Source organism: Myroides albus (assembly GCF_009711045.1).
Taxonomy (GTDB): Bacteria; Bacteroidota; Bacteroidia; order Flavobacteriales; family Flavobacteriaceae; genus Flavobacterium; species Flavobacterium album_A.
Map to the genome: position 1 here is coordinate 1 of NZ_WMJX01000012.1, position 99,966 is coordinate 99,966.

Annotated in this window: 81 protein-coding genes and 11 tRNA genes; 37 read left to right on the top strand and 55 right to left on the bottom strand. The window is 34.6% G+C overall.

Translation table 11 applies throughout. The features are described from left to right. Position 1: 1 nt before the first annotated feature. From GJV76_RS07320 to GJV76_RS07330, 3 genes are all read right to left on the bottom strand, one after another. Positions 2–763 carry a hypothetical protein gene (locus tag GJV76_RS07320; RefSeq protein WP_230381508.1) on the bottom strand — a complete coding sequence of 254 codons (762 nt, stop codon included), beginning with the start codon at positions 761–763 and terminating at the stop codon, positions 2–4. A 3,582-nt stretch (positions 764–4,345) separates the two neighbouring features. Next, positions 4,346–8,347, bottom strand: coding sequence for a hypothetical protein (locus GJV76_RS15905; protein WP_230381509.1), 4,002 nt, complete (start codon positions 8,345–8,347; stop codon positions 4,346–4,348). Positions 8,348–9,688: 1,341 nt separating this feature from the next. Beyond that, positions 9,689–9,940: a type B 50S ribosomal protein L31 gene (locus GJV76_RS07330; protein WP_155091990.1), complete on the bottom strand. Its 252-nt coding sequence runs from the start codon at positions 9,938–9,940 to the stop codon at positions 9,689–9,691. A 579-nt stretch (positions 9,941–10,519) separates the two neighbouring features. Here GJV76_RS07330 and GJV76_RS07335 point away from each other — a divergent pair. The 8 genes from GJV76_RS07335 (at position 10,520) to GJV76_RS07370 (ending at position 19,958) form a co-directional block, all read left to right on the top strand. Then, a complete protein-coding gene (locus tag GJV76_RS07335) occupies positions 10,520–11,812 on the top strand; it encodes a S28 family serine protease (protein ID WP_230381510.1) in 1,293 nt (430 codons plus the stop codon). Positions 11,813–12,312: 500 nt separating this feature from the next. Further along, complete coding sequence (locus GJV76_RS07340; protein WP_155091991.1) at positions 12,313–12,879, top strand: DUF4199 domain-containing protein; 567 nt, start codon at positions 12,313–12,315, stop codon at positions 12,877–12,879. A gap of 24 nt (positions 12,880–12,903) precedes the next feature. Further along, positions 12,904–13,860, top strand: coding sequence for a glycosyltransferase family 2 protein (locus GJV76_RS07345; protein WP_155091992.1), 957 nt, complete (start codon positions 12,904–12,906; stop codon positions 13,858–13,860). Between the two features lie 22 nt (positions 13,861–13,882). Further along, on the top strand, positions 13,883–15,610 hold the full coding sequence (locus GJV76_RS07350) for a phospho-sugar mutase (RefSeq protein ID WP_155091993.1): 1,728 nt from the start codon (positions 13,883–13,885) through the stop codon (positions 15,608–15,610). A 103-nt stretch (positions 15,611–15,713) separates the two neighbouring features. After that, positions 15,714–17,543 carry an ABC transporter ATP-binding protein gene (locus tag GJV76_RS07355; protein ID WP_155091994.1) on the top strand — a complete coding sequence of 610 codons (1,830 nt, stop codon included), beginning with the start codon at positions 15,714–15,716 and terminating at the stop codon, positions 17,541–17,543. Beyond that, positions 17,544–18,245, top strand: a complete 702-nt coding sequence (locus tag GJV76_RS07360; RefSeq protein ID WP_155091995.1) for a hypothetical protein — start codon at positions 17,544–17,546, stop codon at positions 18,243–18,245. A gap of 5 nt (positions 18,246–18,250) precedes the next feature. Further along, on the top strand, positions 18,251–19,447 hold the full coding sequence (gene pncB / locus GJV76_RS07365; RefSeq protein WP_155091996.1) for a nicotinate phosphoribosyltransferase: 1,197 nt from the start codon (positions 18,251–18,253) through the stop codon (positions 19,445–19,447). A gap of 91 nt (positions 19,448–19,538) precedes the next feature. Then, complete coding sequence (locus GJV76_RS07370) at positions 19,539–19,958, top strand: nucleoside-diphosphate kinase (RefSeq protein WP_155091997.1); 420 nt, start codon at positions 19,539–19,541, stop codon at positions 19,956–19,958. A 74-nt stretch (positions 19,959–20,032) separates the two neighbouring features. Here GJV76_RS07370 and glsA read toward each other — a convergent pair whose 3' ends face one another. The 3 genes from glsA to GJV76_RS07385 are packed head-to-tail and all read right to left on the bottom strand — an operon-like array spanning position 20,033 to position 23,022. Then, the gene (gene glsA, locus GJV76_RS07375) at positions 20,033–21,061 is read right to left on the bottom strand and encodes a glutaminase A (RefSeq protein WP_155091998.1); all 1,029 of its coding nucleotides are present in this window, start codon (positions 21,059–21,061) and stop codon (positions 20,033–20,035) included. Positions 21,062–21,076: 15 nt separating this feature from the next. Continuing rightward, positions 21,077–22,108: an AMP-binding protein gene (locus tag GJV76_RS07380; protein WP_155091999.1), complete on the bottom strand. Its 1,032-nt coding sequence runs from the start codon at positions 22,106–22,108 to the stop codon at positions 21,077–21,079. Positions 22,109–22,116: 8 nt separating this feature from the next. After that, positions 22,117–23,022: a CPBP family intramembrane glutamic endopeptidase gene (locus GJV76_RS07385; RefSeq protein ID WP_155092000.1), complete on the bottom strand. Its 906-nt coding sequence runs from the start codon at positions 23,020–23,022 to the stop codon at positions 22,117–22,119. A 42-nt stretch (positions 23,023–23,064) separates the two neighbouring features. On the opposite strand from GJV76_RS07385, the gene arsC reads away from it, so the two are divergent. Then, positions 23,065–23,406 carry an arsenate reductase (glutaredoxin) gene (arsC, locus tag GJV76_RS07390; RefSeq protein ID WP_155092001.1) on the top strand — a complete coding sequence of 114 codons (342 nt, stop codon included), beginning with the start codon at positions 23,065–23,067 and terminating at the stop codon, positions 23,404–23,406. A gap of 87 nt (positions 23,407–23,493) precedes the next feature. Beyond that, a complete protein-coding gene (locus tag GJV76_RS07395) occupies positions 23,494–25,971 on the top strand; it encodes an outer membrane beta-barrel family protein (protein ID WP_155092002.1) in 2,478 nt (825 codons plus the stop codon). Positions 25,972–26,361: 390 nt separating this feature from the next. Here GJV76_RS07395 and GJV76_RS15705 read toward each other — a convergent pair whose 3' ends face one another. Then, positions 26,362–26,538 (bottom strand): hypothetical protein, encoded by a 177-nt coding sequence (locus GJV76_RS15705; RefSeq protein WP_166520748.1) that lies wholly within the window; start codon positions 26,536–26,538, stop codon positions 26,362–26,364. A gap of 147 nt (positions 26,539–26,685) precedes the next feature. Here GJV76_RS15705 and fumC point away from each other — a divergent pair, with 147 nt between their 5' ends. Further along, the gene (fumC, locus tag GJV76_RS07400) at positions 26,686–28,080 is read left to right on the top strand and encodes a class II fumarate hydratase (protein WP_155092003.1); all 1,395 of its coding nucleotides are present in this window, start codon (positions 26,686–26,688) and stop codon (positions 28,078–28,080) included. 84 nt (positions 28,081–28,164) lie between these two features. On the opposite strand, the gene trpB is transcribed toward fumC, so the two are convergent. The 7 genes from trpB to GJV76_RS07435 all read right to left on the bottom strand — a co-directional run bounded on the left by trpB (position 28,165) and on the right by GJV76_RS07435 (position 40,016). After that, positions 28,165–29,346, bottom strand: coding sequence for a tryptophan synthase subunit beta (gene trpB, locus GJV76_RS07405; protein ID WP_155092004.1), 1,182 nt, complete (start codon positions 29,344–29,346; stop codon positions 28,165–28,167). Between the two features lie 293 nt (positions 29,347–29,639). After that, the gene (locus GJV76_RS07410; RefSeq protein ID WP_155092005.1) at positions 29,640–30,281 is read right to left on the bottom strand and encodes a peptidoglycan-binding protein LysM; all 642 of its coding nucleotides are present in this window, start codon (positions 30,279–30,281) and stop codon (positions 29,640–29,642) included. 330 nt (positions 30,282–30,611) lie between these two features. Further along, complete coding sequence (locus GJV76_RS07415) at positions 30,612–32,471, bottom strand: ABC-F family ATP-binding cassette domain-containing protein (RefSeq protein WP_258204602.1); 1,860 nt, start codon at positions 32,469–32,471, stop codon at positions 30,612–30,614. 78 nt (positions 32,472–32,549) lie between these two features. Continuing rightward, positions 32,550–33,659, bottom strand: coding sequence for a metallophosphoesterase (locus tag GJV76_RS07420; RefSeq protein ID WP_155092006.1), 1,110 nt, complete (start codon positions 33,657–33,659; stop codon positions 32,550–32,552). A gap of 5 nt (positions 33,660–33,664) precedes the next feature. Beyond that, positions 33,665–36,667: a sensor histidine kinase gene (locus tag GJV76_RS07425; RefSeq protein WP_155092007.1), complete on the bottom strand. Its 3,003-nt coding sequence runs from the start codon at positions 36,665–36,667 to the stop codon at positions 33,665–33,667. Continuing rightward, positions 36,655–37,380 carry a LytR/AlgR family response regulator transcription factor gene (locus tag GJV76_RS07430; RefSeq protein ID WP_155092008.1) on the bottom strand — a complete coding sequence of 242 codons (726 nt, stop codon included), beginning with the start codon at positions 37,378–37,380 and terminating at the stop codon, positions 36,655–36,657. The genes GJV76_RS07425 and GJV76_RS07430 overlap by 13 nt, the downstream gene beginning before the upstream one ends. 1,028 nt (positions 37,381–38,408) lie before the next feature. Beyond that, positions 38,409–40,016: an ABC transporter substrate-binding protein gene (locus GJV76_RS07435; protein ID WP_155092009.1), complete on the bottom strand. Its 1,608-nt coding sequence runs from the start codon at positions 40,014–40,016 to the stop codon at positions 38,409–38,411. Between the two features lie 86 nt (positions 40,017–40,102). Here GJV76_RS07435 and mtaB point away from each other — a divergent pair, with 86 nt between their 5' ends. Then, a complete protein-coding gene (mtaB, locus tag GJV76_RS07440; RefSeq protein ID WP_155092010.1) occupies positions 40,103–41,419 on the top strand; it encodes a tRNA (N(6)-L-threonylcarbamoyladenosine(37)-C(2))-methylthiotransferase MtaB in 1,317 nt (438 codons plus the stop codon). A 99-nt stretch (positions 41,420–41,518) separates the two neighbouring features. Here the strand turns inward: mtaB and GJV76_RS07445 are convergent, their stop codons facing one another. Beyond that, positions 41,519–41,800 carry a GNAT family N-acetyltransferase gene (locus tag GJV76_RS07445; RefSeq protein WP_155092011.1) on the bottom strand — a complete coding sequence of 94 codons (282 nt, stop codon included), beginning with the start codon at positions 41,798–41,800 and terminating at the stop codon, positions 41,519–41,521. Between the two features lie 211 nt (positions 41,801–42,011). Here GJV76_RS07445 and GJV76_RS07450 point away from each other — a divergent pair, with 211 nt between their 5' ends. The 3 genes from GJV76_RS07450 (at position 42,012) to GJV76_RS07460 (ending at position 43,863) form a co-directional block, all read left to right on the top strand. Then, positions 42,012–42,677: an alpha/beta hydrolase family protein gene (locus tag GJV76_RS07450; RefSeq protein WP_155092012.1), complete on the top strand. Its 666-nt coding sequence runs from the start codon at positions 42,012–42,014 to the stop codon at positions 42,675–42,677. Next, entirely contained in the window at positions 42,674–43,582 is a 909-nt protein-coding gene (locus GJV76_RS07455) for a lytic transglycosylase domain-containing protein (RefSeq protein ID WP_155092013.1), read from the top strand. The genes GJV76_RS07450 and GJV76_RS07455 overlap by 4 nt, the downstream gene beginning before the upstream one ends. 77 nt (positions 43,583–43,659) lie before the next feature. Further along, positions 43,660–43,863, top strand: coding sequence for a hypothetical protein (locus tag GJV76_RS07460; RefSeq protein WP_155092014.1), 204 nt, complete (start codon positions 43,660–43,662; stop codon positions 43,861–43,863). On the opposite strand, the gene GJV76_RS07465 is transcribed toward GJV76_RS07460, so the two are convergent. The 4 genes from GJV76_RS07465 to GJV76_RS07480 form a co-directional block, all read right to left on the bottom strand. After that, entirely contained in the window at positions 43,864–44,646 is a 783-nt protein-coding gene (locus GJV76_RS07465) for an alpha/beta fold hydrolase (RefSeq protein ID WP_155092015.1), read from the bottom strand. Positions 44,647–44,810: 164 nt separating this feature from the next. Further along, a tRNA-Arg gene (locus tag GJV76_RS07470) sits at positions 44,811–44,884 on the bottom strand. A gap of 24 nt (positions 44,885–44,908) precedes the next feature. Next, positions 44,909–44,983: transfer RNA gene (locus GJV76_RS07475), tRNA-Pro, on the bottom strand. A 7-nt stretch (positions 44,984–44,990) separates the two neighbouring features. Then, positions 44,991–45,074, bottom strand: a tRNA-Ser gene (locus GJV76_RS07480). Between the two features lie 501 nt (positions 45,075–45,575). Between GJV76_RS07480 and GJV76_RS07485 the strand changes: the two genes are divergently transcribed. From GJV76_RS07485 to GJV76_RS07495, 3 genes are all read left to right on the top strand, one after another. Next, positions 45,576–46,754 carry an acetyl-CoA C-acyltransferase gene (locus GJV76_RS07485; RefSeq protein ID WP_155092016.1) on the top strand — a complete coding sequence of 393 codons (1,179 nt, stop codon included), beginning with the start codon at positions 45,576–45,578 and terminating at the stop codon, positions 46,752–46,754. A gap of 86 nt (positions 46,755–46,840) precedes the next feature. Beyond that, positions 46,841–47,602, top strand: coding sequence for a C40 family peptidase (locus tag GJV76_RS07490; RefSeq protein WP_155092017.1), 762 nt, complete (start codon positions 46,841–46,843; stop codon positions 47,600–47,602). Between the two features lie 300 nt (positions 47,603–47,902). Further along, positions 47,903–49,258, top strand: a complete 1,356-nt coding sequence (locus GJV76_RS07495) for a DEAD/DEAH box helicase (RefSeq protein WP_155092018.1) — start codon at positions 47,903–47,905, stop codon at positions 49,256–49,258. Positions 49,259–49,334: 76 nt separating this feature from the next. Here the strand turns inward: GJV76_RS07495 and GJV76_RS07500 are convergent, their stop codons facing one another. From GJV76_RS07500 to GJV76_RS07525, 6 genes are all read right to left on the bottom strand, one after another. Further along, positions 49,335–50,669 carry an MFS transporter gene (locus GJV76_RS07500; RefSeq protein ID WP_155092019.1) on the bottom strand — a complete coding sequence of 445 codons (1,335 nt, stop codon included), beginning with the start codon at positions 50,667–50,669 and terminating at the stop codon, positions 49,335–49,337. A 70-nt stretch (positions 50,670–50,739) separates the two neighbouring features. After that, positions 50,740–51,426, bottom strand: coding sequence for a (d)CMP kinase (gene cmk / locus GJV76_RS07505; protein ID WP_155092020.1), 687 nt, complete (start codon positions 51,424–51,426; stop codon positions 50,740–50,742). 516 nt (positions 51,427–51,942) lie between these two features. Continuing rightward, positions 51,943–54,423 carry an endopeptidase La gene (gene lon, locus GJV76_RS07510; protein ID WP_155092021.1) on the bottom strand — a complete coding sequence of 827 codons (2,481 nt, stop codon included), beginning with the start codon at positions 54,421–54,423 and terminating at the stop codon, positions 51,943–51,945. A 199-nt stretch (positions 54,424–54,622) separates the two neighbouring features. Continuing rightward, on the bottom strand, positions 54,623–55,597 hold the full coding sequence (locus GJV76_RS07515; protein ID WP_155092022.1) for a hypothetical protein: 975 nt from the start codon (positions 55,595–55,597) through the stop codon (positions 54,623–54,625). A gap of 59 nt (positions 55,598–55,656) precedes the next feature. Further along, entirely contained in the window at positions 55,657–56,967 is a 1,311-nt protein-coding gene (locus GJV76_RS07520; RefSeq protein ID WP_155092023.1) for an MFS transporter, read from the bottom strand. Between the two features lie 56 nt (positions 56,968–57,023). Beyond that, positions 57,024–57,836, bottom strand: coding sequence for a M48 family metallopeptidase (locus GJV76_RS07525; protein ID WP_155092024.1), 813 nt, complete (start codon positions 57,834–57,836; stop codon positions 57,024–57,026). A 458-nt stretch (positions 57,837–58,294) separates the two neighbouring features. Here GJV76_RS07525 and GJV76_RS07530 point away from each other — a divergent pair, with 458 nt between their 5' ends. Together GJV76_RS07530 and msrB are read left to right on the top strand one after the other, a co-directional pair. Next, a complete protein-coding gene (locus tag GJV76_RS07530) occupies positions 58,295–59,167 on the top strand; it encodes an alpha/beta hydrolase (protein ID WP_155092025.1) in 873 nt (290 codons plus the stop codon). 80 nt (positions 59,168–59,247) lie between these two features. Continuing rightward, positions 59,248–59,649, top strand: coding sequence for a peptide-methionine (R)-S-oxide reductase MsrB (gene msrB, locus GJV76_RS07535; RefSeq protein WP_155092026.1), 402 nt, complete (start codon positions 59,248–59,250; stop codon positions 59,647–59,649). A gap of 36 nt (positions 59,650–59,685) precedes the next feature. On the opposite strand, the gene GJV76_RS07540 is transcribed toward msrB, so the two are convergent. Continuing rightward, positions 59,686–60,417 carry a biotin--[acetyl-CoA-carboxylase] ligase gene (locus GJV76_RS07540; RefSeq protein WP_155092027.1) on the bottom strand — a complete coding sequence of 244 codons (732 nt, stop codon included), beginning with the start codon at positions 60,415–60,417 and terminating at the stop codon, positions 59,686–59,688. A gap of 97 nt (positions 60,418–60,514) precedes the next feature. On the opposite strand from GJV76_RS07540, the gene rsfS reads away from it, so the two are divergent. From rsfS to GJV76_RS07575, 7 genes are all read left to right on the top strand, one after another. Then, positions 60,515–60,886, top strand: a complete 372-nt coding sequence (gene rsfS, locus GJV76_RS07545; protein ID WP_155092028.1) for a ribosome silencing factor — start codon at positions 60,515–60,517, stop codon at positions 60,884–60,886. Positions 60,887–60,902: 16 nt separating this feature from the next. Continuing rightward, positions 60,903–62,870, top strand: coding sequence for an ATP-dependent zinc metalloprotease FtsH (gene ftsH, locus GJV76_RS07550; RefSeq protein WP_155092029.1), 1,968 nt, complete (start codon positions 60,903–60,905; stop codon positions 62,868–62,870). Between the two features lie 112 nt (positions 62,871–62,982). Next, positions 62,983–63,594, top strand: coding sequence for an LUD domain-containing protein (locus GJV76_RS07555; protein WP_155092030.1), 612 nt, complete (start codon positions 62,983–62,985; stop codon positions 63,592–63,594). A gap of 1 nt (position 63,595) precedes the next feature. Next, positions 63,596–64,387 (top strand): phosphatidate cytidylyltransferase, encoded by a 792-nt coding sequence (locus tag GJV76_RS07560; RefSeq protein WP_155092031.1) that lies wholly within the window; start codon positions 63,596–63,598, stop codon positions 64,385–64,387. 2 nt (positions 64,388–64,389) lie between these two features. Then, positions 64,390–65,040 (top strand): phosphatidylserine decarboxylase family protein, encoded by a 651-nt coding sequence (locus GJV76_RS07565; protein ID WP_155092032.1) that lies wholly within the window; start codon positions 64,390–64,392, stop codon positions 65,038–65,040. A 17-nt stretch (positions 65,041–65,057) separates the two neighbouring features. Further along, on the top strand, positions 65,058–65,336 hold the full coding sequence (locus tag GJV76_RS07570; RefSeq protein ID WP_155092033.1) for an acyl-CoA-binding protein: 279 nt from the start codon (positions 65,058–65,060) through the stop codon (positions 65,334–65,336). Beyond that, positions 65,326–66,078, top strand: coding sequence for a superoxide dismutase (locus GJV76_RS07575; protein WP_155092034.1), 753 nt, complete (start codon positions 65,326–65,328; stop codon positions 66,076–66,078). Before GJV76_RS07570 ends, GJV76_RS07575 begins: the two co-directional genes overlap by 11 nt. Before the next feature lie 57 nt (positions 66,079–66,135). On the opposite strand, the gene dnaB is transcribed toward GJV76_RS07575, so the two are convergent. The 7 genes from dnaB to GJV76_RS07610 all read right to left on the bottom strand — a co-directional run bounded on the left by dnaB (position 66,136) and on the right by GJV76_RS07610 (position 74,213). Further along, positions 66,136–67,683 (bottom strand): replicative DNA helicase, encoded by a 1,548-nt coding sequence (gene dnaB / locus GJV76_RS07580; protein ID WP_155092035.1) that lies wholly within the window; start codon positions 67,681–67,683, stop codon positions 66,136–66,138. A 142-nt stretch (positions 67,684–67,825) separates the two neighbouring features. After that, positions 67,826–68,779, bottom strand: coding sequence for an acetyl-CoA carboxylase carboxyltransferase subunit alpha (locus GJV76_RS07585; protein WP_155092036.1), 954 nt, complete (start codon positions 68,777–68,779; stop codon positions 67,826–67,828). 63 nt (positions 68,780–68,842) lie between these two features. Continuing rightward, positions 68,843–69,736 (bottom strand): DMT family transporter, encoded by an 894-nt coding sequence (locus GJV76_RS07590; RefSeq protein ID WP_155092037.1) that lies wholly within the window; start codon positions 69,734–69,736, stop codon positions 68,843–68,845. Continuing rightward, the gene (locus GJV76_RS07595; RefSeq protein ID WP_155092038.1) at positions 69,723–70,796 is read right to left on the bottom strand and encodes an LptF/LptG family permease; all 1,074 of its coding nucleotides are present in this window, start codon (positions 70,794–70,796) and stop codon (positions 69,723–69,725) included. Before GJV76_RS07595 ends, GJV76_RS07590 begins: the two co-directional genes overlap by 14 nt. 32 nt (positions 70,797–70,828) lie before the next feature. Beyond that, complete coding sequence (tgt, locus tag GJV76_RS07600; RefSeq protein ID WP_155092039.1) at positions 70,829–71,959, bottom strand: tRNA guanosine(34) transglycosylase Tgt; 1,131 nt, start codon at positions 71,957–71,959, stop codon at positions 70,829–70,831. Positions 71,960–72,042: 83 nt separating this feature from the next. Continuing rightward, the gene (locus GJV76_RS07605; protein WP_230381511.1) at positions 72,043–73,047 is read right to left on the bottom strand and encodes a FecCD family ABC transporter permease; all 1,005 of its coding nucleotides are present in this window, start codon (positions 73,045–73,047) and stop codon (positions 72,043–72,045) included. A gap of 11 nt (positions 73,048–73,058) precedes the next feature. Next, on the bottom strand, positions 73,059–74,213 hold the full coding sequence (locus tag GJV76_RS07610) for an ABC transporter substrate-binding protein (RefSeq protein ID WP_155092041.1): 1,155 nt from the start codon (positions 74,211–74,213) through the stop codon (positions 73,059–73,061). A 143-nt stretch (positions 74,214–74,356) separates the two neighbouring features. Between GJV76_RS07610 and GJV76_RS07615 the strand changes: the two genes are divergently transcribed. Then, positions 74,357–74,587, top strand: coding sequence for a hypothetical protein (locus GJV76_RS07615; protein WP_155092042.1), 231 nt, complete (start codon positions 74,357–74,359; stop codon positions 74,585–74,587). 6 nt (positions 74,588–74,593) lie between these two features. Continuing rightward, positions 74,594–75,115 (top strand): DUF4252 domain-containing protein, encoded by a 522-nt coding sequence (locus GJV76_RS07620; RefSeq protein WP_155092043.1) that lies wholly within the window; start codon positions 74,594–74,596, stop codon positions 75,113–75,115. Between the two features lie 93 nt (positions 75,116–75,208). Here the strand turns inward: GJV76_RS07620 and GJV76_RS07625 are convergent. Beyond that, a tRNA-Lys gene (locus tag GJV76_RS07625) sits at positions 75,209–75,281 on the bottom strand. Positions 75,282–76,307: 1,026 nt separating this feature from the next. Between GJV76_RS07625 and GJV76_RS15710 the strand changes: the two genes are divergently transcribed. Together GJV76_RS15710 and GJV76_RS07635 are read left to right on the top strand one after the other, a co-directional pair. Beyond that, positions 76,308–77,384, top strand: a complete 1,077-nt coding sequence (locus GJV76_RS15710; protein ID WP_196216220.1) for a DUF6266 family protein — start codon at positions 76,308–76,310, stop codon at positions 77,382–77,384. A gap of 360 nt (positions 77,385–77,744) precedes the next feature. After that, on the top strand, positions 77,745–77,957 hold the full coding sequence (locus tag GJV76_RS07635; RefSeq protein WP_155092044.1) for a flagellar basal body-associated FliL family protein: 213 nt from the start codon (positions 77,745–77,747) through the stop codon (positions 77,955–77,957). Positions 77,958–78,159: 202 nt separating this feature from the next. On the opposite strand, the gene GJV76_RS07640 is transcribed toward GJV76_RS07635, so the two are convergent. The 7 genes from GJV76_RS07640 to GJV76_RS07670 form a co-directional block, all read right to left on the bottom strand. Then, positions 78,160–78,232, bottom strand: a tRNA-Lys gene (locus GJV76_RS07640). A 25-nt stretch (positions 78,233–78,257) separates the two neighbouring features. Next, positions 78,258–78,339: transfer RNA gene (locus GJV76_RS07645), tRNA-Leu, on the bottom strand. Positions 78,340–78,463: 124 nt separating this feature from the next. Continuing rightward, positions 78,464–78,536 (bottom strand) — tRNA-Lys (locus tag GJV76_RS07650). Positions 78,537–78,572: 36 nt separating this feature from the next. Then, positions 78,573–78,645, bottom strand: a tRNA-Lys gene (locus tag GJV76_RS07655). Between the two features lie 32 nt (positions 78,646–78,677). After that, positions 78,678–78,750: transfer RNA gene (locus GJV76_RS07660), tRNA-Lys, on the bottom strand. 36 nt (positions 78,751–78,786) lie between these two features. After that, positions 78,787–78,859: transfer RNA gene (locus GJV76_RS07665), tRNA-Lys, on the bottom strand. A gap of 27 nt (positions 78,860–78,886) precedes the next feature. Next, positions 78,887–78,959, bottom strand: a tRNA-Lys gene (locus GJV76_RS07670). Positions 78,960–79,088: 129 nt separating this feature from the next. Between GJV76_RS07670 and GJV76_RS07675 the strand changes: the two genes are divergently transcribed. Beyond that, entirely contained in the window at positions 79,089–79,604 is a 516-nt protein-coding gene (locus GJV76_RS07675; protein WP_155092045.1) for a shikimate kinase, read from the top strand. A 19-nt stretch (positions 79,605–79,623) separates the two neighbouring features. Here GJV76_RS07675 and GJV76_RS07680 read toward each other — a convergent pair whose 3' ends face one another. From GJV76_RS07680 to GJV76_RS07690, 3 genes are read right to left on the bottom strand one after another with little or no spacing between them, the layout of a single operon-like run. Then, the gene (locus GJV76_RS07680; RefSeq protein ID WP_155092046.1) at positions 79,624–80,121 is read right to left on the bottom strand and encodes a phosphoribosyltransferase family protein; all 498 of its coding nucleotides are present in this window, start codon (positions 80,119–80,121) and stop codon (positions 79,624–79,626) included. Next, positions 80,114–80,701 (bottom strand): TPMT family class I SAM-dependent methyltransferase, encoded by a 588-nt coding sequence (locus GJV76_RS07685; protein ID WP_230381512.1) that lies wholly within the window; start codon positions 80,699–80,701, stop codon positions 80,114–80,116. The genes GJV76_RS07680 and GJV76_RS07685 overlap by 8 nt, the downstream gene beginning before the upstream one ends. After that, entirely contained in the window at positions 80,694–81,086 is a 393-nt protein-coding gene (locus tag GJV76_RS07690; protein WP_155092048.1) for an RNA-binding S4 domain-containing protein, read from the bottom strand. The genes GJV76_RS07685 and GJV76_RS07690 overlap by 8 nt, the downstream gene beginning before the upstream one ends. 81 nt (positions 81,087–81,167) lie before the next feature. Between GJV76_RS07690 and GJV76_RS07695 the strand changes: the two genes are divergently transcribed. Next, entirely contained in the window at positions 81,168–82,307 is a 1,140-nt protein-coding gene (locus GJV76_RS07695; RefSeq protein WP_155092049.1) for a hypothetical protein, read from the top strand. 122 nt (positions 82,308–82,429) lie between these two features. Here the strand turns inward: GJV76_RS07695 and GJV76_RS07700 are convergent, their stop codons facing one another. Continuing rightward, positions 82,430–83,392, bottom strand: coding sequence for a transketolase family protein (locus GJV76_RS07700; RefSeq protein WP_155092050.1), 963 nt, complete (start codon positions 83,390–83,392; stop codon positions 82,430–82,432). Positions 83,393–83,413: 21 nt separating this feature from the next. Then, positions 83,414–84,265, bottom strand: a complete 852-nt coding sequence (locus GJV76_RS07705) for a transketolase (protein WP_155092051.1) — start codon at positions 84,263–84,265, stop codon at positions 83,414–83,416. Between the two features lie 156 nt (positions 84,266–84,421). Between GJV76_RS07705 and GJV76_RS07710 the strand changes: the two genes are divergently transcribed. Continuing rightward, positions 84,422–85,210, top strand: a complete 789-nt coding sequence (locus GJV76_RS07710; protein ID WP_155092052.1) for an ABC transporter ATP-binding protein — start codon at positions 84,422–84,424, stop codon at positions 85,208–85,210. On the opposite strand, the gene GJV76_RS07715 is transcribed toward GJV76_RS07710, so the two are convergent. The 3 genes from GJV76_RS07715 to GJV76_RS07725 form a co-directional block, all read right to left on the bottom strand. Beyond that, positions 85,194–86,195, bottom strand: a complete 1,002-nt coding sequence (locus GJV76_RS07715) for a cation diffusion facilitator family transporter (protein ID WP_155092053.1) — start codon at positions 86,193–86,195, stop codon at positions 85,194–85,196. The two genes, GJV76_RS07710 and GJV76_RS07715, sit on opposite strands and share 17 nt — an antisense overlap. Before the next feature lie 19 nt (positions 86,196–86,214). Continuing rightward, entirely contained in the window at positions 86,215–86,790 is a 576-nt protein-coding gene (locus tag GJV76_RS07720; RefSeq protein ID WP_155092054.1) for a pseudouridine synthase, read from the bottom strand. An 80-nt stretch (positions 86,791–86,870) separates the two neighbouring features. After that, a complete protein-coding gene (locus GJV76_RS07725) occupies positions 86,871–87,686 on the bottom strand; it encodes an alpha/beta hydrolase family protein (RefSeq protein WP_155092055.1) in 816 nt (271 codons plus the stop codon). A gap of 208 nt (positions 87,687–87,894) precedes the next feature. Between GJV76_RS07725 and pepT the strand changes: the two genes are divergently transcribed. The 3 genes from pepT to GJV76_RS07740 all read left to right on the top strand — a co-directional run bounded on the left by pepT (position 87,895) and on the right by GJV76_RS07740 (position 92,947). Then, on the top strand, positions 87,895–89,139 hold the full coding sequence (gene pepT / locus GJV76_RS07730) for a peptidase T (protein ID WP_155092056.1): 1,245 nt from the start codon (positions 87,895–87,897) through the stop codon (positions 89,137–89,139). A gap of 235 nt (positions 89,140–89,374) precedes the next feature. Continuing rightward, positions 89,375–91,735: a TonB-dependent receptor gene (locus tag GJV76_RS07735; protein WP_155092057.1), complete on the top strand. Its 2,361-nt coding sequence runs from the start codon at positions 89,375–89,377 to the stop codon at positions 91,733–91,735. A gap of 9 nt (positions 91,736–91,744) precedes the next feature. Further along, entirely contained in the window at positions 91,745–92,947 is a 1,203-nt protein-coding gene (locus GJV76_RS07740) for a hypothetical protein (RefSeq protein WP_155092058.1), read from the top strand. 71 nt (positions 92,948–93,018) lie between these two features. Here GJV76_RS07740 and GJV76_RS07745 read toward each other — a convergent pair whose 3' ends face one another. The 6 genes from GJV76_RS07745 to GJV76_RS07770 form a co-directional block, all read right to left on the bottom strand. Then, positions 93,019–94,113, bottom strand: a complete 1,095-nt coding sequence (locus GJV76_RS07745; RefSeq protein ID WP_155092059.1) for a toxic anion resistance protein — start codon at positions 94,111–94,113, stop codon at positions 93,019–93,021. Positions 94,114–94,121: 8 nt separating this feature from the next. After that, a complete protein-coding gene (locus GJV76_RS07750) occupies positions 94,122–94,883 on the bottom strand; it encodes a hypothetical protein (protein WP_155092060.1) in 762 nt (253 codons plus the stop codon). Beyond that, positions 94,883–95,674 (bottom strand): hypothetical protein, encoded by a 792-nt coding sequence (locus tag GJV76_RS07755; protein ID WP_155092061.1) that lies wholly within the window; start codon positions 95,672–95,674, stop codon positions 94,883–94,885. Before GJV76_RS07755 ends, GJV76_RS07750 begins: the two co-directional genes overlap by 1 nt. A gap of 493 nt (positions 95,675–96,167) precedes the next feature. Beyond that, complete coding sequence (gene rpsA / locus GJV76_RS07760) at positions 96,168–97,925, bottom strand: 30S ribosomal protein S1 (protein WP_155092062.1); 1,758 nt, start codon at positions 97,923–97,925, stop codon at positions 96,168–96,170. 264 nt (positions 97,926–98,189) lie between these two features. Next, positions 98,190–99,212: an EamA family transporter gene (locus GJV76_RS07765; protein ID WP_155092063.1), complete on the bottom strand. Its 1,023-nt coding sequence runs from the start codon at positions 99,210–99,212 to the stop codon at positions 98,190–98,192. 2 nt (positions 99,213–99,214) lie between these two features. Beyond that, complete coding sequence (locus tag GJV76_RS07770; RefSeq protein ID WP_155092064.1) at positions 99,215–99,688, bottom strand: Lrp/AsnC family transcriptional regulator; 474 nt, start codon at positions 99,686–99,688, stop codon at positions 99,215–99,217. Positions 99,689–99,966: the final 278 nt, after the last annotated feature.

The following is a 99,966-nucleotide window of genomic DNA, read 5'->3' on the forward strand; positions in this document are numbered from 1 at the left end:
GTTAGCTTATGAAATATGTGGTTGCTCGCGTGGATACATTTTGACCTCCAAAATATTTGGTCAACAACAAAGGATTTCCTTTATAACTGTTACCTTGTCCCGCTCCTCTTAATGTAATGTGATTTTTGTAATAGCTTCCAAAAACATTACGGCCATAGTCATACTTTACATCATTAATATCAAACCCTGCATCTACATATCGTTGAGCAGTAAGTCCTTCACGGGTTTCGTAACTTCCCATTTCGAAACCTCTTCTCTCTTTGTTGTTCCCATCTAAATCAAAACCTATACCTAAATAAGCACCATTAAGTCCTGTTTTGATTGCTGTTGACCCACTTGCTGTTGATCCATTAAAAGAATATCCTAAGGCACTTCCAAGATATCCCATACTAAGTGATTGACCTGCCTCATAAATAAAAAAGGTCATACCTCCTCCTCCAAACCCAACACCTTGAGCATCATTTGGATTTACTATAGCCATGGCATACTCAAACTCAAACTTTGCTCCTTTGCGCAAATCAAGATTTAAATCAGTAATAGCAAAAGCACTTGTTGTTGCTCTTTTTATGGTTAATACAATTCCTTCAGAAGTATATCTTGACTGCTCAGTAGGTCCTGACAAACTTCCTTTCCCAAAATCATTTGCTATCCAAGAAGGTAAATTATTATAGTCAAGGTCAGTTAAAGGATACTCATGTGTAGTCTGTGCCTTTACAGTCAGCAGAGTTAAAAACGCTATCAATAAATAATAATACTTTTTCATACGTCATTTTTTAAACCCCAAAGAAGATTACTTCTTCTTTGGGATATAGATTATTATTTCACTTCTAACACAATATTAAAGAAGGTTCTACCTGTTGGTTTAGCTCCTTGTTTTACTGTATAACTCAACTTTCCATTACTATCTAAATTCACATCCTCAAACACATTTTTGTCATAGTAAGTTACATAATAGTTTAACTCATACTTATCGTATACTGGTAAAGTAGAATTCCCATTACTTGATAACATTGGTGAACCAAATTGTTCTTCATATACATTGTATAACTCTATAGAATTACTTTGACCAGATACCATTTCCACATAAATAGCTGGTAAGTAAAAGAACTTCGGTGATGCAATATTACTTCCACCTCCAGATACTTTCTCCCAACGAGCTCCTCCATCACCATCAGACATTAAAACTTCGAATTCATTTGCTCCATGAGAACTTATTTTCTCTACTCTGATTGACTCATTTACAATATGTTTATTTTCAATAGATTCCTCTTTAACATTAAACTTTAAATCTTTAAAGAATGCTCCTTCTCCATCTTCATCTCCATCTATTTCAATTGTATCACTTTCTTCAAAATCTCCAGAACCACTATCTACAGACACATATTCCCAACGAGCTCCTCCATCACCATCAGACATTAAAACTTCGAATTCATTTGCTCCGTGAGAACTAATCTTCTCTACTCTGATTGACTCATTTACAATATGTTTGTTTTCAATAGATTCCTCTTTAACATTAAACTTTAAATCTTTAAAGAATGCTCCTTCTCCATCTTCTTCTCCATCTATTTCAATTGTATCACTTTCTTCAAAATCTCCAGAACCACTATCTACAGACACATATTCCCAACGAGCTCCTCCATCACCATCAGACATTAAAACTTCGAATTCATTTGCTCCGTGAGAACTAATCTTCTCTACTCTGATTGACTCATTTACAATATGTTTGTTTTCAATAGATTCCTCTTTAACATTAAACTTTAAATCTTTAAAGAATGCTCCTTTTCCATCTTCTTCTCCATCTATTTCAATTGTATCACTTTCTTCAAAATCTCCAGAACCACTATCTTCAGACACATATTCCCAGCTTGCTCCCCCTACTCCATCAGACATTAAAACTTTGTATTTATTAGCTCCGTGAGAACTAATTTTCTCTTTTGTTACTGCTTTTTCATCTATAATACTTTCTTTTACAGATCCATTCTGTAATTCTAAATAACCAACAGCATTATCTGCTATATGTATGTTTTTAATAGATCCCTCTTTAACATTAAACTTTAAATCTTTAAAGAATGCTCCTTTTCCATCTTCTTCTCCATCTATTTCAATTGTATCACTTTCTTCAAAATCTCCAGAACCACTATCTTCAGACACATATTCCCAGCTTGCTCCCCCTACTCCATCAGACATTAAAACTTTGTATTTATTAGCTCCGTGAGAACTAATTTTCTCTTTTGTTACTGCTTTTTCATCTATAATACTTTCTTTTACAGATCCATTCTGTANGTGAGAACTAATCTTCTCTACTCTGATTGACTCATTTACAATATGTTTGTTTTCAATAGATTCCTCTTTAACATTAAACTTTAAATCTTTAAAGAATGCTCCTTTTCCATCTTCTTCTCCATCTATTTCAATTGTATCACTTTCTTCAAAATCTCCAGAACCACTATCTTCAGACACATATTCCCAGCTTGCTCCCCCTACTCCATCAGACATTAAAACTTTGTATTTATTAGCTCCGTGAGAACTAATTTTCTCTTTTGTTACTGCTTTTTCATCTATAATACTTTCTTTTACAGATCCATTCTGTAATTCTAAATAACCAACAGCATTATCTGCTATATGTATGTTTTTAATAGATCCCTCTTTAACATTAAACTTTAAATCTTTAAAGAATGCTCCATCTCCTTCTCCTTCTATTTCAATTGTATCGCTCTCTTCAAAATCTCCAGAACCACTATCTACAGACAACTTCTCCCAGCTTGCTCCGTCATCAGCACCAGCTGTCAATACATAACCTTGAGGTACATTAGGTCCTGAATAAATCTTATCAATTGCAACAGCTAAATCCTCGATTTGTTCATAATCTACTGCTTTATCTGCTATTTTATCTTGTGTTATTGCTTTTTCTTTAATAACAGATCCGTAAACAGCATTTTTTTGTAATTGGGTATAACCAACAGCATCATTTGCTATATATTTAGTATTAATAGATTTCTCTTTAATATCAATTGTTGCTTCAGCTAAAAGTATGCGTCCATGATCTGGTGCCTTAATTGATATCGGCCCATCTTGGTCTGTTTTTAAGTAACTACCATTATCAGACATTTTAGTATACTTAACAGTACCATCTCCCTGGGCAGTAAGCACTTGTCCTTTCTTCGCTGATTCTGAATCAATCTTTGCGATTGTTACTGACTTATTAGCTATCTTCTCTGTTGTTACAGCATTTACATCTATCTTCTCTGTTGTTACAGCCTTTGCATTAATCTTAGCAGGAGAAATAGCATTATCTTTAATGTGCTGACCTTCTATAGACAACCCCTTCACTTCCAATGCAACATCTTGTAAAACTGATCCTATACTACCTTCAGTTGCGGTAATTGTACTACTTTCTTTAATATTAGCCTTATTTACTTCACTACCTCCAGATACTGCCTCCCAGGTAGCACCTCCATCACTATTAGCAGTTAATACATATCCTGCTTTATCTTTATCAGCTCCTATCTTATTTGCTGTTACGACTTTAGCTCCTAAGTGATCGGTACCTATCCCTAGATCCTTTACTTTAATAGTTACCCCTTCAAGTAAGGCTTTATTAGAAGATACTTCAATAGAAGAATCACTTTTTAATTCTTTACCATATTCATTCATTTCTACATATTTGGCCTCTCCATCTCCTAAAGAAGTCAATACTGTTCCTTTATCAAAACCTTTTGCATTAAATTTAGAGGCTTCAATTGTTCGCTCTGCTATTTTTGCATTCGTAATCCCAAGATTAGCAACATCAATACTTACATCTTGTAATGCAGCTTTATTTCCTTTTGTTACCTCAATAGCACTGCCTCCTTTAATTTCTTTTCCAGCTTCAACAATTGCATCCGATATAGGAGAAAATTCCGCACCTCCATCTTTAGTTACCAATACCAAACCATTACTTGTTCCTTCTGCACCTATCTTATCTGCTGTAACTGCTCTTCCTGCAATATGTTCATTCTGTACTCCAGACTCTGCAATACTAATTGTAGCATCGTTCAAAAGGGCTTTATTATTTGCAGTAACAGTAATTGAATTATCTCCTTTCAAGTCTTTTCCTTTTCCTTCAAAGGCACTATCTGTAAGTTTTTTATACGCTACATTCCCTTCTCCATCCGCGGTTAAAACTGTATTGTTATCAGCTCCCTTAGAAGATATTTTCGTTACCGTAACAGCTCCTTCTGCTAACTTTTCGGTGTGAATACCACCCTCTTTTACATCAATCTTTGTTTCAACTAATACTGTATTCAATCCGTCACCAACAGTAAATTCTAATGCATCACCTACATACAAATCCTCTCCACCAGATTCAAATGATATTATCCGTTTTAAGTGCAGCGGCTTTACTCGATACATCGGTATCTATTACTGATTTATAACTTACTGTGCCATCCCCATTCACTGTTGCCACAAATCCTTCTTGATTAGTTCCATCAGCTACTAATTTAGCAGCTGTTATTTGTTTATCAGCAATATGAGTTGTTTTAACTCCATCAGTGGCAATTCCAATATTTAGTCCTTCTAAACCAGCTTTATTACCAACTGGAATAGCCAATGAACCATCTGTAGAAGTTATCACTTTTCCTTGTGCTGCTATTATATTGTAAACCTCAGTCTTTACATTAGTGTCACCAAGAATAGTTACAATTGAATTAATAACATCTGTAGCAATATTTATAGTAGCTAAAGGGTTATCTGAAGACAGATCTTTAAAGACATATACGCCCGGATTACTACTATCGATAGAAAGTGATTTTACATCAATAGTTACACCTGCCGTATTATTCTTTACAGCCTCCTCATTAAAATAAGTATAAATCCCCTTCCCTTCATTTTTCAAGACTGTTATAGTCTCCTTACTATTCACTATATCTTTGATGATATCGTCAGTAGCTTCTACCCAGTGTGCTTTTCCCGCTTTGGTCACCAATAGACTATTGTCTTTCCCAGGGGTTAATTTAGTCGGTGCCACCTGCCCATCAGCCAATCCTATAGTCACATTACCTAAAACCTTTCCAGTTCCATCGTCTACACTAATACCATCAGTAGTAGCTATATCACCTTTATTCGAAATAGTAGCTGACGTAACAGGTAAATAAGACACTGTGCCATCCGCATTTACAGTTGCCACAGCTCCTTGTGTTGCTCCTGTAGCGTCTAATTTACCAGCCTGAATCGTTTTATTTTTGATATCATTATTTTCTATCGTCTCATTCTTGATATGCGCACTTGTAATTCCTCCAGCAACAATAGAAACCTTTACATTTTTGTTGTCATCACCATATAAGACTTTGTTTCCGCCTTCTACCTTGATTACTTCTTCCTCACCTACTAAATTTCCTCTCATAGCTGGCGCTACAGTTTCTGTAGCCGTTGCAAAGCTCGCCTTTCCTAATCCATCAGCAGTCAAGACTGTTCCTTTTACAGCTCCTTCCGAACTGATCTTAGCACTTGTTACTTGTCCATCTGCGATATGCTTTGTTTTCACTCCTTTTTCAGCGATAGTAACAATTACATTTTGCAGAGTAGCTTTGTCTCCTCCCGTTACCGCAATCGACTGATCGGTACTTGTAACACTTTTAGCACTTGAATTAATCGTTGCGATTACTTCATTTTTAACCTCATTACTATTAAAAATAGTAGTGATATTATCAATAACGTTTTGCGTTACATTGACCGTTCCTATAGGCGTATCTTTTGATTTATCGTAGAAGTTATAAACCCCATTTCCCTTTCCATTAGTCCCCGGAATTTCCTCAATTCTCAGTGTATTCGCATCAAAGGTAATTCCCGTAGCTCCTGGTTTTCGATTGCCATCTGCATCGTAGTCAGCTTCATTAAAATAAGTAAACTGACCAGTACCCAAGTCGACTAATTCTGTAATCGCTTGATTCCCTTTCAAGAATTCTTTGATTACTTCATCTGTCGCATCAACCCACTTAGCCTCATTGTTTACATTCGTTACCAAAAGCTGTCCTACAGTACCCCCTTGTAGTTTGGCAGGAGTCACTGCTTTATTCTGAATCATTTCAGTACTTACCCCATCTACAGCGATATCTAAGGTCATCTCATTGAGTACAGCTTTATCTCCCTGTTTCCCTATAGCTATCGAGGTACTTGGTGAAGTCACTGCTTTTCCCTTAGCAGCTACTGTATTATAAATATTATTCTGTACCGTAGTGTCATTTAATATCTCATTGATATTCTCGATTACTGTTCCAGCGACATCAATAGTCATCAAAGGTGCAGTCAGAGAAGTCTGTCCATCATAGAAAACATAAACTCCTTTCTTTCCATTCTGTTCCTCTATTTTTAGTGTATTCGCGTTAAACACTACGCCAGCACCCCCATTTTTAATATCATCTTCATTTCGATAAGTAAATGTCCCATCAAGGTTAACATCTAATACCGTAACCGTTTCATTCTGTTTGACAACATCTTGAATAATTGAATCAGTAGCAGGTACCCACTCTACCTCTCCGTCTTTAGTAACCAATAAATACTTATCAGTACCTGGTTCTATTTTATCTGTACTAATCCCCTTTGGAGCAACCGAAATCTTTGTGTTTGCCAAGACAGCCTTATCTCCACCAGTAATCTGGATAGAAGTATCTTCTGCCTCTAATTTTTGACCATTAGCTGCTACCGTTTTAAAAATTGTGTTTTGAACCGTTGTATTATTGAGTATCTCATCAATATTAGTAATCACCGTTCCCTTAATATCTATGGTAGCTAAGGGACCTTTACCATCAGTAAACACATACTTTCCTTTACCATCATCACTGATAGAAAGTGTATTTGCATCAAATTCTACTCCTGGGTTACCCTTTTTAATATCATCTTCATTTTGGTAAGTAAATGTCCCATCAGTGTTAACATTTAATACCGTAACCGTTTCATTCTGTTTAACAACATCTTGAATAATTTGATCAGTAGCAGGTACCCACTCTACCTTTTTATTTTTAGTTACTAAGATATACTTATCCTTTCCTGGCGCAATTTTTTCAGGTATAACAGCACCATCTCTTAACTTATAAGAGGTAACAGCACCATCGACAAGTTTAGATTCGGATACAGCACCATCAGCAATAGTCAATAAAACTTCTTTTAATACCGCTCCTGATAATACAGAACCTCCGTTAACTAAAATCCCTTTCCCTTTTAAATCTGCAGCCTTACCTTTCGCTTCTTCAATTTTCTTAAAGATATTATCGATAACGTCTTGTAGATTATCCCCTTCAATAATCGTCGAGTTATTCTCAAAGAAAATAGCATTTGCACGTGTGCTAATTGTCATTAAAGGATTGTCCTTGGTTGTTTTACCATCGTAGAAATCATAGATTCCTTTACCTTTTTGCCCTTTTCTCTCCTCTATTCTCAGTGTATTAGCATCGAAGAATACTCCCTTATCCTCTATTAAACCACCATTTTCATCTATTCCAATCTCGTTATAGTACACAAATGTACCATCCTGATTATTTTGTAAAATGGTAACTTTTTCATTTAGCTTAATCGCTTCTTTAATTACCTCATCTGATGCACTTACCCATTTCACTTGTCCTGTTGCATCAGTTATAAGTAATTGTTTATTACCACCAGGTGACAGCTTAGCTGTTGTAATTCCCTTATTAGCTACCGATATCTTCGTTTCATTTAAAACGGCCTTTAATCCACCTTCTACTAAGATAGAACTATCAGCTGTTTTTAGCTCTTTACCTTTTGCAGCAACGTTATTGTAAATTTCATTGATGACAGTTTCGTCTTGAAGAATAGTTGTGATATTATTTATCACACTTCCACTTATATCGATAGTCTGGGTAACTCCAGCCTCGTTCGTATAGGTATATGTACCGTCTTTGTTATCTATAATTGAAGTAACTATATTAATATCACTTAATGCGACACTTACAGTATGTTGATTAGAATCCTCGAGATACAATTTCTCTTTAACTTGATCTACAGCTAACTTCTTATTCTTCGGAATAAGATCTTTATTTGCATCAAAGTCAACTTTACTAATAATTCTATCCCACTGCTTACCAGTCCAATAGTAAAATCCCGCACTTAAATCAGTTGCATTCGTAGTATTATAAACCAATAAGCTCTCAGCAATATCCCCATTGTTAATAATAGAGGAATCCTTACTCCCTTTCAAAGCAACTCTCGGAATCAATAACCCTTGACTCTTTCCATCCATTACTTCTAAATGTAAAATTGCAGATTTATGTGGTTTAAGCGTTCCTATTCCTACTTGAGCAAACCCGCCATTGGCGATTAACAATGCACCTAATACAATCCACTTTTTTTTCATACTATCACTTTTTTACTATTACTACCAGTTTATAAATTATCATTAGTCAAAAATTTCATCTGTTAACTACTGCGCTAAAAAGCTACAAAACCCTGTATAGACAAGGGGTCACACTTAATTATATCACATTAAATTTACTAATTTTTAAAGTAAACTTACTTTAATTATAAAAAAACAACATTCAATCACCGCACCAAAGCTTAAAATTAACCAAAAAAATCATTTATAATCATTCTTACGCAAAATATATTCGGCCTTAGCCATGTATTATGAGAATAATTAAGGCTATTATAAAAATAATAATCACAATTTGACTTAAAAAACACCAATTTACACAACAAAAACAACTAACAAACACTCAAAACAAGTTAAACTTGAAAATATTTTAACAAATCAACCTAAAATGCAGCAAGAATCACAAGCATTAGATTCTCGGTAAAATTCAAATGAAAAAGAAGAATGGAAAAGTAAAAGAAAAGACTGTACTACAAAAGATAGCAGGTCAATAATAAAGTTAGATCTAAAATGTAAGAAAATATACTCAACTACCTCCTAAGCAAATTAAGACAATCCGATCTACAGTTTAAACAACAAGAGCAAAGAGATTTTGCTATGCTCTATTTTTTTTAATCAATGAATTATTGTTGCTACTTTCTTAGGGGTTTCTTGGGGGATGCTAGGGGTTTTCTTCGAGAAACACCCCTTTTTGCGAGCAAAACCCCAAGGATAGTCGAAGAAAACCGCAAGAAAGTCCCAAAAAAGCATGACTATTTCAAACATATGGGCAGTTCAAAATTTGTACAATCAACATGAAAGAAATAAACCCCTATTTAAGGAAGATCTGTATATTGAACACACGCCTACAGACTGTCCCATTTACAAATAGATACACAAACAAAAGATTAACAACGAGATAGACGTACCTAAACTTACACATCAAAGCAAGGGTCTTGATAAAAAATCATCGATACACTTTCATACCTCTCTAATAATCTTCAAGGTAAACTATAACAATATTTTTCCTACCCTTATACACAGAAGCGCAAATGTTGCTACTGAATCTTTAAATACAACAACTTTAAACAAGTAAGTATGATAGAGGTAAGAAGGTTTTTCTCTTCCTAATTAGCTAAACTTATTGTGAAGATTTCTAATTTTTACATCAAATAGAGATTCTCCTAACACCAATAGAAGGGCTCTAAAATGGAATATTGCAAAGGTCAAAGAGAGAGTAGAATGGTTAAACTGAAGTTTTAGCCCCCTTTACAATTGTGACAAGGACAAAAAAAAGAGGCTTCTGCAATAGCAAAAGCCCCTTTTATAGTATAATATAAATTCAAATTATTTTTTGAATTTAGCGTATTTAGTTTTGAATTTATCAATACGTCCTGCAGTATCGATAAGTTTAGATTTACCTGTGTAGAATGGGTGAGATGTACGAGAAATCTCCATTTTGAACACTGGGTATTCTACTCCATCAACTTCAATAGTTTCTTTTGTTTCTACTGTTGATTTCGTGATGAATACGTCTTCGTTAGACATATCTTTAAACGCTACTAATCTGTAATTTTCTGGGTGAATACCTTTTTTCATGATAAATCGATTTTAAAATTGTGAGTTACCTACTATTTTGCGGCTTTCTATTTTTCAAGAAAGATATAAACGTACTATAACTGTTTGTAAAAAATTATTTTTATTTCAGATTGCAAATGTACAAATTAATTTGAAAAATCAAACAGCTAATTTTATTTTATTTACCACAGTCTTATCAACGGTACAATTTTTACAAAAACAAAGTAGTTACAGCTGTCTAATCCCTTTCATAATCCCTTGTAAAGAGCAGTTATCTGGACGATTCGAAATTCGATATACGCTACTGCATTTTCCTATCAACTGAAATTGTTATATATTTTATTAACCACTTTCCTTGTCTACTCCTCAAGTTAATTGTGGTATTATGCTCTAATAGAAACTCACTTTCATAAAACTCTACCTTAGACAATAGTATTAAAAAACGACACGAACCTTAACCAAGCACTTATTACTATACTTTTATATTGCCTTTCTTCGTCTAAATATCACTCTTGTCAAGCTTAATTCGAATCTTTTATTCCTCTATATTTTCACCTATTGATTAACAATGATATATTTGAGGAATCAACCAAACCATTTATGATGTTTAAAAAATTAATTACACTATTGTTGCTACTTATTACAATGGTAGCAGTAGCTCATCCAGACCAAAAGAAAATAGAGCAAGCACTCTACAATTTAAAGAATGTAACCTTTAAACAACTGGAATCTAAAGATGACTCTTATCTATTGTATGAACTTAGAGTAAGACAACAAGTAGATCACACAGATCCCTCTAAAGGATACTTTGATCAGAAAGTACACTTTTATCATAGGGATTTTGACCACCCTATGATTATGGAGACTAACGGTTATGACCTATACGTTAGAGCTAGCGAAATGGTAGGTTACTTAGAAAGTAACTATCTAAATATAGAACACAGATTCTTCGGAGAGTCTATCCCTGAAGGCAAACCATGGCAGTATCTTACTATGGAACAAGTAACAGCTGACTTACATGAGATCAACCAACTGTTTAAAGAAATCTATACAAACAATAAATGGATCAGTACAGGTATTAGCAAAGGTGGACAGACTAGCATCTACTATAAATACTTTTATCCTAATGATGTAGGCGTAGCGATTCCTTATGTAGCTCCTTTTAACCAAGCATTAGAAGAGCCTCGTATCTATCCATTTTTAGCAAATGTGGGAGACAAATCATGCAGAGACAAAATCTACAATATCCAGGTAAAACTATTTGAAAATAAAACACAGATTATAGAAAAGCTTAAATGGTATGCTAAAGGAGCTAAACTGACTTTTAGCTATTTAGGTTCTTTAGAAAAAGCTTTTGAATACGCAGTATTAGAATACAGCTTCGGATTCTGGCAAAGTGGTCACTCCTGTGCTACATTCCCTAATACAAAAAACATTGATGAGTTGACAGAACACTTCCTTAGTGTGAGTAATATAGACTTCTTTAGTGATCAAACGATTAAGCGATACGAATCTCACTATTATCAGTCTGGAACGCAATTAGGCTATTATGGCTATGACATCACTCCATTCAAGAAATACGTGAGCTTTACATCTAACCCATTAGCTACCTTTATGCCTGAAGGAACTACATATAATAACTTTAACGATGCACTAATCCAAAAAGTGAAAACATGGTTAGAGAACGATGCGAATAACATTATCTATGTATATGGTGAGACAGATACATGGAGTGCTTCTATGGTAGTACCAAGTGCTAAGGTCAATTCTAAATCTTACGTACTTCCTAAGAAGGATCATGGGCAAGCACGTGTGAAGAATATGACTCCAGAGATGAGAACACAGTTCTTCACTACGTTAGAAAAAATGACAGGATTAAAACCAGTAAAATAACTTGAAGAAATAAACCTAAAAGTGCCTTTCTCTACTAAGTAGAGAAAGGCACTTTTAGGTTTTTAATATTCGCTGTTTATTCAAAAATAGAAAAATAAAAGGATGCTTGACAGAAAACTAAAACCACTTGTACTATAACACAAAGATTACAGGAAACTTTGCAAAAAACAGAGAAAACCTATCCAAAAATCCCCGTGATGAATCAATATTTAATCTTACGTGATTGATCTATCTAACAAACTAAAAACAGTCTTTACTTAAGAAAAAACAGGAATAAACACATAGCTACCTCTCTGTTGTAGTACTTTAGCAAAAAAACAACCGTTTACTTACCAGACATAGGTGCACAACTGCAATATTTCAAATATACCTCACCTAAAATGTTCAGAGCTAAGTACAATAAAATAAACCGAGGATAATGTGTTAACAAACTCCCATTAGATACCATTCCAAAAGGGTTATTTTACTATATTTGTGTCTTATAACATTTAATACTCACAATGAAAAATCCCCTAAATAAAGTAGGAATACAATTTGGAATTATTTTATCCATTTATTATATCATCTTTAATTGTGCCTTATTTTTTACAGATGTAACGTTATTTGCCAATAAGATAATCGGAATGGTTAATATTGCCTTTTTCATTATTATTGGTGTCATAACGATCTTTATGGCGAGAAGAAAAGCAGGTGGATTCGTTACCTTTAGAGAAGCGTTTACACCTTATTTTATTTCGATTGCCATTGGAATAACAGTAAAATATCTCCTATTAGTGGTATTATTCAATGTAGTTGATCCTTCAGCTAACGATACTTTGCGCCAGATTATGATGGAAATGCAAATCGAAACGCTTACAAACTTAGAAATTCCACAAGACCAAATTAACGAGCAGATAGAGGCGGCTAAAAATTTAGACCAATTTTCTCCTAAATCCACATTATCAATGTGGGCAATACACATTGTTATAAATAGTATTTTAGGTTTCTTGCTTGCTGCTGTCTTTAGAAACAAGTCAGAATTCACGCAACCTACTACGACAGCTGAAGAAAATAAACCTCAACAATAATCGTCAAATAAATACGCTTTTCCTATGAATCTATCCATTGTCATACCACTGTTAAACGAAGCAGAATCGCTGCCTGAGTTATATGCGTGGATAACTAAAGTCATGCAGAAAAACAACTTTTCGTATGAAGTACTTTTTATCGATGATGGCAGTACAGATGACTCTTGGAAAATAATTTCTGACATATCACATGACGATTCTCATATAAAGGGAATACGATTTCAACGTAACTTTGGTAAATCACAAGCATTGCACGCTGGATTTGCACAAGCCGAAGGAGAGGTTGTTATCACAATGGATGCAGACTTACAAGACAGTCCGGATGAAATCCCTGAATTGTACAAGATGATTACACAAGAGGGATATCACTTAGTATCAGGCTGGAAGAAAAAGAGATATGATTCTGTCATTTCAAAAAACTTACCCTCCAAATTATTTAACTGGGCTGCCCGTCAAACTTCTGGAGTCAAATTAAATGATTTTAATTGTGGTTTAAAGGCATATAAAAACGAAGTTGTCAAGAATATTGAAGTTTCTGGTGAGATGCATCGCTACATCCCTGTTTTGGCTAAAAACGAAGGTTTTACTAAAATTGGAGAAAAGGTAGTAATACATCAAGCTCGAAAATATGGAACGACTAAATTTGGTATGAGTCGTTTTATAAATGGCTTTTTAGATTTGATAACTATCTGGTTTTTGTCTAAATTTGGTAAAAGGCCAATGCACTTTTTTGGTGCTAATGGCGTGATAATGTTTGGCATAGGATTTATCGCTGCTTTCATCATTGGAGCGCGTAAGCTATACAAATTATACATGGGCGAACCAGCTATTTTGGTGACACAAGATCCTTGGTTCTACATTTCTCTAACGACGATGGTTATAGGTACGCAATTGTTCTTAGCTGGATTCATTGGGGAAATGATATTAAAAAATAAATCAAACATTAGTAGATATAAAATCGCCGAAACAAGCGGTTTATAGTAAACACTAAAAATTACTTATTATGCAAGTAGAAAAAGAAATCTTAGAAAAAGCGGAGCAATGGCTAAAAGCTCCTTTTGACTCAGAAACTCAGGGTACTGTTCAAAAAATGATTGACACTGATGCTGCTCTTTTAAAAGACAGTTTTTACAAAAACTTAGAGTTTGGTACTGGTGGAATGAGAGGTATTATGGGTGTAGGTACAAACCGCATCAACAAATACACTTTAGGTAAAAACACACAGGGTCTTTCAAACTATATCAAACAATCGTTCCCTAACCAAGAATGGAAAGTTGCTATTAATTTTGACTGCCGTCACAATAGTCAAGATTTAGCAAAAGTAGTAGCTGATGTATTCACAGCGAATGGTATTAAAGTGTACTTATTCGGTGAAATGCGACCAACTCCTGAACTTTCTTTTGCTGTAAGACACTATGGATGTAATGCAGGTATTGTATTGACTGCCTCTCACAACCCTCCTGAATATAATGGATATAAAGTTTATTGGCAAGATGGAGCGCAAATTGTTCCTCCACACGATGCTGCTGTAATAAACGAAATCAATAAATTAACTTACGAGCAAATTAACTTTAAAGGCAATGACGCTCTACTTACCTATGTAGGTGAAGAATTAGATCAAGCATTTATTAAATCAACAATTGAAAATGCAAGTTTTAACACACCTCAAAGTGCAAAAGACGGTCTAAAAATTGCTTATACATCACTACACGGTACTTCAATTAAGTTAATTCCTCGCACATTAGAAACAGCGGGATATAAAAATGTTTATATCGTAAAAGAACAAGCTGAACCTAATGGAGACTTCCCTACTGTAAAATCACCAAACCCAGAAGAGCCAGAAGCATTGACAATGGCACTTAAATTAGCAGACGAAAAAGATGCTGATATCGTTATCGGTACTGACCCTGACTCTGACCGTATTGGAATAGCAGTACGCGACTTGGATGGTAAAATGATCTTGCTAAACGGAAACCAAACTAACGTTGTATTAACAGGGTTCTTATTGGAGCAATGGAAGCGAAATAAAGGATTTAAAGGCAATGAGTTCATTGGTTCTACAATCGTTTCTACTCCTATGATGTTAGATTTAGCAGAAAGCTATGGTGTAGAATGCAAAGTAGGATTAACTGGATTCAAATGGATTGCTAAATTCATCAACGAATGCGCTGATCAAAAATTCATTGGAGGAGGTGAAGAAAGCTTTGGATATATGGTAGGAGATGCTGTTCGCGATAAAGACGCAGTTGCCTCTACTTTATTAGCTTGTGAGATTGCTGCAACAGCTAAAGCTGCTGGAAGCTCTTTCTACAAAGAATTAATGAATCTGTACATCGATAACCACTTCTACAAAGAACACCTTATTGCCCTTGTAAAAAAAGGTATTTCAGGTGCTGAGGAAATCAAACAAATGATGGTAGATTTAAGAGAAAACCCTCTACACGAAATCATCGGACAACGTGTTGTTTGCGTGGAAGATTACCAAAGTAGCGAAGCTAAAAATATCATCACAGGAGAAGTAGAGAAAATCAATGTTCCTAAATCGAACGTACTTATTTACTACCTTGAGGATGGAACTAAAATTGCTGCTCGACCAAGTGGTACTGAACCTAAAATCAAATTCTACTTCAGTGTAAACGAACCGTTAGAAAGTTTAGACAAAGTAAAAGCGACAGAAAAGGTTTTAGACCAAAAAATTCAAGATATCATCAAAGAGATGAAATTGAGTTAACAAGCTTTATACAGTGTGTAAAACACATATTTCAATATAAAAGAAAGACTGGTAGCATTACCAGTCTTTTTTCTTTATTTTTGCTTTTTTACAAACAATAAATATGAACGAGTATTTCAAAAAGATAATTTACTTCGCGAAGCCATATAAGTCTTATGCGTATCTAAACATTTTCTTTAACATCCTATATGCCTTATTCAGTGCACTGTCTTTTGTGGCATTAATTCCCATGATGACAGTCTTGTTTGGAGATGAAAAGAAAATAACTGAAAAACCAGTCTATACTACACTGGGTCATGCAAAAGAATACTTAGAAGACTATATGTCTTATTTCATTACACAACATTCTTCAGAGCACGGTGCGCAGAATACGTTAATGATCATGGCAGCAGTGATTATCTCCCTATTCTTGTTGAAAAACTTATTCAACTATTGGGCAATGTACTTCATAACCTTCTTGCGAAATGGAGTATTAAAAGACATTCGAAATGCGATGTACAAAAAGTCATTGGAACTACCCCTATCTTTCTTCTCTGAGAAAAGAAAAGGTGACGTGATTTCAAGAATAACTTCTGATGTATTAGAGATTCAACACTCTTTCTTGTCTATTTTAGAGGTATTAGTAAGAGAGCCTTTGACAATTGTATTTACAATTATCGCCATGTTTGCTATCAGTACAGAATTGACAATATTCGTTTTCATCTTTGTTCCTGTTTCGGGAATTATTATCTCTAAAGTAGGGAAAACACTGAAGAAAAGTTCACAAAAAGCTTCTGAAGAACAAGGGTACTTTTTGTCTATTATAGAAGAATCATTAGCTGGATTAAAGGTCATCAAGAGTTTCAACTCTGAAAAAACATTCAATAAAAAGTTTCAAGATTCGACACAGTCTTTCTATGAGTTAAACAATACTATACTCAATCGCCAAAACCTATCATCACCGTTAAGTGAGTTTTTAGGTATTGTAACCATTGCCGTATTATTAGTTTATGGAGGGCATTTGGTTTTAGGAGAAGGAACATTGACAAGTGCTTCTTTTATTGCTTATATCGGTATGGCTTATAACATCCTTACTCCTGCCAAAGCAATGTCAAAAGCATCCTACTCCCTAAAAAGAGGAGATGCAGCCGCAGAGCGTGTATTGCAGATATTAGAAGAAAAGAACCCTATTACAAGTAAGGACAATGCCATAAGTAAAAAGAGCTTTGATCAGCAAATTACTGTCGATAACATCTCTTTTAAATATGAAGATGAGAATGTTTTACAAGATTTTAGCTTAAACATTCAAAAGGGAAAATCAGTTGCATTAGTAGGACAATCTGGAAGTGGTAAAAGTACAATTGCCAATTTGCTGACTCGCTTCTGGGACATCAATGAAGGGACTATTAAAATTGACAATACAGATATCCGCGATCTTGATATGGAGGATTTAAGAGATCTAATTGGTTTAGTAACTCAAGACAGTATTTTGTTTAACGATACCATTAAAAACAACTTAAAGTTGGGCAAACAAGATGCTACGGATCAAGAAATTATCGAAGCACTTAAAGTAGCCAATGCTTATGAGTTTGTAAGTGAACTACCAAAAGGAATAGAAACCAATATTGGAGATTCTGGAAACAAATTATCTGGAGGACAGAAACAACGCCTTTCTATTGCGCGTGCGGTCTTGAAGAACCCACCAATCATGATCTTAGATGAAGCTACTTCAGCGCTGGATACAGAAAGTGAAAAATTGGTACAAATTGCATTGGAAAATATGATGAAAAACAGAACGTCGATTGTTATAGCACACCGATTATCTACCATTCAAAATGCAGATCATATTGTCGTAATGCAAAAGGGAAGAATTGTTGAGCAAGGTTCACATGAACAATTATTGAATAACAATGGAACTTACTCTAAATTAGTATCTTTACAAACATTAGATTAAATGTACGTACCAAACAAGAATATAAAGCTCCCTGCTGATCCAAATACAGTCATTTGGAAATACATGGACTTGTCTAAGTTTTTAGATCTCTTGTTGTCTAATAAGATGTTTATGTCGCGCTCTGATAAATTTGAAGATCAGTATGAAGGGACTTTTAGTGAACCTACATTTGAAGAAATCAAGCGCATTAGTCATGACAACCCTGCTTTCTTAGATCAATATAAGCAACGCAGAAAAAACATTGTGATTAGCAGTTGGCATATTAATGAATACGAATCCTTTGCTATGTGGCAAATCTTCACTAAAAACAGTGAGGGATTAGCTATTCAATCCACTATCGGCAGGCTGCAGAAAGCATTAGCCGTAGAAAATAGAGCTGATCAGTTTATTGGAGAGGTACATTATATCGATTATAAAAAAGAGTACATTCCTTTTGAAGACGATTTCTTTCCCTTTTTGTTTAAGCGAAAAAGCTTTCAATATGAAAAAGAAGTGAGAGTGTTGACTGATGTTTCTCATTTGGATAAATGCGTGAATGAAGGAATTAAGATTAATGTGGATATTAATCACTTAATAGAAAAAATATATATACATCCTAAATCAGAAAACTGGTACAAAAAACTTGTATTAGAATTAATGGAGAAACTCCACTTTCAATTTGATGTAGAAAAATCTGATTTAGAAAGTGATATTTTAATATAAAAACTATGGAAACAGCAAATACTAACCAAGTCATCACTTCTATTTTAGACAATGACTTTTATAAGTTTACGATGCAGTACGCTGCTATTAAACAATTCCCTTTTGCAAAGGCTTCTTATATTTTCATTAACCGAGGAGAGCACAAATACCCACCAGGATTCGGAGATGCACTAAAAGCAGCAGTAGATGAAATGGCTAAATTAAAGCTTACTAAAGCTGAAAAAGCCTTTCTACAAGCTACTTGTCCGTACCTTGACCCTACCTATTTAGACTTTTTGCAAGGTTATCACTACGATCCTTCTGAAATAGAGATTAAACAAGAAGGAGAAGATTTACAAGTAAGTATCAAAGGTTATTGGTATAGAACTATTCTATGGGAAGTACCTTTAATGTCACTTATCTGTGAAATATACTACCGAATGACTAATAACGAGCGTCACTCTGCTGCACAGATTGTAGAGACAACACGCACGAAAATAGAAAATTATAAAAAACTGGGAATAACGATTGCCGAGTTTGGTACACGCAGAAGACACTCCTATACTGTACATCAAATTGTAGTAGAGACCTTACAAAAATACGGTTCGGGCTCGTTTATAGGAACGTCTAACGTTCATTTAGCTATGAAATATGGGACCAAACCAATTGGCACACATGCTCATGAATGGTTTATGTTCCACGCTGCTAAATACGGCTTCAAAATGGCTAACTCGATGGGATTAGAACATTGGGTTGATACTTACAGAGGAGATCTTGGCATAGCATTGACAGATACCTATACAAGCAAAGTTTTCTTCGAACAATTTGACAGAAAATTTGCAAAGTTATTTGATGGTGTTAGACACGATAGCGGTGATCCATTAGAATTTGCAGATCTTGTCATCGCTCATTATAAAAGTCTTAATATCGACCCCCTATCTAAAACAATCATTTTCTCTGATGGATTAAATCCAGAAAAAGTGGAACGCATTGCAAAACACTGCAAAGGAAAAATTGGCATGTCGTTTGGCATCGGAACAGATTTCACTAATGATGTGGGGTTAAAGGCAATGAATATTGTTATCAAAATGACCCAAGCACTTCCTGAAGGAGGACATTGGACTGATGTTGTCAAATTATCAGATGAACCAAAAAAACACACAGGAACGCCAGAAATGATTGAATTAGCACAGCGATTATTAGATATTCCTATACAAAACTAATATTTACAAAGATTTAAAAAATAAATATAAGTTAACTATCACACTTTTATTTATAAAAGACTATTTTTGCAACAAATTTAAATAGAATATAATGGCAACGAACAGAACTTTTACAATGATCAAACCTGATGCTGTAGAGGCAGGTCACATCGGAGGAATCATCAACATGATTACTGAAGCAGGATTTAAAATCGTATCTATGAAGTTAACTCAATTAACTGTTAGAGACGCTCAAAAATTCTACGAAGTACACAGCGAAAGACCTTTCTACGGAGAATTGGTTGAATTTATGTCAAGAGGTCCAATCGTAGCAGCTATCTTAGAAAAAGACAACGCTGTAGAAGATTTTAGAAAATTAATCGGAGCTACTAACCCAGCTGAAGCTGCAGAAGGAACAATCCGTAAAAAATATGCTAAATCAATTGGAGAAAATGCTGTACACGGATCAGATAGCGACGAGAACGCTGCTATCGAGTCTGCTTTCCACTTCTCAGGAAGAGAGCAATTCTAAGCATTAGTATCTACTGATACAATTAAAAAAGGGGCTAATCTAAGATTAGCCCCTTTTCTTTATATCTCTTAATGTTATTTGAATAAACTCAAGTCGAGTTGATTTACTAAGTCTAAAATCATGTGATATCCTGCAACAGAGTTTCCTTGTGGATCCAAACTCGGACTAAATGTCCCAATGCCAATTCTACCAGGTACACTGACAACAATTCCCCCACCTACTCCTGATTTACTTGGAAGACCAACAGTTCTGGCATATTCTCCACTCGATTCATACATTCCTGCAATCAACATCTGAGATTGAATTAACTTAGACATCTCTGAGCTCTTATACTTAGTATCTCCGTCAAATCTCACACATTGGTTCGCAAAGAAATAACCTATCTTCGCTAAATGTTCAGAAGTAACTTCGATAGAACACTGCTTAAAATAGTTATCTAACTTATCTTCTTCTCCTTCTACTAACCCATTATTCTTTAAAAGATAAAAGATACCTCTATTGCGATGCCCTGTTTCCTTCTCTGACATATACACAGTTTCACTAAAAGTAACTGTATCGTCTTTGGTTATATAGCGCACCATGTCAAGAATTTTCTGCAAGGGAATATCTCCTTCTCCATCGATTAAAGCTGTAGTCAATATTGCACCTGCATTCATCATAGGGTTTAATGGTTTTCCCTGTGTTTCAAGATTAGCGTAATGATTAAACGGCTTATCAGTACCATAATAGCCCATGCGATCGAATATCTCTTTTTCTCCCTTTTCTTCTACAGCAACCATGAGAGAGATTATCTTTGATATACTCTGAATCGTAAACTTCTTCTGAGTATCTCCAACGCTAATTACCTCACCATTGGGTTTTACAACAGAAAAAGCAATCGCTCTTGCATCCATTTTCCCTAACTCTGGAATATAGTCAGCCACAATTCCTTTTGTACAATAGGTCCTATTTTTTTCTAATATATCTGAGAGCATCTTCTCAGTTATCAAATTTGTAGCATCCCCTTTTTGAATAATTCGCTTTGCATAAGCAGTATTACCAAACGATACCAAACACGCAATAATTAAGCTTAATACTGCATTACAAAAACCGTTTCTTTTCATTTACCTAAACCAATTTTATTTAATATTCTCTTTCCTTTTTACTTTACCTGATCCTGTTTCTACAAACGCATTAACAAACTGAACCTCTTTCGGTTTCTCAAATCGATGTAAATCACAAAACACGTCCTCTGGCAAAGTATAAGGCTCACTTTCAATTACTAAGACTAACTTATTACCTAAATAATCATCTTCCTTAGCTGCTACAAAGAAACGATAAGGAATCCTCTTTGACAACTTCTCTTCGATTTGTTCTGGAAATAATTTAACACCACCACTATTTATCACATTGTCAAACCTACCACACCAAACAAACTGCCTATCACCTATTATTTCTACAATGTCATTTGTTACGACAAGATCTTCTGACACAGCAGGGGCCTTAATGACCAAACACTTGCGCTCATCTACCGCAATCTGTGCATGAGGCAATGCTGTAAAGCAATCCTCTTCGATGAGTTTTGCTGCTATATGGGTAACTGTTTCCGTCATCCCATAAGTTTCATAAACTTTCGTTTCAACACCTTTAAGTTTGTCTTTTAATGCTTGACTAACCTTCGCTCCACCAATAATAATCGTTTTAACCTTAGCCAATTCTTTTAAAGAATGTTCTACTTGCATGGGAACCATTGCAACAAAATCATAGGTCTTTACATTGCCTAATAAAGGACTTGATGTAGGTTTTACAAAATCTAACTCCCATCCTAAAATCAAAGACCGAATTAACATTAACTTTCCTCCTACGTATTTAGTTGACATGCACAATAGTGCCTTCGAACCTTCACCTATACCAAAGAAAGTACCTGTTGCTTTAGCCGAATTAATCATTGACTCCTTTCGAATTTGGATGACTTTAGGAGGTCCGGTCGTACCCGAAGTAGTTAATTCAACATATTCTTTTTCATCAAACCAAGAAACGATTAAAGTTCCTAAATCGATTAGGTGTTCTTCATCAGAAAGCAATAATTCACCTCCATAGGAGCGCAATTCCTCAATAAAGTTGAATTTATGCCCATTTAACCTAAAGTGCGGATGTATATAATTTCTCATTTAATCTTTTATTTTATACGTCCAAAAAGACGTCCTGTCCAATTATTCCATTTGTATTTCTTCCCCAAATAAAACAATACCAAAGGTAAGACAATACCAATCTGAATAAAAGTCTCCAAATAAGATATAGTGGGCTGTTCGCTTACATCTAAAAAGATGGAATTTGTTTGAAATGCAGTCCAATTTGAAGTTAATAGCAAAGCTCCTATAATATTATTTGCTGCGTGAAATCCAAGAGCCAATTCAATTCCATCATCCATCAAAGTCATAATACCGAAGAAGAAGCCCATACCTATATAAAATATCATAATACCGTATCCCAATTGTTCTACTTCAGGATTTGCCAGGTGCATTAACCCAAATATAATGGAAGTAGTACATAATGCAACTGCTCTACTCTTAGTCGCTAAACCTATACCTTGCATTAGGTAACCTCTCATTAAGAATTCTTCAAAGCTTGTCTGTAAAGGAATTAACAAAAGTGCAATAAATAAAAAAGGAAAGAATGCACTCGCATTAAATGTTAATTCATAATCCTTTGGGGAGCTAATAATGGCAATCCCGATAAAAACTAATGTTATCACAGACCAAATACAGAATCCATGTAAAACGCGTTTCCAATCCACTTGTGAGCGTGCTGTAGTTAAGGACAAAATAGATTGTTGATGAAAAATTCGCACCCAACCCAATAAAAACACAAGCAATACAGCCATTGGTAAAATATTAATCAAGAAATTAATATTTTTACCATATTTTTCGATACTCATTTTTATTGCATCGTTAGTAGAAACCTCCGAATACTTAATTAAAAGAGCATTTAGGAACATAATACCGAAAAAAAACAAAGAAAACGGTAAATAGTGCCATGAATTTTTATTATCTTTTTTTCGCAATAATTGTTCAATATATTTCATATTTCAAAAATTGTACTATATTTGATATAAAATTATCTATTTATGATTACAATTTATCACAATCCACGTTGTAGCAAATCTCGAGAGAGTATCGCTTTTATGGAGCAACAAGGTGTAGCTTACAAAATTATAAAATATTTAGATGCTGACCTTACTCCTACAGATGTAAAAACTATTCTGACGAAGTTAAACTATTCTCCAATCGAGCTTGTGCGAACTAAAGACAGTTTATGGCAAGAAACATTTGGTGACGCAACTTTAAGCGACGAAGAAGTAATCGAAGCTATGGTTAATTATCCAAAATTAATTGAAAGACCTATTGTAGTAAATGGCCCTCGAGCTGTTATTGCAAGACCTACAGAAAAGATTCACGAAATCCTGTAGTAGAATATTAACATTATATTAACGACCTACCAATTAAACTTTAGTAAGCATTTATAGTCTAAGAATATGTAAAAACTAACGACTATAATGAAAAAACTAAAGACATCAAAAGCCTTGCTAATGCTGTTTGTCCTTCTGACAAGTCTAACAACATTAGCACAGGCTTCTAAAAAATCTTCAATCACGGGAACAGTAATTGAAGCAAGTACCAATCAACCTTTAGAATTTGCAAGCGTTTTCGCTCAAAATGAGCAAAATGAAACTATTGTATCGGGAGGAATGACTGATGCAAAGGGTAAGTTTTCCTTTGATGTGCCAAACGGTAACTATTATGTAAAAATTGAGTTTCTCGGTTTCAAAACGATTGAGTTACATCAGGTAGCTATTAACGGCAATACCGATATAGGTGTACAAAAAGTACACGACGATGCGCAAGTATTGGAAGGCGTTGTCATTATAGCAGAGAAATCTACCGTTGACATTAAACTCGATAAGAAAGTTTATAATGTTGGTGCTGACATGGTTCTTAAAGGCGGTACAGCTGGTGATGTATTAGATAACGTACCTTCAATCTCGGTTGATAGTGAAGGAGCAGTTAGTCTTAGAGGAAACGAAAATGTAAAAGTTTTAATCGATGGTAAGCCAACTGGTTTAGCAAGTAATATACAAGAAGCAATGCGTATCTTGTCTGCTGAATCTATTGAAAAAGTAGAAGTAATTACTAACCCTTCTGCTCGATATGAAGCTGAGGGAGGAGCAGGTATAATTAATATCGTACTGAAAAAAGGTAAAGCAGAAGGTATTAACGGAAATATCACTGGTACTTTAGGGGATCCAAGAAATTATGAGTTAAATGGAAACTTCAACCTTAGAAGTGAGAAGTTTAACTTTTATACTACATTAGGTTATCGCGATACGAAAACTAAAGGATATGGCGTAAACGATAACGAATACTTTGACCAACACGGTAACACCACACAATTTATTGATGAGTACAAAGACAATAATAGAAACAGACAAGGCTACAATGCAATGTTTGGACTTGACTATTATATCACACCATCATTTACTTGGTCAAATAGCGTTAATGTAAATAGAACCAATATTACAGCTCCAAACACAGTTGACTATAAATACTACAATCCCGATCGTGAACTAATGTACACAAGAGATCGAAATGAGTATAAAACTGGAAGTCGAAATAGTGTTGAGTACACTACTGGGTTTGAAAAGAAATTCGCAAATCCCGATCATAAATTAGTTATTGAAGGAACTATCTCACAAGACAAGTCAACTGATGACTCTAATATTGCAGACATTAATGATTTTGCAAACATTAGAACTTTTGAAAAAAACAATAGTAAAGATGATTACTTACAAGGTTTAGTGAAATTAGATTATACCTTACCTATTGGAGAAACAGGTAACTTTGAGGCTGGATATTATGGAAGCTTCAAAAAGACAACAAATGATTATGACTTCTACAACCAAGTAAATAATCAATGGATCAACAATAACAACATCTCAAATACACTGGAGTACAAAGAGCAAGTTAATGCTGTTTATGCTCAATATGGAGATCAGATAACGGACAAATTAAACTTCATGGTAGGTTTGCGTTGGGAAGATAGCAATATTGATGTCAATCAACTTAGAAACAACGATTACAACAATAAAAAATACGATGACTTCTTTCCGAGTGCTTTTTTAAACTATGAACTTACCGAGTCAAGTAATGTATCTCTTAGTTATAGCAAGCGTATCATGAGACCAAGAGGTTTCTTCTTAAATCCTTTCTCAAACTATACGAGTAATATTAACTTCTTTCAAGGTAATCCTAACTTAGATCCTGCAAAAACAAATGCATTTGATTTGGGGTATACACAAAGATGGACAGGTTTTACATTAAGTGCTTCTGCTTATTTAAACAAAACGGATGATACCTTTCAATTCGTAAAAAGAATTGCAGGAACCACTGATAATGGAACACCTATTACAGTTAGTTCTCCTATAAACTTAGCAACAGAATACAGATATGGTTTTGACTTTACTTTAAACTATATTCCGTACAAATGGTGGAGACTAAATGGTAACTTCAACTTTTACCGTACAGAAACGAAAGGAGATTATACTTTCACTGACTTAAATGGAAACAAAGAGTCTCAGAATTTTGACAAGAATACATACGCTTGGTTTACACGCATTAGTTCAAAAATCACATTGCCTTATAAGATAGATTGGACAATGAACGGAATGTATAGAGCGCCATATGATACAGCACAAGGAAGAGTAAAGAGCAATCTATCTGCTAACTTAGCTTTGAGTAAAGATATCATCAAGGATAAAGCTACTATTACTTTTAATATCAATGATATTTTTGATTCCAGAAAAAGAGAAATGGATACAAACTTACCTCAAACTTTCTCTCATAGTGAAATGCAATGGAGAGGAAGACAAATAAATCTTTCTTTCACTTATCGTTTTAATCAAAAGAAAAACGATAGACAAAAACAAAGAGGAAATGGGGAAGGAAATATGGAGAATGGCGAAATGGAAATGATGTAAGCGATTTATTTAGAATAAATTTAATGTTTCAAAACACATTGTGTGATTAATCTAAAAAAATTAAATTGCAGTCGCTAAATTAATAATAGCCCCTAACCAATACGGTTATATTAATTGCTGAGGAAATGACCTTATCTTTTTCTCCAGACTTTAGAAAACTAACTAACTTTAACTATAATCAATCCAGAAGCCAAAGTTTACCTTTGGCTTCTTTTTTTTAATTGAAAGCTTTGATACTCTTAAATACGCAATGCAGTAAAGCACAATTATTACAATAGCTCAAACAGACTATAAAATAAATACAACAACTAATACAATCAAGATAGGGCAAAACAAAAAAAGAGCTACAATTCTATTGTAGCTCTTTTATCTTTTTAATTCATCAAAGTCTTACATTTGACTTTCTTCCAATTGCTGTCTTTTAGCTTTTTTTTCTTTTAAGAACTCACGAGTTCCTCCAAATGCCCAGTAAGAAGCAAATCCTACTAAGAAGATTAAAAGCCAGAAAGCCATCGTAATCACAGTCATACCGATGATGAAAGCTAAATACTGTTGAAATTCAAACATTGTTCCGGAATTTTTTGTATATACAGCCCCAAATATACGTACTTTATAGATTTAAACCTACAATGATTTATATTTTGAATATTACTTTAGAATGATACTAAATAATTTAATACCTTTATGAGAAATCAAACTAAAGTAGTATAACAAATGAAATATCGTATAGAAAAAGACACAATTGGTGAAGTAAAAGTACCTGCTGATAAATACTGGGGTGCTCAAACAGAACGTTCTCGAAACAACTTTAAAATAGGACCTGAAGCTTCAATGCCTCATGAGATTATAGAGGCATTTGCCTACTTAAAAAAGGCAGCAGCGTTTGCAAACCATGACTTAGGTGTGTTACCACAAGACAAAAAAGAAGGAATAGCAACAGTATGCGATGAGATTCTAAGAGGGGAACTGAATGATCAGTTTCCTTTAGTTATTTGGCAAACTGGTTCTGGAACACAATCTAATATGAATGTAAATGAAGTAATAGCCAATCGCGCACATGTACTTGCTGGAAATCAATTAGGTGAAGGAGAACAGAATATCAAGGCAAATGACGATGTAAATAAGTCCCAATCATCGAACGACACTTACCCAACGGCCATGCATATTGCAGCTTATAAAGCAGTAATAGAGCACACAATACCTGGAGTCACACAACTGCGCAATACACTTGACAAAAAAGCAAAAGAATATATGTCTGTTGTAAAAATAGGTCGTACCCATTTAATGGATGCTACTCCTCTAACGCTTGGACAAGAAATTTCAGGCTATGTAGCACAATTAGATTACGGCTTAAAGGCATTACAAAACACTTTATCGCATTTATCTGAATTAGCATTAGGAGGAACAGCCGTAGGAACAGGCTTAAATACCCCAAAAGGATATGATACAAAAGTGGCAGCTTACATAGCTCAATTCACAAACTTACCTTTTAAAACTGCACCTAATAAATTTGAAGCTTTAGCTTCCCACGATGCGATTGTAGAAACACATGGTGCATTGAAACAATTAGCTGTTGCACTGTACAAAATTGCCAATGACATCCGTATGCTTGCTTCGGGACCTCGTTCAGGTATTGGGGAGATAATCATACCTGCAAATGAACCAGGCTCATCTATTATGCCAGGAAAAGTTAACCCTACACAATGTGAAGCTCTCACAATGGTAGCTGCACAAGTTATTGGAAATGATGTAACGATTAGCTTCAGTGGTACACAAGGGCAATATGAGTTAAATGTATTTAAACCTGTTATGGCTGCAAACTTCTTGCAATCCGCTAAACTAATTGGAGATGCATGTGTATCATTTGACATTCACTGTGCACAGGGAATAGAACCTAACCACAAAAGAATTACTGAGTTATTGGATAACTCTTTAATGTTAGTGACAGCACTTAACACACATATTGGTTATTACAAAGCCGCTGAAATTGCTCAAACAGCACATCAAAATGGTACTACTTTAAAAGAAGAAGCTATTCGCTTGGGATATGTTTCTCCAGAAGACTTTGACAAATGGGTAGATCCTGCTAAAATGGTTGGAGAGTTATAAAAATATTTTGAAAAAGAGAATTTTTATTTCAAAAAGTCCTGTTTGCATTAGCAAGCAGGACTTTTATTTATGTGTTTCAATCATTCAGAAATTAAAATAGCTTCTGTAATTATCCAAATCTTTATCACCTCTCCCAGATAAATTAATGACAACTATATCGGTTTCTTTAAATTGCTTCTTATCCAAAATAGCAAGTGCATGCGAACTCTCAATAGCAGGTATAATACCCTCATCCTTACACAAATTCAAACCTGCTTGCATAGCTTCATTGTCCATTACTGCAAAAAACTCTGCTCTACCCAATTCTTTCATATGTGAATACAAAGGTCCGAAACCAGGGTAATCTAAACCAGCTGAGATAGAATATGCTTCTAAAGGCTCTCCATTCTCATCTTGCATAAATAGCGTTTTACTACCGTGTAATACTCCGTCTTTTCCTACAAAAGAAGTAGCTGCTGTTTCTAACTCCTCAATACTTCTTCCCCCTCCCTCAGCTACAACCAAATTCACCGTTTCATCTTCTAAGAAATGATAAAAAGCTCCTACTGCATTACTTCCACCCCCGACACAAGCAACAACATAATCAGGTGTTTCTCTACCTTCTTTCTCAAGTAACTGCTTTCTTATCTCCTCAGAAATAACTGATTGAAAGCGACTTACCATATCAGGATAAGGATGCGGACCTACAGCTGACCCTATCAAGTAAAAAGTGTCATCTGGGTTCTCTATCCAGTAAAGCAACGCTTCATCTACGGCCTCTTTCAAAGTTTTTGCGCCTGACATTGCAGGACGTACCTCTGCTCCCAACATTTTCATTCTTGCAACATTAGGTGCTTGTCTTTCAATATCTAAAGCTCCCATGAAAACAATACACTCCATCCCCATTAATGCACAAACTGTCGCTGTAGCAACTCCATGCTGACCTGCCCCTGTTTCTGCAACAATTTTATGTTTACCCAAGCGCTTTGCCAATAAAATTTGCCCAATCGTATTATTGATTTTATGTGCTCCTGTATGACATAAATCCTCGCGTTTTAAATATACTTTGGTATTGTACTTCTTAGAAAGATTCTCTGCAAAATACAATGGAGTGGGTCTACCTACGTAATCTTTAAGTAACTGCTGCATTTCTGCCTGAAAATCAGCTTGATTAATGATGTCAATGTACTCTTTTTGCAATTGACCAATAATAGGTTGTAAAGCTTCAGGAATGAAAGCTCCACCATAATTTCCATAAAAACCGTTTTGATCTACTTGATATTTCATATTTTCTATATTTTACATTTAAACAAAAAAAAGAGGCTTGTCGCGTAGACAAGCCTCTTTTTGTATAATTATATATTATTTCATATTAACTCTTATATACATAGCAAGGACTGCTCACGACATTTGACGTAAGTTGAGTCCACCACCAAGTATTTGTAAGAATTAAATTCATTATTTCACTTTGTATTTGATTACAAATGTAACATACTTTTTTTTAATAATCCAAATTAAAAAACAAAAAAGCGATATATTAAAATTCAATATATCGCTTTAAGTATTATTTTCTTTTTTAATTAAAGAGAAACTACAGCATTTTTCTCTGCAAAGATTTCAGATGTATCATATCCGCTAAAAGCTTCTAAATAAGAGCGAATTGATGTTCCATATCCGTCACTAAAGCCTTGTTGCCCACCACTGTTTAAAAATTTCTTTACTGAACCAGCTCCTCCTAAATGCGCAGCAGCAATGATTCCAGATTCAGTGATAGTAATACCATTAATCCTTTTCCCTTCAAATTTTCTAATCTCATTTCTAAGAATCCACTTGTTTTTTGCTACCAAAGCATCAAATGCTTTTTCTTGTAACAATGGATCATCTAAGAACGTTTTCGTGTCTGTAATACCAATTGATTTAAGTGCTACTTTACCAAATTGATATTTTCCCATGTAACCGAATGAATTAACAATTTTGTATAATCCATATGATTCTCGGACACCTAGTGCCTGCTTGAATCCCATATAGGTCTTTCCTAAAAACGGAATTGCTAAATTATCGTCTCCTTCTATTTGTGTTTCCATTGGATTTACATAAGAAAGAGTCCCTGTAGGAACAATTTTATACTGTTCTAAAAGGCTAATTTCATATTTCTTAAAACCTGAAACTACACCTCCTACTAATAAAGCAGAACCGATAAAAAAAGAACATGTTTTTCTCATTAAATATAATTTCTCAAGCCCTGTCACCACTTGAAATTTCTGTGGGCAAAGTTACGCCGATTTTTTAATTCCACTACTTTTTTAGCACTTTTAAGTAGATTTTTAACAGTTAAATTTTTACAAACTCTTAAAAATCAATTGATTATAAATTAAAAAAAATCTCTCTAATCTATTGTTTTTACCCTGTTTTTTACATAAATTAAAGGACAAACGAACCCGAAAAAGTCTAAAAAACGTCAAATCAAGATATTTTAAGAACAAAAAAGCGAAGTCAGAAATCAAATTTCTAACTTCGCTTTTTTACATTTTTCAAATATACTTTTGATAAGATTATGACTCCATTTTTGCAGAAAGTTCAAACCAACGCTCTTCCATTTGCTCCAACTGACTTAAAACTTTTTGAAGTTCCCCTGCTTTTTTCTCTATTTCATCATCTCCTACTTTTCCTTCACTAAATAAGGCCTCAATCTTTACTTTTTCTTCCTCTAACTTTTTAATTTCTCGTTCCACCTTTTGAAACTCCTTTTGCTCTTGAAACGTTAAGCCATTCTTTACTTGACTTTCCTTCCAATTTACTTTTTCTTTCGGCTGTTCTTCTTTTACAGGCTCAATACTATCTTCATACGCTCTAAAGTCAGAATAATTCCCTGGGAAATTCTCCACCTCACCATTACCTCTAAAAACAAATAGCGTATCGACAATCTTATCCATAAAATAACGGTCATGCGAGACAACTACAAGACAACCTGGATAATCTAACAGGAAGCTTTCTAATACATTCAGCGTCACTATATCCAAATCATTCGTAGGCTCATCGAGTATTAAGAAATTTGGATTTTGAATTAATACAGTACACAAATACAACCTCTTTAATTCCCCTCCACTTAATTTCTCAACGAAATCATGTTGTTTTTTCCTGTCAAACAAAAAGCGCTCAAGTAACTGACCTGCTGAAATTGTCCTTCCTTTTGCCAAAGGAATAAACTCTCCAAACTCTTTAATTACATCTATTACCTTTTGATCTGGCTTCACGTAGATTCCACCTTGAGTGTAATAACCAATTTTAATTGTCTCTCCTTGTACTACCTTTCCTGAATCTGGTTTTATGGATTGTGTAAGAATATTTAAGAAAGTAGATTTACCTGTTCCGTTCTTTCCTATGATACCAATGCGCTCTCCTTTATTAAAGCTGTAGCTAAATTCACTTAGAATAACTTTATCCTTAAAAGCTTTGTTCAACTTATGTAACTCTATAATCTTACTTCCCATGCGCTCCATATTAATTTCCAACTCTACTTGGTGTTCAATACGGCGACTATGAGCTTTCTCCTTTATAATGTAGAAATCGTCAATTCTCGATTTAGATTTTGTCGTACGAGCCTTTGGTTGTCTTCTCATCCACGACAATTCTTTAACAAATAAATTTTGTGCTTTATCGATACTGGCATTCTCAGCAGCAATGCGCTCATCTTTCTTTTCGAGGTAATAGGAATAGTTACCTTTGTATTGGTAAATCTTTCCATTGTCTAATTCGATAATCTCGTTACATACTCTCTCCAAGAAAAAGCGGTCGTGCGTTACCATAAACAAAGTGATATTCTCCTTGGCAAAGTAATTCTCTAACCATTCGATCATCTCAAGATCTAAATGGTTAGTCGGCTCATCTAAGATTAGCAAATCAGGTCTATTAATCAATATAATAGCCAAGGCCAAACGCTTCTTCTGTCCTCCTGAAAGTGTTTTTACTTTTGCTTTTAAATCTTCTAACTTCAGTTTAAACAAAATCTGCTTATACTGAGTTTCAAAATCCCAAGCATTATGCGCTTCCATCTTTTCAAATGCTTTCTGATACGCCTCCGTATCTTCAGGATTTTCAAGTGCCTTCTCGTATTCCTCTATTATTTTTAAAGTTTCATTATCCGAGGCAAAAATGCTTTCCTCTACTGTCAACTCATCTTGCAAGTTTGGTTCCTGTGCTAAAAACTCAACTCTAATGTCTTTTCGCATAACAACTTGCCCTGAGTCAGGATAATCCTCGCCCATCAATATCTTTAATATTGTTGTTTTTCCAGAACCATTTTTAGCGACAAAAGCAATCTTCTGATCTTTGTTAATTCCAAAAGAGAGGTCTTCAAATAGTGTTCTCGCTCCAAAGGACTTTGATATATTTTCTACTGATAGATAATTCACAATTTAATATTTTTTACAAAAATAACCTTTTATTTGACTATTACTGCTTATATGTACAAATGCCATAGAACAGCTCATTTACTTTACATTAATGACTACATACTCTGATTGAGTACCGATGCGATAACGTCCTCCCCAAATTCCCAATCCAGAACTGACATAGTAATGTGTTTTTCCTTTCTTTAAGTATCCGTGTGCATTCTCAAATAGCCTATCTGTAATCCACGATATGGGCCAGACTTGTCCTCTGTGTGTATGTCCTGACAATTGTAAGTCAATACCATTCTCATTGGCTTCAGACAAATTATACGGTTGATGATCTAATAATACACAAGTAAGATTCCTGTCTATATCTCCTATAATGTCCGCTAACTTTTTGCGACGTGGGTTCGTTTTGTCATCTCGCCCTATCAAGCACAGTGAAAGATCTTCTATAACAATTGTTTGATCGCTTAAAACGCGTATACCATTACTTTGCATAAAACTGACACATGCTTTTGCTCCTGCCATATATTCGTGATTTCCCAAACAAGCATATACCCCATATTTGGTTTCTATCTTTTGCAATAAACTCCCCAACTCATTGTAGATCACAGGCTGTAAGCTATAATCGATTAAATCTCCTCCTATAAGAACCAAATCCGCCTGTTCTTGATTAATTAACGCTACCCATTTTTTCAATTCCCTTTTCTCTATAGCATATCCTAAATGTAAATCCGATACAAATATAATCTTGTAACGGGTCTTGGTACTAAAAGATAAATCTATCTCCACTCGTCTTTTCCTTTGGTAATTTATAAAACCCAATAATGCTATAGCTACTACTCCGAAAACAAGTAGGCAAGACTGAAGGTCAGAATGATATATCAGTATTCGATTCTCAGAGTGAACGAAAAAATGATTAACAACACTGACCACATCCAATATCAAGACAAATAAAAAAGCATAAATCAACAACATTAACCAGCCCGTACCTATTTTATACAAATAAGCTGAGAGGTATACGGGCAACTTTCGACCAATGCCAAAAAACAAAAAAATAGAACTACAAACGAGCACTACGACTAACCAATAAATAAAATGTAAGCTTGGGGATAATAAATCCAAAATAGGATATACTCGAAAGAATACGTAAAAATTACCCAATACAAACAGACTAAATACAATCAAAAAAACAAAGCGCTTCATCTTACTTATTTTATTATTCCTTTTAACTTCATTACAACTCTTGTCCCGTGTTCATCAATTGTCGTCACTAAATCTTCGTCTAAATAATCCTGTATAAAAGACATCCTCTCCCTTACAATAGTCATTCCTACAGAAGTACCTGTATGTCTTTTTGTTTTCTTAGAATTGCTACCTATTCCATTATCCGTAATAACAATCTCGATATCGTTTAGTTTCTGATATAGCTCTATGTTTATTTCAGGCCTTTCTATAGAAGGCGGAAAAGCATGCACTATAGAATTTTCGACAAAGGGTTGCAACAACATTGGCGGAACCATCACTTCATTTAGTTCCACAATCAAATGCGATTCAACCGTAAACCTCATCCTTCCTTCAAGTCTCATATTTTCAATGTCAACATACTTTGCCAAGTAATCTAATTCCTCAGCTAAAGTAATACGCTCTTTTGATGAAAGACTCAAGGAGGCTCTGATGAATTTTGAGAACTTGCCAAGGTACGTAAAAGCAGCTTCAGATTGATTGTCTAAAATATAAAACTGTATAGAGCTCAACACGTTAAAAATAAAATGCGTATTCATCTGGCTTCGAACAGACAATAACTTCACTTCCGCAAGGCGTTTTTCATAAGATAGCTTGTCTTTCTCGTGATTCAATTTACTTGCCTCCACCTCTTGTTGTTGTTTTAAGCGTACCAAGCGACTTCGATAAACTAAATAAGTAATCAAGAAAATCAAAGCTCCACAACTTATAAAGAACCAAAGCTTTAAATAAAATGGCTTTTCAATTTCTAAATACAAGAGTGGATAAATCATCTCTGTACCCGAATCAAAATCATATATCTTCAAGTCTATTGGGTAAATCCCCGCTTCTAAATAGTGTAAATCAATTTTAGAACCTTTGACATCATTCCAGTTCTCCGTTAACTTCAATCGATATTTAAACAATAACTTATCAGGATACTTAGCCCCTAACACATTAAAGCCAATCTGCATTGAATTTGACTGATAGGGAAGCTTTAATTCTTTTTTAATAACCGTGTTACCTGATTCATCTGTGTACTCTTTCCCATTGATCAACAATCGAGTGAGTTTCACATTCAGTGATTGTTCTCGTGGTTGAAAATACTGTGTATCTAAAATGTAAATTCCTTCTGTTGTACCAATATACAGAACATTTCCAATGGTCGTAGCACTCGTTATTTCGGGATTAGACATCCCCTGTTCCTCGTTTATGTAGAATTTTCCCGTTTTGGTAATAATGGTCAGCCCCTTATTTGTCCCTATAATTAGCTTATTATTGACTACCTCTAATAAATTTATATTGGTGCCAAACAACTCTTCATTTGAAATGAGATTATTAATCTTCACAGTGTCGTTTTCAACACTCAGACAATAAATATCATTAAAATCAGTGGCAACATACATTCGCTTATTAGGCTCTTTTATAGCCAACATCTTAAGTCTTCGCTCAGTAAAACTCCCTTTCTCTTTAAGGGAAACGAACCCCTCCTTATCACTATAAGAGTATAGACCATCTAATGCTCCTGCAAAAAACAAACGATTACCTAACTGCTTTATATCGACAATATCTCTCGGAATATTAGTCCCTTCAATACGCAAGTGATAATCGTATTTCATCTGCTGTATATCACTGTATACTCTCACTCCACCATAAGGATTAGATTCTATCAATGTATTGTTTATAAACTCGAATTGATAGTGGTGAATATTGTAATAACTCAAAATATTACCATCAAGATCTACTTCGAACATACCAATATTCGTACTGACCCATATAGCGTTATTCTTTACGATAGCCTTGTAATAGATTATTTTATTCGCTGGAATAGTATAGTCTAATTCAAAAAAGTGATTCTCCTTAGTCGCTAACTTTTGAAATTTGTGATAGTGTTTCTCTTGAAATTGCTTGAATTTCAAATTAGGTGTATGAGAAATTACCTTGTCATCGCTTTTGATAGTCAATCCATTCTTTGCAAATACATAGAGCCTTTTATGGTGACTCGTCAATGCCATAATTCGGCCAATAGAAGTATCATAAGACAAAGCAGAAAACATATCTACTTTATAAAGTCCCTCTGATTCACTACCTACATATAGAAAATCATTTACTTTATCATAAGCAAGAGAATACAAATCTGTGGACGTAACATTGAACTCTTGGGTAACATCTACACTTTTGTCGTTTTCCCATTTGTAGATCCCTCCTTTATTCTCAAACATTCCAGAACTGACAAAGACAACTTGTCCATTTATCTCTTTAATCAATCGAACACTTGGCAAATCGGCATGATAATTCAACTCACGAGTCTTGATATTCTCAACTACTAATCCAAATTGACAGCCATAGAAAACATAATCTCCATATTGATATACTGACAATACTCGTTCAATATCATTCACTTTAATCAAAGAAGTATCGTCTATTAAATATGTCCCATCGTTTATTGTGGTAGCATAGACTTTATCCTCTACGGCAAAGAAACCCGAAACTTCAAAATTGTGATCTCTATTTTTTACATATTGTGGACTGCGTATACTAAAGTCGTTGATATTTATAATAGATAAACCTTCTACTGTCCCAACATATAACTGATCTCGATGTATAAAAAACTTGCGAATTCGGTCAGAAATTAAACCGTCTTGAGTAGTAAATAACCGTTTGGTGCCTTCATTTTGATACAGTACCCCTTGTCCATAACTCGATACCCAAATACTCTTATTACTATCTTCTATAATATCGGTAACATTGGTATATCTAAACTCTGTAGCAGCGGCATTGGCTGTGATATTTCCTTGTATTATTTGCGTTAATCCTGATCTTGACCCGATCCATAACACACCATTAGAATCCAAACATAAGGTACGTATATCATTTGCCAAAAGGCCATCGCTAACAGACAGCCTCTTGGTAATATAATTATTTTGACCTAATACATTTAGTCCTACTAAAAGCAGCAATAAAATGTGCCATTTCTTTACAAGTTCCATTTATTCAATTCTCTAATCATGGTTGCTGCTACGATTATCTCTATATCGTGACATTCGGGATTATCAATTAGCTCCTCCTTAAAGAAAACTCTATTCGTATCCTTTTCAATATATTTCACATAGTTCATATTCACAAGATAAGAGCGATTCACGCGAACAAAATTAGAGTGTTTTATCTTTGACTCAATTGCACGCAGCGTTTTTGACACCAAGAACTTAGTGTTCTCTGCGTAAATTTCACAGTAATTATCAGCTGCCTTACACAATATGATATCATCCATTTTGAGCAAGTGGCGCTTTAAATTGTGCTTGATAATTTTATAATACTCCTGATACCCTTCCTTTTCTTTGTACTTGTCAAATACACTTTGTACATCTTCTACATCAATTGGCTTCAATAAGTACTTCAGGCAATTATATTGGTTAATTGCTTCAATTGCATATTGTTCATAGGCCGTTGTAAACACAACCTCAAAACTCTTATCTTTAATTTGCTTTAAAAAATCAAACCCATTTTCTTCAGGCATATGAATATCTAAAAATACAAGATCAGGTTTATCATTGTTGACAAAATTAATTGCTTCACTTACTGAAGTAACAGTAGTAACAACTAATTTATCGCTATACTTTACTTTCTTTTCAATTATTTTCTTTAATAGTTCGCCAACTTTAGGTTCATCATCAACCACTAAAATCGTTAGTTCATTCGTCATTTTGTAAGGTGATTTTTAATCAAAAAACAAATATAATCATTAATCTAATTTATCTTAAATTATATAGTCAAGATCTACCCCATTTAGAGTATTTATCTCACTATTTTATACAATATGTCTGCATTTAATCGAGAAGCACAATCATGCATTGTCTTGGAGTATAACCTAAAACTTATCTCTATAAAATCACTTCAGCCACTTAATCGCAAAACAAGGAGAAAACAATTCAAAAGGATGAGTGAATTAAGACATAGCATCCAATCTATTAAAAAAGTATAATGCATATAGCCATCACGATAACAAAATGAAAATTTGTTTTCTACACAAAAAAAAACATTTTTTTTTTCTTCAATAGAACATATTTTTCTCTTTTTTTTTAGAAAACAACCTTAATTTCACTTTAAAATGATCAAAATATTGACTTAAACAGGCTAAAATCATCCGAAAAACAAAAAAAATATTATTTTTTTTTAACACAAAATAAATACAAGTTATTAAAAATCAACTACTTAATACAAAACACCAGCTTTTACCCAAAAGCATGTAACTTGCCTTAGCCTTAGTAAAATAAGGGCTTGTAGGGATATTGTAGGACAATAACGGGACAATAGTAGGACAATAATGCGTAAAACAAGGGGTTAGCCCAACTATTGTGCTAGTATACTTTCACCATTGATCTCATTAGTTTATCGAAAAACAATAGAAAAACAAACCTAAGCCTATGATATAAAGGAATAAGCATGGCAAGAAAAAATATGGAAGCAAATCGAATAAAGAAAATACTAACAAGTAAAATGCTCCCCTAAAATCACTGCTATATATCTGTGATTCAAGGAAGGCATATCGCTGCAAAACCTTACGAAAAAGAAAGCGGTAAGGCGCTTCATAGAATTACTAAAGCCAAACAGCTCGAAAATTTACCAATCTCAGGTAATTTTATAAGCTATCAACCCATTAGTCTTAGAAAAAACCGGCTCTTACCCTTGTCAAAAAAGTGTACAATAAGCGTAGGCCTTGGCTATCTAAAGTTAATTATTCTTTTTAGAAACTTTTTTGAGAAATAAGTTATTCATTGGATTTATACCTAAGTTCTCAACTTTATTAGAAGTAAAACGCGCCACTTTATCATAGAACAAAATGATAACTGGTTTTTCATTTACAACTATACGATCCAATTCTTGGTACATTAGATCTCTTTTATCGAGATCTTCTTCCTCTATTGCAGCGCGTAATAGCGCATCATAGTTGCGGTTGTCAAACCGAGTGTAATTTGCCCCATATGGAACCTTATTTGCCGAGTAAAACAGCGATAAGTAATTTTCAGCATCGGGATAATCTGCTATCCAACTACCTCTAAAAAAGGAAACAGTACCAGAAGCAATACTCTGTCTTAAGGTAGAAGGTGGCATCACATCTACTTTAAGTTCGATACCTATTTTCTGCCATTCGCGTTGTAAGTACTCTGCAATATCTAAATAAGAAGCATCCGTTGATAAAGTCAAAACAATCGAACTCTCGTTCTTCTCTTTTTTATAAGCATCAACTAACTCTTTCGCTTTGCCAAAATCATATCGATCACCGAGTGCGAGATGACCTTCAAGACCGTTCGGTATCATCCCCCCAACCTTGCTTTCTCCCATTCCATTTCTCAAGTAAGCTAACATTTTGTTCCTATCGAAACCAATGTCCAGCGCTTGTCTGATACGCTTATCTTTTATGATCGCATGATCACTCGAAAAGTTAAATCCCAAATATTCCGTATTCAAATAGGGTCCTGTTATCATTTTAAACTGGTCTTGATATTTCGGTTTTAAATTACCGTGAATATCTATAATATCATCTTTATACGAGGGGTCTAATCCAGAGATGAAATCGAGATTTCCCTGTATAAATTGCAAAAAGGCACTTTGTTTATCTGGTAAAAAAGTAACTGCCACAGCTTCCAAGTAAGGCAATTGAACCCCGTTCTTATCTCTCTCAAAATACAGGGGGTTCTTTCGCAAAACTAATTTGATATTCTCCTCCCATAGTTTGAATGCAAAAGGCCCTGTCCCAATAGGATTAGAGCGGAACTCTGCTTTTTTATCTTCTACGATTTCACGTGGTACCACTGAGGCATAACGCATAGACATCAATCCTAAAAAAGCAGGAAATGACTCTGTTAGATTTACGCGAAAAACAGTATCATTAATCGCTTGGTAGCTTTTTACTTTTTGGAGTATCCAGCCCCCTGGCGAAGCAATAGACGAACTCGACAATCGATCAAAACTATATACAAAATCACTGGCAGTAACTGTACGAGTACTGTCTACTCCAAAATTAGAATGTTTGTGAAAATACACATCATCTCTTAAGATAAAGTCGTACTGCAGTCCACCTTTGGTTATATTCCAATATTTTGCAATATCTCCTTGAATATGCAAGCTGTCATCTAATTGAACTAAACCATTAAAAATTTGATTGCAAGGCCAGATAATATTCATGCTTTTTGCAAAAGCAGGATCCAATGTCGCTATATTGGCACTCTCATTATATCTAAATACTTTATTTTCATCATTTTGTATCTTTTTATTTTGACACGAAATCATAAAAGTTAAAACACAAAATATTGATATATAATATATTATTGATTTCATCAAACCGATTTTTGTATGTAAATTTGCAATCCTTTTTTTAGTAAAAAGTAAATATAGTCAAAGTTACTATATAGTATAAGAACATTATGGAAAATAGAAAAAAAGTAGCTTTTTATACCTTAGGTTGTAAACTCAATTTCTCAGAAACTTCAACAATAGCGAGAAGCTTTACCGATGAAGGATTCGATCGTGTAGAATTTGACGAAGTTGCAGACATATATGTAATAAATACCTGTTCTGTTACAGAGAACGCAGATAAACAATTTAAGCAAATTGTAAAAAAAGCTCAAAAGAAAAACGACAAAGCATTCGTTGCTGCAGTAGGTTGTTATGCTCAGTTAAAACCAGAAGAATTGGCTTCTGTAGACGGAGTAGACTTAGTACTTGGTGCAACAGAAAAATTTAAAATAACAGACTACATCAATGATCTAACTAAAAATGAGATGGGCCAAGTCCACTCTTGTGAGATCTCTGAAGCTGATTTTTATGTGGGTAGCTACTCAATTGGGGATAGAACACGTGCATTCTTAAAAGTACAGGATGGATGTGATTATAAATGTACGTATTGCACAATACCACTTGCTCGTGGTATTTCTCGTAGTGATACAATGGATAATGTACTAAAAAACGCAGCTGAAATTGCCAAACAGGACATTAAAGAAATTGTTCTTACGGGAGTGAATATCGGAGATTATGGTAAGGGAGAGTTCGGAAATAAAAAACACGAACACACTTTCTTAGAACTTGTACAAGCATTAGATAAAGTTGAAGGGATAGAAAGGCTAAGGATTTCTTCTATCGAACCGAATCTACTTAAAAACGAAACTATTGACTTTGTATCTAAGAGTAGAACGTTTGTTCCACACTTCCATATTCCACTACAATCAGGTAGCAATGACATTTTGAAAAAAATGAAAAGACGTTATCTACGCGAATTATATGTAGAACGCGTTTCTAAAATCAGAGAAGTGATGCCAGACTGCTGTATTGGAGTAGATGTTATCGTTGGATTCCCAGGAGAGACAGACGAAAAGTTCTTAGAAACGTATAACTTTTTAAATGACTTAGACATCTCTTATCTGCATGTATTCACTTATTCTGAACGAGATAATACAGAAGCTATCGAAATGGACGCTGTTGTACCAATGAATGTGCGAAACAAACGCAGTAAGATGTTAAGAGGGCTTTCTGTAAAAAAACGCAGAGCATTCTACGAATCCCAGTTAGGAAAAGAGAAGACTGTTTTATTTGAAAGTGAAAACAAAGAGGGCTATATTCACGGTTTTACTGAAAACTATGTAAAAGTAAAAACGCCGTGGAATCCTGAACTGGTAAATACACTACATCAAATTAAATTGACAACGATTGATGCAGATGGAATAGTAAGATTAGAATTTCTATAAAAAAAGGTCTGAGTTTTATAAAATAAACTCAGACCTTTTTTAATGTTTTTTTCAAAATACAATGTTGTGTGTTAAATAGGTTTTTCTACCTACGTGTTTTTAGATTCGAATCCCCGGAGGTAACATTTCTTTGTACCCAGGATTCTTTCTGAAAAAAGAAACAATTTTTGGGTGTGTAGGCACCACGCGTAGTTTCTTTTCTCTTACTAATTCCAAAATTGCTTTTAAGAAGTCCGCTGCTTGGTTTTGAACAGCATTTTCAAGACCTTTTAGCTTAGTTAAGAATATTTTCCTTTCTTGCAATGAATATTCTACACTAAGCATTCCTGTATCAGTTTCACACTCGAACTGACGAAGTAACTCATTGTCTTTAATTTCCATTATATCAGTATGTTTTTATATATTTTCATTGCTTATACAATGCGATTAGATAACTAAAAATAAAATATGTGGGAAGTAAAAGGTGAGGGATATTAAATAAAAAAACTTTAAAGTAGTATCCTTTTCATTTTAGTATCTGAATTCATTATATTTATCAAAATTACGTTTTTTTTTTCATCCCTACAATTTTAATAAAGTTAATTTATTTAAAATGAACAAAATACCTATTTTTTTCTTTCCAGGAATGACTTCAAATTCTCTGATTTTTGAGAGAATTAATATTGATTTGGATCTATATGAACCCTTTTATTTTGAATGGTTGCCAATTGTAGAGGAGCAAAGTTTAAGCGAATATTGCGACAGATATATTGAATTAATGCCACAGCCCAATCCGGTTTTGATAGGGGTATCATTTGGAGGTATCATCGCACAAGAAATTTCAAAAAAAATAGAGGTCCGCAAAACAATTATAATATCAAGTGTTCGTTCTAATAAAGAGTTTCCAAACCTATATCGCTTTGCAAGAAAAACAAAGTTGTACAAATTGCTACCAACAGGGAAAGTCAATTTCTTTCTAAAGGTTTACCAGTTTTTTTTGAGCAAGAAACACAAAGAACGCATGATTATGTACGATAAATACTTACCTTTAAGAAGTAAAGGGTATTTAGATTGGTGTATTGATAAAATACTCAATTGGAATCAGGAAAGTAATTTAGAAAATGTCATACATATCCATGGTGAGAAAGATGAATTATTTCCAATAAAAAACATAGAGAATGCCATTGTTCTCAAAGGAGGAACACACGCAATGATACTCACAAAGTACAAGTGGTTCAACAGCCACTTATCAAACATAATACAAGAAGTAAAAAAATGAAAAAGACAGTTCGTACAATTTTATCTATTATAGCTGTAACTGCTATATCGTCTACATTAATATTTTCTGCAAGTCATACAGAAAATCCAAATGAGAATGAGACAACTACAAGTAGCCCTCATTTACACTCTATTCCAAGTAAAATAGACTTTGCTGGAGAAGCTGCCCCATTACACCTGACAGATGTAAAAGAGCGCTTTGACAGAGAGATGATTGTCAATACAAACCTCCACGGTTCGACAATCTTAACGATGAAAAGAGCAGATAGATACTTTCCTGTAATCGAACCTATATTAGCCAAAAATGGTATTCCTGACGACTTCAAATATCTTTGTGTCATCGAAAGTGCTCTTGCTAATGCTGTTTCACCAGCAGGTGCAAGTGGTTTTTGGCAAATTATGAAAGGAACTGGAAAAGATTACGGCTTAGTTATAGACGAAACAATAGATGAGCGCTATGACTTAGTAAAAGCGACAGAAGCTGCGTGCAAATACTTCAATGATGCTAAAGCTAAATTCGGTTCTTGGACTTTAGTAGCAGCTTCATACAACAGAGGAATGGCAGGTATGACCAGAGCTATGGATAGTCAATATGTAACTGATTACTACGACTTATTCCTAAACCAAGAAACTTCTCGTTACGTATTCAGAATATTAGCGCTGAAAGAAATCATGAGCAACAGCGAAAAGTACGGTTTCAATGTTCCAAAAAATGAAACATACAAACCTATTAAAATGAAAAAAGTAGCAGTTGATTACGACATCACTGATTTACCTCTTTTCGCAAAAGAACAGGGGATTAACTACAAACTATTGAAGCTATACAACCCTTGGCTTGTAAACACAAGTCTTAAACCAAAGGGAAAAACCTATTATATCGAGATTCCCACTCAAGGAATTAAGTAATACAAAAGGACTGAAATACTTTCAGTCCTTTTTTTAATACCGATAATTACTATTTTTGCAAAAAGCTATTCATCCCCATGGACAAAGAAACATATATCAAACAATCATTAGAGGCTATTGCCAAAAAGAATTTAACTACACCGTTTACCTTAGCACCGGGAAGTACTGTTACTGACTTGGATTTGTACTTAAACAGCCTTGTAAATTCTTATATGACAAGTAAAGATCCTCGCCTTGTAAATCTCTTTCAAGATAAAATAGAGGCTTTAAAGGCGCTGTAATTACAAATACCGCTTAAAGAAAGATACTACAACGTCTAATGTTTGCTCTTTGCACTCTTTGTGCGGAGTATGGCCTATATCTGAAAAGATAACTTTCTCGACCGGTCCTTGAGCCTTTGCTATTGTTTTCTCTACTTGATCTAAGCTGCCATATTCGTCCAAATCTCCTTGAATGAAAAGCAATGGAGAGGTAATATTGCTCATTTTATCCTCTACAGACCAATCTTTATATTCGGGAGACAACCAAGTATCTACCCATGCTTTCACTATATCATCTACTTTGGTTCCATGGTACTTCACTAAGCGATCGGCTAAATCCGTTGTTTCGTAAGCTAATTTAGCTGACCTTACCCCCTCTAAAGTAATTTCCTCTACAAAAATATGTCCGGCTTCAGCGATTAATGCGGAAGTATATTGCGGGTATAAAGCAGCATATAACAAAGCTATAGATGCTCCATCGCTATGCCCAAAAAGCGCCACGCGTTCTAATCCCAATATTTCTAAAAAAGCTTTTAAGAATACAGCCTCCTGTGTTAAATAGTTCTTTCCTCTAACAGTTGTATCCATTCTATCTGATAAGCCATACCCTACTCTATCGTAAACCAAGATATTACACTGTAACTTTTCAACTAATAACTCAGGCCAATCGCGCCATAGAGTTACACACCCTAAAGAATCGTGTAACAATACAATCGTATCCCTACACTCCTCTGAATACATAAAGTGCTTGTAAAAAATATTCTTTTGATTGACTAAGACACAATCTTGAATAGCTGTAATCATTTGTTAGAAGTTTTACTGTCGTTCATCTCAAATGTAAAAAAGTAAAAACAATAGTGCCTAATAAAACTGAATTAATTTGAAATAACTCGAATTTCACTACCTCTCGTAAAGACATGGAAAAAGAAAAAGAATAAAAAAAGCCTCAACGTATGTTGAGGCTTTTGTGATCCAGTCAGGATTCGAACCTGAGACCTACTGCTTAGAAGGCAGTTGCTCTATCCAGCTGAGCTACTGGACCTAACCAAATCGCTAGGATTTTTAGTCGGGGTGGCAGGATTCGAACCTGCGACCTCCTGGTCCCAAACCAGGCGCGATGACCGGGCTACGCTACACCCCGAAAACTGCGGAGAGACAGGGACTCGAACCCTGGCATCGGTTACCCGATGACAGATTAGCAATCTGCTCCGTTACCACTCCGGCACCTCTCCGTTGCTTTAGATAATTACTTCTCTAATGCGGATGCAAACTTAGCACTACTTTTTATTCTATGCAAGTTTTGCAAACAAAAAATCACACTTTTTTTTACTAAAAAAACGAACACATTATATATCAACATCCTATAGCGAAAAATATTTTTATTATTTCTAATACATTTCATTGAAACCAGCCTCAAACCCCCAAAATAAAACGGTTTCCAACACCCTTACTACATTACCTATTTCCATTTTACCTTACATATTTGCAGTTGTTATGACTATTAAATTTTATTCCTTACCACTTCTCCCCTTTCTGTATCTTGACAATTCAAAAAAGAAAACACAATTGAATAACCGCATTATCAATACTTATCGAATAGTATAATCACCTTGGTATAGTTATAAATTATAAAAATTAATTTTTTTTATGTACTTTACCGACGCATTAGTACATCTTGTTAACAAGAGATACTATGACTAACAGTAAATAACTTTATAATAATACCATAAACTATGAATAAAAAAGTAGTAATCGTTTCTGCTGCAAGAACGCCAATTGGAAGCTTTTTAGGTGCTTTATCAACAGTTCCTGCGACTAAATTAGGTTCAATTGCAATCAAAGGTGCTTTAGACAAAATTAAACTTGATCCAAAATTAGTTGATGAAGTTTACATGGGGAATGTAGTACAAGCAGGAGAAGGACAAGCTCCAGCTCGTCAAGCAGCTTTAGGTGCGGGATTGTCTAACGAAGTTCCTTGTACAACAGTAAATAAAGTGTGTGCCTCTGGAATGAAAGCTATTATGTTCGGTGCACAAGCTATTATGACTGGTGATGCTGAAATCATCGTAGCAGGAGGAATGGAAAACATGAGTATGATTCCTCACTATGTACACATGAGAAATGGCAATAAATTCGGACCGACAACATTGGTAGATGGATTGCAAATTGACGGTCTTATAGATGCTTATGATAACAATGCTATGGGAGTTTCTGCGGACTTATGTGCTTCTACTCATAATATTTCAAGAGAAGAACAAGATGCATTTGCCATCGCTTCTTATGAAAAGTCTGCCAAAGCATGGGATGCTGGTAAATTTACAGAAGAAATCGTTCCTGTAGAAGTACCACAAAGAAGAGGTGAACCTATTGTAATAAATAGAGATGAAGAATACACAAATATTAAATTAGATAAAGTAACAAGCCTTAGACCTGCTTTTACTAAAGATGGTACTGTTACTGCTGCCAATGCTTCAACGATAAACGACGGAGCTGCTGCTGTAGTGATCATGAGCGAAGAAAAAGCAAAAGAATTAGGTTTAACTCCACTGGCATATATTAAATCGTATGCAGATGCAGCACAAGAACCAGAATGGTTCACTACAGCACCTGCAAAAGCACTTCCTATCGCACTTAAAAAAGCTAACCTAAGCGTAAGTGATATTGATTACTTTGAATTTAATGAGGCTTTCTCTGTTGTTGGAATTGCCAATACCAAATTATTAGATATTAATCCTGCATTGGTAAATATCAATGGTGGAGCAGTTTCTTTAGGACATCCGTTAGGTTGTTCAGGAGCGAGAATTATTGTTACTCTTTTAAATGTTCTAAAACAAAATAATGCAAAATTAGGAGCCGCTGCAATTTGTAATGGTGGTGGTGGTGCTTCTGCTATGGTATTAGAAAGAGCATAATATTCAATATTTTAAAATATCTTTAAGATGAGTTTGATTAGTTCAAACTCATCTTTTATTTTTGCATATAAATTCAACTATCTATTATGTTTGCATATTGCAATCTTGCCATTGTACCATTAAGAGCTGAAGCATCTGACAGAAGCGAAATGGTAACACAAGTACTATTCGGAGAACACTTTACTATTTTAGAACAAACTGAAAAATGGTCTAAAATACAGCTATCCTATGACAAATATGAAGGGTGGATGGACAACAAACAATATCAGCTGATTACTGAAGACGACTTTAACTACTTAGAACACACTTCTACTTTATTCGCCTCAGACCTTGTTGACTTTGTTTCGACAGAAAACAACCAATTGATGTCTATCCCTTTAGGTAGTTGCCTTAATGGACTTAAACGAGACTCTATTAATATTGATAATTTTCAATATGAAGGTCGAAGTATTTCTGGCCAATTCAACAAAAGCTTGTTCTTAAAAACAGCTTTTATGTATTTAAATGCGCCATACTTGTGGGGAGGAAAAACTCCTTTTGGAATTGACTGCTCCGGATTTACCCAAATGGTTTACCGCATCAATGGATACAATATACCAAGAGATGCCTCTCAACAAGCTACAATAGGTGAAGCTTTGAGCTTTATTGAAGAAAGCGAAGTAGGAGATTTAGCGTTTTTTGACAATAGTGAAGGAAACATAGTACACGTGGGTATTATTATGGAAAACAACTATATCATACACGCACATGGTAAAGTGAGAATTGATCGATTAGACCACTTAGGAATTTACAATATTGACTCGGGAAGACACACGCATAAACTAAGAGTCATAAAAAAGATTCTTTAATTGCATACAGACCTCACCAAACGGTATTCAAAACAACAATAAAGTATTACACAAGCCTATACTGCAATTATCCGCAGCAAATCGGGTAAGGCTAATGGGTTAATTACCAGCTTTAAAGTAAAAGCTACTCTATTTCACAGCATTTAGGTTTAAAACAAGTATACCTAATAATACCCTATTGTTTTCTTATTTCTTTTGAACATTCACACTCAATCTTGTTCATTTTTTTTAAACTGTGTAGAAAATATGTTTTTATGACTAAAAAAATAAAAATGTATCTTTGCACAAATTCAGATTATTATGAACACTTTCGAGCAATTCAATCTTCCGAAAGCTTTAGATAAAGCCCTTAATGAGCTTAATATAACAACCCCAACTCCTATTCAGGTAAAATCGCTCCCTGTGATCCTATCAGGAAGGGATATGATGGGGATTGCCCAAACTGGTACAGGTAAGACATTCGCCTACCTATTACCTATTCTTAAACAGTGGAAATTTGCGAACTTCGAATCTCCAAGAGTTGTGATCATTGTTCCAACAAGAGAATTAGTCGTACAAGTTGTAGATGTTATTGAAAAAATAACCCAATATATGTCTATTCGCACGCTTGGTGTGTATGGAGGAACAAACATTAATACGCAGCGAAAAGCCGTTTATGAAGGGGTAGATATCTTAGTTGGTACGCCTGGTCGTATGATGGACCTTGCATTAGACGGAGTATTGAGATTTGACAATCTACAAAAACTTGTCATTGATGAGTTTGACGAAATCCTCAATTTAGGATTCCGCACTCAGCTAACTTCTATCTTAACGATGATGAAAACAAAAAGACAAAATATATTGTTTTCTGCGACTATGACTGAAGAAGTAGATGAAGTATTAGATGAATACTTTGATTTTCCTGAAGAAGTGTCATTAGCTCCATCTGGGACACCATTAGAAAAAATCGATCAACTTGTCTATAACGTACCGAATTTCAATACAAAAATGAATCTTCTTTTACATCTTCTACAAGATAAAGAAGTATATAATCGCGTATTAATTTTTATAAATAGTAAGCGATTAGCAGATGTTGTTATGGAAAAATTAGAGGCTGCATTTCCAGATGAATTTACAGTGATTCACTCTAATAAATCTCAAAACTTCCGTATGCGATCAATGGCTGAGTTCCAAGCAAGTGAACTACGAGGTCTTTTGACAACAGATATTATGGCACGTGGATTAGACATCTCTGATATATCGCATGTATTTAACTTGCAGTTTACTGATTCTCCTGAACAGTACATTCACAGAATTGGACGTACAGGTCGTGCAGATAAAAAGGGAACTGCAATATCATTGGTCGACCCAAAAGAGGAAGAAATGCTTATTGCTGCTGAAATGTTAATGGAAAAAGAATTAACAGTAACAGAAATCCCTGAAGAAGTAGAAATATCAACTTCTTTAATGGAATTTGAAAAGTCTAAGCTCAAAGCAAAGCAATTAGTTAAGATTAAAAAGCCAGAAGAAAAAGGAGCTGCATTTCATCAAAAGAAAGAAAAGAATACTAAAGTTAACCTTGGTGGACCAGGTAAGAGAAAACCAAGAAAAACGAAGCCAAGAAACAGAGCCGTAGACGCTAAAAGAGCGGCGAAGAAAAAGAGAGGTAACGAATAAGCTTTTATAATATTACTAAAAAAAGGGTTGCATAAAGCAACCCTTTTTTTTGGTTTATATAAATATATTTAAAACACTAACGTTTTAGATTCTCTACATTCTCAGGTTTGTGTTTGTACTTAAACAGAATAGCAAACAAGATTGTTACAACCAAAGCATAGGCTGCGAATATCAACCATGAATGTCTCCATCCTTCTAATTGTAATGCTAAATCAGTTTGACTGTAAACATAGTGATTTACAACTTCTCTTGCGATTAACATACCGATAGTAGCTCCAAATCCATTTGTCATCATCATAAATACACCTTGAGCAGAAGATCGAATATCTTCACCTGTCTCATTATCTACATAAAGTGAACCTGATACATTAAAGAAGTCGAAAGCAATACCGTAAACGATCATCGAGATAATAAACATCCATACACCACTTCCAGGATCTCCTAATCCGAAGAACCCAAAGCGAAGTACCCATGCAAACATAGACATCAACATAACTACTTTTATACCAAATCGCTTCAAGAAATATGGAATAAGTAAGATACAAAGAGTCTCTGAAACTTGAGAAAGCGAAATTAATGCGTTTGCATTATTTGCTCCCCATGAATTTGCATAGACATCCATGTCTTTAAAAGTAGAAATAAAAGGATTGGCATACCCGTTTGTAATCTGCAATGATACCCCAAGTAACATCGAGAAGATAAAGAATATTGCCATTTTCTTTTGCTTAAACAAGCTAAATGCTTTTAGTCCTAAGGCATCTGATAAAGACAATTTCTTATCACTCTTATTAATCGGACAGTTAGGCAATACAAAACTATACAAGAATAAAATCACACCAAATATCGCCGATATATAAAACTGGTGGTAACTCGTCTGAAAGCTTGCAAACGCTAAATCATTAGAAAAGTTAAATCCAAGAACTCCATCTTTGAACCCAAAGAAGTTAACAAACAACATTGCACATATAAACCCAATAGTCCCAAATGTTCGTATAGGTGGGAAGGTTTTAATTGTATCCATATGATTGTGCTTAAGTATAGTATAAGCAGCAGAATTGGATAAGGCAATAGTCGGCATAAAGAATGCCACACTAGCAGTATACAAGCTAAAGATAGTAGTAAAGTTTACATCAGCCCCCGCTGTAAACCCATAATATCCAGTAGCAAACATGAATATTGCAGCTAGTAAGTGATTAATTCCCAACAGTCGTTGTACAGGTATCCATCTATCAGCTACAATCCCCATAATTGCTGGCATAAAAATAGAAACAATACCTTGAACTGCGTAAAACAATCCAATCTCAGGACCTAATCCTATAGATCCTAAGTAATTCCCCATAGACGTTAAATAAGCTCCCCAAACTGCAAACTCCAGGAAACTCATTATAGTCAATTTTGATTTTATATTCATAACCTAATCTCTTTAAACTACATTAACAAATTTACAGATAATATATCTTTAAAAATAGTTTTTACTTACCTTATTTAACACGTTCACCTACTAATTTTAAAAGAATATCATATTGTTCTTCTCTAGTTAAATTTGAGTTATCAATCTCTATTGCATCCTCTGCTTTCACTAATGGAGAATCTTTGCGAGTTGTATCTATATGATCTCGCTCAACTACATTTTTATATACATCAGCATATTGAATTGTAGCATCTTTAACTACAAGTTCATCAAATCGTCTTTGTGCTCTTACATCTGCTGAAGCATTCATAAAAATCTTCAACTCTGCATCTGGAAACACAACAGTTCCAATATCGCGCCCATCCATTACAACTCCTTTAGCTTTCCCTAAATTTTGTTGCTGTTGAACCAATTTTTTTCTCACTTCCTTTACTTCTGCAATTTGACTAACAAATTGTGAAACTTCAAGGGTTCTTACTAAATCTTCTACATTCTCGCCATTCAAATATACTTCCGCAAAACCACGCTCTCCATTATACTCAAAGTGTACGTCTATTTCATCTAAAGCCTCTACTAATTTCTCCCCATCAAAATGCTTTGTATCAATATATCCTTTTCGCATTGCAAATAGAGTTATGGCACGATACATCGCTCCAGTATCTATATATACATATCCAAGTGTTTTTGCAATTGCTTTTGCCAATGTGCTTTTCCCCGTAGAAGAAAAACCATCAATCGCTATCGTGATTTTTTTCAAAACTGAAAATTTAATAATTAATTCAAAAAATAAATAAGTCAAACATAATTCTATTTACTGAATATACCTTATTCGACTGTACTTTTTTCTAAAATAGAAATAGTACAAAGCATCAAGATATTTAATTCAACAAGATAGAGCGCTAAACACCTATCATAACTATGTTTCCACACAAAGGTACATTTTCTACAACCTACAAATTATGATTAATCTCAATTGAGATTAATTTTATTGATTTTTCAATTTATCCTTTAAAACACTTCGAACTATCAAAAGATATAGGCAATTATAAGCAAGCTATTTGCTATAGTTTCAAAAAACAAACTGTTTAAATGCAATCATCTCTAATGAAAAACAACTAAAAATCACAAAATCACAGAACAAAAAATGTTCTTTTCTCCCAACTCACTACTTCGAAACAGAAATAATAAAGTGAACACTAAACCATATAAAACAAAAAAACACAACCGTTAAGTTGTGTTTTTTTATTCAATTCATTATTTACAAAATAATTATTTAATCTTGCTTGCTCTCCTTCTCAACTTTAAAAGTCTTAAAGTTTTTCACTTTCTGGTTCGTTATAGCAATATCTAATACTTCATGCATCTTATCTACATAGTGAAAAGTAAGGCCTTTGAGATAATCTTCTTTAATTTCATCGATATCCTTCTTATTCTCTTTACACAAGATAATCTCTTTGATATTTGCTCTTTTTGCAGCTAAAATCTTCTCTTTGATTCCTCCTACAGGTAAGACCTTACCTCTCAAAGTTATCTCTCCTGTCATGGCTAAATTCTTCTTCACTTTTTTCTGTGTTAAAGAAGATACCATTGAGGTCAACATTGTGATTCCCGCACTTGGTCCATCTTTTGGCGTAGCTCCTTCAGGTACGTGGATGTGAATTTTATAATGGTCTAACACATCTTGGGCAATACCTAACTCATCTGCATGTGCTTTGATATACTCTAAAGCAATAGTTGCAGACTCTTTCATAACATTACCTAAGTTACCTGTAATACTTAAACCTCCTTTTCCTTTTGAAACCAGAGACTCAATGTATAAAATATCTCCTCCTACACTTGTCCACGCAAGTCCTGTTACTACACCGGCAACATCGTTATTCTCATATTTATCACTGTCAAATCTCGGCGTTCCTAAGATCTTTTCGATATCAGCTTCAGTTAGCTTCTTATTGAACTCTTCCTCCATTACTACAGCTTTAGCAATTCCTCTTGCCACATGCGCCAACTGCTTATCTAACCCACGAACTCCAGATTCTCTGGTATATCGAGAAACAATATACTCCATTTGCTTTTTGCCAATCGCAATATCTTTTTCACCTAAACCATGCTCTTTCAATTGTTTTGGCAACAAATGTTGTCTTCCTATCTCCACTTTTTCCTCCACAGTATATCCATTCATTTCGATGATTTCCATACGATCTCGCAAGGCTGGTTGTATCGTAGAGAGATTATTAGACGTAGCGATAAACATAACCTTAGATAAATCATATCCCATTTCTAAGAAATTATCATAGAAATCTGAGTTTTGCTCAGGATCTAAAACCTCTAATAAAGCCGAAGACGGATCACCATTGTTCCCTACAGATAACTTGTCAATCTCGTCCAATAAGAATACTGGATTTGATGTTTTTGCCTTCTTTATACTTTGAATAATACGCCCTGGCATAGCACCAATATACGTTTTTCTGTGCCCTCTAATCTCTGCTTCATCTCTCAATCCACCAAGTGATATACGAACGTACTCTCTCCCTAACGCATCTGCGATAGACTTCCCAATAGAGGTTTTACCTACTCCTGGAGGACCATATAAACACAAAATAGGAGATTTTAAATCATTGCGCAGTTTTAACACCGCCATGTGCTCAAGTACACGCTTCTTAACATCCTCTATACCGTAATGATCTTTGTCTAATACCTTCTGTGCATTCTTTAAATCAAAATTGTCTTTCGAATAACTATTCCAAGGCAACTCCAAGAACAGTTCAAGGTAATTACGTTGAATACCAAACTCCGCTACTTGAGGATTCATGCGTTGAAACTTCAACAATTCTTTATCAAAACGCTCTTTTGCTTCTTTAGGCCATTTTTTCAATAAAGCCTTCTTGCGCATATCTTCAAACTCCTCTTCATTTGAAAACCCACCAAGTTCTTCTTGAATTGTTTTCATTTGTTGATGTAAGAAGTATTCCTTTTGCTGTTGATCTAAATCTATTCTAACTTTCGTTTGAATGTTATTTCTCAATTCCAGCTTCTGAAGCTCAACATTCATCAACTTAAGAGTTTCAAACGCGCGATCTTTTAAATCGTTTATTCTCAATAATTTCTGCTTATCTTCTACAGTTAAATTCATGTTAGAAGAAACAAAATTGATTAAGAATGATTGACTTTCAATATTTTCGATTGCAAAAGAAGCTTCGCTTGGAATATTTGGACTTTCCTTGATAATCTCTACTGCAATTTCTTTAATAGAATCGACAATAGCGTCAAACTCTGAATCATCTTCAATTGGTCTACTTTCTACACGTTCAGCTACAGTAGCCTTTAAGAAAGGTTCAGTTTGAACCATCTCAAGAATGTCAAATCGCTTTTTACCTTGTAGAATAACAGTAACATTTCCATCAGGCAATTTCAATACCTTCAAAATTTTAGCTACGGTCCCTTCGTGGTAAATATCTTCAAATGTAGGGTCTTCTGTACTTTCGTCAATTTGACCTACTACCCCAATTGTTTTATCTCCTTTGTTAGCTACGTTAAGTAACTCAATAGATTTATCCCTACCAGCAGTAATTGGTATTACCACTCCTGGAAACAATACCATGTTTCTTAAAGGCAATATTGGCAATTCTTTAGGCAATACTTCTTTGTTCATTTCCTCCTCGTCCTCAGAACTTAATAATGGAATAAACTCTGATTCGCCCTCCACAATATCTTGTAACGACAAATTGTCTAATGTAATAATCTTTTGATTCGCCATATTTTATTTTACGTCATTTTGTCAGTTAATTCTTTTCTTATGTGTTTTTCAAACTTTACCTTACCTACTACAAAGCACACATATCCAATAGATTAACAAATATATTATTTATTCTTCACAGTAGTAAGGACAATCTTTATGCCATAAAAAAAAATCTCTATTAAAGAATAGAGATTTTTTAAACAATTATATTTTAGATCTATTTTTTACTAACCTTAAAAGTACCATACTTAACTTGAATAACTCTTTTTTCCTCATCTACCCCTTTGAGTTTCATATCAAAACTTCCTTTCAAAACAGTTCTTTCAACCTCTGTACCATCAACTTTTTCAATAAACTTCTCAACCTCCTCTATTTCAATTTGAGCATCTTTCAGCATCGCTTCATCTTCTTTATCTAAGGTATATTTTATCCCAAACTCAGAAAAATAATATGCATCTACTCCTTCTTCTGACATTTTGATTACTTCCCCTACAACTGCTCTTTCTTTTGGAAATGTAAAGTGTAGTACTTGATCTACATTATCGCGTCCAACTCCCATTACAATGTAATTAGTATCGTTCTCCTCAAGAGTTGCATTTGTATTTCTAAATTCAGCTCCATCTATTTGCGCATCTACATACTCAGATTCTTCACGTTCATAAGGAACATTTTCAAAAGTACCTTTTACTTGAAAAGAGCGAATACTCGGATCTACATTAGCATCTTCTCCTTCTGGTTTAACGGGAATCATTCGCATATCAAAACTACCACTTACAACTCGAGCCGAGCGATTAATAAAATCAATCGTTACAAAACCAGTGATATAAGTCGGTCTATCAATATCTATCGTACTAAAATATTGATTATTTTCTCTATCTAAATAAGTAGATCTATTAGCATTTGTTGGAAAATTACCCTGTTTAAAAGTCTTAGTCATAATAGTCAACACATCCTTTTTTTCACCTTTCACAGCATCTAAGGTAAAGTGCATTTCGCCTTTTGCATTGATCTTTGCTACAACGTTTTCTCTAAAAAAATCTTCTACACCATCTGTATTGACATAGACTACTGGCTTTCCAACTTTCTTGTTATTATCTAACAAAGGATCAACAGACTCATTGTCACATGAAATAGCAAATATCCCTAAGAAAAGCGTCAAACAGATAACAGTTAGTTTATTTAATTTATTCATAGTAATTTTTAAAATAATATTTAAAAGTAGAGTTTATTCGTCAATAATTATAATTTTTTTTATCCTATCTGATTTGACTTATTAGGCACCCTCAATAATAAAACGAAACCTATCGCAAAGAAGATAATTAAAAAAAGTATAGCATTCTGCATTTTGCCTGTCAGATCACTAACTAAACCATACATAGACATCCCCAGTACAATTCCTATTTTTTCTGTAACATCATAGAAACTAAAAAAGGATGTTGTATCAGTGGTTTTGGGTAACATCTTTGAATACGTTGAACGCGACAAAGACTGAATCCCACCCATAACCAGACCTACTGCAGCAGCAGCTATATAAAATTCATTTGGACTAACAATGGTGTATGCATAAACACATATTATTATCCATAACGCATTTAAAGCACATAACGTATATATATTTCCAATTTTTGACGAAAGTTTAGAAGTTAGCACTGCACCAAGGACAGCAACTAATTGAATAACTAATATACTAATTATCAATCCTGTTGTTCGTTGACTATCTGACTCCCATGCTATTTCTTTCTCTCCAAAATAAGCTGCAATAATCATCACAGTCTGCACTGCCATACTATAGACAAAAAAAGCCACTAAGTACCTCTTCAACGACTTGTGATCACCCAGTTGATACCATACTTTCTTCAATTCCCTAAACCCCTTAAAGAACAGTGAACGCGTAATTTTCTTTCCATTCTTAAAATCAGGCAAAAACTTAAAAGTATACAGACTAAACCCTATCCACCACAAACCTACTAAGATGAATGAAAATCGCATAGCTTGTAAAGGAGAATCAAATCCTAAAACTTCCGCTTGCATTACCAACGCAAGGTTGATAAGCAGTAAAATAACACTTCCTATATAACCAAGTGCATATCCTTTCGCACTAATTTTATCCTGCTGATCTTCAAAGGCAATATCTGGTAAATAGGAATTATAAAAGACCAAACTCCCCCAAAAACCGATCAAACCAAACATGTATAACAACAAACTCAAAATCATGTAGTCTAAACTAAAAAAATACAACAACATACACGATATAGAACCTATTCCACAAAAGAGTTTCATAAAGAACTTCTTGGTTCCCAAATAATCTGCAATACCAGATAATATCGGAGATATAAATGCTACAATCATAAAACCTATAGCAGTTACATAGCTGATTATAGCCTCGCTTTTGATATCCGTATCAAATAATGTAAAGCTATCTACACCTAACTCTCTAAAAAGAGCACCGTAGTACAATGGAAAAATAGACGACGATATAACCAAAGCATACACGGAGTTAGCCCAATCGTAAAAAGCCCAAGCAGTTAGCGTTTTCTTATCTCCTTTAACAAAGTTTTTCATAGAGTGTAAATATAAGAAAAAGAGCTATCCACTTGGATAGCTCTTATGCAAATATATTAATTGAAAGAAATGCCATATTTTGCTGCCTCAGCTTTCGCCTCGGGAATCAATTTGCGCAATTGATCGATTCGCTCTTTATTACTTGGGTGAGTGCTCGTGAAAGAAGATCCATCACCTCCTCCTGTTTTTTCAGCCATTCGCGACCAAAATGCAACAGCTTCTTCAGGATTATATCCCGCAATAGCCATTAACGTTAAACCGATTTTATCAGCTTCACTTTCGTTCGAGCGACTAAACGGTAACATTACCCCGTATTGTGTTCCATATCCATAAGCTGCAGCCCACATTTGCTTAGCCTGAGGGTTTGATTTTTGCGTTAAAACATCTAAGCCTACCGCACCCAATTGCTGTAACATTGCATTACTCATGCGCTGTTGGCCGTGGTTTGCTAATGCGTGAGCTACCTCGTGTCCCATTACAACAGCAATTCCTGCATCTGTCTTACAAATTGGCAAAATACCAGTATAAAACACTATTTTACCACCAGGCATACACCAAGCATTATACTCATCGTTGTCTACAAGGTTGTACTCCCACTGATAATCTTTTAAATAATCCTTATGTCCATTCGCATTTAACCACTTCTCTGCAGCACCTTTTATCTTTTTTCCTATATCTTCAATTCGCTTCGCATCTTGAGTACCAGTAATAGCCTTGTGCTCTTTCAAGAAATCATCATATTGCTGAAAAGACATTGGAAATAATTGTGAATTTGGGGTTAAAGCTAAAGTACTTTTTCCTGAAAAAGGATTGGTAGCACAAGCTCCCAACAATAAACCACTTAATAGTAGAATAGCTGTTTTTCTCATATTGTAAGTTTTTTTTGTCAAAATTATAATAAATATCCATATCTAATCCAGGGATAATTCTAAAACTATAAAAAAGTCTACTACTAAATTAATCAAATGACAATAAACACATTACAAAAAAATACAACAAAAACCTAAGTAATATGACTAACCTACAGAACATATTGAACTTGCGTAAATATAACTAAACCTTAAAGGAATAATCTTGGCTATAAATGTAAAAACCATTACTTATCTACCTCAGATAAATCAACTAAATCAGTGATGACATCTGTACTATTAACCAAATAATTAACGTCTAAAAACATTAAAGAAAAGGCCTTATACTACAATAGAAATGTTTGCAAACACTCCGAGAACATTTTAAAATATAAAATACGAAAATTGCGATTTACTATTTTTATTAGGTAAGCATAGCATTAAAATTTTGTACATTTACAGCAAACAAGAGCATAACAATGGAAACTCAAAAACAAAAGCAGTCCCTTGAGATTCCAAGAGGAATTATACTGACTGCTAAAACATTACAATTCTTCTCCATCAAATTGGCGACGAGATTTGCACAAAATCTATTTATTACCCCAATAAAGTTTAAGCCACCTAAAAGAGAGAAAGAGATGTTAGACAAGAGCATTAGTTCTGTCATAACAGTAAAAGCTTTAAAAAAAGATATATGTGTTTATCAATATGGTACAAACAAACAAGCTGATAAAAAAGCCTTATTGATACACGGTTGGAATGGAAGAGGAACACAATTGGTAACGATAGCAAATATGCTAATGCGACAAGGTTACGATATTGTGAGTTTTGACGCGCCTGGCCATGGAAAATCACCTAAGACTAAAACTAATTTAACCGAGTTCATGGCTTCTGCTTTCGAAGTAGAACAACAATTTGGCCCATTTGACTTGGTCGTAGGTCATTCCTTAGGAGGTATGACAACAATCAATTGTCTAAAAGATGGTTTAAAAGCAAAAAAAGCTGTAGTCATTGGCAGTGGTGATGTGGTTGAAGATGTGATTGACGAATTTGTACAACAGATCGAATTAAAACCCATCATTTCTACGAAGATAAAAGAGCGATTTGAGTCTCAATTCAAGCAGTCCATGCAGAGTTACTGCGTGCATTTGGCAGCCGAAAAAGTAAATATCCCGCTGCTAATCATTCATGATGAAGATGACGCTGATGTTCACTACAAAGCAGCCTATCAAATCAAGAAACACAGCCCTAATAGCGAACTGATGATTACTAAAGAATTAGGTCATAGAAAAATATTAGGAGATAAGAAAGTGATTGAACGCATTCTACAATTTGTTCAAAAAGAATCTTAATGAAGTACTTTGTCCTTTTATTATTATTGAATTTTAGCTTTGTTAACTGCAAAGGAAATCAACCAATTAAAACGCACGCTATGGAAAAAAACCAAAGTACATCAGAAGAACAATGGAGAGAAATACTTACTCCTGAAGAATATTTTGTATTGAGACAGAAAGGGACTGAAAGGCCTTTCACAGGCGAATACAACGATTTTTATGAAAAAGGAAGCTATCACTGTGCAGCTTGTAACCAAAAGCTTTTTGATTCAAATACCAAATTTGACTCACACTGTGGATGGCCTTCTTTTGACCAAGCCATAAAGGGATCTGTCAAATACATCAAAGATTTATCGCATGGAATGGTTAGAACGGAAGTTGTTTGCTCTAATTGCAATGGTCATCTTGGCCATGTATTTCCGGATGGCCCCCAAGAAACAACTGGAGAAAGATACTGCATGAATTCGATATCACTCAAATTCCAATCAGAAGAAAAATAAAAAGAGCTGGTCAAGGTGACCAGCTCTTTTTGTTTTTTAGTATAGTAGTTTTATTTCCTTAACTCCAAATTCTTCCACACTGTCATCCTCTAATTTAACTTGAAGAAAACCATACATAGACACTCCGATAATTATCCCCATAAACCTCTTGCCTGTAGGTAATTCAAATGCTGAAGGAACTCCTTTGCGATACAAGACATCAAGATATTCCTGCCACAAGTTTTCTTTTTCTCCTTTTTGCAGACGCTGACAATACATCTCTAACTCTTCCACAACCTTCAGCATGAGCGCATCCTTGTCAATTTGACTTCCCAAAAGCAATGCAAGAGATGTTGCCTTAATTAAATCTGTAAACTGAACTTGGTTGACATTCAATCCAATTCCTACTATGGATGTAATAGCTCCCTCTGCCTTAAAAATATTCTCAATTAAAATACCGCCAACTTTTCTATTTACTGACAAAATGTCGTTTGGCCATTTAACATCTAATTCCAAAGTAAATATTTTTTTGACAGCCGATCGCACAGCTAAAGCAGCAATAATATTTAAACAAAACACATCCTCTACCTCAAACAAAAAATCACGTACTAAAACACTAAAAGTAAGATTACTACCTACTTCAGAGGACCAAACTTCTCCTCGTTGACCGCGACCAGCAAATTGATTTTCAGTACTGACAACCGTAAAATTATCTAAGTCATAAGAAGTTAAAAGATCTTTTAAATAAGTATTAGTAGATGCTGTGGCATCGAGTTTGATAACATTCATATAAAATAATTATAGACAAATCTAAACTGATTCATTATATTTGGAGCCAAATTATAAAACAAATATATTTAATCGCAATAAATAAGATAAAAATTAAATGGCAGAGAAGAATATCAACAACGACGAACTAATTGCTAACGTAATAAAAGGAATTGAAGCGGTAAAAGGAGACAACATTACTATCTTAGATCTAAGAGAAATAGACAATACACCATGCGATTATTTTATCATCTGTGACGGTAACTCAAACACACAAGTAAACGCTATCTCAGGTGCAATCCAAAAAACTGTATCGAAAGAATTACACGATAAACCATGGCATGTTGAAGGTGAAGACAATGCAGAATGGATTCTGATGGACTATGTGAATGTAGTGGTACATGTGTTCCAAAAACACATCCGTGAGTTTTACAACATAGAAAACTTATGGGGAGATGCAAAAATCACTACTATTACAAGCCAATACTAAATAAAAACTATCATTCATGGCAGGAAATATGAAACCAAACCAAAATAAATCAAAATTTAACCCTTGGCTATTGTATGGTAGCATACTGGTGATAATTTTGGTTATCCAACTGCTGACGAAAGGAAGCAGTTTTGGAAACACTAAAGAATTAAGTCTTTCCAAACTATATGAATTCGTAGAAAAGGGATATGTAGAAAAAATCGAATTTAATCGCAGTGCTGCAAAGGTGTACATCAAATCTGATGTATTGCAAAATAACGAGGAATTCAAAAACGCACAAAGCAAACCTATCCTTGGTCAAGAAACTAAGGGACCTCAATTCATTACTGATATTGGTGATCCTAAAATCTTACAAGAAAAATTAGACGTTGCTGTACAAGAGCAAAAACTAACAGAATATAAATCTGAACCTGAAAGTAACTGGGGAGACTTATTTATAAGCTTCTTGCCTATTGTTATTATCATCGGATTCTGGTTATTCATGATGAGAAGAATGACTGGTGGCGGTGGCGCTGGTGGAGGAGGTCAAATCTTCTCAATTGGAAAGTCAAAAGCTAAATTATTCGATGAAAAAAACAGCATAAAAGTTAGTTTCAAGGACGTTGCTGGTTTAGAAGGTGCAAAAGATGAAATAGTAGAAATAGTAGAATTTCTAAAGAATCCTGAAAAATATACATCCATCGGAGGAAAGATTCCTAAAGGAGCTTTACTTGTAGGACCTCCTGGAACAGGAAAAACACTATTGGCAAAAGCGGTAGCAGGAGAAGCAAATGTACCTTTCTTCTCTTTATCTGGTTCTGACTTTGTTGAAATGTTTGTAGGAGTTGGAGCATCGAGAGTGCGAGACTTATTTAAACAAGCAAAGGAAAAAGCACCAGCTATCATCTTCATTGATGAGATTGATGCAGTAGGACGTGCAAGAGGTAAAAGCAATTTCTCTGGTTCAAATGACGAAAGAGAGAACACTTTAAACCAACTATTAACTGAAATGGATGGTTTTGGTTCACATACAAACGTTATTGTTTTAGCAGCGACGAACAGAGCTGAGATATTAGACAAAGCCCTTTTACGTGCTGGTCGTTTTGACAGACAAATTTACGTAGACTTACCAGATGTTAAAGAAAGAGAAGCTATATTCAATGTTCACTTGAGAAACATCAAGAAAGTAGACAACTTAGATATTGACTTTTTAGCAAAACAAACACCTGGTTTTTCGGGTGCTGACATCGCTAACGTTTGTAATGAAGCTGCTTTAACAGCTGCTCGTAAAAACAAAACTCAAGTAGATATGCAAGACTTCTTAGATGCTGTTGACAGAATCATTGGAGGACTTGAAAAGAAAAATAAAATTATCAGCCCAGAAGAAAAATACGCAATTGCTATTCACGAAGCTGGACACGCTACTGTAAGCTGGATGTGTGAACACGCTGCTCCATTAGTAAAAGTAACTATTGTTCCGAGAGGTCAAAGTTTAGGAGCTGCTTGGTACCTTCCTGCTGAAAGACAAATCGTTCGCACAGAGCAAATGTTAGATGAGATGTGTGCAACAATGGGTGGACGTGCTGCTGAGAAAATTATTTTTGACAAAATATCAACAGGAGCATTAAGTGATCTTGAAAAGGTTACTAAGCAAGCAAAAGCTATGGTAACTGTTTATGGATTAAATGAAAAATTAGGTAATATCACTTATTACGATTCGTCAGGTCAAAGTGAATACAACTTTTCTAAACCATATTCAGAAGAAACAGCCAAGGTAATCGATGAAGAGATTTCTAAGCTTATAGAAGGACAATATCAAAGAGCAATGGAAATTCTAAGTCAAAATAGAGAAAAACTTATTCAATTAGCCGATTTACTATGCGAAAAAGAAGTTATTTTCAAACAAGACTTAGAAAATATCTTTGGAAAACGTCCTTTTGACAAGGAGATAATTGAAGATATCACAGAAGAAGATACAGATAAAACGCCTGAGGCTGAAGTATAAACCTCCCTTAGGTAACGTAAACACTAAAAAACTTAACTTAAAGCAAGCTTTAAGTTAAGTTTTTTTTTATCTTTGAATACTAGTAGTATTATTTTATCTCTATACTTTTCGTATGAGTTTTTTCAAGAAATTATTTAAAGTTTTCGAATCACCAGCACCTGAAGAGGAAAAGAACACTGAGGAGAGAGGTCAATATCTTCCTGAGAAAATTCTTCCTGTCGATGAGTTATTCACTATTAACTTCACACAGAATGGAGGTAAATTCCTCTATTGTGAAACTAATGAAGAGCTTGCTGAGACATTCGTCAATATTTTATTGGAAAATGATTGGTTTGAGAAAAAAGCACTAACCTATGAAAGTTCTCTACATCATTTATTAAAAGAGAACAATGTCAAGTATAATGAAGTAAACAATCCTGCCTTCTTTTTTACCACTTGCGAAAGTTTAATCGCTGATGATGGCGCTATTTTATTCTCAGATAGACAACTAAAAGACAATAAAGCAAACCACCTACCCTACAATATTGTAGTATTAGCAAAAACAAGTCAGATCACACGAACCAAGAGTGATGGACTACGCGAGATAAAAAGAAAATACGGAAGCTCTTTACCAAGCAATATAACTGCTTTTAACTGCTTCAAGCCTTCCGCTGTAGAAAGTGACTTCCTAAGTTATGGAAGAACACCTAAAAACTTATATTTAATCCTCTTAGAAGATTTATAAAATGTCTGAAACATTAACTCGTGCTATATCAGGAATAGTCTATATAGCTTTATTAATAGGGGCAACACTATTTGATCAATTAGCCTTTGAAATTCTGTTTAGCTTCTTCTTACTTGTAGGAGCATTTGAGTTTTCAAAACTTATTAAACTACCAAAGTCACTTTGTTTGTTTGTTGCTGCTTTGGCAATAGCGATTGTATTTTGGAAAAGAGACCTTTTACCCTCTATAGCGATAGCTACTTTTGGGATTCTAACCCTTTTAGCTTTAATGGCGGAACTGTTTTCTAAAAGACAACCTAATCGCTCTTTACCTATTAAACTAATTATATTCCTTGGATATATTATAGCGCCCTTTATCACTTTACTCTTTTTACCTATAACAAAAGAGAGTGGATATCTACCACAAATCATAATAGGGATGTTTATTCTGATATGGACTAATGACACCTTTGCTTATATAGTTGGTAAAAAATTTGGTAAAAACAAATTATTTGAAAGAATATCTCCTAAAAAGACAATAGAAGGATTTATCGGCGGAATTATATTTACAATATTAGCAGGAATAATATTAAGTCAATATTTTGACTTCTTTTCTATCGTTATTTGGATAAGTAGTGCTATTTTTGTAGGAATTTTTGGAACTATCGGAGACTTAGTGGAATCTCGATTCAAGAGAGAAGCAGGAGTAAAAGATAGCGGGGCAATAATGCCAGGACATGGCGGTATATTAGACCGTCTTGATAGTGTTATTTTTGTAGCACCATTTTTGTATATAATTTTTCAAATATTATAATCATGTTTCACAAGGAAGGAACTAAAATTATTTTCTACTCAATGCTAATAACTATAGCATTAGTTTTTGCTGCTGATTATTTACCTTTTAATTGGCTTCGAATTGTTGTACAGTGTACAATCATTGTTTTATTATTATTAATCTTACAATTTTTCAGAAATCCTAATAGAGGTATTACACCTTGTGATGATACAATTTTAGCTCCAGTAGATGGTAAAGTTGTAGTTATTGAAGAAGTATATGAGCCTGAGTATTTTAAAGATAAAAGACTGATGGTTTCTATCTTTATGTCTCCTATAAATGTTCACGTTACCAGATATGGACTTAGTGGTATTATCAAATACAGTAAATACCACGCAGGTAAGTATCTTGTTGCATGGCATCCAAAAGCAAGTGAAGAAAACGAAAGAACTACTGTTGTTATTGACAACCCTGTATATGGCGAAATCATGTATAGACAGATTGCCGGAGCTTTAGCTAAACGTATCGTTAACTATGCTAAAGTTGGTGATCAAGCTATTCAAGGTACAGATGCTGGGTTTATTAAATTTGGTTCGCGTGTAGATTTATACTTACCTTTGGGAACTGATGTTAACGTCGTATTGAACCAAAAAGCGAAAGGGAATATAACATCAATTGTAGGAAAAAAGTAATTGTACGAAAATAAGTGATGAACACTTTAGATAAAGAATTTCACGAAGCATATATACGCATCTCGAATGAGGCAAGAAACCTTGCTCCAGATATTATGTTGCGCATATATGCTTATTACAAACAAGCTACCAATGGCTTAAGTCACAGAGACTTTCAAGATATGTCTACTGATTTGAAAAAAGCTTTCAAATTCAACGCTTGGACACAAATTAGCCATCTGTCAGCTACTCAAGCGAAGGAGGAATATATCAAGCTCGCTAAACAAATATTAGACAATCCTCAAGATGATGAATAACAAAATCTATTCATTAATACTACTTGGATTACTTACACTAAGCTGTAATAATCAAAATAAACTTACCGAAGTTGAAATTCCAGAAAGGGAATCTTTTATTATACCAAAGAAAGATTTTCCCGATCCTGCTACAATTAAAACAAAGCAAGGACCGTTTGATATGCCAAAATTAAGCTATCAATTCAACGAGTTACCCGAATTATTTAGTGCTGAAGATTTTTATACGCATTATGCAGTAGTTCAATTAGACAATGCCAACAAACTAAATTCCACTATACACGGTACACAGTTTGAAAACTTGAGCATAGAAGACATTGTCAAACAAGCTAACAACAATGATAAACAAATCAAAAAATTAGCTGGTATATATTACAATCACTACCTATTTTGGCAATCTATGACGCCTAAAAGCACAGAACCAAGTCAAATCGTAGCAACAGCAATAAACACTAATTTCGGGTCTTTAAATGACTTTAAAAAGCTTTTAAAAAGCAAAGCACACGAATTAGACGGAGCAGGTTATGTTTGGCTTGTCAAAAAAGGAGAAACATTAGCAGTGATTGCTACCGATAACAATATCAATCCAATGATGCCTGAATACCAGTTAGGTAAACCACTTTTAGCAATAGATTTATGGGAACACTCCTATTACACTAAATTTGAAAACAGCATAAGTGATTACATCGATACCTATTTCAAGTACATTAATTGGCAAAGGGTAAATGATCAATATAATCAATAAAAAAATCCTCATTCTAAATAGAATGAGGATTTTTTTATTGATTATATCCTACGTCTTTTAAAACGGAACATCGTCATCATTTATACTTGATCTTCCAAAAACATCATCTGCAGGAGGTAAACTGTTGGCAAAATTACGTGAGTTACCATACCCCTCATTCGTATTCATTGATGAGCCAAAAACATCCGAAGATGAAAGATCACTGTCCAGATTGTCAAATTTACCAAAATGACCTAAGAACTTTAATCTAATATTATCCAGACCACCATTACGGTGTTTCGCAACAATAAACTCTCCTTGTCCTGTAGTAGACCCTCCTAACTCATCATCCCATTCATCAATCTTATAATACTCCGGACGATAGATAAACGAAACAATATCCGCATCTTGCTCAATCGCACCTGACTCCCTTAAATCCGATAACAATGGGCGCTTTGAAGTCCCCCTTGTCTCCACCGCACGGGACAACTGAGATAAGGCTATTACAGGGATGTCTAACTCCTTCGCCAAAGCTTTCAAGTTTCGAGAAATAGTCGAAATCTCCTGTTCACGGTTTCCTCCCCCTTTTTGATTACCTCCGGCGGTCATCAACTGTAAATAGTCAATAATAATCAACTTGATACCATGCTGCGAAGCTAAACGTCTTGCTTTGGCACGTAAATCAAAGATAGACAAGGAAGGAGTATCATCTATATACAATGGAGCGCGTTCCAGATCTTTCACTTTCACGTTTAATTGCTCCCATTCATGAGTTTCTAATTTACCCGTTCTCAATTTTTCAGAAGATAGCCCTGTTTCTGAAGATATCAAACGAGTGATCAACTGTACCGAAGACATCTCCAAAGAGAAGAAAGCCACACCAGCACCAGAATCTATTGCAATATTACGAGCCATCGACAATACAAATGCCGTTTTCCCCATACCTGGACGAGCGGCAATAATAATCAAGTCACTTGGTTGCCATCCAGAAGTCAAATCATCTAATTTGTGAAAACCGGTAGGTATACCACTTAAACCTTCTTTCGTACTGATCTCCTCTATTCGCTTTTTAGCTTGAGCGACTAAAGACTGCGCTGTTTCAGAACTCTTTTTAATATTACCTTGGGTCACTTCATACAGTTTTGCCTCTGCTTTATCCAATAAGTCAAAAACATCACTGGTCTCATCGTATGCATCCTCGATAATTTCATTAGAAATGCGAATCAAACTGCGTTGAATGAATTTCTGAAGAATGATTCTCGAGTGAAACTCAATATGAGCTGAAGAAGTAATACGCTGCGTTAACCCAACCAAATAATAGTCCCCTCCAACCAAGTCTAATTTGCCATTAGTTCTCAATTGCGTTGACACGGTAAGTAAATCAATAGGTTGATTACTCACAAATAATTGATCAATTGCTTCAAAAATATACTTATGCGCCTCTTTGTAAAAAGCTTCAGGTTGAAGAATATCGATTACCTCATCAATTCCCTTCTTATCAATCATCATTGCTCCCAATACTGCCTCTTCCAAATCAATTGCTTGAGGCGGTAATTTTCCTTTCTCTAAAGCAATCACATCTTTAGAAAAAGATTTCATTGGTCGTATATCTTTTGCTTGTTCCATATTGCGAAAATACACCTTTTTTAAAGATTAATAAATCATTTTTTTGAGCACATAATATCAACAACTCAAACAAAACTGTTGATAATAAAAAAAATCCGAGACAGTATCTCGGATTAAATTGTTTATAAAAATAGAAAGAGTACTAATCTTTGTATTCTCCCATTTCAAAATATTTTTCCATGCGTTTATCAAGTAATTTATCAACTGACAATTTACTCAACTCAGCATATGATTTCTCAATGTATTCTTTTACTGACTTGAATGTAGCCTCTCTGTCTGAGTGTGCACCTCCAAGAGGTTCAGCAATAACATCATCTACTAATTTGTTTTTCTTCATGTCAAATGAAGTTAACTTCAGTGCTTCTGCTGCTTGCTCTTTATACTCCCAGCTTCTCCACAAAATAGAAGAACATGACTCAGGCGAAATTACAGAATACCAAGTATTCTCAAGCATAGTAACTTTATCTCCTACACCAATTCCCAAAGCTCCACCAGAAGCTCCTTCACCAATAATCAAACAAATAATCGGCACTTTGATACGGAACATCTCATAGATATTTCTCGCAATTGCCTCTCCTTGTCCTCTTTCTTCAGCTTCTAATCCTGGATATGCTCCCGGAGTATCGATTAATGTAACAACTGGAATATTAAACTTCTCAGCCATTTGCATTAATCTCAATGCTTTTCTATAACCTTCTGGATTAGCCATACCGAAATTGCGGTATTGTCTTGTCTTCGTGTTATATCCTTTTTGCTGCCCAACGAACATATAACTTTGATTACCAATCTTTCCAAGACCACCGATCATTGCTTTATCGTCTTTTACATTGCGATCTCCAAACAATTCAAGGAAAGTATCTCCACATAGTGCTTTGATATAATCCATTGTGTAAGGTCTATTTGGATGTCTTGATAATTGAACTCTTTGCCAAGGCGTTAAGTTCTTATATATATTCTTTTTCGTTTCAGCAAGTTTCTTCTCAATTTGCTTACAAGTACTCGTTACATCTACCTCTGACTCTTCACCGATCAACGTACATTTTACTAATTGCTCCTCAAGATCTTTAATTGGAAGTTCAAAATCTAAATATTCCATTTATGAATAGGTTTTAGTTTCAATTATGATTTACAAAGATATAAGTTTCTACTAATAGAACACCTATTTCACTGCAAGTTTTCTTCTTTTTCTATTTTTTACAATACCATTGATTATCACTGTCAAAAGAATTAACGAGGCAGCAAAATAAAAAGTCGCATTCATTTTCTCGTCATCTTTAAAGATTAACAATGCTAATAAAATTCCATATACAGGCTCTAAATTAATCGTGAGCATTACTGTAAAAGGACTCAAATCTCTTAATATATACACTGATCCCAAAAAGGCAAAGGCTGTACAAAACACGCCTAAAACCACTAACCAGAACCAGTCAATCTCACTCACTTGAAAAAATTCGTAAGTAAAGCCTCCTGTCACAGCTAAGAAAATACTGAGAATCAACAATCCTCCTAACATTTCATAGAATGTGATAATAGGCGCGGCCGTATCTTTTACTAACTTACCATTAATTATGGAAAACAAACTTGAAAGAGCAGCGGCTACAAGTCCCAATATTATCCCTTCAATATATTCAGTGCTAACACTAAAAATCAACACCAAAGCACCAATTACAATTAAGCCGAGAAATACCTCTATATAATCTATTTTTCGCTTGTAAAATATAGGTTCTAACAAGGATGCAAAGAATGCTCCTGTTGACAAACAAGCTAACGTAATAGAAATATTAGAAACTTTAATCGCCCAAAAAAAAGTGAGCCAATGTAAGGCAATGACAACACCTGCAGCTAAAAACTGCAACAATTTGTTCTTGCTAACGCGAAGTGTTTGCTTGCGAAATGCAAATACAACGAGCAAAGTAATTACTGCAATAAGTATCCTATACCATACCAATGGCAAAGCACTTAAAGTAATTAACTGACCTAAAATCGCTGTAAAACCCCATATAAAGACAATTATATGAAGGTAGAAGTAACTCTTAATATTATCTGCGAGCATTTCTCAATAAAAATAAACCTAAAATAGCAAATACAACGTTTGGTATCCAAACAGCAACAATAGGAGGAATACTCGATGCCTCTCCTAAAACACTAAATACCTTGTCAAAAAACACGTATATAAAAGCTAACGAGATACCAATAGCTAAATTGATTCCCATCCCACCTCTGCGTTTCATAGAAGATACAGAGACAGCAATGATCGTTAAAATAAAAGCAGAAACAGGTACACTGTACTTTTTGTATAATACGACTAAATAGATATTTATATTCGATGATCCTCTTGCCTGCTCCTTAGCGATAAAGTTTCTAAGCTGTTGCAAGGGCATCGTCTCAGCAGCATAAACAACAGGAGTTAAATCATCTAAGTCAAAATCTAACTTCAGTTCCTTCTTGTCTGCTCTTTCTATTTCATCTCCTTCTGCGCCTACCTCTCTCTTGGCATATTTATGCAACATATAAACTTCTGCCTCCGGATCCCATACAATGCGTTCTGCTGTAATTTTTGTCTTTAACTTATTGCCATCCATCTCCTCCATCATAAAGTTAAAACCTGTCTTTGTTGTCGACGAAAAACTACTTACATAAATAAACTCATTTGCACTAATTTGCCTATAAACATTCTGAGATTCCCGAGCCTCACTTCTCGTCAGATATTTATATCTAAAATCATTGTATCCTGCACTTGCTTTAGGCACTAAATAAAATGCCATAAACATAGCCATTAAAGAAACCAAGGTAGCTCCAATAAAATAAGGTCTTAGAAAGCGATTAAACGAAATCCCAGAACTTAAAATAGCGACGATTTCTGTATTATTAGCCAATTTGGAAGTAAACCAAATGATAGAGATAAACAAAAATATGGGAAAAAGCATATTAGCAAAGTAAATCGTAAAGTCGAGATAATACTGCAATATTTCTAACAGAGGAGCTTGCTTGTCTATCATTTTATTTACTTTCTCTGAAACGTCGATAACTATTCCGATAGGTACAAACAATAATAACATTACAGTAAATGTTACTAAATACCTCTTAAGAATATACCAATCAATAATCTTCATACCTTGCTAATTAGATCTTTTTCTATACTATATTACAAACGTTGATCCATTTGTCTTACCATCTTATTCTTCCACTCTGTGAAAGTTCCAGCTAATATCTGACGACGAGCTTCACGCACAAGCCATAGATAAAAACCTAAATTGTGGATACTTGCAATTTGTTTCCCCAGCGATTCGTTTGCTGCAAACAAGTGACGTAAATACGCTTTTGAGTAAGCCGTATCTACCCATGTATAGCCATTCTCATCGATAGGTGAAAAGTCTGCCTCCCACTTTTTATTCTTAATATTGATAGATCCATGTGCTGTAAATAACATTCCGTTACGCGCATTACGCGTCGGCATTACACAGTCAAACATATCTACTCCTAATGCGATATTCTCCAAAATATTAATCGGCGTACCAACCCCCATTAAATAACGAGGTTTTTCTGTTGGCAATATACCACATACTAATTCAGTCATTGCGTACATTTCTTCTGCTGGCTCTCCAACAGACAATCCACCAATAGCATTCCCTTCTGCCCCTACATTAGCGATATACTCCGCAGATTGCTCGCGTAGATCCTTAAATGTACTTCCTTGTACAATCGGAAATAACGTTTGAGAATATCCGTACATCTCTGGAACTTTAGCCAAGTGATCAACACATCTGTCCAACCATCTATGTGTACGGTGCATCGATCTTTTTGCATATCTGTAGTCACACGGATAAGGCGTACACTCGTCAAAAGCCATAATGATATCTGCTCCAATCGTACGTTGAATTTCCATAACGCTTTCTGGTGAAAAGAAGTGATATGAACCGTCGATATGCGATTTGAATTTTACACCCTCCTCCTTAATCTTTCTGTTAGATGACAGAGAATAAACTTGAAATCCACCACTATCCGTCAAGATATTTCTATCCCAATTCATGAATTTATGCAAACCACCTGCTGCCTTTAAAATTTCCATTTTTGGACGCAAGTATAAATGGTATGTATTCCCCAAGATAATATCTGGGTTTATTTCCTCTTTTAACTCTCTTTGATGAACACCTTTAACTGTAGCAACAGTTCCAACTGGCATAAAGATTGGTGTTTCTATTACACCGTGATCTAACGTTATCTTACCTGCTCTCGCACGAGATTGTGCATCTGTCTGTAATAAATCGAACTTCATATTAATTATTTACAACTCGCAAAGATAATGTAAAACAATCTAAGCGAACAATATTAATTTATTTTTATCATTTGTCATTCACCCTATAAATAAGCCCTGCTTTTCAACAACAACCAAATTACAATTGGAGCTCCAAAAAGTGACGTTATTGCATTAATAGGCAGCAAAAAATGATCTCCTCCTATCTGTGTTAGCATATCACAAAGCAACATCAATATTGCCCCTATACCTGCCGAATAATAGATCAAACTTCGGTGCTGATTTACTCTAAATAGCATACGCGTAATATGCGGAACTGCTAACCCTACAAAAGCTATCGGTCCTACAAATGCTGTGGATACACCAGCCAACAAAGCCGTTACTACAATAATGCTATTGCGCGTTAACTTTAAATTTATCCCCATCGAAGAAGCGTAATTATCTCCAAGTAATAAGGCATCAAGTCCCCTTGCTAACGACAAAGCTCCCAATAGACCTATCAGTACAACAAAGGCAAAAAAGCTAATGACTTCATAACTTAAATTGCCCAAGCTACCCAAGGCCCAAAAAGTAAATCGCTTGATTTCCTCTGCTGAACTAAAGAAAGTCAGTATACTAATAGCAGCATTGGCAAAACTCCCGAACATAATTCCCACAATTAGAATTGTCGCAGTATTCTTAACTTTATAAGACACACTCAAAACTAAAAGCAGTAATAAGAAGCTCCCTAAAATAGATATAATAGCAACACCGTAGGTAGAAGATAACAGAGAAACCAGACTTGCAGGTAAAATCGAACTCCCCAAAAACAATATAGCAACACCTAAACCTGCACCAGAGCTAACCCCTAACACATAAGATTCTGCCATCGGATTTCGAAAAAGGGTCTGCATTAATAAACCACTTACTGACAAAGCAACCCCTACCAGCATAGCTACTAAAGCTTTGGGTAAGCGAAAATTCAATACAATATAGCGCCAAGTACTCTTCATTTCCTCATCCCCCAACAATATCGCTACAACCGAATCAAAGGGTATGCGAATTGTCCCTGTGGAAATATTCAATATAAATACCACAAAGATTGAGAAACATAAAAGGAGGGCTATCATTTTTTTCATCATTATTTCAACTGCTTGTAAAACACAGGCTCATACCCGGGTAAAACCTCTGGGTGAAAAATGTAGATTAAATCTTTCAATACAAGATCAGGACGCGTAGGTCCTAATTCATAAAAGACAGTTCCTCCCGTGCTACCTTTGGTAGGTGCAAAAGAAAACACCTTGCCCGATTGAAAGGATTTAAAATTGGCGTAATGAGGATTTGCCTCTTTCAATTGTGCCAATGTTTCATAGTGCCCTGGATTGATCCAATATTCAGCGTCTTTCGCCTTATCGAATACACTTTCGAAACTCAGAGCAAGACTACCTGTTACCTCAGTGTCTTTCCACAAGTAATCAGATACAGCGTCTTTGAAATAGATACCTGCCCAGCTGCCTCCTCCTGGCATATACCACACATCTTGGTACATAACACCACTCATCACCGTTGGCTGAACAACTATATCATTTACTAATTTCAAAGCATTTTGATATTCCTCCTCAATCTCTGTAAATAAGCGTTCAGCTTTTTCACGTTTGTCAAATAAAACACCATATAACTTGATCCATTCCGCTTTACCCAATGGAGTTTGCTCTACCCAATCGCCATTGTACAAAACTGCAATGCCACTTTGAGCAATTGTCTGTAAACTCTTATTGCTATCGTCCATTGCAAAAGCCACTACCACCCCAGGTTCCAAATCAATTACTTGTTCCGTGTTTAAGCTCTCGTTCGACCCTAACTCTTTTACTTTCCCCTCATTGATCAATTGACGTACAACAGGAGTAGAAATATAGTCTAAACCTGGAAAACCTCTTAATGTACCTACTTCATTCAATAATTCTAAAGCTGGTATATGCGTTGTTGAAGTAACGACAATATCCTTGACAGGTACTTCAATCCTCTGTCTGTTCTTTAATGAATCAGGTAAAACAGCCTCTTTCTTAGCTAATACATAACTATAAGTCTTACTACTCCCTGCCCAAGGTTGTGATATATTTACAAGGGAATAATCTTCGTGATATTCAATTTCTAACCCTTTAGCATAAGCAATGGAAGTCGTTCCACTAAAAATATTCTCACGTTGAACATCTCCTCGTGCTATTTGTTTTTTACATGATGTAAAACCAAATAAAACTGATAATACACTAAGTGTAATTACTATTCCTTTTTTCATATAAAATCAATGGTTTGTTTCACAAATGTAGAATTATTTCTTAGACTTTTGAAGCAATTACACCTCCTGATAATTGTAATTTATGACGAAAAGAATAATTTATATTAAAAATCTCATTACTTTTATATATAATTGTATTATCTATGGCAAACTTAAAACAACTAATATATACGAATAAAGCATTATTGTGTATAGCTATTTTGCTCTTTGCTGTTACTTTGCAAGCTTGTAAAAAAGAAGTCAAACAACAGCCTAAAGTAGAATATGGTACATTCACTAACCCAGAAACTGCGTTCAATGAGTGCAAAGAAATATTGAATAACCTTTCTTTGAATTTGAATAAAACACTCGATAAGAAACAGACTACAAAATAAAACATTATGAAGTATATCATTAAAAAAGCGATAATAACCTTATTATTTGTTTTTGGATTTTCGCTAAACTTCTTTGCACAAGAAGCTTTTTCGGAATTTGAAAAAGACAAACAGGTTAATAATGTCATCGTAAACAAGAAGATGTTTGAAATGATGAGCAACGTCAAAGTAAATCAATCGAGCGAAGAAGATAAAGCTTATTTTAACTTGATAAAAAAGCTTGACAACCTTCGTGTTTTTCACACTAAAAACGATGCAAGCAAAAGTAAAATGACAACTGCTGTAGCTGACTATGCATCTAAAAAAGGCCTAAAACAATTTTCGTCAAGTAATAAAAATGGCGCTGAAGTAACCATCTATATTAACAAAGACGGCAGTGCTACGAATGTCAATGAATTGGTTATGTTAAATCAAGACAGCAGCAAGGGAGAAAATAGCATCATGTATTTGCAAGGCAGTTTCAGTATAAATGAAATATCAGCACTAACAAACAAAATGAATCTACCTGTAGGAGATTCTTTCAAATAATCAAAAGCACCGAATGGTGCTTTTTTTATGCTGTATAAACAATACCTCATATATAACAAAAAAAGCCATCCTTTTAGGATGGCTTTATGCTTGTGACCCGACTGGGGCTCGAACCCAGGACCCCAACATTAAAAGTGTTGTGCTCTACCAACTGAGCTATCGAGTCATTGAAAACATATTTTGTTTCCCAATTGCTGTGCAAAGGTAAACCTTTTTGAATACCATCCAAACATTTTATTTATATTTTTCCCAGCATTTACAACACTCCAGACCTAACTATTTAGTTTTTAAGCATTAGAAGAAATAATAATATTTACCTGCTTTAAATATTTTAAATCATAGATTGTACAAAAGATAAAGTAGCTCCATAAAATGAAAACATAAGGATCTCCTTCCTCTCCCAACTACAAATAAAAAGAGAGAAAATAAACAAAAGTCAAAAACACAACACCTTTGAATAGTCACTCTATCCCAACAAAAGAGCATTCATTCAATTACCAACTCATATCCAACCTCATCCCTTCTATCTCACTTGTTTCGGCAACACCCCTTACAACTTTCAACCAACTACAGTCACCTCAACACTACAAGACACCTACAAATGACTACCGAAGTTCAAAGCCGTATCTCCTTAAAATTTCTACTCCATTTTTAAAATAATGAGGTTAATTCCCTCCTTTTTTTTCAATTCCCCTCCTTTTTCCCATCTTTTTTTACACTATTGAAGGCAGGAAGCTTCCTCAAACAACCTGTAATGCAAAAAAAAGTATTTTTTTTCGCAATCAAAACAAAATCTAAACCACTACAAATAAACACATTACATCAATTTATTCAAAATTCCCTTTTCAGAAACACCCATTCTCATCGCAGCAACAGAAGGCATTCAAGCAAGATTATAGGACATTCTTAGGACAATGATAGGACTATAACAGGCAAAACAAGCCTTTTGTCCTTCTATCCTCCCTTTGTAGATTACTTATTGATAACAAATAATGCCAGATCATCAACCGCATCCCCTCGTGAAATATCCACCTACTTGCCTTATACCATTCTTTGATTTCCTTCTTTACAAGTTCAAATTCCATTCAAGCCCAGCAAAGTAAAGCAAGCAACTTTTTCAATTTTCTTTTATTTGTGAAACTACCGTATCTAAGCATTTTATACCTTATAATATTCAAAAAAAGACAAGGCCATGGCAGAAATAAAAGAAGGAATATTAGGACCCTTAGTAGGCAAGATTGCATCTGTAGTTGGAGTAAAGTGGAGAGGTAGAAATATACTGAGATCAAAACCGACAAAATCGAAGAAAAAAGCCACAGAAACACAGCTCAAACAATGGGACAAGATGAGCTTGGTTTCTTCCTTTTGCAGTCGATTCAAAGAGTTTGTCAATGCAAACTGCCCACCTATAGCCGTAGGAACAAAATGGTTGAACGGAAAAGAGCAAATGATTTCAAGGCTAATGAAACAAGGAGTTGTCGAACACGAAAACACACAGTATATCAATATCGAAAAAGTATTGCTCTCCATAGGCGTACTCGCTCCTGCTGTGATCAAAAAAATCAACCGATTAAAAACGGGCAAGCTAAAAGTGCAATGGGACAATGCGCTAATTAATCCCCTCGCTTTAGATACAGATCAACTTACGATCATGACCTATCACGAAGATTTAGATCAGTTCATCCCTATCACAGCTATCGCACAGCGCAGAGACAAATATGCTCACTTTAATCTACCTGAACAATGGACTACGGGTAGAGTTTACTTGTGGAGTATGTGGAAAGCCCAAGATGGCAGTGTTCACAGTACAAGTTGTTTTCACGGTGTATTGGATCTAAATGCAAATTCAGAAGAATTACCCATAGAAAAAACAACAACACAAATAGACAACGAAAATAAAGCAACTGACAATCACACAAAAGCTTCAACTACAACAACCACTCCTAAACCACACTCAACAGTCAAAAACGCCAAAGCGAAAAAGGAGGTAAACAAAACGATTAAAGTAAAGCATACCGAAGTCAGCCAAACAAAGACTAACATCGATACGAGCAAACACACTCCTTCTGTTATTACAGAGCAACAAGACAAAAAAGAGGTCAGCCCAAACGTCCCCTTTGGTCTAATTCGAAAAATTAAAAAAGTAACTCCTAAAAACAAGAACCAGATCAGTCGAACAAACTCCCCTCAGTACACAGAAAACACATTGAACGCTCAAGAGCTCCCTAATAGTATGATGACCAAAATGAGGGAAGAACAACGAGAGTGAAATAGTTTGTGTAAACGAGTCATTCGGAACACAGCCTCTTATCCCTATTTTGTAAAGTTCAATAAATAGATTTCCTTCTGAGATAGTACATCCTTTAGAAAGGGAATATCAATATTTATCCTTTAATTTGTCTGAGCGATATCTTATCGCTCAATCTGTTTTCGTTAACAAAAAATAAATAGGCAATTTCGGAAAATTAACAAATGGAGAGATTTCATCTTCAATGCCTTATACTACACTACACAACAGAACATCAATAAAATGAAAACAAGCGACCATAACTATCGATATGATAATTATCATTTTAAATGTTAAAAAATATAACTACCTTAGTGTTAAAATAACAAAAATAAACAAGTTATGGCACTACAAAACTTACCTCTTTACAACTTTGCCAATGGTACATTAATGATTATCATATTTGCATTGGTATGTGTGGGATTAGTTATTGCTTTATTCATGTTCATGGGAGGCTCACCTAAGCTACCTGATACTGAAGATGAACAAGAGAAACAACAAGTTCCTCCTCAAGTTACACAAGATAACATGGAAAAAACGGAAGATCAACAATAGATATGTTCTATTTTAAAGAATTGTTCTTGCGCAAGAAAAAACAAAGAGAGTTACTACATAGTGACTCTCTTTGTTTTTTTATAGATACAGTATCACTTGACTTTGCACTAAGTCAACATACATAACGGTATTATACAGTCGAGCGCAAACCTATGATATACAAAAAAACGAGATACAGTAGCTGTATCTCGTTTCCACGATGTGACCCGACTGGGGCTCGAACCCAGGACCCCAACATTAAAAGTGTTGTGCTCTACCAACTGAGCTATCGAGTCAATTATGTAATTCTTTTTTTTATAGTGACCACAATGGGATTCGAACCCATACGTCTTGCGACACCACCCCCTCAAGATGGCGAGTCTACCAATTCCTCCACGTGGCCGTAATCTGTTACAACCAACTTTCCTTTTGACAAAGGAGAGTTAAGGTAGTTTTTCAAATAAGCCAAAGCTTACTCTTTTTGAAAATAAAAAGCTACTCTCATACTGAGTAGCTTCTTATCTTTGTGACCCGACTGGGGCTCGAACCCAGGACCCCAACATTAAAAGTGTTGTGCTCTACCAACTGAGCTATCGAGTCAATTTATTAATCTCTGAAAATGCCAATATGTATTTGTGACCCGACTGGGGCTCGAACCCAGGACCCCAACATTAAAAGTGTTGTGCTCTACCAACTGAGCTATCGAGTCGGCATTTTCAATAAATAGATTTCTTACTTTCGTGACCCGACTGGGGCTCGAACCCAGGACCCCAACATTAAAAGTGTTGTGCTCTACCAACTGAGCTATCGAGTCAATTTATTAATCTCTGAAAATGCCAATATGTATTTGTGACCCGACTGGGGCTCGAACCCAGGACCCCAACATTAAAAGTGTTGTGCTCTACCAACTGAGCTATCGAGTCATTGCGATTAGACTTGAATTGTAATTGTGACCCGACTGGGGCTCGAACCCAGGACCCCAACATTAAAAGTGTTGTGCTCTACCAACTGAGCTATCGAGTCGTTATTTCAATTCCTAATTGCGGGTGCAAATATAGAACGTTTTTTTTAAAATCCATGACATATTTGTTTTATTTTTGCCCTTAATTTCAAATTATCCCCTAACTTACTATATAACAACTCCTTATTTTTATGAAAAAAATTATCCTTGTAGGCTATATGGGCTCAGGAAAATCAACCATAGGTAAAAAACTTGCCGAAGACTTATCTTTCCCTTTTATAGACTTAGACGACTATATCGAACAAAAAGAGCAAACTTCGATTAGTGCTATATTTAAAAACAAAGGAGAGATTCATTTTCGAAAATTAGAACACCTTGCTCTTCGCGAAATTATAGATCTACCCCAAAATGTAATTCTCAGTTTAGGAGGAGGCACACCCTGCTATGCAAATAACCACGAAGTATTACAAAGGGAAGATGTCAAGTCTTTTTACTTGAAAGGTTCAATAAAGACGCTTGCCAATCGATTAGAAAAAGAAAAAGAGCATCGCCCTATCTTAAATCAAGATACAGACGATACTCTCGAAACTTTTATTGCCAAACATCTATTTGACCGTAGCTACTTTTACTATCAAGCAAAACATATTATCTCAATTGACGATAAGTCCGTCAATGAGATTGTCACTGATATCAAAGCACTATTATAAATAAAACAAGATAATTGGATTAACTTAAATATGCGTATTCCTCTTCTTTGTCAAAAACAACTTGAATGTGTTCCAATAGAGAAGTTGAAAGAGATATCCCTTTAAAGTCCGCTTTAACGGGATATTTTTTATGATTTCTATCCACGAGTACAGCAGTCTTCATTTTCTTTAGTGGAACGTTTAAAAAGTGTTTTACACCATAAATTAACGTTGCTCCTGAATTAAGTACATCATCAACCAACAAGATTGCTTTATCCTGGTACTCTGACGCAGAGATAGAAGTTTCAATTGGATTTATTGGACTTTGCTTATCAATGCGCACCTCGCAAAGACTAACTTTTATATCAGATATTCGCTCAAGTTCTTCAGCGATTTTCTTTGCAAAAATGTAACCGCTATTAGCTATACCTGCAATAACGATTTCCTTTTCATCTACGTAGGTTTCATACACTTGATAAGCAATGCGCTTTGTTTTAAAAGCAATCTGCTCTTTCGTTAAAATAATATTCTTAGTCATGTTGTTGTTTTACTATTTTTATAAATACTTCTCTATCTTTTCGGGGTTTTATAGAATTATAACAAGGTTCTAAAATCTCAATGTTGAGATCCGAAACGCAAAATAACTTCTTATATTCACTTAGACTGCCTCCAAAAGGAGGATCAACACTATCAAACTCACAATCAAAAAGGACACCAACCAAGCGCCCATTCACTGCGAGGAGTTCTTTCATTTTAGCAACATACTTCGGCCTTAACGCTATAGGCAATGAACAAAAGAACGTATGCTCCAATATTAAATCGTACTGACCTTCATGCTGAAAGAAATCTCCTAAAACTACCTCGTCAATAGGAAACAAAGGAAACTTTTCTAAGGTTTCACGAGCAGCTAAATCTGTCAAATCTAAACCGACCACATTAGCGAACCCTTGTTCTTTGAGGTACATTAACTCATATCCGTGTCCCAAACCTGGTATCAGAATCCGAATATGCTTATCTGTCAATTGATTCAAATACTCCTTGATCGGGGTAGTAATTCCTTTTGCATTCCAAAAGTCACTCCCTTCAATATATCTACGTTCCCAATATGCTTTATTCATTAACTTCATCTTCATCATCCTCGTAATCCAAAAAATCATTAATATCTCTCAAATCTTTTTTGGTAGGCCTACCTGTGCCATTTGCTCTATAGTGACTCTTGGCTAATCGCAACATTTCTATGTGTTCAAAAGCTTCTTCTGGAGTAGTATCTCTACGGTAAATATCTACCAGTTTTGCCCCTACTCTATTTTGGGGAATATCTAAAACTGACAATTGATATACTATCTGATCCTTTCTTAACGTTATCTTATCGGTAGGGAATACTTCTCGAGATGGTTTAGCGGCTTGACCATTAACTGTTACGTGCCCCTTTTTACAAGCTTCTGTAGCTATATTTCGAGTCTTATAGTACCTAACACACCATAAATACTTGTCAATTCGCATAATAAAATATTAATTTTTAATAACAAAGTATACAAAAATAAAGTAAAATTGTATCTTGCACTACTAAAATAAGTCAAAAAAATGAAGAGAATTTTTGCCGGTCTAAGTCTATTATCATTAAGCTTAGTATTTGTTAACTGTAAAAGTGATGACAATAGCGGAGGTACTGTAACTGTACCATTAAGAGACCGTACTGAAGTTTATACTGAAAACAAGACGGATATAGAAAAGTTTCTAACTAATAACTATATCTACGAGAATAAGGAAACAGGAGAAATTAGATTAGATAGTATACAAAGTAAAGACTACGATGGAGAGCCTATCTTAAAAGATGACCCAAGATTTAAGACAATAAAATTTAAAAACGATTTATACAGTATTAACCCAATAGCGACAAAGACGATTGACCCTTATACAGGAATGTGGAAGGATGCAGTAAGTCGTTTGGAATACAATCCCTTTGACGATGCTGTACAGGAATACGAAATCAACTATTTCATCATAGAAGAAGGAACGGGAAGTCATGTTCTACCTATCGACTCTACTTATGTGAAAAGTAAAGTATATAACTTAAATAACGAAGTAGTATCAAATCCTTATAAACCTGACTATTATTCTTATCCATTGACAATACACGAATACAATGGTTCGAATGTAGTAACAGGTAAATCAGTGTCTCGTCCTGCTCAACTAACATCAGGAGAAAGACAACTGCTTTCATTAATCAAAACAGCTACGTCTATCAAAACAGGAGCTGACGGAAGTGTAGAGGTTGAAGGAAAAGCAGGTAGACTTATAGCAATTATCCCATCAGGACTATATACATTCAATAATCCTGTCGGAGGAAAATTAAAAGGTTACCAGCCTGCTATTGTCGATATCTCTTTATACTACGCCATAGAGCGAGATCACGATTTGGACGGAATCCCTTCAAAGTACGAAGTAGATCCTTCAAAAATCGGTACAGAATTAACACTGGAAGACTATTTCAGTTATTCGACAAGCGGTTTTAGCAATACGCCAAACTTTTTGAATGTTGATGATGATAATGATGGAGTTCCAACCTATTTAGAGTTACAATACAAAGAAAATGGGGTTGTTAAACATTATAAATATGATGATGAGAAGTTAAAAATGTGTACGGATACACCAAACTATTTAGATAGAACTTGTCGCCCTTATATGGAAGAAGGTGAATGGGTTTGGAAAAACTTAAAATAACAATTATTACATATATCAAAAAAGGAAGTCGTCTACATAGACGACTTCCTTTTTTTTGAGAATAGTATACCACAAAAAAAAGGAGTAGCTCACGCTACTCCTTTTTATATTTCTAATGACGATTATCTTTTAAATTTTCTATTGATAGCTTTCTCTGCTTTTTCAATGATTGCAGCAGCATTCAAACCATATTTCTCCATCAATTGCTCTGGTGTACCAGACTCTCCAAAAGTATCTTGAACGGCAACAAACTCTTGAGGTAGTGGATTATTCAAAGCTAATACTCTCGATACGCTTTCTCCTAAACCTCCTAAGAAATTGTGTTCTTCTGCAGTAACAATACAACCCGTCTTAGCAACAGACTTCAAAATAGCTTCTTCATCTAATGGCTTAATCGTATGAATGTTAATCACCTCTGCAGAAATACCTTTTTTCTCTAATTCTTCAGCAGCAATTAACGCTTCCCATACTAAGTGACCTGTTGCAACAATTGTAACATCCGTACCTTCACTTAACATCACCGCTTTTCCAATCACAAACTTTTCATCTGCAGGAGTGAAGTTAGGCACCACTGGGCGTCCAAAACGCAAATAAACAGGTCCATTGTGCTCTGCAATTGCAATCGTCGCCGCCTTTGTTTGATTGTAATCACAAGTATTAATTACAGTCATACCAGGTAACATTTTCATCAATCCGATATCCTCTAAGATTTGGTGTGTTGCACCATCTTCTCCAAGAGTCAACCCAGCATGAGATGCACATATTTTTACGTTCTTTTCAGAGTAAGCAACTGATTGACGAATTTGATCATAAACACGCCCTGTTGAGAAGTTAGCAAAAGTTCCAGTAAAAGGAATCTTTCCACCGATAGTCATTCCAGCAGCAATTCCAATCATATTAGCTTCAGCAATACCGATTTGGAAGAATCTCTCAGGATTATTCTTGATAAACTCCTCCATTTTTAATGAACCGATTAAATCAGCACACAACGCTACTACATTCTCATTCGTTTTACCAAGCTCAGCTAAACCAGCACCAAAACCTGAACGAGTATCTTTACTACCTGTATTTGTATATTTTTTCATTTTCAATACTATTTAATAAGATTAATAATCTCCAAAAGAAGTTTCTGGATTTTGTTTAAAAGCTTCCTCTAATTGAGCGTCATTTGGAGCTTTACCATGCCAAGCATGTGTTCCCATCATGAAGTCAACTCCATTCCCCATCTCTGTATGTAACAATACACAAACTGGTTTTCCTTTTCCTGTTTTAGCTTTCGCTTCTTCGTAACCTTTTATAATAGCATCAATATTGTTTCCTTCTTTCAGTTCAATCACGTCCCATCCGAAAGCTTCAAACTTAGCTCTTACAGATCCTAAATCCAAAACCTTATCTGTTGGTCCATCAATTTGTTTCCCGTTTAAGTCAACTGTAGCAATGATGTTATCAACATTCTTAGCAGATGCGTACATTAAAGCTTCCCAGTTTTGACCTTCTTGTAATTCACCATCACCTAACAAAACATAAACAAGGTGATTATCGTTATTTAACTTCTTAGCCTGAGCAGCTCCACAAGCAACAGACAGTCCTTGACCTAAAGATCCTGATGCCATTCTCACTCCTGGTAAGTGATCATGTGTTGTTGGGTGCCCTTGTAATCTTGTATTGATTTTTCTAAATGTAGCTAATTCGCTTACAGGGAAATAACCACTACGAGCTAAAACACTATAGAATACAGGCGATATATGTCCGTTTGATAAAAAGAAAATATCTTCATCTTTACCATCCATATCGAACCCTTCTTTTCTATCCATTAATCTTTGATATAATGTCACTAAGAACTCAGCGCATCCTAAAGATCCTCCTGGGTGTCCTGAACTAACAGCATGCACCATTCTAAGAATATCTCTTCTTACCTGAGTAGTTAACTCAGTTAATTGTTGTGTGTTTGGTTTCATTACTTTAAATAATATGATTTATTGCTATACAAATATAGCACATATTTGTCGTATTACTACCTTTTTGTACCTCCTTAATTGATGGATTTAATAACTTTAGCATCTATTTTTTAAGGATAATACCGTATGTTTGTTGTAATCCAAAAAGCCAAAAAAATGGAAGATACACCTATATCTCTTAGAACAAAAAGCTTAGCAATAGGCTACAAATACAAAGGAGCAAATATAGCTATCCAAGAGAATATCAATCTTTCACTACCCCAAGGACAGTTAATCAGCTTGCTCGGGATAAATGGCATTGGCAAAACAACTCTACTGCGTACCCTCGCTGGAGAATATACTCCTCTTTCTGGAGAGCTCTATATACTTGACAAATCTATCAAGGAATACACAAGAGAAGAAATCGCAACAAAGATAAGTGTAGTGCTTACCGAAAAGGTGATTGTGCAAAATCTAACTGTATATGATTTGATCCGAATAGGTCGTACTCCACATTTAAAGAGAAATACCCTTTTGAGAGAAGAAGACATCAAGTGGATTGATAAAGCTATATACTATTGTCAGTTAGAAGATCTAAAAGGCAGAAATATTTCGGAGTTAAGTGATGGGCAATTACAACGCGTATTTATTGCAAGGGCAATTGCACAAAACACCCCTATTATATTACTTGACGAACCGTCAAATCACTTAGATTTTCACCACAAAGTATCGCTGTATAAAATCTTAAAACAGCTGGCACGTGAGGAAAACAAAACAATCTTGCTCTCCAATCACGATATAGACTTAGCGTTAAAACTAAGTGATCAAATTATTGTTTTAAAAGAACGCTTTTCAATACAAGGCAAAATAAAAGAAGTTGTTCAAATGAATGTATTTGACAACTTCTTTAACGATGCTTCTATCTCTTTTTGTCCAGAACAACTTCGCTTTACTTTAGTTGAGTAGGACTATTGTGTCTTTTGTTTTTTAGAACATTCTCTCTGTTCCATTCTATTTGTTTTTCAAATGGGTCACTTCTAAAAGGGCAATCTTCTTTGGTGCAAATTTTACATGAAAAACTTTTACAATCATCCATATGAACAAAAAGCTCTAAGTCTGTACCAAACTTTTCACTAATCTCCCTTTCTAATATTTCGACCTCCTTGTGTCCTTCAACAATTGTAAAATACCATGGAACAGTCATGTGACAATCGAAATGCAAAACACTGCCATATTTGATTATTCGCAAATTATGTAAGTCAATCCAATTAGCTCTGCGGTGTTCTTGTAAATAAGCGATAACTTCTTCCAAGAGTAATTCGTCTGTTTCGTCCATGATGCCCGATATAGCTCCCCGAACAATCTTATACCCAGTCACGATGATTATACCGGCAAAGATTAATGCGACTCCACCATCTAACCATTGATATCCTGTAAAATAGAGTAAAACTAAACCTATGATAATACCAATAGTTGAATAAGTATCAGATTGCAAATGCTTACCACTTGCTATCAATGCCAATGATTTATTTTGACTTCCCTTTCGGATAGCATACCAACCCAAGACGTAATTTACAATCGCAGTAATACCAACTAATAAGATACCGTAGTCTAATTGACCAATAGGTTGGGGATCCAAAAAGTTTCTAACGGCTTCGAAGATAATCACTACACCAGCCATAATAATCAATCCGCCTTCAATAGTAGCGGAGATAAACTCCACTTTTCCATGTCCGTAAGGGTGATTTCTATCTCGAGGTAAAGAAGACAAATACAAACTATACAAGCCGATAAAACCACTTACAACATTTGTAACACTTTCTAATGCATCCGTAAGAATGGCAACAGAGTGTGTAATACTCCAAGCTATAATCTTGACAACAAATAAAAGTACTCCTACTGCTGCAATGATCTTTTGAAACTGATAATTATCTTTAGCTTTAGTATTCATTCCCTTACTATTTTAACTATTAAAATTCTTTCACTTCAACAACTTCTCCTACGCTTAATCCTTCCAAACGGTGATTGCCAATGCGAACTCTCACAAGTCTAAGTGTAGGAAAACCAACATTAGCCGTCATTTTTCTCACTTGTCTAAACTTTCCTTCGGTTAGTACGATGCGTACCCAGCTTGTAGGTCCATGTCTTTCATCTCTCACCCTTCTACCTTCACCTACCCAATCGGGTAAACACTCAAGTAGTTCAGCTTCACAAGGTTTTGTCATATACTTTTCCCCTTTCACTCCTATCTCAACCCCTGTTCGCAACAAAGCAACAGCTTCATCTGTTATCATACCATCAACTTGAGCATAATACTCTTTTTCGTACTTTGCCCCTCTAACTATTTCACTCATCATTCCATCGGTTGTCAGCAGAAGTAACCCCTCTGAGTTTTCATCTAAACGTCCAATAGCCATTGTTCCCTCAGGAAAATTATAAAGTTCCCCTAATTTGCGTTTATTGCGTTTCTTTTCATAGATGAACTGACTGATATAACCATGTGGTTTGTACAGTTTAAAATGCTTGTGATTCGATTGTTCTGACATTCTTTCTCAATACCTTTTCTGGGTGCAAATGTAGCCATTAAGTCCTATCCTATTATTAGGATTCTATTATAATTTGAAGTTTATTCCTTAAAAGTGCGTTCGTAAAAAGAGCTAATGGCTTCAATATACCTTTGACCGTGATATTCATTTGACAATGCTTGGAAGCCTTGCAAGTGCCCACCTTTGAACAAGATAACCTCACTTTTTTCATTCAAATACTTAGCTCTATAACTATCCTCAGGTGAGGTCAAACCATCTCTGTCTCCCGCGAAGAAAAGAACAGGTAAAGACAACTTGCTTAGGGCCAACTCGTATTTAGAGGAGCTTTCAGGTAGAGTCAATTCTCGCTCTAAGTGTTTGTGTACCACTTCTACTACTTTCTTTGGATTTCCAACAAATCCCTCAGCTATCAAATAATCATAAGGAAGTTGCGAATAAAGTTCTGTTGCATAAATAGTCCCCATAGATAAAGCCCATACTCCTATTTTGGTATCAAAACGCGCTTTGGTATAATTTACAACAGCTTTTAAATCTAAAGTAAACTCGTCGTAGTACAATACATCTTTTTCAACAACAAAATCTTGACTCTCTCCAAATCCTCGGTAATCAAACATAACTACAGTATACCCTTGTCCGACTACTTCCAATACTTGTCTAACTAAATAGGACATATTGCCATTATCCCCATAAGCCAAAATCAAAGTGCGGTGCAAGTCACTTTCTTCTTTGGGAAAGATAATCCACGACTTCAATTTATAAGCATCCTCCGTAAGAATTTCAACTGCTTCAAATTTATACTCCGAATTACCTGGGTGATCTACATACTCTTTTATGGGTTCCAATGCGTATACTGTACACGTAAGAAACAACAACAAAAATGACAGAAAGTTTCTCATAGTAAAATATCTTTTCTTACTCAAAGATAGGAATAAAGAAAAGACACAAATAATGATTTTCCAAAATTGCGATGTCTCAGCATTGTAAATCACTATAAACCCCCTCTTTGATTACCGACAATAATACAGGTCTAAATAAGAAATCCTTAAATATTTGAACTTCTAAATAATTAATTCTTATTTTTGTTTACTATAAAAATAACACATTATGCAACATATCATTGATCGTTTTATCAGTTATGTAACTGTTGACACTGAATCTGATGCTTCTTCAAACACATGTCCAAGTACTGAAAAACAATGGGACTTAGCAAATAAATTAGTAGAGGAGCTTAAACAAATAGGATTAGAAGATGTTACTATAGATGAAAATGCTTACATCATGGCAACATTACCAAGTAACGTAGATCACGAAGTACCTACAATCGGTTTCATCGCTCACTTTGATACATCTCCTGATTTTTCTGGTGCTAATGTTAAACCACAAATCGTTGAAAACTATGATGGTGGTGATATCGTTTTAAACAAAGAACAAAATATCATATTATCTCCGTCTTACTTTAAAGACTTGTTACAATACAAAGGTCAAACCTTAATTACTACTGACGGTACAACATTATTAGGTGCTGATGATAAAGCTGGTATTACTGAGATTGTATCAGCAATGGAGTATCTAATCCAACATCCGGAAATCAAACACGGTAAAATCCGCATTGGATTTACACCTGACGAGGAAATTGGTAGAGGAGCACACTTGTTTGACGTTAAGAAATTTGGCGCTGAATGGGCTTATACAATGGACGGAAGTCAAATTGGAGAGTTAGAATTTGAAAACTTTAATGCGGGATATGCTAAATTGACTTTCTCAGGAAAAAGCGTACACCCAGGCTATGCTAAAGGTAAGATGATCAACTCTGTCTTGCTTGCAAACAAGTTTATCAAAAAATTGCCAAAAGACGAAGTACCTGAAAGAACAACAGGATATGAAGGTTTCTTCCACGTACACCACGTTACAGGTACTATTGAAGAGTCTGTAGTTGAGTTAATTATACGCGATCACAACTTGAAAAAGTATGAAAAGCGCAAAAAGCAAATTGCTAAACTTGCAGATAAAATCAACAAAAAATACAACAAGAAATTTGGTGGCCCAATTGTGAATTGTGAAATTGGAGATCAGTATTTCAATATGAGAGAAAAAGTTGAGCCTGTGATGCATATCGTAGATATCGCTGAAGAAGCTATGAAAGCCCTTGACATTAAACCTTTGATTAAAGCTATTAGAGGTGGTACAGATGGAGCACAATTGTCTTATATGGGATTGCCATGTCCAAACATTTTTGCTGGAGGACACAACTTCCACGGAAAATACGAGTACGTACCAGTAGAAAGCATTGTAAAAGCTACTCAAGTAATTGTAAAAATTGCTGAACTTACTGCTGCTAAAAAACAATAAGGATATTCTTATTCTCATATAACTAAAAAGAGGTCTATGTATAGGCCTCTTTTTTTTATATCTGCCAAATCATTCCTTAATTTTTTAATAAAAATACTTTGTCATAATATGACTATATTTTGATAATACAATAATTTTACACTAACATTACTTAGAACAAATAAAAATAATTCATGTTTTATTAGGTTAGAATTAATATCCATTATAATTTTGTTATTTATTCTAATTAAAAATAATGAAAACGTATTGGACAATTACCTTCGCAGTTATAAGTGTACTCTTTCACTTAAACTTACATGCTCAGACTGCTGTTGGAAGTATTAAAGGAGTAGTTTTAGACGAAAACTCACTTCCAGCTATTGGAGCAACCGTAATGATTGACAAAACAACAACTGGTACAGCTACAAATGAGCAAGGAGAGTTCGTTTTACAAAGTAACTTAGGTTCCACGACCATTACAGTAAACTATATCGGATATAAACCATATTCGAAAACGATTGCTGTAAAAGAAGGAACACAGTCCTTGAGAATAAAATTAGAACAAGACTTAGCTGTTCTGAATGATGTTGTGATTACTGCTAAATCGAAAGTCACTTCTCTTAAAGAAGAAGCTTTTACTGTTAATGCTATTGACATGAAACAGTTGGCAAACAGCACAATGGATCTGAATCAAATCTTAAACAAAACATCGGGAATCAAAATACGCCAACAAGGAGGAGTGGGATCGGATTACAATTTCTCTATTAATGGTATGTCAGGTAAAGCTGTTAAATTCTTTATCGATGGGGTGCCTTTAGAAATGTTAGGTAAAGGAGTAGATATGAATAGCCTACCTATCAACATGGCACAACGCGTAGAAATATTTAAAGGAGTCGTACCAGTGCACTTAAGTACCGACGCTATGGGAGGTGCTGTAAATATTATATCAAATGGAACGAGTAAAGACTACTTAGACGCAAGCTATACAATAGGCTCTTTTAATACACATAAGGTTAATCTTAATGGACAATTAAAAGATCAGAAAACAGGTTTAATCATGCGCGTAAATACCTTCTTAAATAAATCAGATAACGATTATAAAATGAAGGACATGAAAATCTGGAACACCAATACAAATGCTTTTGAATTAAAAGATGTAAAGCGCTTTAATGATGAGTATCAATCGCTATTTGTTATGGGAGAGTTTGGTATTGAAGACAAATCATGGGCTGATCAATTGTTCGTAGGAGTTTCTCATTCCCTTTTTGACAAAAACATACAAACAGGAGCAGATCAAGAAGTTGTATATGGAAAACTAAAACAAGATGGAGATGCCAATAACTATTTTGTAAAGTATAAGAAAGCTAATCTACTCAATGATAAATTGGATATTAACTTTTATACTGGTTACTCTAAAAGCTTAGAAACTTCAACAGATACAGTTCTAAGAAAATACAGTTGGGATGGTAGTTATGTACCTTCAGCTACAAGTGAATTAGGAGGTTATCAAATAAACAAAAAACACGAAGATAGATTATACTCACAACTTACCACTACTTATAGAATAGCTGAAAATCATAAATTCACAGCAAATTACACCTTTGATTACTTAAAAAACACATCGTATAATACTCTTGTAAATAAGAAATCTGATATAACACCATCCAAGATGACCAAGCAAATACTGTCTTTAGCCTATCAACAAGACTTTTTTGATAAAAGATGGTCCAACATTTTTTTCGCTAAATACTACAAAGTAGATTTAGAAAAATTAGTTTTTAATAGAGAAACGCGTTTGGATGAGAAAGTAAAAGAACCATATGATAATTGGGGGTACGGTATTGCCTCTACCTTTAAAATAACAGATAAACTTGGAGTTAAAGCTTCGTATGAACACTCTTATCGCTTAGTTGAACCTGATGAAATATTTGGTGACGGCGTATCTGTAACGGCTAATATGGAACTTAAACCAGAAACAAGTAATAACTATAACCTTGGTTTCTATTACTCAAATAATTTTGCTGACCATTTTGTAAGAGCTGAAGTAGCTGGATATATAAGAGATACAAAGGATTTTATCTATACTGTACAAAACTTACACAACAGTACATTTAAATACGAAAACCTGACTAACATCCTAACTAAAGGAATCGAAGGGGAAGTTAACTATCAATACAAGGACTTAATCAGAGTCATGATGAACATCACGTATAACTATGCGTATAACAATACTAAATATGCGAATAATAGCAATGACGTGGTTTCTGCAACATACAAAAAAGAGGTACCAAACCAACCTTGGCTATTTGGAAACGTTGATGTTAGTATTGGACAAAACAATATCATCCAAGAAGGCAGTCGCTTAGAATTTCATTATGGCTTACAAATGACTGAATGGTACTATAAAAACTGGCAGTCTTACGGTAACAAAAGAAATATTCCGACCATACCAAGACAAACTTTACACAATGTTGGAGTTAGCTACTCCATGCAAAATGGCAAGTATAACTTTGCTCTTGATTGCACAAACATAGGAGATGCCCTTGCATACGATAACTTTAAGTTACAAAAACAAGGCCGCGCTTTTTATTTCAAGTTTAGATACGCATTAAAATAAAAGAATAAAATGAAATTAAATATATACAAAAGCATATCGTTACTATGCCTATTCTTCGTTTTGGGAAGTTGCAGTAAAGAACCAAGCAGCGCAGGAGGATATCAAGGAGAAGAAGATTACAACTACTTTTTGTTATCTGCCCTGGGAAGCTGGCCTAATACAGTTCACTATATGACAGCTACCAATGACCTCACACAAGGCCAAATGGATTTGAAAAAAGAAGGTGATGAAATTAACACTAAAGGTACCTATTCCTATATCGTAAAGAATGGATATATCTATAACTATAAAAACGATCAAGGTATCCTAAAGAAATTCAAATATACCAATGACCGATTAGTGACCATTAAAGAAATACCATATACCTACATATCAGAAATCTCAAGCTTTGTTTGGATAGATAGCAAAACACTTCTAATTGCTGGTACAACAGGAAATGCTGGTGAAATAAGATATACTATTATCAATGCAGAAGACCTTTCTATCATTAAACAAGATGCTTTTAAAGGCCTAACACCTTTTCCTGATGAATACAATCACTATATGGTCGGTGCAATTACTTATTTCGACAACACATTATATATGCAATATGGTTTTCGAGATGACAAATGGTTAATTCCCGATTACTATAATTTTGCTACTATTGATTACAGCGATTTTACAGTTAAAGATACAAGAGTAGATAATCGAAGTACAGGGGTGTCAAATGCTTCACCTTACTTCCACACGACATTTACAACAGAAAACAATCAATTTTATTATCCGTGTTTTCCAAGGGTACAAAGTGATGATGAAGACATATACTTGTTTAGAGTAAATCAAGGAGAAACCTCTTACGATGCAGACTACTCCTTTAACTTAACTAAACTGGTAAAAGGCAAAAAGGTAGAAACCATATTACAATACTTAGGAAACAATAAGATGATGGTACTTTACCGCGACAAAGAACTTGGTAATAGTTATAACGGAAGATACATTTTAGCCGATTTAGAAACGCAGCAAATCGTCAGAGAATTTAAAGAACTTCCAAGTGATGAACCTTATGAATGGGGAACTTTTGTTCAGAATGACAAATTATACTTCGCTATTAATTCGAAGGACAATAACAATTATGTTTGGATCTACGACAGTAAAACAGATAAAGTTACACAAGGAATGTCAATTCCAACAAATATCTCAGGATATGCAAGATTTGACAAATTCTATGATTAACGTATTTATATGGTATAAAAAAGCTTTCTAAATAGAAAGCTTTTTTTATTGTATGACGTTATCTATAACGTTTACTTTTTATTCGTGTCTACATTATTGTTTAATAAACGTTGTTTTAACTGATGTTCAGCATCTTTTAACTCCACTTCTACAGCTTTACGTTTTTCACGTCCCTCTGTTTGAATACGTACAATTTCGTCAATAGTACTAAGGATATCAGAGTTAACTTTGCGTATCGTTTCAATATCCACAATACCTCTTTCAGTTTCTTGTGCCACTTTTACTGTTGCATCACGTAGCATTTCACTGTTGCGAGTTAGCAATTGATTAGTTGCATCATTAACGGCTTGTTGTGCACTTAATGCTTGCTGAGAACGAGCAATCCCCAATGTAAGAACCATCTGGTTTTTCCAAAGTGGCAAAGTATTTACAATACTGGATTGTAGTTTCTCCATCAACATTAAACTATTATTCTGCACCATTCTTATCTGAGGGGAAGATTGAAGTATAACCATACGCGTCAGTTTCAAATCATGTACTTTTCTTTCAAAGCGCACAACTTGTTGCTCCATATCTTTATAAGCTTGAATCTTTGAGGGATCATTGTCTGACTCAGCCTCTTGTTTCATTTGTGGTAAAACTTGATCGTGTAATTCTACCAACTTCTGATCACCTGCTTCAATATACAAAGACAACTCCTTGAAGTACTTCTTATTCTCATCAAATAACTTATCAAACATTGCGACATCCTTCATCATGTTCTTATAATGACGTTCAAGTTGAAGTTCAATCGCATTAATATTTGTTTCAACCTTACTATACTGTGCTTGTAGTCTACCTATTTTCTTTTTGATTGAGTCAAAAAAAGGAATTAAGCTTTTCTTTTCAGCTATGCCCTCAAAAGATTTAATCTCTTGACGCAATCCAACAAGTACATTGGAAGTTTCTCCCAAATCTTTTGTCTGTACCTGTTTAAGTATCTCTGTTGCAAAAGCACTTGACTTTAATTGGCTCCCTGCACCGTATTGAATTACTTGAGTAGTGTTAGCTAAATTGATACTGTTCTTATAAGATTCAATTTGTCGCTGTTCTTGCTCCGTGAATTCCACATTGATTTCTGGAGCTAACTCTCTTTCTTGTCTTAATTGTTGAATATCTTTTTCCATATTTCTTTTTATAATAAACCTCGTGTTTTCATATCTTCTAAATAAGCTGATGATTCAGCTTCAATGGACATATTCTGAAATTTCATCTTACCTGTCAACTCATTTTCAAATGCTTGAGAAGCCTGTCCTATTGTAAATCTCAATTTTTCTTCTGCCTCCTTAATAACGTCATTCTCTATTTTTGACAACTCAATCTGATAATACTGTTGCAGAATATTCTCAATAGAATATGCATGTCTCTCTAAAAACAGTTCACTAACAAACTGGTCATTTTGACTTGTTATCTTCTTAACTAATAGAATCATCTTTGCAATATACCCTCTTACTTCAGCATTCTTTACTACAGTTTGCCACTTAGTTAAGCTATCAATAAAGGTACTTACTGATAAAATTTCAGATATATTCTTTCTTCGTATAAAATCCTTATAATCGTATTTCTTAGACCATTCTAAATTAATAATATACCTCAAGTGCAAACGTTGTAAAAACACTCTTAAATACATTGAAACAACTACTGCACCTCCCAAGAAAACGCAAAAGGATAATAATTTAAAGAAAGTTGTATTACCTATAAAAAAGTAAAAAAAGTAAACTCCTGTATACAAAGCCATCCAGAGAAAGCTTCCGTATAATAAACTTCTAATTTTACCAACAATTCCCATATATAGCATTCCCAATGGAGGAAAAACAAATGGAAAAAACAGAGATAGTATAGCCAACCAACTATGCTTTATCTCCCAACTATTCTCTTTCTTAGTAAACCATCCCATTATAAAATCCCCCTTCCTTTCAAAACAGATATATACACAGAAGCTTCTCCATCGACTTGAAGTGCTTCCGTTTCAATCATATTAGACAATTCATTTTCAAATACTACTTTAGACTGTGCAATAACATGTTCTAAATTCTCTTTTGTGCTAATCACTGATGCATTTGCGATATAAGTTTGATCCAACTCAACATATTGCTGTAAAACATTTTCAATTGTACTGCCATGACGCACGAAAAACAAATCAGCTCTACTTTCATCCTTTGCAATGATGATTTCTGTCAAGCGTATTAATTCGCTTACATTCTCAACCACTTTAGCATTGCTAATTTGATCTCTCCAGAAAGTAAGTTTAGCAATAAAACGATCTTTGGGTGATATATCTTCCTGTACTTGATTAAACTGACTAATTACAGCGTCGTAGTTGTAATCTTTATTCTTCTCTAATGTAATATAATTCTGTAGATCTAATCGTTGTAGATACTCTCCTAAATCTAAAGACATATAAACTACATAAATATAAAAGCTTAAAAAATTAACTGCTAAAACATAAGTTGAACTTACATCAGCTACCAAAAAGAAAAGGGCTAATATTAAAAACAACAGATAAACAAGGGCAATCATACAAGATTTCCAAAACCATCTGTTAACATTGACTATATTGCCAAAAATAGCAATAGCAATAGGTGTTAAGACACCGAAACTGATAAAACTAACTGATCCGACTACGCCTAATAAAAGTACAGTATTTTTAACTTCCCAACTTTTACTTCTTTTAGTAAACCAACCCATCAAATTAAAAAGATTAAATTTCTTTTAAAGATATTAAAAACAATACAAGATTAGATTTAATTTTCGGTATTTATTAACAAATTATATCTTATTTCAAGCCTTCATACTTCAATTGACCAACATTAATAGCAAGATCAATTCAAAATGACATAGTTTTAACACCATTAATCTCAAGAACCTCCTGTTTATAACCTTTAATCACAACAACTAATGTATCTGCTAAATGCTGCTTTAACTTCAGAACCTTGTCATTATTAATTTTGATAAGTTCCAATTCGTGATACTGACGCAATCTTGTACTATAAACTATGACAAAAGATTACCAGGCTTTCCAAGCAGCACTCCTATCCACATAACTTCCCAGTTAGACAAAGAGCTTAGAAAAGTAATAAGTACTTAACTTGGTACTCTTTTACAACTTTAGCTTAATAATTTAAAAACAAAAAAGCCCTAACATTAAAATGTTAGGGCTTGAAATATTATAAGTCAGGAATTATTTTCCTTTCTCCATTCTTTCTTTTAATTCAGCAAGAGCGTCAATATCACCAAGAGTTGTTTTCTCAGCAGTATTGTTGTTAGAAGCCTCAACAGCTTTTACATTTTTCTCTTCTTCTTCACGGAAGATTGAAGTATGAGAAGCAACTACTCTCTTGAATTCTTTATTGAACTCAATAATTTTGAACTCAGCAGATTCTCCTTTTTTCAATTTCTTACCATCTTCTTTCTCTAAGTGACGAGTTGGAATGAAAGCAACTACATCCTCTTCGAATACTACAGTAGCACCTTTGTCAACTACTTCAGAGATTTCTCCTGAATGTACAGTTCCTACAGCGTAAGCATCTTCGTATTTATCCCAAGGATTAGCAGTAGTTTGTTTGTGTCCTAAAGATAATTTACGTCCTTCAACGTCTAACTCTAATACTACTACGTCTAATTTATCTCCTACGTTTACAAACTCAGATGGGTGTTTGATTTTCTTAGTCCAAGATAAGTCAGAAATGTAAATTAATCCATCAATTCCTTCTTCTAATTCTACGAATACACCGAAGTTTGTAAAGTTACGAACGATACCTACATGTTTAGAACCTACTGGGTACTTAGCAGTGATATCAGTCCAAGGATCTTGAGTTAATTGTTTAATTCCTAAAGACATTTTTCTTTCTTCTCTATCAAGAGTTAAAATAACTGCCTCTACTTCATCTCCTACTTTAACGAAATCTTGAGCTGATCTTAAGTGAGTAGACCAAGACATTTCAGAAACGTGGATTAAACCTTCAACACCTTCAGCAACTTCGATGAAAGCACCGTAATCAGCTAAAACAACTACTTTACCTTTAACTTTATCTCCAACATTTAAGTTTGAATCTAAAGCATCCCATGGGTGAGCGTATAATTGTTTTAAACCTAATTGAATTCTTGTTTTCTCATCATCAAAGTCTAAGATAACAACATTTAATTTTTGGTCTAATTCTAATACTTCACTTGGGTGGTTAATTCTTGACCAAGATAAGTCAGTGATGTGGATTAAACCATCTACACCTCCTAAGTCAATGAATACACCGTAAGAAGTAATGTTTTTAACAACACCTTCTAACACTTGACCTTTTTGTAATTGACCGATAATTTCTTTCTTTTGAACTTCGATATCAGCCTCGATAAGTGCTTTGTGAGAAACAACAACGTTTTTGAATTCGTGGTTAATTTTAACTACTTTGAACTCCATTGTTTTGTTCACATATTGATCGTAATCACGGATTGGTTTAACATCAATTTGAGAACCTGGTAAGAATGCTTCGATACCGAATACGTCAACGATCATACCACCTTTAGTTCTACATTTAACGAATCCATTAACGATTTCTCCAGACTCATGAGCAGCGATAACTCTATCCCAAGCTTTGATTGTACGAGCTTTTCTGTGAGATAAAACTAATTGTCCGTATTTATCTTCTCTTACGTCGATTAATACTTCTACTTTATCTCCTACTTTTAAGTTTGGATTATAACGGAACTCGTTTAAAGAAATAACACCCTCAGATTTAGCATTGATATCAACAATTGCATCTCTGTCAGTGATTCTTACTACAACTCCTTCAACAACTTCCTCATCATCTGTAGAAATGAATGTTTTGTCTACTAAATTTTCAAACTCTTTTAATTGACTATCATCAACAGCATCAATACCGTTTTCGTAGTTTTCCCAATTAAAGTCTTTTAAAAAATCTTCTTGTGTTTTATTGATTTCAGACATAGCTGATAATAAATTTGTATTCTATTAATGTGTAAGTTTCTTAATACCAGTTACATTCAATAGAAGAGGTTTTACTTTTTATAAAATACACTAATGGAGAAACCAAGCTGATCCAAAAGCTGTGCAAAATTACTATTTTTAATTTAACCACCAAACAATTAATACATTTTTCATACTTAATACACTAACTTCAAAATAATTACAAAAACAAAAGCCTCCACAAATGCAGAGGCTGATGTAATAATATTAAAAAAGAATTAAACGCTAATTACTCATATGCAATTGCTCACTATCCGAAGCTTTTACATTTTTTTTCTTTTTGATCTTTTTAAAAAACTTACTATTCTTATAAAGATCCCAATTCATCAACGCGACACTTACAAGAACAACACCTAATCCACCGATTTGTAAGCTTGTGATGATATCATCAGTAAAGAAATAGCTCAATGCTACTGCTACAACAGGGTTTACATAAGCATAAGTACTCACCTCTGTTACTGGTCTATTCTGTATTAACCATATATATGAACCAAATGCCAATATTGATCCAAAAGTAATTAAATACACAAGTGAAAACCATCCACCATTGCTAATCTCACTTGGCTCAAATGCACTAAACTCCCCATTTACTGTAGCTACTATAGAAAATAATACTCCAGCAGTAATCATTTGCCAAGAAGTTTTAACCATAACGTGAAGATCCTCTCCTTGGTTCTCATTCTTATCTTTAGAGTATTTTGAATATAAGGACCCAATCGTCCAAGCAATAGATCCTAAGATCAATAAAAACATACAGAATATATTTAACAAACGCTGTGACTCATCACTTGCAATGGTAATCTGCTCTGCAAACAGCATAATCACGCCTACAAACCCCATGATTAACCCAAGTACAATTGGCAAACTTGAAAAATTATTCTTCCACTGAGGTTTATCTAAAATTATAAACCACAAAGCTGCCGCTGCCGCCATAATAGCTGCAATACCACTCGAAACATGTTGTTCTGCCCAAATAAGAGCTCCCATATCAATAAACAATAATAAGAAACCAGTAATACACGCTTGCTTAACCACTTTCTTATTAAACAACTTATATCCTTTTAACTTACAATAAGTCAATAATATAACACTCGCTGCAAAGAAGCGAAGCGATCCCAACACGAAAGGAGTAAAATCACTTAATGCTTTATGAATAAAGAAAAAAGTAGATCCCCATACAAAATAAACAACAAGATATGCAAATATTACAGATCCTTTACTTGCACTATTATTAACTACTGCACTCATACCTAATCTAATTTTTCAGGAATAATTAATTTATTATCTTCTTTTACTGTTTGTAATACTATAATCGTTCTCGTCGATATGACACCTTGAATCTTTGAAAGCGAGTTTCTCATCAACGAAACAAGAGCTAAAGAATCCGATGTTCTAACTTTAATCATATAACCATCATCTCCTGCAATATCGTGAACTTCTAACACCTCTGGAATCTCAGCTAAAAGCTTACCTGTCTCCTCATCACCAATAATCTCATCAACTTTTATAAAAATAAATGACAACATCTTTTGATCTATTGCTGTAGGATTAACCCTTGCATGATATGCTAACAATACTTCTTTTTGTTCCAACTTCTTTACACGCTCTAGAACAGCAGATGGAGCCATTCCTAATTCTCGCGCAAGTTCAGAATTATTAATTCTAGCATTGTCTTGCATCATTCGCAATATCTTCAAATCTATCTCATCTAATTTATATTCCATACTTTTCAATTTGCCGATGCAAAAGTAATAAAAAGAATTTTATTCAGCAAACAAATAGTAAAAAAGAATTTTATTCGGTATTAGTAAAGTAAATAAAAATAATATTCTAAAAAAATATTATACGGAAAAGGAAGCTACTTATTATAGAAACAAAAAAGAAAAGTACTAAAAAATATATTAAACAAAATATTCTCAGCACTTGAATACAAATTCACCAATAGTATCCTCCTACTAAGTTGTGAAGTATATAAACAAAAAAATCCCCAACCTCATATGAG

Coding starts and splice junctions, on each gene's coding strand:
- GJV76_RS07320 (WP_230381508.1), bottom strand. CDS start 763: ATGAAAAAGTATTATTATTTATTGATAGCGTTTTTAACTCTGCTGACT.
- GJV76_RS15905 (WP_230381509.1), bottom strand. CDS start 8,347: ATGAAAAAAAAGTGGATTGTATTAGGTGCATTGTTAATCGCCAATGGC.
- GJV76_RS07330 (WP_155091990.1), bottom strand. CDS start 9,940: ATGAAAAAAGGTATTCACCCAGAAAATTACAGATTAGTAGCGTTTAAA.
- GJV76_RS07335 (WP_230381510.1), top strand. CDS start 10,520: ATGATGTTTAAAAAATTAATTACACTATTGTTGCTACTTATTACAATG.
- GJV76_RS07340 (WP_155091991.1), top strand. CDS start 12,313: ATGAAAAATCCCCTAAATAAAGTAGGAATACAATTTGGAATTATTTTA.
- GJV76_RS07345 (WP_155091992.1), top strand. CDS start 12,904: ATGAATCTATCCATTGTCATACCACTGTTAAACGAAGCAGAATCGCTG.
- GJV76_RS07350 (WP_155091993.1), top strand. CDS start 13,883: ATGCAAGTAGAAAAAGAAATCTTAGAAAAAGCGGAGCAATGGCTAAAA.
- GJV76_RS07355 (WP_155091994.1), top strand. CDS start 15,714: ATGAACGAGTATTTCAAAAAGATAATTTACTTCGCGAAGCCATATAAG.
- GJV76_RS07360 (WP_155091995.1), top strand. CDS start 17,544: ATGTACGTACCAAACAAGAATATAAAGCTCCCTGCTGATCCAAATACA.
- pncB (WP_155091996.1), top strand. CDS start 18,251: ATGGAAACAGCAAATACTAACCAAGTCATCACTTCTATTTTAGACAAT.
- GJV76_RS07370 (WP_155091997.1), top strand. CDS start 19,539: ATGGCAACGAACAGAACTTTTACAATGATCAAACCTGATGCTGTAGAG.
- glsA (WP_155091998.1), bottom strand. CDS start 21,061: ATGAAAAGAAACGGTTTTTGTAATGCAGTATTAAGCTTAATTATTGCG.
- GJV76_RS07380 (WP_155091999.1), bottom strand. CDS start 22,108: ATGAGAAATTATATACATCCGCACTTTAGGTTAAATGGGCATAAATTC.
- GJV76_RS07385 (WP_155092000.1), bottom strand. CDS start 23,022: ATGAAATATATTGAACAATTATTGCGAAAAAAAGATAATAAAAATTCA.
- arsC (WP_155092001.1), top strand. CDS start 23,065: ATGATTACAATTTATCACAATCCACGTTGTAGCAAATCTCGAGAGAGT.
- GJV76_RS07395 (WP_155092002.1), top strand. CDS start 23,494: ATGAAAAAACTAAAGACATCAAAAGCCTTGCTAATGCTGTTTGTCCTT.
- GJV76_RS15705 (WP_166520748.1), bottom strand. CDS start 26,538: ATGTTTGAATTTCAACAGTATTTAGCTTTCATCATCGGTATGACTGTG.
- fumC (WP_155092003.1), top strand. CDS start 26,686: ATGAAATATCGTATAGAAAAAGACACAATTGGTGAAGTAAAAGTACCT.
- trpB (WP_155092004.1), bottom strand. CDS start 29,346: ATGAAATATCAAGTAGATCAAAACGGTTTTTATGGAAATTATGGTGGA.
- GJV76_RS07410 (WP_155092005.1), bottom strand. CDS start 30,281: ATGAGAAAAACATGTTCTTTTTTTATCGGTTCTGCTTTATTAGTAGGA.
- GJV76_RS07420 (WP_155092006.1), bottom strand. CDS start 33,659: ATGAAGCGCTTTGTTTTTTTGATTGTATTTAGTCTGTTTGTATTGGGT.
- GJV76_RS07425 (WP_155092007.1), bottom strand. CDS start 36,667: ATGGAACTTGTAAAGAAATGGCACATTTTATTGCTGCTTTTAGTAGGA.
- GJV76_RS07430 (WP_155092008.1), bottom strand. CDS start 37,380: ATGACGAATGAACTAACGATTTTAGTGGTTGATGATGAACCTAAAGTT.
- GJV76_RS07435 (WP_155092009.1), bottom strand. CDS start 40,016: ATGAAATCAATAATATATTATATATCAATATTTTGTGTTTTAACTTTT.
- mtaB (WP_155092010.1), top strand. CDS start 40,103: ATGGAAAATAGAAAAAAAGTAGCTTTTTATACCTTAGGTTGTAAACTC.
- GJV76_RS07445 (WP_155092011.1), bottom strand. CDS start 41,800: ATGGAAATTAAAGACAATGAGTTACTTCGTCAGTTCGAGTGTGAAACT.
- GJV76_RS07450 (WP_155092012.1), top strand. CDS start 42,012: ATGAACAAAATACCTATTTTTTTCTTTCCAGGAATGACTTCAAATTCT.
- GJV76_RS07455 (WP_155092013.1), top strand. CDS start 42,674: ATGAAAAAGACAGTTCGTACAATTTTATCTATTATAGCTGTAACTGCT.
- GJV76_RS07460 (WP_155092014.1), top strand. CDS start 43,660: ATGGACAAAGAAACATATATCAAACAATCATTAGAGGCTATTGCCAAA.
- GJV76_RS07465 (WP_155092015.1), bottom strand. CDS start 44,646: ATGATTACAGCTATTCAAGATTGTGTCTTAGTCAATCAAAAGAATATT.
- GJV76_RS07485 (WP_155092016.1), top strand. CDS start 45,576: ATGAATAAAAAAGTAGTAATCGTTTCTGCTGCAAGAACGCCAATTGGA.
- GJV76_RS07490 (WP_155092017.1), top strand. CDS start 46,841: ATGTTTGCATATTGCAATCTTGCCATTGTACCATTAAGAGCTGAAGCA.
- GJV76_RS07495 (WP_155092018.1), top strand. CDS start 47,903: ATGAACACTTTCGAGCAATTCAATCTTCCGAAAGCTTTAGATAAAGCC.
- GJV76_RS07500 (WP_155092019.1), bottom strand. CDS start 50,669: ATGAATATAAAATCAAAATTGACTATAATGAGTTTCCTGGAGTTTGCA.
- lon (WP_155092021.1), bottom strand. CDS start 54,423: ATGGCGAATCAAAAGATTATTACATTAGACAATTTGTCGTTACAAGAT.
- GJV76_RS07515 (WP_155092022.1), bottom strand. CDS start 55,597: ATGAATAAATTAAATAAACTAACTGTTATCTGTTTGACGCTTTTCTTA.
- GJV76_RS07520 (WP_155092023.1), bottom strand. CDS start 56,967: ATGAAAAACTTTGTTAAAGGAGATAAGAAAACGCTAACTGCTTGGGCT.
- GJV76_RS07525 (WP_155092024.1), bottom strand. CDS start 57,836: ATGAGAAAAACAGCTATTCTACTATTAAGTGGTTTATTGTTGGGAGCT.
- GJV76_RS07530 (WP_155092025.1), top strand. CDS start 58,295: ATGGAAACTCAAAAACAAAAGCAGTCCCTTGAGATTCCAAGAGGAATT.
- msrB (WP_155092026.1), top strand. CDS start 59,248: ATGGAAAAAAACCAAAGTACATCAGAAGAACAATGGAGAGAAATACTT.
- GJV76_RS07540 (WP_155092027.1), bottom strand. CDS start 60,417: ATGAATGTTATCAAACTCGATGCCACAGCATCTACTAATACTTATTTA.
- rsfS (WP_155092028.1), top strand. CDS start 60,515: ATGGCAGAGAAGAATATCAACAACGACGAACTAATTGCTAACGTAATA.
- ftsH (WP_155092029.1), top strand. CDS start 60,903: ATGGCAGGAAATATGAAACCAAACCAAAATAAATCAAAATTTAACCCT.
- GJV76_RS07555 (WP_155092030.1), top strand. CDS start 62,983: ATGAGTTTTTTCAAGAAATTATTTAAAGTTTTCGAATCACCAGCACCT.
- GJV76_RS07560 (WP_155092031.1), top strand. CDS start 63,596: ATGTCTGAAACATTAACTCGTGCTATATCAGGAATAGTCTATATAGCT.
- GJV76_RS07565 (WP_155092032.1), top strand. CDS start 64,390: ATGTTTCACAAGGAAGGAACTAAAATTATTTTCTACTCAATGCTAATA.
- GJV76_RS07570 (WP_155092033.1), top strand. CDS start 65,058: ATGAACACTTTAGATAAAGAATTTCACGAAGCATATATACGCATCTCG.
- GJV76_RS07575 (WP_155092034.1), top strand. CDS start 65,326: ATGATGAATAACAAAATCTATTCATTAATACTACTTGGATTACTTACA.
- dnaB (WP_155092035.1), bottom strand. CDS start 67,683: ATGGAACAAGCAAAAGATATACGACCAATGAAATCTTTTTCTAAAGAT.
- GJV76_RS07585 (WP_155092036.1), bottom strand. CDS start 68,779: ATGGAATATTTAGATTTTGAACTTCCAATTAAAGATCTTGAGGAGCAA.
- GJV76_RS07590 (WP_155092037.1), bottom strand. CDS start 69,736: ATGCTCGCAGATAATATTAAGAGTTACTTCTACCTTCATATAATTGTC.
- GJV76_RS07595 (WP_155092038.1), bottom strand. CDS start 70,796: ATGAAGATTATTGATTGGTATATTCTTAAGAGGTATTTAGTAACATTT.
- tgt (WP_155092039.1), bottom strand. CDS start 71,959: ATGAAGTTCGATTTATTACAGACAGATGCACAATCTCGTGCGAGAGCA.
- GJV76_RS07605 (WP_230381511.1), bottom strand. CDS start 73,047: ATGATAGCCCTCCTTTTATGTTTCTCAATCTTTGTGGTATTTATATTG.
- GJV76_RS07610 (WP_155092041.1), bottom strand. CDS start 74,213: ATGAAAAAAGGAATAGTAATTACACTTAGTGTATTATCAGTTTTATTT.
- GJV76_RS07615 (WP_155092042.1), top strand. CDS start 74,357: ATGGCAAACTTAAAACAACTAATATATACGAATAAAGCATTATTGTGT.
- GJV76_RS07620 (WP_155092043.1), top strand. CDS start 74,594: ATGAAGTATATCATTAAAAAAGCGATAATAACCTTATTATTTGTTTTT.
- GJV76_RS15710 (WP_196216220.1), top strand. CDS start 76,308: ATGGCAGAAATAAAAGAAGGAATATTAGGACCCTTAGTAGGCAAGATT.
- GJV76_RS07635 (WP_155092044.1), top strand. CDS start 77,745: ATGGCACTACAAAACTTACCTCTTTACAACTTTGCCAATGGTACATTA.
- GJV76_RS07675 (WP_155092045.1), top strand. CDS start 79,089: ATGAAAAAAATTATCCTTGTAGGCTATATGGGCTCAGGAAAATCAACC.
- GJV76_RS07680 (WP_155092046.1), bottom strand. CDS start 80,121: ATGACTAAGAATATTATTTTAACGAAAGAGCAGATTGCTTTTAAAACA.
- GJV76_RS07685 (WP_230381512.1), bottom strand. CDS start 80,701: ATGAATAAAGCATATTGGGAACGTAGATATATTGAAGGGAGTGACTTT.
- GJV76_RS07690 (WP_155092048.1), bottom strand. CDS start 81,086: ATGCGAATTGACAAGTATTTATGGTGTGTTAGGTACTATAAGACTCGA.
- GJV76_RS07695 (WP_155092049.1), top strand. CDS start 81,168: ATGAAGAGAATTTTTGCCGGTCTAAGTCTATTATCATTAAGCTTAGTA.
- GJV76_RS07700 (WP_155092050.1), bottom strand. CDS start 83,392: ATGAAAAAATATACAAATACAGGTAGTAAAGATACTCGTTCAGGTTTT.
- GJV76_RS07705 (WP_155092051.1), bottom strand. CDS start 84,265: ATGAAACCAAACACACAACAATTAACTGAGTTAACTACTCAGGTAAGA.
- GJV76_RS07710 (WP_155092052.1), top strand. CDS start 84,422: ATGGAAGATACACCTATATCTCTTAGAACAAAAAGCTTAGCAATAGGC.
- GJV76_RS07715 (WP_155092053.1), bottom strand. CDS start 86,195: ATGAATACTAAAGCTAAAGATAATTATCAGTTTCAAAAGATCATTGCA.
- GJV76_RS07720 (WP_155092054.1), bottom strand. CDS start 86,790: ATGTCAGAACAATCGAATCACAAGCATTTTAAACTGTACAAACCACAT.
- GJV76_RS07725 (WP_155092055.1), bottom strand. CDS start 87,686: ATGAGAAACTTTCTGTCATTTTTGTTGTTGTTTCTTACGTGTACAGTA.
- pepT (WP_155092056.1), top strand. CDS start 87,895: ATGCAACATATCATTGATCGTTTTATCAGTTATGTAACTGTTGACACT.
- GJV76_RS07735 (WP_155092057.1), top strand. CDS start 89,375: ATGAAAACGTATTGGACAATTACCTTCGCAGTTATAAGTGTACTCTTT.
- GJV76_RS07740 (WP_155092058.1), top strand. CDS start 91,745: ATGAAATTAAATATATACAAAAGCATATCGTTACTATGCCTATTCTTC.
- GJV76_RS07745 (WP_155092059.1), bottom strand. CDS start 94,113: ATGGAAAAAGATATTCAACAATTAAGACAAGAAAGAGAGTTAGCTCCA.
- GJV76_RS07750 (WP_155092060.1), bottom strand. CDS start 94,883: ATGGGATGGTTTACTAAGAAAGAGAATAGTTGGGAGATAAAGCATAGT.
- GJV76_RS07755 (WP_155092061.1), bottom strand. CDS start 95,674: ATGGGTTGGTTTACTAAAAGAAGTAAAAGTTGGGAAGTTAAAAATACT.
- rpsA (WP_155092062.1), bottom strand. CDS start 97,925: ATGTCTGAAATCAATAAAACACAAGAAGATTTTTTAAAAGACTTTAAT.
- GJV76_RS07765 (WP_155092063.1), bottom strand. CDS start 99,212: ATGAGTGCAGTAGTTAATAATAGTGCAAGTAAAGGATCTGTAATATTT.
- GJV76_RS07770 (WP_155092064.1), bottom strand. CDS start 99,688: ATGGAATATAAATTAGATGAGATAGATTTGAAGATATTGCGAATGATG.